Genomic DNA, 115,343 nt, shown 5'->3' with positions numbered 1-115,343 from the left:
AGGTTTACCCTGAACCATCCGACCCACATTGGTGGGATGAAACGCATCGACATCCTTCGAAGGCGAAATGGCCTGCAGGATGAGGTCGGCATCCAACCCGGCGGGCAGCGGCAACTGCACGAGGATGCCATGCACGGCGTCGTCTTTGTTGAGTTTGGTGACCAGCGCGAGCAGGTCGTCCTGCGTGATGTCGGCCGGCAATCGGTGCAGCTGGCTGTCGATGTTCGCATGCTCGCACGCCCGGCGTTTATTGCGAACGTAGACCTCGCTAGCAGGGTCTTCGCCTACCAGCACTGCGGCCAGGCAGGGAGTGACGCTGTTGTTCTGAATGAACTCGGCGACCTCTTCGGCTAGTTCGTTCCGCATCTGCTGAGCGATCGCCTTACCGTCGATGATGCTGGCCGTATTGGACATTGGAGAATCAACCATGAAGGAAGGTGGGCTGGTGAAACGGCCGATTGTAACATTGCCGGCGGGTCGGGTGCAGGTGGAGCGGTCGGCGGCGACGCACGCCCGAGGGACCGCGAAATCTGACCTGTCGGTACTATTCGTCGGGAGTCGCAGTTTCTACACTTCTCGCATGGCTGCGACGAAGACCTCCCTCGAATTCCTTACCGCCCGCTGGAAACAGTCGTTTCGCCGGCGGCTGGCAACCTGGTACACCAAGCACGAGCGGGATCTGCCCTGGCGAAAGAGCCGCGATCCCTACCGGGTGTGGGTCAGCGAAGTGATGCTGCAGCAAACGCAGGTCGCCACGGTGCAGGGGTATTTCGAGCGGTTCACGGCTGCCTTCCCCACGGTGCACCATCTGGCCGACGCCGACGAGCAGCAGGTGCTCCGCTTGTGGGAAGGACTCGGCTACTACCGGCGGGCGAGGATGTTGCATGCGGCCGCTCAGCAGGTGTCGCGCGAGCTGGAGGGCAAGTTCCCCGAGACGGTCGAAGAGCTGATGCAACTGCCGGGTATCGGTCGGTACACCGCTGGAGCCATCGTGTCGATCGCCTACGACAAGCCGGCGCCGATCCTCGAAGCGAACACGCTCCGGCTGCTGGGACGACTCGTCGCCCTGCGAGAGGACCCCACTAAGTCGGCGGGGCAGAAACTGCTGTGGGGCGTCGCCGGCGAGCTACTGCCAGGCAGCGAAGTCTCGCGGTTCAATCAGGCGCTCATGGAACTTGGCTCACTGGTCTGCACTCCGCGGGAACCGAAGTGCAGCGAGTGCCCAGCGGAGTCGCTCTGCCAGGCGCGGCAACTCGGCGTGCTGGAGGAGTTGCTGCCGACAACCAAGAAGACCACTTATACCGATCTGCGAGAAGCCGCCCTGGTGGTTCGCCGGGGCGAGAAGGTGCTGCTGCGTCAGTGCGGAGAAGGGGAACGCTGGGCGGGGCTGTGGGATTTCCCGCGGTACGCGGTCGAAAGCGAAGGCCCACTGTGGGCGACCAAGGAGCTGGAAGAGAAGCTCACTGCGCAAACGGGAGTGGAAGCCAACGTGGGTCCGCTAATCAAGACCATCAAGCATGGGGTCACGCGGTACCGCATTACGCTCGACTGCTACGATGCCGCGCATCGGGGAGGTCGGCTGAAGTCCACGCGGGCGACGCCCACCGAGTGGGTAGCGCTCGCCAAGCTGGGCGACTACCCGCTGAGCACCACAGGCCGCAAAATCGCCAAGATCGTCACGGCCCCGCCTCGCCGATAAGCGAGTTGCAAAGAGAGTGCGCCAGCATCCTGAGCGTCGGCAGCGTACAATGACCTATTCCTGAAGCTACGTTTGATTGCTTTCCAAATCCTTCACCGCATTCAATTTGGCCCCTGAACTTGGCGACCGAACCTTCCAACCCGGCATCCTCCTCTCCCAGCAGTTCGCCGAACAGCGATGCTGCGTGGGTCGACTTGGAGCACTACAAGGTCACCAACTACGATCCAGGTGGTCTGGTTCCGCGGGTGCTGTGGTACTTTACCAGCATGGTGATGTTTGACTCGCCGCTGCCGATTCCGAGTCGGCTGAAATGCATGGTGCTTCGCTGGTTCGGTGCCAAGCTGGGCGAGGGGGTGGTGATCAAGCCGTGGGTGCGGATCAAGTTTCCGTGGAAGCTGAAGATCGACAGCTTCGTCTGGATTGGCGAAGGGACGTGGATCGACAATCTGGCCGAGGTTCGCATAGGCAGCCATGTCTGCGTGTCGCAAGGGGTCTACTTCTGCTGCGGCAGCCATGACCACCGCCGGCGGGGGTTCGATCTGATTACCTCGCCGATCACGATTGAGCAGGGAGCCTGGATTGCTACGCGTAGCACGCTGATAGGCGGAGTGACCATCGGCGCGAACGCGTTGGTAGCGGCTTGCAGCATGGTACATAAGGACGTGCCGGCCGGGGTGATGGTGGGGGGGAACCCCGCAAAGGTGATTCGCGATCGCGAGCCACCCGTCGATCGGAGCTAGTCTGTTGCCAAATCGCCACGCTGGGCGTTTTTTTGCAACTCGGTGAGTCCGACCTGGAAGCGGACGAACATTCCGATCGCGATCTACGTAATCGAGGGAGTATCCGCCTTTTGCCGCCATGCGGCGACGAAATTGGGTCGGTTGCTAGCGATCAGAGGGTTTGCAAGGCTCGCGACCTGCTGGATGGAGGATATCTGTCAGTTGTGCAGGGGGAGCACTCGCAAGCACCTTGTGAGATTTGCATGAAGAACCACCCTACCGGCACGGCATATGCGTCACCAACTTCGTGGAACCAGGCAAGCGAGCAGAACCCTTTCGTCATACGGACAAAAGGGTCAAAATGAAGAGAGCTTGCCAATCGTAGTAGTCAGGCCATTTCACGCAATGTAGTTGTGAATGGAAGTTTGCTACGAGCCGGTTTTCCTCGTCGACGGATTGGCAACAACAGATATATTGGAAGTCGCCTGCATGACGCATTCGTTTGAGCTTCCCACTCCGACCTTCTCCTTCGAATTGACGAGCGTCCGGTAAATGCTGGATTCAACAACCATTATTGTCTATCTGATCGCTGGTGTCGGCTCGTTTCTGTTGAGCTTGATGATCACCCCGATCGTTCGCGCAACTTCCCATCGCTTGGGGTTTGTCGACAAGCCCGATCGTCGGCGCAAGGCCCACAAGGCACCTGTTGCTTTGGGCGGCGGGGTGGCCGTGTTCCTGGGCCTGGTCGTGTCGATGGCCGTGGTGTTTGGCTACGCCACGTTTGCGAATGCCACGCTGATTACCGCGAGCAACTTCCTGCCGCTTACGTGTCTGGCGATTGCCGCTGCAGGCATCGTGGTGCTGGGGGGGGTGGACGATGTTACCGGCCTTCGTGGGCGGTACAAGCTGCTTGGTCAGGTTGCGTTGACAGCGCTGTTGATTTGGAGCGGTGCACTGATCGAAGGCTTCTCGGCCTTTGGTTATCAGGTGAATCTCGGCTGGCTGGCGATTCCGGCCACTGCCTTCTGGCTGCTCGGTACGACGAACGCGGTGAACCTGATTGATGGCATCGACGGTCTGGCAGGAAGCGTTGGTTTAATCCTCTGTCTGACACTCGCTGCGATCACCGGTGGTTTGCAAGACAACGTGGTGCTCACGGCCACGATGCTGGCCTTGGGTGGTTCGTTGCTAGCATTCCTGCGATACAATTTCGCCCCCGCGACGATCTACCTCGGCGACACGGGGAGCATGCTGGTAGGTCTGGTGTGCGGAACCGTCGCGGTGCTAGCGAGTGCCAAGTCGTCGGCCGCCGCGGCGTTTGCCGTACCGATTGCGGTATGGTCGATCCCCATTCTCGACTCGTTTGCCGCGTTGCTGCGTCGCAAGCTGACGGGCCGCAGCATGTTCTCGCCTGATCGTGGTCACCTGCATCACTCGCTGCTCGTTCGCGGGTGGAGCGTGCAACAAGCATCGCTGTTTATTTCGCTGATCTGCGCAACCACCTGCTTGAGTGCGGTACTGAGTATCTACATGCGGAACGAGTGGATTGCGATCTTCACCGTGATTGCAGTGATGGTATTTCTGGTGTTCACCAAGACCTTTGGGCACATTGAGTTTGCCCTGGTCAGTGGACGCATGCGGAGACTAGCGACCTCGATTTCGACCAAAGAACCACACGGCGAGCACAATTTCCGCGAAAGCTCGATCCAGCTGCAAGGCTCTCGCGAGTGGAGCAAGCTCTGGGCGGCCATCGTCGAAGCGGCCGACGGCTACAAACTGACGCGAATGAAGCTCACCATTGATATTCCGCTGATTCACGAGGCTTTTTATGCCAATTGGGAAACCTCACGCCCGGTTTCCCGCGATTCGCAAGTCTGGCATCTGACCCATCCACTGATTGTCGACGGCGATATGGTAGGGCAAATGGACATTACGGGCGAAGTTCAGACGGACAAAAAACACTCCACGATATCTCAGATATCCCAGATTCTCGATTTCTTCGAGCCAATCGAGGAGGATATTCGGTATATTCGAGAGGATATTGAAACGGAACACCTGTCGATGGGAGCTGCCAAGGCCGTTGCCAACCCGCAGTCTCCGTCGTCGGCGTCCCAAGGTCCTTTGGAGTCCCCCCCCGCCGATTTGGTTCGTTAGTCCTGAACCAAGCCAGCCGCCGCCCCCCTTCAGGCGGTTCCAACCGAGTCCGTTGGTCATTAGGCTGAAGCAACGGATTCATTAGTCCCTCCGCGCCTATTCAATGGATTTGGATATCTGATGTTGCATTCCCCCTCCCCTAAGCGAGCTTTGGTCACAGGGATCACCGGCCAGGATGGCTCGTACTTGGCTGAGATGTTGCTGAATAAAGGGTATGAAGTTTGGGGCATGGTCCGCCGCCACTCGTCGACCGCCTACGATCGCATCGAGCACCTTCTGGAAAAGGGGGCAAGCGACCAGGGAGCTCTTCATCTGGTGCATGGCGACCTCCGCGACACCGGCTCGCTGCTCAAGATCCTTCGCCAGGTCCGCCCCGATGAGGTCTACAACCTGGCTGCCCAGTCGGACGTGAAAGTATCGTTCGACCTGCCCGAATACACGGCCGACGTCACCGGACTCGGCCCCCTGCGATTGCTCGAGTCGCTTCGCGAGCTCGATCTCCCCTCGCGGTTTTTCCAAGCATCGTCGTCCGAGATGTTTGGCAAAGTGCAGGAAACCCCTCAGAACGAGAATACCCCGTTCTATCCCCGCAGCCCTTATGGCAGCGCCAAGGCATTTGCTTACCATAACACCCGCAACTACCGCGAAGCGTACGGTCTGTATGCCGTGAACGGGGTGATGTTCAATCACGAATCGCCGCGGCGTGGCGATTCGTTCGTCACTCGCAAGATCACAATGGCGGCCGCGCGCATCCAACATGGCCTGCAGAACATGCTACTGCTGGGCAACCTCGACGCTCGACGCGACTGGGGATTTGCCGGCGACTACATGGAAGGTGCCTGGATGATGCTCCAGGCCGATGAGCCGAGCGATTACGTGCTCGCGACCGGCGAGTCGCACTCGGTGCGGGAATTCTGCGAAATCGTCTTCGAAGAGCTTGGCCAGCCGATCACCTGGCACGGTCGCGGCCTCGAAGAGTACGGCCAAGCGCCCGATGGTCGCAAACTGATTCAGATCAGTCCCGAGTTCTACCGGCCTTCGGAGGTCGACATGCTGCAGGGCGACGCAAGTCGCGCCCGCGAACTGCTGGGCTGGCAGCCGAGCGTGAGCTTCCGCGAACTGGTCAGCATGATGCTGGCTCACGACCTGGAGTTGGTCGAGCGCGATGCCGCACGGGCGGATGTCGCCTAAGAAGTCGCCGCCCGATAGCCTGAGTTTGGTCTGTAACGGTTACTCCGCAAGTCGGGAGTGATGCCGCGGGTGTCGCGATGCTTGTGGAATCCAAAATCGTGGGCCACAATAGCTTTTCTGTCAGCTAAGCTTGGTTGTAACCTAACTTTAGATATCTTCAGCTTCTTCAATTTCGACAGGACTCCTGGACCATGGCGAACGACGTGATTTTGGTTGCCGGCGGTGGCGGTTTTATTGGCGGGCATCTCGTGGCCAAACTTCTGGAAATGGGCCATAAGAACGTACGTAGCGTCGATATCAAGCCTTTCGATGAGTGGTACCAGGTTTCCGACCAAGCCGAAAACATCCAGGGCGATCTGAAGCTCAAAGAGACGTGCGAAGCCGCCTGCAAGGGTGTTTCGCGTGTTTACAACCTGGCTGCCGACATGGGCGGCATGGGCTTCATCGAAAACAACAAGGCGCTCTGCATGCTGAGCGTGTTGATCAACACGCACCTGCTGCAAGCCGCGAAGGACGCCGGCGTCGATCGCTACTTCTATGCGTCGAGCGCCTGCGTGTACAACGCGGACAAGCAAAAGTGCGAAGACGTCGTTCCGCTGAAGGAAGAAGACGCCTATCCCGCGATGCCCGAAGATGGCTACGGCTGGGAGAAGCTGTTCAGCGAGCGGATGTGTCGCCACTTCCGTGAAGACTACGGTCTGACCACTCGCGTCGCGCGGTTCCACAACGTGTATGGCCCGTTCGGCACCTGGGACGGTGGTCGTGAGAAGGCTCCTGCTGCGATCTGCCGCAAGATCATTCACGCCAAGGAAACTGGCGATCACACCATCGAAGTGTGGGGCGACGGCAAGCAAACCCGCAGCTTCATGTACATCGATGACTGCATCGAAGGCATTCTGAAGATTACCGATAGCGACATCATCGAGCCGATCAATCTCGGTTCCGACGAACTGACCACCATCAACGGGCTGGTCGATATGGTCGCCGACATCGCTGGTATCCAGGTCGAACGCGATCACAACCTTAGCGCCCCCAAGGGGGTGAATGGTCGTAACAGCGACAACACGCTCATCCAAGAGCTGTTGGGCTGGGCCCCTGGCATCACCTTGCGTGAAGGCATGGCCAAGACCTACGAATGGATTCATGGAGAATATCTGGCCACGCACGGTTCTGCATCGGCCACCTAAAACGACGAGCCCTCCGACTTAGCGACTCGACTCCATGACGGCGAAGCCACGCGTACTGTTTATTAGCCAGGTCTATGTTCCAGACCCTGCTTCGGTAGGGCAACATATGGCCGATGCGGCCGTGGCCATGGTGGAACGTGGGTACGAAGTCAAAGTACTGACCTCCGCGCGGGGGTACGCCGATCCATCGGTGAAGTACCCCAGCCGCGAGGTGCTCGACGGAGTCGATGTGATTCGTTTGCCGCTCTCTTCGCTCGGCAAGCGAACCATTTTGCATCGAGTCGTCGGGCAGTTGATGTTCTTGCTGCAAGCGGTGATCCGCGGGCTGTTCATGCCCCGCTTGGCCGGCATGGTCGTAAGCACCTCGCCTCCCATGGCGTCGTTGGCAGCGCTGCTGATTCATTGGCTGCGCGGCATCCCCTTCACCTTCTGGGCGATGGATTTGAATCCCGACCAGGTGTTGGCCACCGGGGCGATGAAGCCTTCGTCGCCGGCAGTGAAAGCCATGAACTGGCTCAATCGCCGGAACCTGCATGCCGCGTCGGCGATTATCGCCCTCGACAGTTTCATGGCCGAGCGGCTGTACGCCAAACTCGACGTGCGTGACAAGACGTTTGTGTTTCCTCCCTGGCCGATGGAAGACAGCCTGCGAATCGTGCCGAAGCAGGAAAACCCGTTTGTGAAAGAGCATGGGCTCGAGAACAAACGCGTGATCATGTACAGCGGCAACCATGGCGTAACGACTCCGGTCGACCCGCTGGTGGATGCAGCGCTCGAGCTGCAAGATAACGAACACCTGCACTTCATGTTCATCGGAGCAGGGGCAGGCAAGCAGGTGGTCGACGAGGCGATCGCCAAGCATCATCCTCGCAACCTGGTGTCGCTTCCCTACCAACCGCTATCAGAGATAGGTAACTCGCTCTCGGCGGCCGACGTGCATCTGGTGCTGATGTCCGAGGCACTGATCGGCATCGTGCATCCTTGCAAAGTGTATGGGGCGATGGCCGTTGGCAAGCCGATCCTGTTCCTCGGTCCGGTGCCGAGCCACATCTCGGAGATTCTCGAGCTGGCCCCCATCGGCTGGCAGATTCCGACCGGCGATCCGAACGCAGTACGCGAAGTACTGAAAGAAATCGATAACACCTCGGATGAGCAACTCGCCGATATGGGACGCCAAGCCCGGGCGCTGATCGACGACCGATTTAGCAAAGCGAAGCTCTGCGACCGCTTCTGCGAAATCGTTGAAGGCACGCTCAAGCAACGGGTTGAGGCTACCTCGACGACCACTTCCACCGCGAGCAGCTAGCCCGCTCGGCTAGCGAACTTATTGCTCGCGGCCGTACTTCTCGAGGATGGCTTCGACGATCCGCTGCGCCGCATGACCATCCCCGTAGGGATTCGCCACTTCGGCCATCGCGCGATACGCCTGCGAGTCGGAGAGCAACGTGGACACCTGCTCGACAATCACCTCGGCTTTCGCGCCGACGAGCTTCACGGTTCCCGCAACCACCCCTTCAGGGCGTTCGGTCGTCTCTCGCATCACCAGCACCGGCTTGCCCAGGCTGGGGGCTTCCTCCTGCACGCCGCCCGAGTCGGTAAGCACCACGTGACAACCTGCCAGTAAAGCGACAAACTCGCGATAGGGCTGCGGAGGGATCAGGCGAATGTTCGGAGTCTCGCCGAGTTGCTGATGCACGATCTGCTTGACGTTTGGGTTCAGATGCACCGGGTACACAAACAGGTGGTCCGCAAACTGATCGGCCAGCGATTTTAGCGCCTGACAGATTTGGGCAAAGCCGTCGCCGAAGTTTTCGCGGCGATGGCCGGTGACCAGCACATAACGCTTGCTGCCATAATCGGGCCCTACTAGCTCGGTCAGCTGTTGCTGCAGGGCCGCCGCGGTGCTGGGTTGCTGCTGGCGATCGATCTCCCACGCCAGGGCGTCGATCACCGTGTTGCCAGTCACGTGGATCTGCTCTTGGGGAACGTGCTCGTCCAGCAAATGCTGCTGGGCGGTGGTGGTCGGAGCAAAATGCAAACTCGCCAGCGGTGTGGTCAACCGCCGATTGGCTTCCTCGGGAAACGGAGCCGCCATGTTGCCGGTCCGCAGACCTGCCTCCACGTGTCCCACGGGAATGCCGCGGTAAAACGACGCCAGGGCGCACGACAGCACCGAGGTCGTATCGCCCTGCACGAGCACCAGGTCGGGGCGATCAGCGACCAGCACCTCGTCGAACCGCTCGACCAGTCGCGAAGTAAGCGACGCCAAGGTTTGCCCCGGCTGCATCACATCGAGCCGGCGGTCGACGCGAAGCTCGAACAAATCGATCACCTGGTCGATCAGCTCACGATGCTGTCCCGTGTGAACCACCCACGGTTCGAGTCCAGGTTGCTTCTCTAGAGCCTGAATCACAGGAGCCATTTTGATGGCTTCGGGCCGAGTGCCCATGACAACCGCAACACGCATCGCACAAGTTTAGGGGGTTGGAGTTGGCGGATCGCGAAGCTGGCGATTGGCCAACCGCCAATGGGGAGCCACGCACGTCGCCAGCTCGGTATCCAACCGCCAAGAGCCAGTATGATTCGCGATTGTCCGCCAACAAGGCGTAATGAGCCAGTCGGCGCGGCCGACGCAACTATTGGAGCGGTTATGCCGGCAGGAAGCCCCGCCGAAATTCACTGCAGGAACTGCACAAAACTTGCTAAAATAACCGGCTTCGATAAGATGGAAGGTAGATATCGACTTCTCCACCACCAGCTATATCGCTTTCCCCGCAGCGAATCACTTCTAGCGGGGGCGGAACACCGCACCTTTACTGGACAGAGATTGATGCGCGAAAAGTACCCCTCCACTCCTCTAGCAGCACGCTTGCTCGTGCTTTGGGCGGCGCTGGCATTTGGTGGTTCCGCAGCCGAGGCGATCGTGGTGATGAATCTCGACCCAACGGCCAACTACGCCGCGCCGAACGACACCTCGCTGCCGGAATTTGCAGGGCACACCGATCCCGGCTGGGCCAATATAACGCAACGCGGGGTTTACCTTGGTAACGGATGGGTGCTATCGGCGAATCACACGTTCGATTCTTCGACCACGCAAGATAAGTTCCGTGACGAAGCATTCGACATCGTGCCGAACTCGACCATTCGGCTCAAGAACACCGCATTGTTGACCAACGCTGGCTACACGACTAATGCCGACCTGAAACTGTACCGACTTAACAGCCAATCGCAGTTCGATGGCACTCCCGAGCAAGTTGTATCGGTAGATGGCTCGACCATTCAACGTCTTTCTATCGGACATAGTCGAATGTCGACTAACAAGGAAGTCGTGGTGATGACTGAAGGTCGGATACGGTCCAATTCCGATCTGGTGTACTGGACCGGTGACAAAACCTCGGATCCCACCTGGCAAGGCCAAACCGATTGTATCGGTTGCTTTAACTCGTCGGACCCCGATCAATACGCACCGAGTAACAGACAGCTCGCGGTTGGCTATCAGATTAGCCAGACAACTAGCGGTTACGCTTGGGGTACGAACAAAGTGGAATCGAGTTCACAGATTGCTCAACGACTGGAAGACTTTAAGTCGGCAGGTAGCGGCTACTACCTGCTTGACGACAGTGTCGATACGGTCGCCCAAGGTTTCTACTTCGACGACTACGAGTTTACCCTCGACGGAACGCGCACTCCGACTTCGGGTGGGGGGAACGAAATGCAGGCGGCCGCTGGCGACTCGGGCGGTGGCATCTTTAGTTGGAATGGTAGCTCCTGGGAACTCAATGGCACCATGTTGGCGGTGGCCAACTACATTCACAGTGGTTACGCCAAGGCGATTCATCAAGACAACGGTTCAGGCGACGACATCGTATACGGCGACCTGAATGTGTTCGCCGACCTTAGCTATTACTCCTCGCAGATCGAAGCCTACATCTCCGCGCCCGAAGGTTATGAGTGGGCCGGCACCGGCGACGATACTCGCTTCTTCTCTTTAGTGAACCGCGAGTATGGCTACGATTCCACTGGCAACCTGGTGCAACTCAGCGCCGGCGTGTGGGGCGACATCAATCTCGATGGAGTCGTCTCCGGCGACGGAACCGGCAGCTGGGAAGACGACGACGTCACGGCCTTCGCCCAAGGGTGGGGCTGGGAGCAAGCGTCCGGCGATATGTTCTCCTGGAAACGAGGCGACCTGAATCAAGATGGCGTGACCGACTGGAGCGACTTCGCCCTGCTGCGGCAAGGCATCGCAGAGACCACCGGAGCCCAACTCTCCTTCGCAGCCGTGGTCGGTGGTAGCGGTGTGACCGTGGTCCCCGAACCCGGTTCGGCTGCTTTACTCGCTGGTTTGGCGTCGCTCGGCTTCGGCTGGTGCTGGCGGAAGCGACAAAAGCCGTCGGTTCAATAAGCGATTCCAGTCGGCCTTGGTGGATTGTTAATTCCGAACTGCGCGTGATTCGCGCCCTGCGGCAAGTCTGGTACGCTGGGAACTTCCATTCGATTTTCCCTAGCCACCAGCTCTGTTCGGAGGGGCCCGATGGCCGACGCTGAGAACACCCCGCCTGCTACCACTAGCGAATCCTCCTCCCTGTCGATCTCTCGCGTGGGAGCAATTGTGATTCCGATCGCCGTTGTTCTGGTAGGCATCTGGCTCTACCAGAAGAATCAACCTGCGGCCACGAAGAAGAAGCTGGAGAGCGATCAACTCTCGCGTCTGCTGGCCCAAAGTGATCGCGAACCGCTTGAAGGGTGGACCGACAGCGACGGCGACCTGCTGCCCGATGCCCCGCCGGCCGACGAGGGCGTCGCGCCTGAAAAACTGGTGTTCAGTTACGTTGCTTCGAAAGAGCCGAGCGAAACCGAACTGCAGGCCTGGCAGCCATTTCTCGATGCCTTGGCCGAGAAGACCGGTTTGCCAACCGAGGCCACGCAGTACGAAACTGTCCCCAAACAACTTTCGGCGATGGCGGCCGGAGAGTTGCACGTGACTGCTTTCAACACCGGGGCGGTCCCATCGGCGGTCACGACGGCCGGATTCATCCCGGTCTGCACGCTCGGCTCGGCAGATGGCTTTGGCTACAAGATGAAGCTGTTGGTGAAAGCCGATAGCGAGATTCAAGACACGGCCGACCTGAAGGGCAAACGCGTGATGTTCGTCCGGCCCAACTCCAACTCGGGCTTCAAAGCGGCTTTCTCGTATCTCATGAACGAACAGCAAATGCTTGCCGGGCGGGACTACGAGTATGGTTTTTCGATGGGGCACGACTTGTCGATCAAGGAACTCCTGGCTGGCCACGCCGATGCGGCCCCGGTGGCCAGCGATCTGTTCGACCGGTTGGTCAAGAGCGGCGAGGTTTCGGCCGACGCGATTCGTGTGATCTACGAGTCGAACACTTTCCCCCCAGTCGCACTTGGCTATGCCTACAATCTGAAGCCAGAGCTACGCGATACGATCAAGCAAACGTTTCTCGACTTCACCTGGGAAGGAACTCCGCTGGCCGAATCGTATGGGGCTTCGGGCCGCGACCGGTTTGTGCCGGTCGATTACAAAACCGACTGGGAGATTGTCCGCGATATCGACGAGCAGCTCGAAACCCTGCGGAAGGCTCAATAGAGTCAGCGGGTTAGGGCGCGATCGAGCGTTGTCGGCGGGCTTCGTAGAACAGGATGGCCGCGGTGACCGATACGTTCAGGCTGTCGGCCACTCCGAGCATGGGGAGCATCACCGGTTGCATGCCGCTGCCGAGCCAGGCGTCGGTCAGCCCTTGCGACTCGCTGCCGAGCACGATGGCTCCCCCCTGGCAATAATCGGCCGCCCAGTACGGCCCCTCGGCATCAGGCCTCGCAGCCCAGATGGCGAGCGAGCGATCACGCAGCCAGGCAATCACCTCGGCCGAGGTGGCCGTGACCACGTTGGGCTGAAACACCGCAGCCACGCTGGCGCGAATAGCATTCGGGTTGTAAAGATCGATCACCGGGTCGGCGACCACCACCGCGTCGACTCCCGCTCCGTCGGCCGAACGCAGGATGGCACCCAGGTTGCCAGGTTTCTCGATGCCTTCAAGCACCGCTACCAGCGGGCGGTCAGGCAGTTCGAGGTCGGCCACCCCGCGGGGCTTGGTCGCAAAGACCGAAACGACCCCATCGAGCCGATCGCCGTAGGCGAGTTTGTCGAACGCGTCGTCGGAGAGCTCCACCACATCGGCCCCGGCTTGTCGCAGCTCGTCGACCACGGCCGACGCTTCGTCGCTGCGAAAGTACTTGCTGCACCACAGGCACTCCAGTGGCTTGGCCCCCACCGCCAGGGCGCGGGCCGACTCGCGGACTCCGTACACAAGGGCCTTCGACTCTTGCTCGCGGGTGCTGCGATTCCGCAGCGCGCAAGCGGCTTTGATGCGAGGGTTCTGGCGACTGGTGATCATCCGCCCTGCCCTACTGGCGTTTCCATCTCAGCAGCCCACTCAGGGAGCGGAGCGGCGAATTCGGTAAGCTCGGTCGCCTGCGGACGTCGGAACGCGATGCGCCAAGCGTGTAGGCACATCGGGGGTTGGTCCATAGAGAGCGTCTGCTGATCTCCCAGGCGGCCTTCGGTCAGGTAGGTGGGATCGCCCACGATCGGCAGCCCCAGCGACCACAGGTGCACCCGAATCTGGTTGGTGCGCCCGGTAATCGGTTGGACGATCAGCAGCGAGGTACCATCGTCGTTGCGAGAGTGCACGGTAAACCGGGTTTCGGCCGGCTTGCCATCGGTCTCGGCGATGCGGGCGCCGATAAGGGTGGGCTCGACCGCGATCGGCTGGTTGCAGGTGAACTCGTCCTGCTCGGGATGGCCAATCACGCGGGCCACGTACCACTTCTGCACTTCGCCACGGGTGAATTGCGGCTGCAGCAACTTGGCAAACCTTCGATTCCGCGACCACAGCACCAGGCCGGTCGTGTTGGCATCCAACCGATGGGCGTGCCGCAGGCGTTCGGGATAGTACACCTGATTCAAAATGGCGGAGAGCGTGTTCTTGCAGTACCGCCCCCCCTCGTGCATCGGCAGCGGTGCCGGTTTGTCGACGACCACCAAGTCGACATCCTCGTAGAGAATACGAATGTCGACGTTCACTTCGGGCTCGACCACGTCGCTGAGCCAGTGCATGTACTTCTCGCCGACCGCGACGCGACGATCTTCCGCCACCGCCTTGCCTTCGAGCAGAATGCGGCCTTCGCTGATCTTCTGCTTCCACACGTCCTCATCCACCGCTGGAATCACCGCTTGCAGAAACTCCAGCACGGTCAGCCCATCGAGTGCTTGCGACACGTGGGCTGGCAGATAGTTGTCGTAAGGCGTGCTGCCGGGGAGCGGCGACGTGTACTCAGCGATCTCGCGATGCCTCTGGGCAATCGACTGCTGCATGGCCTCGTCGCTGGTTTGGTAGCAGCGGGGACACGACTTGCCCTTCACGTAGTAGGGCGATTGCTGATCTTCGGGCGAGAGAATCGACTGGCACGCGTAGCACTGGGCCGCGTCGGTTTCGCTCAAGGCCGCATCCACAGCGACCCGCTGATCGAACACAAAGCAGTCGCCGCGGTAGTGCTCGCCGCCGACTTGCTCGAAGTAATTCAGAATGCCGCCATGCAGCTGATAGACATCGCGAAAGCCAAGTCGCTCGAGCATCGGGGCCGCCTTCTCGCAGCGAATCCCACCCGTGCAAAAGGTCACCACCGGTTGCTCACGCACTTCGGCCGGCATCGCTTCGACCCGTTCGGGGAAGTCGCGAAAGTGATCGATGTCGAGATGCACCGCGTTTTCAAAGGTGCCGAGCTCCACTTCGTAGTCGTTCCGCGTGTCGAGCAGCGTGACCGGGCGTCCTTCGTCGAGCCATTGCTTGAGCTCAGCCGGCTCGATGCGCTTGGAGGTGTACTGCGCCGGATCGATGCCTTCGATACCAAACGCAATGATCTCCCGTTTGATTTTCACCAGCATCCGGGTGAACGGCTGGTAGTCGGAGTAGCTCTCCTTGATCTCCAGCGGCCCGATGGCCGGGTCGGACTGCAGCAACTCCATCAGGGCGTCGACATTGGGCCGCTCGCCGGCGATGAACATATTGATGCCTTCGGGGGCAATCAATATGGTCCCCCGCAACTCTTGCTCGTGGCAAAAGCGGCGTAACCGACTGCGGCGATCCTCGAGCTGATCGAGCGAAACGAACTTATAGGCAGCAACATTGAGCGTAGACATCCCACAATTATGGCTTGCCTGCCCGCAAGGCAGCAAGTGCTCAAGAGCCTGGGAGCGAACCCCGCTTCAGGACCGTCGGGCGAAAATTTGGCCGCATTTCCCGCTGGCCGGGGGGCGACCCGCGAACGGCAGCGGGGACCGCGCCCAGAAATTAAGTATTCAAAACCTGCGTCATCGGCGGCTTCTGTTCACCGCATGGTTCTGTCGCGTTTTTCAGTAGTTGTTTGAGAATTGAACAAGTGTCTTTCCATTTGATGCGTCGAATCCGTGGGCGTAAAACCCCATAGACGCTGAACCAAATGCAAATACCCGGCCGTCATCCGTCGGTACGAGAGTGACCCATGATTCATGGATACCACTCGCACCGCCCCACCAGCAACCACATGCTTCAGATTTCCACACGATCTTGTCCGTCTTGCGATCAATGCAGGATACATCATGTGAATACCCGAAATCATCATGTACCGCGACAAAGCAATGATCATTCGTGAAAGCACAGGAAATATTGCACCACAAGCTGCTATCATCCGAGCGATCGAGCAGTTCTTCAGGAAGTACAATCGAATTCTCGTTGGCCCGATACGTGACTACACGATCTTTTTCCGTAACGGTTGCATCTTTCGGGCACGTCACTCCCTCAACTTCCGAGCGATGATATGGTCGTTCTTTAGGCTCGCCCGGATAAATGTTGTTGCGTCGATTTGCGCGAGCGTCAATGACAATTGCGCGCCACCAATCCGGCGTAGTAATTCGGTTCCGCCCTTCAAAAAAGCCTACGAACCATACAAGCTTGTGTGAATCTGGTCGGTAGACCTTGGGGCCATCTTCTTTGGGCACTGTTTGAGTGACGATCTCCCATGCTGATTGCGTGGCAATCGAATTGTTCTTATTTGAGCTCAAAGCGGATAAGTCGGATTCATCGCAAGCCGCAAACAGCGATCTGTAGAAGTCGCCATACTGATGGGAGTATTCAATCTGGTCGTATTTCGCAAGTATCCGCTCTATTTCGTCTGACGAAGAAACGCAAAGGAGCATGCTCAAGGTTGCAGCCATTACGGTCAGCTTCATGTTTCGGCTCCGTTCAGCGACAGAACTTGTTATTGGACACACCAATTTGGGTATAAACGTTGCTTATCCACAATCTTTGGGCCTACATCGCCAAGCCATGGGTAAATCCTAACCCTCCCCTGCGGCCAAAGCAATGAATCCTGCGTTGGAGCCGCCGAAGCTTCTTGAGCGTTGGCCGAACTGCCCGAGGTGTCGCTGGCGCAAAAGTGGTCCGGTTCGGCGAAGGTCAAAAACTTAGTTGCCGACCGCCTGCGGAGAGCAGGCTCCAAACCGACAACAACATCATATCGCGGGCGATGCTGGTCAATTGCAGTCGGTGGTTAGCTGCCGCTTCTACCACTCACGGGGAGCTATCACATCTTCGATGTCGACGTCCGCAAAGCCGTAAGCACGCACGATGAAGTCGAACTCGGCTCCCAGCGCTTCTCGGGCTCCTGTCTCCAACTCGCTATCGTTTTCTTCAAACTCTTCTTCGAGGTCGTTGATTCGTTTTGTAGCTGCATGCGTCAGCTTAAGAAGCGAATCTTCGTCCTTGGGTTGCTCGTGCTCGATCTGTTCACACATATCAAGGAGGATGACCTTGATCTTGTCTACGAGGAAGTCGGGGAAGTAGCCGTCGGCGTACATCTCGCTGAGTATGTCGCGGGCTTTGATCTTGTCGTTCGTTACTGGCATGTCGTACTCCGGAATCGCAATAGGTAGCTAACGTCACGGTTTACGTGGCGGCGGCCAGTAACCGTAGACTTCAAAACCAACGTGATCCGCCGCTCCCATTCAACCGATTGCTACTTCTTTTCCTTGCCCCATTGGGCAACACGTTCACCGTCCTTCAAGTCAATGGTACACGATGTCCTCGGATATCGACACTCGTTTCGCAGCAACGTAATAAACATGCCCACCCTTTAAACTCGGATCAACATGCACGCGAAACAACACGTCGTCATCATCCAATTCGAGATGGGCGTGAGCCTTTCGTTCTTTCTCTGACGCCACGGTGAGTCTTGGCGAATTAAGGGCGTAGACTGTCAATCCGATATACGACACATCATGAAAACGGATTTCGAGTTCATGGTAGTAACAGAGGTCAAAGCTACCTATTAGTAATAGCGAATCGCCGGCGAACGAATGGACGATAAAGTCGGTCGTGTTCGTTGTCGCCACGATCTCGTTGATGCGGTCGAGAATTGACTTTATGTCGCTGCCCATTGGGTAGGCGGAACTCCTCAGGGGTAACTTGGTTATAGGAAGTTTCTGCCTATCACCTGTAGGCCGCACATTTGCGGCCTAACTCGCAGACATGGAATAGCACTAAGCTGAAAGGAAGCGAAGTTGAAAAAACGAAAGGCGAGCCAACTCCGGTTGACCGATTGTTAGGTGCCATTCAGTTGCTGCGTTGGACCAATTCATAGATCGACGCGATATCCTCACCACCAGCTTCGAGATATTCGTCACCGGACATCTTGGGATCGAACCACACCGTCATTACCCCGACGACGTAGCCCTTCTCGTCAATGATGGGCGCGCCGCTGAACCCGCGAATATCAACGGGTGGTTCAATGTCATAGCGAAAACGATCGCCAAATGCTCGTTCGGTGATCGTGCCTGTATACACATTTTGTTTGCAGTCTTGTTCGATGTAGGGGCATCCGATCAGATAGACGGTCTCACCAATCCGAACAGGTTCCTTGCGTAGTTTGAGCGGATATCCAGGAAGTGGATCGGCGTTCTCGATTGAAAGTACTAACCAATCGAGGATTTCATCATCGAGTCCTCGCACGCCGAGCGAATGAACCTCGATATAGTCATCGGGCATTGTGCGTGGGAACATCTTCCATGCTCGAATCTTCGAATTCAGCTGATTGATCGGGATTTCTGGTTCGACACCGCCTGCAGATCCAATCAAGTGAGCGGCGGTAGCGGCCAGAACACGATCATCGTGGGTTTTGATCAAAAAGCTGCTAGTACGTCGTCCCGGAAGTCATTTCCTATAGAGTTCAGGGAAGACGCGTTTGGCGTCTTTTCGATGGAAGGTCCAATTGATTTTGATTTTCTTCCGATTGCGGTCGCGTGAACAGTGGGAGAGTTCGCTTTGAACCTTGTCGAGCGAAGCCAACCGACGTCCCAGGCATTGTCGCTGTATGGCCGAGATTTCGATCTCGGCCATGTTGAGCCAACTGGCATGCTTGGGGGTAAAATGCCACACAATCCGCTCCAGCATTGGCCGAGCCGCCTCCTCGCCAAAGGTTTCGATCAACGACTTCTCGTTGTGCGTGTTGAGGTTGTCCATCACCAGATGAACCCGCTCTGCGTCGGGATAGCGCTTCAAGAGGTCGCGGACGAACCGGGCGAAGTCGGCTCGCTTGCGGTGACGCTTGGCCTGAACGAATCGCTTGCCCGCCTTCGGCTCGACCGCCACGAACACGCTGCAGGTTCCGCAGCGGCGGTACTCGTAGTCCTGCTTCGCGATCTTGCCGGGTGCCGCGGGCTCGGGCGGCCGCGCGTCGTCGACCCTCTGATAGGGCTGCTCGTCGAGGCAGACGACCGGCTCGTTCGGGTCGAGCGGCTTCTCGTACTGCTCGAGGACGTCCTCCATCCGCTCACAGAACTCGTCGTTCAGCTTGGGCACGCACCAAGTTTTTTTCGCCACGGCTTCAGGTCGTGTTCCTTGAGCCACAGCGAGACCTCCGTCACGCTGAGCGAATCGACGAAGCCTTCCTTCACCGCGTGCTCGCACAACAATTCCAGCGTCCAGCGAGCCCGTCCCTCGGGCGGCTCGCTGCACGCCAGGGCGATTACCTGTTGCTGCTGCCGCTTGGTGAACTCTGGGGGGCGGCCCGAGCGAGGCGCATCGTACACCGCCCGCTGGACGCCCTCTTCGCAGAACCGCTTTCGGACGGCTCGGACGTTGCGCGTCGTGCAGCCCACATGCTCGGCGATCTCTTCGTCGGTGCATCCCGAGTCCGATTTCAATAATATCTGGCAGCGACGCACCACTTGCGCCGCGCGGGCGCCTGAGCGTGCTAGCTGCTCCAAACCTCCACGGGCCTGGTGGTCCAGGCAAACAATGTGCTTTTTCATTCCGCAGCATATAGCAGCGGAATGGATTTCAGGAAAGACGTACTAGCACCCTGAAGTGAACTGTGACCGTTGAATTCGGCATGATTGGTCAACACGATTTGTGGCCATTCGGCCTTGGGTTTCGAGATCCATGGTTCGGCGACGCGATCCTCCACCTTCGGGGTAGAACTGGGCGAGTCGGTTCCACAACCGAGGCAGCAAACTACGGTCAGAACAGAAGCAGTAATCCGCGAACTGTAGTGGTTCATTATTGACACCTAACGTAAAAAACTCAGTTGCCGGCCGCCCGCGGAGTGCAGGCTCCAAACCGACAACCACATCATATCGCGGGCGCTGCTGGTCAACTGCAGTCGGTGGTTATGTCGCCCCCAGCTCACCTTTCCATGTGTCATCAGGTTGACGATGGATGCGGTAGCGGCCGACATCGGAACTGTCTAAAAGGATCTCATTGTCGCTAACCCATTGAATGGTCCAGCGCTGAGTGTCAGAAGCGGGCGTCACCTCGCGGTGCAGGGTCGTGTCAGAGGCATCTTGAATCTCGACGATCACGCAAAGATATTTTCGCGGATCAGCTTGGCTTTGGTTGACAGCGGTCAGCAACAACATCGAGCCGTTCGGCGAAGGCTTTAGCGGTGAAACTGTAGAGCGAGAGCAACTCGGCAGCAGCACGAGAAGTAGCATCACGACGGCGAGTAAACGTACTTGCGACATGACTTGATTCGACACAAAAAAGATAGATAAGCCCATGCAGGACCTGCTTACCTACAAGAACTGTGGATAAGCATGTCTTCGATTGTAGCAGAACCGCACCGCTTTGGCTCCGTCGAACCTCCTAGCGGATCTCGTCCCTTACCGCAATTTTTCCCCAACCCAGGCTGCTGGGGTTGTCACCACCTCAATCCATTCGATGATCTCCTAAACGGCCTCGGCTTCATCGGCCCAAGTAAGTTAACCTTGCCGAGACTTTCGCAGTTCACTCCCCCCGGCGGCGCAACCCTTCGCGAGGGGATGTTTTCCTTTCACCGAATGCTTGAGAGGGGGCCGCTAATTCAGTCAGGTTGCGTCGGTGGGCGAGCCACGCTCGGGTGCTACCCTCCCCGGGCCTGATAGCCCGACCCGTCCCGCAAGCGGGAGGGTTAAATTTAGGTGAAATTGCGTCTTATTGGGTTTTCAATTTTTCGCTAGGAATTGGCCACCCGTGGTGTTCTAATGGACAGGTGGTCGTTGGCTGTCGGCTTTCAGCTATCGGCTGTTGGCTTTTTTAGTGATTGGAGGTGATTGCGATGTGATGCTGGTCTAAATGTCAGACTCCTAGCGACGCGCTGGCGAAGGGTTGCTGGCGTGGGCGTTCGCTGCTGCGCGGTTGTCGAAGCTGTAGGCCTTAAGCTGTAAGCAGTAGGCGGAGATCTTTCAGTCGCCGGAAGCTCCCTCAAGATGACATCCGCAAGTCAGAAATCATCACTCAGAAATCATAAATCCCAAACTCCCCTGCCCCCCGAATCCTGTTTCCTGACTCCTCCCCAAGAATACTTTCCCACTCGATGCGTTTTGGGAAATGGGAATCTATTCGCACTCGAAAACCACTGGTTTTGTAGAGTCAGCGGAGATTCAATTTTCCCATCGGTGGGTAAATTGGGAATCTATTGCCCAGCGTTGGGAATCTATTTGTGAGCAGTGGGAATCTATCCCTCCGGGGGGCGGGAAGATTGGTTGGTTGCGGGCAGCGACAACTCGCGTTCGACGGACTCTTGCGACGTTTGCTACTGCTCGAGAGCTGCGTGCTCGGTGCGTTTATTTCGAGCGATCGAGATGGATATCCATCTGCGGAAACGGAATCTCGATGCCGGCCGAATCGAGGTGCATTTTCACGTGTCGGATCAGCACCTGCTTAACGTCCAGGTACTTGTCGGTGGGGCCCCAGACCCGCACCGACCAGTCGACGCTCGACGCCCCGAGCCCCAGCAGCACGATGGCTGGCTCGGTGTCGGGCAGGGTTCCTTCGGTCGCGTTGGCGGCCTCGGTCAGCACTCGGCGGGTTTCGTCGATGTCGGCCGAGTACGAAACGCCGACATCGACGTCGATGCGGCGTTTGCGATGGAAGGTGATGTTCTCGATCACCGAGCCATAGATCGAGCTGTTGGGGATGATGATCCGCCGGTTATCGAACGTATCGATCGTGGTGGTGAACAACTCGATTTCGTCGACCTTACCCAGATTGTCGGCCACGTTGACGACGTCGCCGACGCGGTAGGGGCGGAAGACCAGCAGCATGGCCCCCGCAGCAAAGTTGGAGAGTGTGCCTTGAAACGCCAGACCGACAGCGAAACCAGCCGCACCGATGACTGCCGCGAAGCTGGTGGTCTCGATGCCGAACTTACTCATACAGGCCAGCGCGGCCAGGAGAATGATGCCCCACCAAGTGAGCTTCGCGATGAACAAAGTGAGCGTTTCATCGAACTTCAGACGCCGCAGCCCAGCGCGAACCATGCTCGACGCCCAACCAGCGAGGGTCCAGGCCAGCGTCAGCAGCACGAGTACCAGTGCGACCCGCAAACCATAGTATTGCGCGAGCGACAGCCATTGGTCGCTGGTCAGATCGAAGTCGAACTGCATCAACTTCTTGACAGCTTCGGCTTGTTCCTGCGGAATCGTTATTTTGGTGGACTCCGACGACTCACCAGTAGTCGCTTCGGCAAGCAAGTAGAGCATCGATTCTCTTCCTGGATTGGGGCGTACGGACGCAATCTCAGCGAAGGAATAGCAAAAAACGTGCGAGCGACTCAATGCCAGCTTGATGCCAAGCTTGGCGTTAGCCCGCGGTGCGGCCCAGCAGGGCATCGACGGCCGCGCCGATGTCGGGCTGGCGCATTAGCGACTCGCCGACCAGGATGGCATCGACCCCGGCGGCTGCTAGCATGGCAACATCGTCGTGGGTACGAATGCCGCTTTCGCCAACCAGCAGTTTGTCGCTTGGCACCTGCTGGCGGATCGCGAGCGTATGGCCGAGGTCGACTTCGAAGGTGTGCAGGTTGCGATTGTTCACCCCAATCAGTCGCGCGCCGGCTGCTAGCACCGACTCGAGATTCTCGGGATCGTAGAGTTCCACCAGCGCGGTCAGACCCAGGTTGGTCGCCTGGGCGTGGAGCGTTGCAAGCTCGGCGGGGCTCAGGCACTCGGCAATCAGCAGTACTGCATCGGCTCCCGCGGCACGGGCTTCGACCAATTGGTACTCGTCGAGAATGAAGTCCTTCCGCAGTACCGGAATGGCGACCTCCGCGCGAACCTGCCGCAGGTAGTCGAGGTGTCCTTGGAAGTACGACTCGTCGGTCAGCACGCTGATGCAGCTCGCGCCGTGCTGCTCGTAGGTTTTGGCGATAGTCGCGGGGTGGAAATCCTCGCGGATCAACCCGGCCGAAGGGCTGGCCTTTTTGACCTCGGCAATCAACTTAATAGGACCATCGGCCGCCAGGGCGGCGAAAAAATCGCGAACCGGCGGTGCGTCGGCCAGCTGCGACTGGAGCTCCTGCAGCGGTGTCTGCGACTGAGCCCGCGCGATTTCCTGGCGTTTGGTAGCAACAATTTTGTCGAGGATCGTAGGCATGCTTCGTAGGATAACCTGGCACAACGTCGAAGAACAGGACTCGAGCGACTGCTGTCTGCTGGCCTTAACCGCGGCTGGTAAGTAGCATGGAGATGGAAAGCTAAACACCGCATTGGGCGACTATGGACTTCGAAAAACTAGGACCGTACCGCATCGGCAACCGCCTCGGCAAAGGGGGCATGGGATCGGTCTACCGTGGCGAGCACAACGACACCGGCCAGGTAGTGGCCGTCAAGGCGTTGGCTCCGCAGCTGGCCACGAGCGAGGGGTTTCGCGAGCGTTTCGAGGCCGAGATCGAGTCGCTTAAAACCCTGCAGCACGACGGCATCGTGCGGCTGTTCGGCTACGGCGAGGAGTCAGGCACGCTGTTCTATGCCATGGAGCTGGTGGATGGTCGCAGTCTGGAGGAAGAACTGAAGGCTGGCCGACGGTTCTCCTGGCGCGAGGTGGTCGACATCTCGATCCAGGTTTGCCGGGCGCTGAAGCATGCCCACGACCACGGCATCGTGCACCGCGACATCAAACCGGCGAACATCCTGCTCGATACGAACGAGCATGTGAAGCTAGCCGACTTCGGCATCGCCCGCCTGTTCGGGGGCACGCAGCTCACCATGGCCGGCGGCGTACTCGGCACAGCCGACTACATGTCGCCCGAGCAAGCTGATGGCCGGCCGGTTACCGACCGTTGCGATCAGTACAGCTTGGGATGCGTGATGTACGCACTGCTGGCGGGGCGACCGCCGTTTCGGGCGAAGAGCCTGCCCGAAATGTTGCAGCTGCAGCGCTTCGCCGAGCCGGAGCCAGTGCGGCGCTACGCACCGGATGCTCCGGAGCAACTCGAGCATTGCATCATGCAGTTGCTAAAAAAGAATGCGAGCGATCGGTTCCCGAACACGCTGGTGCTCTCCCGGCATCTGGAAGCGATGCGCAAAGCGTTATCGAGGCCGATCGATGCGCCGGAGCTGGCGTCGAACGACGGCATGCCGAGCATCCTCGATCCACCCAAGCCTGATTCCCCTAAGCCTCCCTTGGCTTACGCAGCAACGGTGGCCGGTACCGAACACTCATCGCCCGAATCGCAGGCATCGATCGACATCGACGTGGTGCCGACCGCGGTACGCGATGCGGTAACCGTCGATAGCCTTACCGATTCGTCCACCCGACGGGCGATGTTCGACGCGACGAAGACCGATCACTTCACCGCAGTGGATCACGGTTCACGCCCATCGTCGAGCGGTGTTTCGCCATCGGTGTGGATCGCAAGTCTCGGACTACTGGCACTGGTTGGCATCTCCACCTGGTTCGTCTGGCAGGTGATGCAACCATCGACAGCCGATGAGCTGTACGCAAAAATCCGCCCGGTGGAAGAGATGCCTGACATCGATCATTTGCGTGGTTACGAAGCCGAGGTGAATGAGTTCGTTGCTCGGTTTTCGGACGATCCGCGGGCCGGCGAGGTGCTTGGGTACCAAGAGGAGCTGCTACTCGAAAAGCTGCAGCGGCGGTTCGATACCCTGGTTCGCGGGCGCGGCGAGCGGGGCGACTTGAACACGGCCGAGCGACTTTACTTGGCAGCCATGCGGAAGCTCGACGCCGATCCGGTGCAGGCCGCCAAAGAGTTGGAGCATCTCGAGCAGTTGTTCGGCCAAGTGGGCGACGAGGGTTCGCAAGATGCCGAGCAGCTCGAACGGGTGGCCGCCTGCGTGGAGCTAGCTCGTCGCCAGCGGGCATTGCTCGAGCAGCGCCTTGCGGCTCAGCACGAGGACGACCTGGCGACGCTCGCGAGTCGACTCGACCATGCGGAAAGCTTGTACGAGTCGGACCCTGCTCAGGCGACGGCCATCTGCACTGCGGTGGTCGAACTCTATGGCAACGATCCTTGGGCTGAACCGATGGTGAGGAGGGCTCGTGAGTTGCTCGAAGCGTGGCGGTAGCGGCAACGCCGGCGGCGTTGTATTTTAAGGCTTTGTCGAAGTCCACACTCCCACGCGCACCGCGGCCCGATCGCTGACGTGTGCTGGCCAGCAACCATCGAAAGCGACGCTATGTCTTCTGTTGCCGATCGTCCTCTCAGCAGCCAAGCCTTCGAACGTGCCAAGCAACTGATGCCTGGCGGGGTGAACAGCCCGGCGCGGGCCTTTGGAGCGGTCGGCGGCGAGCCGATTTTCATCGAGCAGGCCGAGGGAGCCTACCTGATCGACGTGGATGGCAACCGCTATCTCGACTACATCGGTTCGTGGGGCCCGATGATCCTGGGGCACGCTTACCCGCCGGTGATTGAAGCGTTGCAGCACTCCATCGCTCGCGGCACTAGCTACGGAGCACCGACCCCCGGAGAGAACGAACTCGCGGAACTGATTATCGAGTTGGTGCCTTCGGTCGACAAAGTACGGCTCGTCAACTCCGGCACCGAAGCGACGATGAGCGCGATTCGCCTCGCCCGCGGAGCGACCGGTAGAGACAAGATCTTGAAGTTCGCGGGCAACTATCATGGGCATGTCGATAGCTTGCTGGTTGCAGCCGGTAGTGCTGCTGCAACGCTGGCGGTGCCTAACTCGCCGGGGGTTACGTCTGGAGCGTCGACCGATACCATCGTGTTGGAATACAACGACGCCGAAGCCCTGGCGGCCGCCTTTGCTCAGCATGGTAGCGAGATTGCGGGAGTGATCTTTGAACCAGTCTGCGGAAACATGGGCGTGGTGATTCCCACCACCGAGTTCCTTACCGCCCTGCGTTCGCTCACGCGAGAACATGGTGCGCTATTGATCTGCGACGAGGTGATGACCGGCTTCCGTCTGTCGCCCGGCGGTGCCCAGCAGTTGCTTGGCATCGAGCCCGACATCACAACACTCGGCAAAATCGTGGGAGGTGGTTTGCCGGTGGGAGCCTATGGTGGTTCTGCCGAAATCATGGGACACATCCTGCCCGAAGGCAAAGTGTTTCAGGCAGGGACGCTCAGCGGCAACCCACTGGCCACGGCGGCCGGTTCCACCACCTTGCGAACCCTGCGCGACAATCCTCCCTACGAACGACTCGAAGCACTCACCGCCCAGCTGGAAGCGGGGCTCAACGAGGCGATCCAAAGCACCGGAGTGACGGCCAACGTCGCGCGGATCGGCAGCATGATCACGCTGTTCTTCAGCGAGCAGCCGATCACCGATTGGTCGACCGCAGCAACGTGCGATATCAAGCGATTCGCCCAGTATTTCTGGGGGATGATGGACCGGGGATTCTACCTGCCATGCAGCCAGTACGAGGCCATGTTCGTGTCGGCCGCCCACACGCCGGAGGAAATCGACGCCACGATTACTGCCGCCCGCGAGGTGCTGGCCACGCTGTAGCGGCCGTCCGCGGCGAACCAAACATCCACTTAGCACGTAGCAAAATCGCCGTGCTGCGCCGGTTGTAGGGGGATTAACGCCGTGTGGGGCGGGAAATTCCGCGTCCGAAGCCCGCTGGCTCTAGCCTCACCAACTTGCTCTTTCATGATAGAATCAGTCCTTATTCGTCGCTGTCGTACGCAGTCGATTACTACGAGGGCGTACTCGCGAATTGACCATCATTGACGAGGAAGGATTCTATGACTGAAGTGCTTGCAATTTTACCAGCCCGCGATGGAAGTACGCGCACTTCGGTCAACCCGCTCTCGCCGGTGGCCGGACACCCACTGATCGGGCACACCGTGACGGCCGCCCGCATGTCGAAGAGCGTGACTCGCATTGTGGTCGCGACTCCCCACTCGGGCATCGCCGACGTGGCTCGCCGGTTCGGGGGACAGGTCGTGATGCAGCAACGCGAGACGAACGACACCGACGCGATGCTCGAGGTGCTGGAACAGTTGCAAGCATCCGAGAACTACCGCCCCGACGTGGTGGTGCAGTTGGCATGGTCGGCTCCGCTGACGACATCTGAAGAGATCGACCGCACGGTCGACGCGCTTGCACAGCAGCAAGCCGACTCCGCCCTGGCTGTGGTGGAGTTTCCAAAGTTTGTCTGGCAGCACGACGCATCTGGCTGTGGAGTCGGGGTGAACCACGATCGCCCCTCCGGTGATCATTCGGACGACTCGGCCCCACAATTCCTCGAGGCTCATGCGGTGTACGCGATGCGAACTAGCGGGCTGCTCGAAACCAAACAACGTTTCTTTGGTAAGACCGCCTTGGTCGAGATGCCTCGCGACCGGCATCTGGTGTTGTCGGATAGCTCGGACCTCGACGTCGCCGAGCTTCGATTGCGGCGACGCTTTGCCATGCTCCGCGACAAGCTGCTGCCTGATTCGATTGGAGCGGTCGTATTCGATTTCGATGGCGTGTTCACCGATAACTCGGTGACGGTTGATCAGGAGGGGCGCGAGTCGACCCTCTGCAGCCGCGGCGATGGCATGGGTATCGGTCAGCTCAAGAAAACAGGCATTCCACTGCTGGTGCTCTCGAAGGAACCGGTACCGATCGTAATGCATCGCTGCGGTAAGCTCGGCCTCGAATGCTTGCATGGTGTCGATAACAAGCTTCCGTTGCTCGACAAGTGGCTCGCCGAGCATGGTGTCGACCGCCAAAACACGGTTTATATGGGCAACGACATCAACGACATCGAATGCCTGGCCGCGGTCGGCTGTGGCACGGTGCCGGCCGACGCCCACCCCGATGTGTTGCCCGTTGCGAATCTGGTGCTCGACTACCCTGGAGGGCGTGGAGCGGTTCGTCAACTCTGCGACATGATTGTAAGTAAAGTAACTACCGAATAGCCCCAAGCCTGATCCGCTGAAAACCGGCACTCGATCGACGACAGGTTTTCAGCTTTGCGGCAAGAGGTGTTTAAGCTCTCTTGCTGTTCACCATCCCTTTAACCAGTGTCAACCAACAGCGCATTTACCGCTTGAAAGGAAGACCATGTTCAAAACTGCTCTCGCAACCGGTCTCGCAGCCACCTTCCTCGGATTGCTGATTGCTCCGCAAGCCTTGGCGGCAAATGCCAGCGACGAAGTGAAGGACGTCCGCGAAGCGTTTCTGAAAGAAGCGATGGAAGCCCAGGAGGCCTATCACAAAGAACTGCGTCGCCATGCCCGCATTGCGGTGTCGAAGCTTGAGAAAACCGCCGCGAGTGCAGTGCGAGATGGCGACCTGGCGGGGGCCACTGCGGCCATGAAGCAGGTGCTCTGGCTCGACCGCGACAACAAAAAGGCGGTTGCTCATTTTAAAGCGATTGGTCGCTTGGAAGAAGTGCTTGAGGAACTTGAGGAAGAGCCAGTGGTCCCTGATGCGGTAGAGAGCACCGGAGACGCAGGCAACGTCGCCCGTCAATTGATTGGTTCTACATGGAGTTGGGGCGATGGAAATAACATTACTTTTCTGCCTGGTGGTATCGCCTCGGCAACCCAAGACAAACAGCCTAATTCGCGCCTATGGCAAGTGGACGCAAGGGGCAATGTGTTCGTCGCAACAGCAAAACCCAACATTCTATCGATCATTAAGGTCGACCTTTCTAGTGGGAATTACGCGGGGCAAAACTACAAAATTAATAACACAGAGTTTTCAGGTCGCCGAGTGCGATGAGTGAGCACTTTCCTGCTTGCGCTGTGTTTCTTTACCACGAGCGAAAAGGTTGAACGCTTCAAGTCCCAAGATCGATTATTTTTCAAGTGAGACATTGCGTCGGGACTTGAAGAGCAAAACCGTGCGCGGCGGCATGTCGACTGCTACCGCACAAGCTGCGCGCGTGGTGATCGGCATGGCCACGATCCCGATCTTTGCCCGGCTGCTTGAGCCGGAAGATTTTGGTCTGGTCGCCATGGTTACGGTGTTAACGAACTTCGCAACGATGTTCGTTAACTCGGGCTTCTCCACTGCGACCGTCCAACGCGACGAGATAACCCATCAACAGGTAAGCAATCTGTTCTGGATTGCGGCAACCCTTGGCACTACAGTCGCTCTCATCACTTCCGGGCTGGCACCACTGGTTGGCTGGATGTACGGGGAGCCTAAGCTCGTTGCTATTACGATAGTTCTGTCGTTTTCGTTCCTCTTCAGCGGCCTCTCAATTCAGCATGAGGCGATGATGCGACGAGGGATGCAGTTCCACATGCTGGCAACGACAAGTCTCATTGCTTTTATTGCGGGACAAACCGCTGGCATTCTGTGGGCTTGGCATTTCCGTGGTCAGCCGAATGCTTACTGGGCCTTAGTGCTTATTCCCGTGACCACTGCCGCAACGACGATGGTAACCGCTTGGGGATTATGCCATTGGCGGCCTTCGCTACCGCAACGCAACGCAGGCACTCGCGAGTTGGCCGTATTTGGAGCTAACCTCACCGCATTTTCGTTTGTAAACTACTTCGCACGCAATGCCGATAACTTGCTGATTGGCTTGTTCTGGGGCAAGGTCCTGCTTGGCTACTACGAGCGAGCGTATCGGTTGCTGCTACTTCCACTACAGCAAATTGCTCCTCCCTTCGGAGCTGTAGTTATCCCTGCACTTAGCCGCTTGAACGGCGACCAAGAAGGCTACACCCGTGCTTACTACCGTGCTATTAACGCCTTCGCTTGGACTTCGGTGCCAGTGATTGGTTGGCTAGCTTGCTCGGCTGATCCATTGATCTACATTTACATGGGCGCGAAGTGGGAACCGGTGACGCCATTGCTCCAGGCGCTTCTGCCTGCAGCGTGGGCGAACTGTATTATCCCAGCATCCGGTTGGGCCTTCACTTCTTCGGGGCGGGTCCGTGAGATGCTTATCTGGGGAACGGTGCATTCGGTGGTGCTGGTGATTGTGATGCTGGCTTGTGTCCCTTACGGAGTGCTACAGATTGCTTGGGGAGTGAGTATAGCTTACGTCGTGATGCGCTTGCCGGGATTCATTTATTGTTTCCATAACACACCATTAAGCGTTCGCAGTTTGATTCGCATGATTTGGTATCCAACGTTGATCCCGGCCATCGCGGCAGCCATTGCTGGAATCGCTCACCATTACTGGCTGCGTGATATGTCGATTGCCAGAGACTTGGCTTGGCCATGGCTGGGAAACTCCAGCGCTGCGAGCGAACTTCTCGCAACGACTCTTGTATTTGCTATAGCCGGAGTAGGCTGTTTGTTAGCGATTCCAGGTGCCTTGGAAGAGATTCGGAACATAGGCAACATTGCCAGACTATCGATGAAGAAGCCGGGGAAAGCACAATAATGCGTAGTCTCATCAAGAAACTCATTAACACTTACTTTCTTCCCCCACTCTGGCGGCTTGCTGTGTGGTGGCCTTTGTTGGCTGACATCTACTTCGTGTTCAGCGGTACGTTTCGTCGAGAGCATCGAGCGGTGTTGCATGGAAAGTTGCAGCATACGAGTGCGACAAAAGAAGCGGACGATCAAGGATCGATCTACACGTTGCGTCGCAATGTGCATCGCTTGGAAAAGGGGTTGGTCTATCGCCCCCGGCGTGATGTGTTTGCCCGCGACTACATCGGCGACACCGTTGCGATTTATCAAGTGCTTCTGCAAGACCCGAACGAACGCATTGCACCGCTTCTAAAATGGGCGCACGACGTTCTTAAGGAGTACTTCTCGGTCGTTGCTAGCGATCCAGCGATTGATCCTCCTCGCGAGAAGTTTGCAGCACTCCCTCCTTGCTCAGCTTGTACTTCTGCTGCGGAAGAGTGGATTCCTTACCAACGCGATTCCACTCCGCTCAACATCACGATCGAAGATTTAGAGAAACTGGCTTGGCGGAGAAGAAGCGTCCGCTGGTATCAGGATAAACCGGTGCCGCGCGAAGTGATTGATCGAGCCATGGAAGTCGCCAAGCTGTCACCGAGTGCCTGCAATCGACAGCCGTTTGAGTTTCGCGTACTTGACGATGTGGAGCTTGCTCGAAAGGTCGGGGCAATTCCCATGGGGACCACAGGATTCTCGCAGAACTTCCCCTGCTTGGTTGTGATTGTCGGCGACCTGAATGCCTACTTTAGCGAGCGAGATCGCCATGTGATTTACGTGGATGGCGGGCTGGCGGCCATGGCATTTCAGTTCGCCCTGGAAGTGCAAGGAGTTGGCTCCTGTTGTATCAATTGGCCCGATATTGAACCGCTCGAGAAGAAAATGGCAAAGGCCTTGAACTTGGATTACAACCACCGCCCAGTCATGTGCATTTCACTGGGTTATCCCGACCCCACAGGCACGGTTCCTTACTCGCAAAAGAAGAGTTTGGATGAAATCAGAAGCTACAATAAGGTGTCCAAATAGGCTCGCCAATACTGTTGCCTGTTCTCACTTTGCTTCCGCCGCCAACTCGCTTTCGAACGAATATGAATATCCAATTATTTGGTGCCGGATTTACCAACAAAGGTGCTGAGTTGATGCTCCGCACGGTAATTGCTCGACTTCGAGAACGGATGCCTGACGCAAGACTGGCCGTTACTCCCGATCGTCAGACACCCTATGAGCAGCGTGCGGAATTACGCTTGGCCCACATCTATCCGAATCATCAATTCTTCAATCCACAGCTTCGCAAACTTTTGGTGCGATCGAAACTGGCGACTTTCTTGGCCGAAGCCCCCTATCGATGGCTGACTCCCAGTCATGCATTATCGATGTACGGGCTGATAGATCAGGATCAAGTAGATGCACTCGTAGACATCTCTGGATACTCCTTCGGCGATGGCTTTCATTGGATTCGCACCAACCTAGCAGCAATTCAGGCGCGTCGTTTAAATCGCCGGGGCAAGCCTGTGATCTTGATGCCCCAGATGTTTGGGCCATTTGAAAAGCCAAAAGTGCGCAGCGCGTTTCAGAAGCTTTGCGATGCCGCTACGTTGATCTACGCCCGCGAGCACGCTTCGTATGATGCGGTACGAGAAGTGATCGGTGACGACCCTCGGCTACACATGGCTCCCGATATCACGATCTTTAGTCCACACGGTCCCGAAGTGGTCACAGGGCACGAAGCCGAGTCGTATGCGGTGCTAGTTCCCAATGAACGGATGCTTGATCAAGGACGTGGAGAGTGGGGCGACACCTACCTACCACGGCTTGTTGCGGCTGGCAAGCAAATTGCTTCGCACGGTTTTCGGCCGGCAATCGTCATACACTCCGGCGATGAAGGCGACAAGAAGTTAGCCGAGGAACTTTATGCTCAACTAGAGCCGTTGGTCGACCAGCAAAAGCCATTTATCTTCACCCACCAGAATCCACTTGTGCTCAAGCAGTTCATCGCTGGTGCCCGATATCTGGTTGGCTCTCGGTTCCATAGCCTGGTAGCCGCCTTGTCGTCCGGAGTTCCCGGTATTGCCTTGGGTTGGGCGCATAAGTATGAAATGCTAGCAAGCGACTTCGGGATCCCCGAACTAATTCATCGAGGGGCGAATAACACGGACGATCTGCTAGTGCAGGTCGATGCATTATCGAACCTCGAAGAGAATCAGCGACTTCGCAATATTCTCGTAGACCGTCGAGAGGCCATGCGCACTCAGTCGGAGTTGATGTGGGACAACGTGTTTCGAGTGCTTGAGTCAGCGGCTCGATCGTGAGAACTTGTCATCCGATCTCACGCTATCGCCTTGCCGACTTGCCACCGAATAGCCTCGCTACTTGCGAGCAGGTTGCCGAGTAGTGAATGCGCTGGAGGACCATACAGACTTTTATCCACGACCAAAAGCCGTAGCCACGCTTGCGGAGTCGTTGATACATCTTGCCAGTCCCCTGGAAGCGGGGCAGTATCTTGCGAATCGCGATTCTCAACCAAAACAGAGGGCTCCTTTTGCGTTCGCTTGTCACAATGTCAAAACGTCCGTGTGCAAAACGACTGTTCTGCTGACAGATCTGAGCGATCGACGCCCTGGCGGGGTGCGTGACTGGAACGTCGTCGACATAAACCACTTTAAACCCTACATCGGCGGCATGTTGCGACCACAAGCCATCCGCTCCACTCATTAGCGAATCGTCAAAAGGACCTGCGCGGTCAAAGACATCTCGCCGGGTTAACATGTTCGCGGTGACGACGCCATTCTCTCGAGCAACTCGATCTTTCTGATCAAAACGCGTCGCCATGTCGTAGAGTTCGGCCAGGGTTGGCTTGCGTTCATCTTTGGCCGAAACATCAATTCGTCCTGCGACGACGTCTACTTTGTCGGCATCTCGTAAGGCATCGATCCCCTTCTCCAGCCATGTAGGATGCGGTTGGCAATCGGAATCGGTAAATGCCAGCAACGACGCACGGGCAAGCTGCAGGCCAGTGTTTCTGGCGGCATAAGAGCCAGGCTTCGTTTCGGAACCAAAGCGGGCGAAAGGGTAGTTGGCTACGAGCGACTTGGGGGGGTCCTTAGAACCATTGTCTACTACAATCACTTCGAAGTTGCTTGGTGGAATTGTCTGCGCGGCCAGAGTGCTGAGGCAGATTTCCAAATCTCGCGCATTTTCGTAGACCGGGATGATGACCGAAATCAGCGGCAGGTTATCAAGTTCGTTCGACATAACGTGAGCAAGCTTCCAGTCGTATTTACGAGACCTCGTTTGCAGCTTCCACCATTTCGCGAAGCCGTTTTGGCGTGGAAGCAGCGACAAGAAACAGACTGTTGGGAGACAACGAGCGGGCACGTTTTATCAACTCTGTCGCGTGCACTACCCCGTCGTTTTGACACGCGACTTGTGGAGCGTTGCGGATGACTCGGTGGAAAATGTAGAAGACATCGGACCGGTAGTCTTGGATCACGTTGTCACCAGGCCATGCGGATTGCCAAACTTGGCCAAACGGACTCCACTGATCCGAGATGGCTCCAATACCGACCCCATAGCTCGAGAGTGCTCCACGCTCGACGAGCAAGTTGAATCTCTCCGCGAGCTCTGCACCTAAGTCGTCGGGGTGAGGTTCGTGAGCAAGGACCACATCCAGTTTGCTGCGACGCAGATTTGCCAAGCTCTTGGCGATGGATTTCTCCATGGTCTCGAGTGAAAAATCATAGCGAGGGCGGTTCGTTGGAGGAGCAGTGGAAACGACTCGCTTGGTGAGCCATCGCTTGAAGAATGTCGCGCGATCGAGCGCTGGTTTAATCGTCTCGCGCAGAAACATTTTCGCTGTGGGATACGGAAGGTGAGGCTGACCAACCTTCGTGGTAACCACCACTTGCGAGTCATCGCCAATTACCTTGCCGAGTGCTTCTTCAGCTGTGCCGTACGAAGGGGCGACGTCGAAGTAGTTGATTCCAAGATCTAATGCTGCTTCGATAAGCCTTGCGGATCGTTTCAGGCCATATCTGCCATCGAGTCCTCCGCAGCCAAATCCGATGCAAGAGACTTTTCTTCCCAAGGGTGGAAAATCAATCTGCTGCATGGGTTGCCTCAACGAGGTGCTTGGAAAGTCTGGTCGCGAATGTCAGCGCTGTGAAGGTGCAATTCGCATGACTGGCAGTTCGGAAAATGCTTGGCCCGATCACGAACATGTTGTCGCTACCAAAGACTTTAAGGTCTTGATCCACAACACCATTCTCGGCGCTAGTACCCATGATGCACCCACCACCTTGGTGGTTAGTGTCATGAAGAGTGTCTAAGAACTGTGGATCCCGATCCACCAATTGGCGATCAATTTGAACCGTGGCTTTTCCCGAATCTTCAAACGATCGCTTTACCATTTCCGCGAAACATGCCAGCGATTCGAGTTCCTTGCCGGAGAGTTGCCAATCCAAAACCGCCATCGGCAAGCCATAAGCGTCGCGTTTCTGCGGGTCTACGGTGATCCGACTCTCAGGTAGAGGTTCGACTTCCGCCTGGACGATGATTTGGATATCGGACCCTCGCGGAACCAATAGCCGGTGCTCAACGATATAAGTCCACATCAACGGCGGCAGGTATCGCAAGCAGGCCCAGGCGTGTCGAAAGAACTTCGTAATGGAACCGATTTCTCGGCTACCTAAAGCTGCTTTCACAAATTGTTTCAGGAATACCAGGTGCTCTTTTACGGAGTGTTCGAAGGTAAGCATCGCCTGCACGCCAAGGATGCGATTCTCTCTAACAAACGAAGGCTGAGAGCGAACCTTCGGTAAGTACTTGCGGCCTTTGAAGACGATGGTTGAAAACTCACCAAAAAATTCTTTGTGGTCTTTGGGAGTGATTTTAGCAACAGGCCCGCCCAAATGATCGTGGAAGTACCGACCGATTTTATCGTTCTCTTTCCAGGGACAATACCATTGATCATCGAGGGCGGTCGCCAGCAACAATCTGGCGTTCTCGATGGTCCCCGCTCCGAGCACAAAGTGAGAGCCTGGTAGGATGTCGAATCCACCTTTTCCGTCGGCAAGTTTTACTCCCTCAACGCGGTTCTGCTGCCCGGCAAAGCCAACCACCTTTGTGTTAAGGACCACTTGAAGGTTCGGATTTGTTTCCAAGTCCTCGCGATAATGCTTGGCAAGGTTGGGCTGCTTGAGCCAGCGAGTGAGGAAGACCAGTAGGTCGTCACTTATCTGCGGAGGGCGGCGGTTGATGAGTGCCCAGACTTGTTCGTCGTTTTGTGTTTCGCCTTCGTAGCCGAGAGCGTCGTAGGTTGGTCCAAAGTATCGAGAGAACTCTTCGTATCCGACGGGCCATCCTGAATTGGCTACCCAGTCACGTGACTCAAAGTCGAGTGCTTCGAACTCAACGAGCTGGCCACCCCATAGGTTCGTTGTCCCCCCCAGGGCGACGGAGCGACCAAGTCGGATGCCATTGTGCTCTCGTCCTTCCGTGCGATAGGCGTTGCTCGCAAAGCTGGACAGGATATGATTGCCCGACTCCAGAAGTACTACCTTGCGACCCTGCCTGGCCAGTAGGACGGACAGGTGAATTCCAACTGCACCCGCTCCAACTACTACAATGGGATCGTTCTCGGCTTCCTTCCATTCCTTAATGCTGTCGAGAATCATGATTGCTTGAAATCGGAGGTCCAGGTGCGAAATCGCAGGGCGCTAGTCGTGTTGGAGCGCTCAGGACACAACCGCGTTTCTTCCGAAAAGCTATCCGTGGGATCATCGGGAGAGAGGGCTGTATCTCACAATATAGCATTTCGTTAGCAGGTCTTAGCTAAACCGTTCCTGCAGGCTTTCCACCTGCATTTCCTCTTCCCGCAAGGCTTCCATCGCTTTGATGGCGGCTTCCGCGGCTTCGATCGTGGTTAAGCAGGGTACACCGGCTGCAACGGTTGCAGCGCGAATCTTGCCTTCATCGGTTCGAGCGCCTTTACCGACTGGGCTATTCATCACCAAGGCGACCTCTTCGTCGGCCAGGAAGTCGAGCAGGTTCGGGTGACCTTCCTTGAGCTTCTTCACGCGGGTGCACTGCATACCGGCCTGCTCTAGGGCTTCGGCGGTGCCGCGGGTGGCGAGGATGCCGTAGTTCATGGCCGACAGACGGCGGGCCAGCTCGATCGCCCGCTGCTTGTGACGCGGGGCGACGCTCAGGAACACGTTGCCCGAGCTTGGCAGCACCGTACCAGCGGCCAGCTGGCTCTTGGCGAACGCCATGCTGAAGCGGGGGCTGATGCCCATCACTTCGCCGGTGCTACGCATTTCGGGGCCGAGCACGATGTCGACGCCGCGGAATTTAATGAAAGGGAAGACCGCTTCTTTCACGCTTACGTGGGCGGGCACCGGATCCTCGGTCACCTGTTGTTCGGTGAGCGAGACTCCAGCCATCACCTTGGCAGCGACCTTCGCCACTGGCAAACCGGTTGCCTTGGCGACGAAAGGCACCGTGCGGCTGGCGCGGGGATTCACCTCGATCACGTAGACCTGAGGGCGCCCATCGGCATCGTCCTGCACCGCGAACTGCACGTTCATCAGCCCGTTCACACCGAGTTCCTTGGCTAGCGCTACTGCGGCCGCGCGAATCTCGGCCACCACCGGGCCTGGCAGGCTGTAAGGTGGTATCGCACACGCGGAGTCGCCGGAGTGCACGCCGGCCTCTTCGATGTGTTCCATCACGCCCGGCACGATGACCACTTCTCCGTCCGACACGGCATCGGCATCCACTTCGATCGCGCGTTCCAGGAAACTATCGATCAGCACTGGTTGCCCCTCGGCCGCAATAAAGGCCTGGGCGACGAACTGGTCGAGCTGGGCGTGGTCGTAGCAAATCTCCATCGCGCGGCCACCCAGCACGAAACTGGGGCGGACCAGCACGGGGAAGCCGATATCGTCGGCCAGCTTGCGGGCTTCGTCCATGGTCTGGGCGATGCCACCTGGCGGCTGCTTGAGCCCCAGACGCTTGATCAATTGATGGAACTTGTCGCGATCTTCGGCGTCTTCAATCGCATCGACACTGGTACCGATGATCGGCACTCCGGCGTCGTTCAGCTCGCGAGCCAGATTCAGCGGAGTCTGACCACCGAATTGCACGATGACGCCGTCGGGCTGCACCTGATCGCAGATGTTCAGCACGTCTTCCACGGTCAGCGGTTCGAAGAACAGCAGGTCGCTCGTATCGTAGTCGGTACTCACGGTCTCGGGGTTCGAGTTCACCATGATCGACTCGATGCCCAGCTCGCGAAGCGCGAAGCTGGCATGGCAACAACAGTAGTCGAACTCGATGCCCTGGCCGATACGATTGGGACCGCCGCCGAGGATCATGATGCGTTTGGCATCGCCCTTCGGTGGGGTTTCGTCTTCGGTCTCGTACGTGGAGTAGAAGTACGGAGTGTAGGCCTCGAACTCGGCAGCACAGGTATCCACCGATTTGAACACGGTGCGAATCCCGCGCTTAAGACGCTCGGCGCGAATTTCGGTCGCCGTGCGACCAAACATGTTGGCCAACTGCTTATCGGAGAACCCTTGCCGCTTGGCGGTTCGCAGTTCCCGATCGCTGAGCGTCGTAAGGTCGTAGCCCGCTCCATCTTGCGGCGGATTCTGGCGGACCAAGGCCCGCAATTCGTTCTCGGTCTCCACGATCTCCATCAGGTTATCGAGGAACCAAGGGTCGATGCTGGTTAGCTCGAACACCTCTTCGACGCTGAGCCCAAGCTTGAAGGCGTATCGCAGGTACCACACGCGATCGGGGCCGGCCGACTGCAGCTTGACGCGAATCTCTTCCTCGCTGGGACGAAACTCGCCGACTCCGCCTTGGTCGTTGTACCACAGGTCTTTGTTGTCGGAACCGAAACCGTCGGCACCGACTTCCAGGCCGCGGAGGGCCTTTTGAAAGCTCTCTTTGAAGGTCGAGCCGATGGCCATGGTTTCGCCGACGCTCTTCATCTGCGTGGTGAGCTTGTCGTCGGCGTCGGGGAACTTCTCGAACGCGAAACGCGGAATCTTGGTAACCACGTAGTCGATCGACGGCTCGAAGCAGGCGGTCGTCTCGCGGGTGATGTCGTTCGGCAACTCGTGCAAGCGGTAACCCACCGCGAGTTTGGCTGCGATCTTGGCAATCGGGAAGCCGGTTGCTTTCGAAGCCAGCGCACTACTACGACTGACCCGGGGGTTCATTTCGATCACGATCATTCGACCATCGACGGGATTGATGGCGAACTGAATGTTCGAACCGCCGGTCTCGACACCAATCTCGCGGATCACCGCCAGGCTGGCGTCGCGCATCCGCTGGTACTCTTTATCGGTCAGCGTCTGAGCGGGAGCCACGGTGATGGAGTCGCCGGTGTGGATGCCCATCGCATCGAAGTTTTCGATCGAGCAGATGATCACGACGTTGTCGTCGACGTCGCGCATCACCTCCATCTCGTACTCTTTCCAGCCAAGAATCGACTCTTCGATCAGCACTTCGCAGGTGGGCGAGAGGTCCAGGCCGTGCCGGACCATCTGATCGTACTCCTGGCGGTTGTAGGCGATGCCGCCGCCGGAGCCACCCATGGTGAAGCTGGGGCGGATAATCGCCGGCAGGCCGATTTCGTCGAGCCATTCCCGGGCTGCGTCGAGCGTCTGCACAGTAGTTCCCTTGCAGACGCCGAGACCGATCTTTTCCATGGCTGCTTTGAATCGCTCACGATTCTCCGCCTTGTCGATCACGTCGGCTCTGGCACCTACCATTTCGACGCCGTGCTTCTTGAGCACGCCGAATTTCTCGAGATCCATGGCCAAGTTCAGGCCGGTCTGCCCGCCGAGGGTCGGCAACAATGCATCGGGCTTTTCGCGGGCGATAATCTTTTCGACTACCTCCCACGTGAGGGGCTCGATGTAAGTGCGATCGGCCGTGGCTGGATCGGTCATGATCGTGGCCGGGTTCGAATTCACGAGCACCACCTCGTATCCCTCCTCGCGGAGGGCCTTACAGGCTTGGGTGCCAGAGTAATCGAACTCGCAGGCCTGGCCAATCACGATGGGACCAGAACCGATAATCAAAATCTTATGAATGTCGTCGCGTCGAGGCATTGCACAGGGGGGGCATGGGTCAAGGGGCGGGGGCCAGGGGGACCACTCACCCTGACGCCCACCTGCCCTAGGCGGGTAAAATCGCTCCAGCGTACCACGCCCGACCGGCCCCCTTCAACCGTCCCAGTTCGCTTGCGGCTAGTTCTCGGATTCCGAGTCCTGCAACTGCTGCTTCAGCTCCTTCAATTGCTGGCGGAGCGACTCCAACTCGCTCTGCAATGCCTGCACTTCCCTGGCGTCTGCCGGCGGCTGTTGGGCAGTTGCGGGAACGGGCGACGATTCCCAAACGGCAGTCGGCGGATGAGGTTCCGCTGCCGTGTTGCTGGGCTGGCCTTCGACGATTTGAACCCAGGTTTGCAGTTTCTTGAGATAGTTCTTTGGTTGCTGGGGAGCCTTGAACGACTCGAGCACCGCCCCGTTGGGGCCGACCACGCAGACCGAGGGCATGCCGGTAACCTTGAATTCACGCACGATCTCGGGGTGCTGTTCGATATCGATTACCGCCGGAACCGCGTTTCCCTGCAAATACGCGGTAACCTTCGGTGTCTCCCGGAGCATCTTTAGGAACTCCTGGCTCGGAGCGTATTGGGGACTCACAAAGTTCAGCACGGCAACCCGCCCGTTTTCGCGAGCGGTTTTCACTGCCCCTTCGGCGTCTTGAAACCACACCATGGGAGCTGGAGGCAACGATGGCAAGCTTCGCCCGGAAACAACGATGTTCGCCGCTGTCGGGGGAGAGAACGATGAGGGGCCAGGAGCCGCAGGTGCCGTGTAGTTGTGCCCCGTTGGCGGAGCAGGCGGGGCCGTAGGAATCTGACTGGTGGAGGCCGAGTAATTCTGTCCGCCTCTTAGAGCAGGTGGTGAGAAGGGGACGCTACTATCGGTAGCTGCTGGCAGGAACGCTGGAGTTGGAGCGGCCGAAACTTGTTGCGCTTGCTTCTTCAATCGCTCCATTTCCAACACCTTCGCCTGGGCCTGATACACTTCTGCTTTCACCAGGATCGCCTCGCTGAGCAGTTCGTTCGACTTGTCCAGCGTGGCCTGATCGGCCACCCCTTGCTCAATGAGCGTTTGGATTCGATCGTACTGTTTGACGATGGCGTGCGACTTTTGCTTTAAGCCCTCGGCGCGGGTCTCCCAGTACTTGCGTTGCAGGTCGAATTCTTCGGCGGTCGGTACTCCCTCCATCGGATTCTGGGCCCAGGCAAAGCTGCCAGCGGTGGCTGGCGCGCCGGTAGTTATCGATCGGGTATCGATAACCACCGCATGCTGTGAGGGAGTCACTGGGGTCGCTTGATTTCCCGCAGTAGCCGTGATGGTACCGGTTTTCTGATCGCGGGATACTTGAACTTCGATCGTTGCGTCGCTTTCCACCTCGACCGCTTCGTCGGCGGCAACGTCCTCCGTCGCTGACGATGGAGCGGAAAGCGAAATCGATGCGGTTGCGGGCTCTTCACCTTCACCATCGGTGGTCACGACCAGGGCTACGCCTGTTGTGTTGTTCGGGGATAGTGCGGGCGAGTTGGCTGGCTCTGCGGCCAGGGCGACTCCCACACCAACTGCAGCAAGGGCGAGAAAACAGAGAACTGGCTTGGCCAGCGAAGCATAATACATCGCGGAAACTCCGTGTTGAGCTAAGGATTGCACGGTGGAGCCGGCCGTCGAAGGGCCGCCCGCCGTGTTCGAAACAAAGTCGCTAGCCGCCAACGTGGTGCTGGCAGTAAGCGGCGAGGCGGCAACCGCCTCGGCACCTCGGACCGCTGCCGAGGCGAAACCCACGGCCATCGACAGCGCAATTCCACGGCGAGCCAATCGCTGCCGTAACATCCTCCGACCACGGGTCAGCCGGCCTTTCACCGTGGCGGTGGTCACATCCAACTCGTCGGCCGCACCGCTACGCGAGCGACCTTCGAGGTAGCACAGCACCAGCGGTTCGCGATATCGCCGGGGAAGTGCTTGCAGTTCTTCGGTCAGTACCCCGATGGCGTACTGACGATGGAGTTGTTCAAGGGGATCGCACTCGCCGTCGAGGGTGTCGGGCTCGGCAAGCGGCTGCTCGCGGGTGGATCGTTTCTTGCGAAGTAGCGATAGCGAAGTGCGGTGGGCGACCCGATACAGCCATCCGGCCGCGGAGTCGCACGCCCGGATGTCGCTTGCCCGCTTCGCCAGGATCAGAAAGGTCGCCTGAAAAGCGTCTTCGATATCCTCGCGATGCTTGAGCACCTGTCGGCAGCCGCTCCAGACTAGCGCCGCGTGCCGGTTCACCAAGCGAGCAAAGGCCTCCTGGTCACTATGGCGGGTAAACCGTAGCAGCAGCTCTCCGTCGGTCGTCGGCACCCGCGGGGTGGGCGCAACCACCTGCTGGTCGACGTCGGCGGACGTGGGAATCGTGGATGTGGACAACGTTGTGCTTTCTGGCTGACGGTCAGCAGCGGGCCAAAACGCCCGATGGGTGGTCGCTTCTAACTAGTTAGAGTCGATTTAAGCACCAGCGGACTGCGAAAAGAGAAGATTTTTCGCCAGATATTTTTGCCGCGAGAGTGCCAGCAGCCGCGCGGGGGCCCGAAGTGCCCGTCGCTCACTGAACTTAGCGAGAAAGTACCCCAGTTGGGTGACTAGACCGCGGCCAGTTGCAGGCGGTCCTCGTTGACCATGGCGAGCGATTTTTGCAGCGCATCGAGCTCGAACTCGAAAGAGAGCGAGAGCTTATCGAACTCACGCACTCGATCGGTGCAAGCAATGAGCACCGTGAGGAGTTGGTCGCTATCATCGCGACCTTTGTCGACCAGTTTGGCGACTTCGTCGAAAATCACCGAGAACTCGCTATTAGCTCCGCTGTTGGCCGCTTCGGCCTTGCCGTTGATTTGGATGGCCTTCATTTCGATGAATCGATTCACCAGTTCCCGAACTTCGCGACGCGTCCGCGAGATCTCCTCGCCCGACGCCCTCATCCCGACGATCACGTCGCGGCAGCGATTCTCGAACTCGTCGACCATCGCGTCGAGGCTCTCCAGCACAGTCGCGTTATGGCAGGTATCGGTCGAGGTCTGCAGCTCGATGGCAAAGTCGCAGGCGACTTCGGCCTCGAACATCGCGACGGCAATGCCGAATACCAGCTTGCCGCAGGCTTCCTGCAGTGGGCCGAGTCGACTAGCCCGATGGTTGATGGACACTTCCATTTGCTTCGACATATCGCTCAACGCGTCGGCCACTGCGCCAAGTACTGCACCTTGAGAGCCAAGCCGCGATGCTGCAATGCTAGCGTTGATCGAGAGCAGATGCAGTGTCATACCGAGCTTTTGGATGTCGTCGTATTTGGCGGCCAGCTGTTTTTCCAGCCGCCGAAAATCGTCAACCGACTTGAACAACTTACCAATCATCGTGCCAATCAAACGGCACGTGCTTTCGAGCTGTCGAATGCCACGACGTCCACTGCTGTCGATCGATCGCTTGGCGGTGTAACCACTTGCTCTTAGTAACTCCGCTCGCGAAGAGAGTTCGGCGGCCAGCATCTCGCTCATGAACGATTCGTAGCTATCGAACCCCGCGGCTTTCACTTCCGCGAGCAGATGCTTCACCCCGCGTTCGATCGCCAGCTTGCGATTGCCGGTTTCCTCTTCGCATTGCTTCTCGACTTGCAGCGTTCTGTGGTACATCTTCTGTACCACTTCAAAGAGTGGGCTGCTCGGCTTTAGACGCACCGACAGATAGCCCCCTTTGCACGGCATGGCGGTCGCGACCACCCAGTAGTACCGGCCATCCTTCGCCATGTTTTTTACATAGGCGGCAATTGTCCTGTCCGATTGCAGATAGTCCCACAGCAGCTTGAAAGCCGCCCTCGGCATATCGGGATGGCGAATGATGTTGTGCGGCGCGCCGATCAGTTCTGCTTCGTCGTAAGCAGCAATGCGCGTGAATACGTCGTTGCCGTACCGGATCACCCCTTTGGGATCGGTAAGCGAGAAGAACAATTCATGCGGTTCAAAGAAGCGTTCTTCGTTCACAGGCGTGACTCGTGCTTTTTCCATAACGCTTGGTGGGCGGCTCTGTGGACGTCATTCGGGTTGCGAAAAGCTAGGTTACGGCAAACACGAGGCAAGCCATCCCCCGGCAGTTTGCCACTAACCGCGAGCGTGGAGTTGCCGCATTAACAAACACCCATGTGGTGACTGTTGATTGATCCGCCCGCCACGAAGCGATGCTTGGGCTTCCGTTGAAACCACATAAGGCGACTAGGGTTTGTCTTCGTCGTTGGAACTAGAGTCTTCGGAATCCTGCGAAGCGTCGAGCGTCGGCAGCGTTAGTAGCTGCAATTCGTCGCCTGCGTAGTAGTATCCATCCCACGTGAAGTGGGTTACTCGCATGCTTACCTGCTTGACTCCCCTGCTATCGAATTCTACTGCGTAACCGCCGAGGTCCTCTTCGGGGCTATCCGGCGCGAAATGAGTCCAGTTTTCATAGGGAGTGAAGTTCGACAGGCCGGCGCTCCAGATCACTGGCTCGCCAGCCATCGCAACAAAGTCTCCCCATACCGCTTGGTTGGAACTGCTTACCACTACAGGAGCAGCAAACCCATTCGGTTCGTAGCCAAAAGATTGGCCACCGATAACCTCAAGCGGAACACCTGCCGGCAGGTAGTTGGGGTTCAGGTCTCGTAGACTTTCGGGGTAGCTGCCATGGTCGAGTCGGTAAGCGACCAATGCCATGCGGCACTGCTCCAAACGAAGATAAGTCTTGGCCGCAAAGTCTTGTAACAGCACGCTTGTCAAACTATCGCTGCCATACCAGTAACCCGTTGCCAAGTAACTGCTGCTTGCTAGTCGGTGACTCTCGACGAGCCTAGTTTGGTTCAAAGCAAGTGTCATAGCCAACTCTCCATGGGGAGGTGGGCTCGCTCGGAAAGCTGGTTGCACATAGAAGCTGGTTGCCTCACCAGTCAACCGCTCGGCGAGTCGCACCCGGCGCAGGGCGAGTTCGGCAAGCACCTTCAGGGCCTGCTCTCCGCGGGCGTGTTCCCCAGGCAAGCGGTCGAGAGAGGCCGCGGTTTCAAAGGCCACCGTTTTCGGACTGTACTGCATTGGATCACGCAGCTCGTAGGACTGAGCCGCTTCGATGTATGCAGCCAGCACGCGATCTTCGGCCTTGGGCAACTGTTGTTCGATCTCGGCCAGCATGGCGGCCGCAACTTTTAATCGCGACGCGCTCTGCCCCGGCGCGGCGATCCACTGCTCGAGCAACTTGCTGTTTCGCCGATCGGTCTCCAGATTCACCCGGAAACGAATGCTCGCCATCGCCCGATCGCGAGCTGCATCCAAATCGCCATTGTCGAGTAGCCGCTCAAAGTCGGCTTCGATCACGCGAACAATCGTCTTCAGGTCGGCGTCCACCGGCCGTGAACTTTCCAATGGCTCGCGGGAGAGCTCCACTAGTTTCTCGATGCCCGCTTGCGATTCCTGAAGCCAAACATGGTTCTCAATGTCAGGCTTTTCCTCCGTCGAGCGCCCCGCGTTGAGTAGTTCGCTTAACGCACTTCGCAACTCGGTTGCGGTTTTGTCGGAGTTCGCCAAGCTCTGCCGATAGTAGGCCGCTGCAGGCATCAGTTGAGGTGCATCGCCCATGGGGCCCTGCTTCCTGTCGGCAGGCCAGACCGCAAGGTCGACCTGGCAGGCACTCTTCATGGCCGAGTCGACTTGTTGGTAGCGAATGGAGGGGATCGAGCAGAGCACTAGCGCGATCGAACCAATCGCCAGCGTAGCAACAAGCCCCCAATGCACTGGGCGGTTTCTATCGACCAGTCGCTCCGGCAGTCGCGCGAAGCTGGCCGCCAGCAAGCCAAGGATAATCGGCAAGTAGATCCAGAACAGCGGCAATCGCCAGCAGACAACCATGCTGGCTAATCCGATCACTAGAATGCTGGCGAACATCGAGCTTCCGGCCGCGAGGATCTCGCTCTTCAGCAGGATCGAAATCAATTGCCCCGCCGCAAACGCGGTGAAGCTGGCGAGCAATACATTCAACATTCCCCACCACAGGAAATCGACGAACCGTTCCGTGGCACCGAGCTCAGTTGCTTCTTCCCCGTAGTACCCCATCGCTTGCGATGCTCCAGACGAGTCGATCGCCTGCGACAGGCTGCCGACCACCTGGCTACCCAGGTTGAAATAGAACACGCCGAGAGTCATCACTAGCACCAGGACCAGATACCCAGTCCAGATCGAAAGACGAGTGAACCACACTAGTCGGGGCCGGCCGGCGTGCTCGGCCAGGAAGCGATACTGGTTGTGACGCTGTTCGGTGCGAAACACCATCGCCCCGCAAAGCCCTGGCAAAAACAGGATGGCAATCGGCAAGATGGCGCCAAAGTGCACGCCGAACTCGCGACGATACAGCTCGAACATGCAGGTCAAAAAGATGCAGATAAGTAGCACGCCGACCATTATCTTCCACGACTCATAAAGCGTATGGCAAACTAGTCGCCCGAACATCGCCGGGCGGCTGGGGGGATCCAATGGCAATAGTTGTCGGGGTACCTCGAAGCGAAACGCGCGGATGGCCCGCGATTCGTTGAAGTCCTGCATGCTGACGCCCGCTCGCCCGCGGGTGCGGCCGGCATGGCGGGCAATTTGATTCAACGCGCGGCTGAAGTACACCTGAAGGAGCGCCGCCGGCTGGTGCTGATGCCCCGCGAAACGCCCCTGTCGCTGCCAGCGATCGACAACATGCGCCGCGCGACCGAGGCCGGTGCCATCGTGCTGCCCGCCTCGCCCGGCTTCTATCAAGGCGTCGAGACGGTCAAGGATCTGGTCGACTTCATCGTCGCCCGCATTCTCGACCAACTGGAGGTCGACAACGGACTCACCAAACGCTGGGGCAGCGAATGAATGGAATGCAGAGTTCGGATTGCTGATGGCGGAATGAATCGCCAAGCGATCGGAACACCCCCGGGTGCCACTGGCTCCGCCCATTACTGTCCGGAATTAATCTTAACCGATTCTGAACTTGCGCGGTGGGGAGTGGTGTGGTACGACATAGTCCATGCCTTCCCAGCGAGTTGCTAAAGACGAGCTACCAGTGTGGCCCGAGCAGGTCATTGGGGGGAAGTATGTCCGGCTTTTGGAGAAGTTTCTCAAACAACTCCGCTCGGAAGACGCCCACGGTAATCGCAAGTTATTTCTCGATGACGTGTTCGTAGCCTACCTGCTGGCGTTCTTCAATCCCACCATCCGCAGTTTGCGAACCATCGAAGATTTCAGCCAAACGGTACAGGCTCAGAAACACCTTTCGATTCGCAAGATCACTAGAAGTACGCTCTCAGACTTCAATCAACTGGCCGACCCCGAGCGATTGCAGCCGATTCTCGATGCCCTCCGCCGGCAACTTGCCCGCAAGTCAAAACGGCAATCGATAGGTGACGACGATCTCGACGAACTGCTCCAGCAGACCGTGGCCGTCGATGGCACGTTTCTCCCGGCCGTGGCCGAAGTCGCCTGGGCCATGTGCAATACGAACAATCATGGGGCGAAGAAGCATCGAGCGCGGGTGGATGTCCATTTGCCGGTGAGCACGTGGCTTCCCGAGGCAATCGTCATTCCATCCCCTGGCCAGAGCGAGGCCGATTCAGCCATCGAACGGTTGCAGCCCGGTCGTATCTATCTGTACGACCGCGGCTTCATGAGTTTCGCGCTCTTGGCAGCGCACTACGACGACACACACGCGTTGCAATCGCACTTCGTGGCTCGTTATCGCCCAGCGGGGGGCAATTCGCCCACGCTGCGGGAAGTGAAAAGTCGCGAACTCACCGAAAAAGACAAAGCGGCCGGCGTGCTCAGCGATGGAGTGGGACATTTCAAGTCTTCGAATCCGAGCCGACATCGAGTTCCCCGAGTGCAGCTTCGCGAAGTCATCGTCGCTTGCGAAGAAAAGGGAAAACCGTCGCAACTGCGGTTGATCACCAACCTGCTCGATGTACCGGCGCACGTGATTGCCATGCTGTATCGCTATCGTTGGCAAGTAGAACTGTTCTTTCGGTGGCTGAAGAGCTCTGCGAACTTCGGACACTTGATCAGCCACGCAAGCGAAGGGGTGCAAACGCACTTCTACGTGGCGGTCATTGCCGTGTTGCTGATGTACCTGCACACCGGTTATCGACCGAGCAAGTACCTGTTCGCCCTAATGGGACAGGTCGGCCGCGGGGCGGCAACCCTGGAAGAGATCCTGCCGATCCTCCGCGAGCGAGAACGTCAGAACGAACTGGCCCGGCAGTCGGCCGCGCGGCGGAGCGAGAAAAAGAAACAGCAATCGACTTAGAGACGCTGCCACTCGGCCGCGATTCTCACGCTGCCGCCTGCGCAATGTGAAAGGAAAAAGGCGGCGAGTCTTGATCGCGTAAGCCAATCCATGCAATCATAAGACGCCGCGCAACACTCCCGGAATGCAAAGAACCGAACTCCGGACAGTAATGGGCTCCGCCAGTGTTTGCTGCGGGATGGTTTGCCGGGTGACCTGTTAGAGTGTGTGAGGACTGTACTGCTCCGAGGAACACGCTGCCAATGGTAGTGATCCAACGGAGTTATCCTCACGGGCGAAGCCCGTGGCACGCGGAGAGTTGGCTACAAAGTAGTGCTAATCTCTGCAACTCTGTGATACGATGGATCTACCAGTGTTTCACCGATGTCGCTTTAACGGGTAGACAAGGGGACGAGGCCATGAATCCCATAAGACGTTCGACCGCTGCTTTGTTGTTGGCCCTGCTTTACGCTTGCGGCACTTCCGCTATCTCCAGCGGCGAAGAGCCGCAGCAGGAGCCTGATCCACAGCAAAACTCGTTTGCTCTGTGGTTAGGTCGACAAACCAACGTTTCCCGCCCGTTTTTATCTTGGGGACCGTCGGATCCAAGAGACTTTGTTGCTTCTGATTATGATCTTATCGATGATCGTTGGAAGGAAAATGGTGGCCAAATCGATCTGCAAGTGATTCGTGGTTCGAAGGTTAAGTTACCCGAGACACCGAATGGGTATACGACACTAGTCAATGGCGAAGTGAGCACCTTGTTCTTCATGACGAAGGTTCCGCTCCCGCGATACGAAGAGGGAGAGCTACCACTTGAACGCCGTATTCCACCTCAACCGACTGGCGTGAAGCTCCCCATCCGTAAAGATAGTCTCTATATCGTAGGGATAACTCGCCTTGGGGAGAGTACTTTGCAAGGCGGCTACAGTCTTAATGTCCGTATCAAGGAAGGTCCGCTGGCTGGGGCTATTGTTTATCTAAGGGATTATGAACACCCCGAATCTGTCGGAGATCCATTCGTAGCAATCTACAAAATACCGGATGATCTCGAGGTTCCCGAAGGACCCCTCTCTTTTAAAGTGGTGCACATTTCTAGCAAGTAGCTGACCGAGTATCCGGTGCACCGGGATTACGTTTCCACGACGTCCACTTTTCCGGTGCCACTGCTGGCTTGTCGCGGACGGCCTTTCCAGATCGCATGGCAGTAGCAACGGCTTGATGATGATCCGCCACGTTACCCAATGACCAGCAGTGCGTTGGATGCTTGGTGTGTGGCGTCGCGACACTCGAAGAACTGAGCAGCTACGACCCCCAAACCACTGATCGGCGGTAGTGCGTCGTCTAGGACGTGGGTAGCGGTTTTGTTCTAGCCACGGATGAACACCGATCATCACGGATGGGATAGCCTCTTGGGCTTCGCCCACCGACAACTGGGCGTGTTGCGTTTTGCGGAGTGGCAATGCGTGGTGCGCCCAGCTGTCGGTGCTACCCTGTTGCTCCGCGGGCTCGGTACCTCCCTGCCATTCTGGCTCGATTGTCGTGCCGTTCTCCGCTTCCCACCTCCCCGGCCCTGAGAGGCCGACCCTCCGCAAACGGAGGGTAAAGTCGAGGGCTAAACGATTTTTCTTAATGCTCCAGTTTTCGCTGGAAAATGGCCACCTATGGTGTTCCAATGAACAGGTAGTCGTTGGCTGTCGGCTATCGGCTGTTGGCTTTTTAGTGATTGGAGGTGAATAAAATGTGATGCTTGTCTAAATATCGGATTACTGGCGACGCGCAGGCGAAGGTTTGCCGGCGTGGGCGTTCGCTGCTGCGCGTGTGGGTGATGGGGCTGCGTCGCTGTCGCTCCTGGACCGCATCCTACGGCTTACGCGTTGGTAGTGCGTTCGAAGTGGCTAGCTGAGATCTTTCAGTCGCTGGAAGCTCCTTCAAGATGACATCCCCAAGTCAGAAATCACCATTCAGAAATCATAAATCCCAAACTCCCCTGGCCCCCGAATCCTGTTTCCTGACTCCTTCCAGAATAGTTACCCACCCATGGGAATCTATTTTGGGCAACTATCCCGGAGGTGTTGATGCAACTTGTTAGTGGTAAACGACTTGCGATAGATTCCCACGGCTCGAATAGATTCCCACTCGATGCGTTTTGGGGAATGGGAATCTATTCGAGCGCGAAAACCACGGGGTTTGTAGAGTGCGTGGAGATTCAATTTTCCCATCGGTGGGTAAATTGGGAATCTATTCGCAAGCGGTGGGAATCTATTTGCTCACCGATGGGAAACTATCGCTCTGAGTGGAAACCCGCTTGTGGGAAACTGGCTCCCTGAGGGGAGTTGGCGAAACTAGACAACTTGACGAGCAGCAACATCGGTAAACCAAATGGGGGAACCCGTCGACTACTTGTTCGAATTCCTGCGCAATTCTGAACCGTTTTTCATCTTGCGATTTAGTTATGAATTGACCGATGAGTCGTCCAGCGTTAAATTCACCGAATGGCAGCAAGCGAGGTGGTAGCTGCCACCCGAGACGCACGGCTGTGTCTCTCCCACCCCTCAGGTCGGCCACGCACCAATGGAGTCGCTGGCGACCCCCTACCTGGATTGCACCATTCGCAGCTTGGAATCGCCGCATTTTTCGTCGGCGATCCCTTGGTGGCTTGATGTTACTGTCTCGACGGGCGCGTTCCATGACCATGCAAAACTCGCAATGGCGTATTTTTGCGTTACTGCTCGCAGTACCACTCGGCAGCTGTCTGTCAGCAGCGATAGCCAGTGCGGTCGAACCGAAGTCGGCCGAGCAGGCCGATGAGCCGACCCCGGCCAAAGCAACCACGAACTCCTCGCGGGACCCGTACGAAGTTCCCGAGGGATCGGTCGACGACCTACTAGGCTACATCCAGACCGGCCCGGTTCACATGCGGCCTCGGTCGGTGCTCGACCTTCGCCGGATGAACCAATCGCTCGACATGGCCGCCCAGCGGATCTTCGCCTCGCAAGAAGCGAGCGACCAGCAGCGGTTGCTAGCGGCCAGCTTGCGGGTGAAGTTCTTGCACCGCTTGCGACTGCTAGGCGTGAAGGAATCGGGGCACAAGCTCGATGCGTTCCTGTCGAACGTGGCGAACGATCCCGCCCCGCGGTTGCAGGCGTTTGCCCGTTACACGCAACTCGATCGCCAGCTCGACGCCTGGCAGCACCTTTGCGACCAAGACCGCCAGGCGATTATCGCCGAGGTTCGCAGCGGCATCGAAGCTCCCCAGGCCGACGAGCACGACCTGGCCCTGCTGCTGAAGCTAGCCGACACGGTTGCCGAGTCGCCAGATGCGACGAAGGTGGCCGAAGTCATCGAGCAACTGCTTCCCCAGCTTGCCAATTCGCCGAACGCGAGCATCACCGCCCACCTACCTTGGCTCGAAGGGGTGGCTCGTCGGCTCAAGCTCCCAGGCAACGCGCTGGAGGTCGAGGGAGAGTTACTCTCTGGCGACCAACTCGACTGGCAGGATTACCGCGGCAAAGTGGTGCTCGTGGGCTTTTGGGCCACCTGGTCTCGCCCCTCGACCGGCGAAGTCAGCAACATCAAAACTGCCTACAACGCTTACCATGATCGCGGCTTCGAGGTGATCGGAGTCAGCCTCGACACGAACCAGGAAGCGGTTCGCACGTTTGTGGCCGATCGCAAAATTCCCTGGCCGGTGATTTACAATCAAAGCGAGACGGTGAGCAGCGACGACTCGAGCCATTGGAATCACCCGCTGGCCAGCAAATATGCGATTAACACCATCCCCCGGGCCATCTTGGTCGATCAGGAGGGCAACGTGATCCATATGAATCTGCGGGGCAAGAATCTGCATCAAACCCTGGCCCAAATCCTGGGGCCCACCCCACGGTTGGCGAATCGCCCCGAAGGGGAACCAACGCCGGCCGGCGGTAAAGCGGTGGCGACCGATCCCTAGACGCGGTGGTTTGCCTTGTTTCGCTCGGTAAGCCGGGTCGCTTTGCCAGGGGTTGGGCGCTACAATGCTAGGGATGAACGCAACCCTCACTAGTAACCGCCCGACAACGCTGCTGCTCGCCTGTGCGTGCCTGATGGTCACTGCACTCGCCGGCTGCAACGATAGCAAAACAGCTGGCAAGACGCCGGCCGAAATGAAGCCGGTGGTCAAACGAACGCCCACCCCAGCGACGCCAACCGTCGCGACGACCAAGGCAACCAATCCCATGGATGCCGAGCGGGCGATGAGCTACCTGACTCAGATGTGCGCGTTTGGACCACGCTACAGCGGCAGCGCCGGCATGCTCCGCCAGCGGGCGATGATCGCCAAGCTCTTCGAATCGCTCGGCGCCACCGTGCGAGAGCAGGAGTTCAAAATGCCGCACCCGATTACCAGGCAGCAGATCGACTGCGTGAACCTGATAGTCGAATGGCAACCGGAAGCAAAAGAACGCGTGCTGCTCTGTGCTCACTACGATACCCGACCGCTGCCCGATCGCGACCCGAATCCACGCCGACGACGGGAAGGGGTGTTTGTCGGTGCGAACGACGGAGCGAGCGGAGTTGCCGTGCTGATGGAATTGGGGAACCATCTGGCAGATACCAAGCTCGAAGTCGGTGTCGACATGGTGATGTTCGATGCCGAAGAGATGCTGTTTGAAGACGACTATGGTCGCCGGCGAGGGGAGTACTTCTGGGGCAGCAGCTACTTTGCGAACCAGTACAAACAAAAGCCACCTGCTTACAAGTATCGCTGGGGAGTGCTGCTCGACATGGTCGGCGACGCCGAGCTGGAACTGCTGCAAGAGAAGTACAGCCTGCAGTATTGCCGCCCGCTGGTGATGGAGATCTGGCAGACCGCCGCTCGGTTGGGAGTCGACGAGTTCGTCCCCCGCACGAAGCGACGCCGCACCGATGGCTTTATCCGCGACGATCACATTCCATTGAACCAAATCGCTAAGATCCCGAGCTGCGATATCATCGACGCCGACTACCCCGATGTCCCCTTCGGTGCGCCCGGAGCTTACTGGCACACCGAGCAGGATATCCCGCAGAACTGCTCCGGCGAGTCTCTTGCCAAGGTCAGTTGGGTGCTGCTGGAATGGCTCAAGTCGCAACCGGCCGAGAGCAAGTAACTTCGCTTCCCTCCACGTAAGATTTCGCAAAGCCGATTGATCCTATGTTGCTGCCTGTGTTCGCACTTCTGTTGCTGGTAATCTCGGGTTTGATGCTCGACCAGCATCGCCGAACCTGGCTCGAGGCAAAGCACAGCGACTCGATCGATAACAGAGACCAACGCGCCGCCCGCGCCCAGTACCTGCGGCGGATGCGAGCCAGCGGGGCGATCGGGGTGATTGCCCTGCTGCTGATCGTGAAGCCCATCGTGCCACGCGAGCCGTTGCTTTTTACACTGTATGTGCTGGTACTGGTCGTGCTGTGCGGCTGGATCTTCATGCTGGCGTTGGTAGATAGCTTTGCCACCCAACTGCGGCTCCGTCGCTCGCGGCGCGAAACGGCCTCGTTGGAAGCCAAGCTCGAAGCCGAGCTACAGGAATTCCGCAAGCAGCACGAGAAAGACTAGTCAACGAATTTATGTTTTGTCACTGCCCGCTGATCACTACGTATCGCTAGAACCTTGAGCAATTTTGACCCCATTCGCTTCGCGATCGCCTTCGTTCCATTGGCCGCTTACTTGCTGGTGATGGGCCTGACGAATTGCCGCCGGAAACCCATCGTCACGAGTGGTGCCAGCGAGATCTTCGCCCTCGGCCTCGGCCTGACCGGTTTGGTGTTCGTGGGACCGATCGAGCTGTTCCGCCCTGAGCTGGCGACCGCTCAGTTCTTGAATTACATCTGGTTCGTGCTGCTTGCTTTGTACCTGCTGTGGGTAACACTGGCTGCGATGATCTCGAGACCTCGCCTAGTGGTCTACAACATCACGCCCGACGAACTGCGACCGCTGCTCTCCGAAGCGGCTAGCGTGGTCGATGCTTCGTTCCGCTGGGCGGGCGACTGCTTGTGCTTGCCCCGCATCGGCGTGCAACTGCACATCGACGGCTTCGCCCTGTTCCGCAACACGTCGCTCGTATCGAGCGGCCCGCATCAGAGCATCGAAGGCTGGCATCGCCTGGCCAAGCAGCTGAGGGCCAATTTGCGGGGGGTGTCGTCCGCCCCGCATCCCCCAGCAGCCCTGCTGCTGAGTGCAGCCATCGTACTGCTCATCGCGTGCGAAATGCGCATCTACTTTGGCACCGAAGAACAGTTGGCCGAAGCCTTGAACGAACTCTTCTCGTTCGGCTGGCAGCGAGGGTAGTCCGCAGAGTACTACTGGGAGCCGGATGGGCGATGCACAAAAGAAGATCCCGGCGAGCCGTAGCTCGCCGGGATCTTTAGAGCGGAGGGCAAGGGACTCGAACCCTCAACCCCTTGCGGGGCAACTGATTTCGAATCAGTCTGCTAGCCATTCGCATACCCTCCTCAAGCACCTTGGCACCCCCTTTCGGGGAGCCATTGCTCGAACGTGCAAGTTTACCGGGCTTTTCGGCCTCAGGCAAGCGAGGGAGGCGGCTTCCCCAGGCACGAATAATTGCTATGTTCCGCAGTACCCGCACGAACCGGGGCCGGATTTAACGGCCGCACCCCCCGCGCTGGATGTAGCGGATGATAGCATGACTCCCGTCACGACAGGCAGGTTCGGCCTGGCTCAGCTTGTAGGGCGGTCGCGGACGAAGTAAGGGGTATCCTCCCCCCTCCCGTCCCCGTTTCCGAGCCAATCCCCCTATGGAACCGACCATCCGCATCGTTACTCGCGGCAGCAACGGCGAGATTCGCACGAAGGATTACACGCATACCGACTCGGTGCTCAAAATGCACGCGCAGATCGGAATCGACGACTGCAGCACCGACCTGTCACTGCGAGGCATGCCGGTATTTCGCGGTTTGATCGGCCCTATGCCCGAGAGCAAGGGCATCGTGCGTTACGAATCGCCTGAAGTGTTCGAAACCCTCACGAAGGAATGGAGTGCTTCGGCAACGCCGAAACGTCGCCGTCGCCGCACCGTAAGCTGAACCGCCTAACGATAGCGGCTGCCGCCCACGGTATTCCAACCAGCGGCAGTACGTGGCGGATCGCTCTGCATTTGCTGCACTCCCCCGATCGGGAGCGAACGAACCGGCTGGCTGGCAATGGCCGTAGCCGGCTGCGTGCTCGGCGATAGCGAAGGCACTGTGCTCTGAGGAGCCGACACTGGAACCTTGACGATGGTTTCGGTCGGCACCGATTTGTACGTGGTGATCGGCGTTTGCACGGTCCGCGTCCCCGCGACCCACTGCGTGTTGGTAATCGGCACTTGGGTAGTAACCGGCTTCGATTCCCAACGGGTGAAGGGCTCGAGCTCGTGTGTCCAGTACGGCTCGACAAACGGATTCAGCATGCCCCGCCGGCGAGAGACCCAGCGGTACTCCGTGACCGGCGTGAGGTACGTCTGCTGATAGGTTTGGTACGTGGTGGTGGTCTGCGGAGTGAGCACCTGCTCCTGACGGGTCTGGTACTCGGTGGACGGCACAAGCTGTTGGGTGACCGTGCGTGTTTCGCGGTACGACTGTCCGTCGGCACCGGTAACAATTTTCGTGGTGGATTGCGCGCCAGCCATCGAGGCGAGCGACAACAGCACGAGCGAAGCAAGCGAAGTAGCGATGGTGCGGTGACACATGGCCCGATTTCCCTCCTTGGATAATCGAGTATTGGGGGACGTACCTCTGGCACCTTCGACGCATGGCTCGCAACAGACAGCCGGCCGAAGGTGCACTTAGGCGAATATCGGCCGATTCGGTTACCCAGCATCACCTGCCAGCACGCTAGCAAGCGGCCGGATCATGCGTCAAAATGATCCAACGCAAAGCGACAACATGGTTTAGCGCTGGTTGCCGTTTTTGCGTTTTTTCTCTCCCCCGCCGCCAGCCCCACCAGTTAGCTAGCATGGATCACCCCGTCGCCATCGCGCACCTTCGCTGCCCTGCCTCCGCTGGAGTGCTTGAGTGGATGCCAGAGCCCGAATTGGCAGCGCTGCGTCAGGCCATTGCCGAGTCGCGACTCGTCAACCGAGCTGGCGACCTGGTGACCCGCGAGCCCGCTGCAGCCCTGGTTTGCCGCACCGCATCGCTCGCCTACCTGGTGCTCGATGGTATTCCGGTGCTGGTGCCCGACGAGGCGATCGCGCTTACCCAGCTTGGATCTCCATCGACCGAGGAACATGACGCGGCCGAAACTGCCGATTGACGCTCGTTTCCAAGCATGTTCTGCTGGAGTGACGCCCAACGCCGAGTGAGCCGTCGCCCCCTGCCCTACCGCACCAGACGACGCCATCCTCCCAGGGCAGCCCGAACCTTTTCCCCTGCAGGAGTCCAGGATTCATGGCCGAAACTATCTTCACTAAGATCATCAACAAGGAAATCCCGGCCAAGATTGTCCACGAAGACGACCAGTGCCTGGCTTTCCACGACGTCGCCCCCCAGGCGCCGACCCATGTGCTGGTGATTCCCAAGAAGCCCATCGAGTCGATCGATCAACTAGAAGAGGCCGACCAGGCGCTCATGGGCCATCTGTGGATGATCATCCGCAAGCTGGCCGCTGAACTCGAGCTTGGCGACGGGTACCGGGTGGTAGTGAATTGTGGTCGCGATGGCGGGCAATCGGTCGATCACCTGCATTTCCACCTGCTTGGCGGACGGAGTCTGAGCTGGCCGCCTGGTTAGTGGTCGCTGGGACCGCTTCGCGAACTGCCGAGCCGTTTCGACCGCCGAGCTAGCCCCAATCGCCGGATCGCGGTATGCTAATAAGCTGATTTCAACGTTGTTTCCGACTCCTATTTTTCCTGCGAAAGTCGTATGCCGAAGTACATTGTCCGCTACGGTTCGATGCGCAACCTGGGCGTCTTCTCTGCCAAGGGGACGAGCGACTATCGCCGGGGCACGCAGGTAATTGCCCGCACCGGGCGCGGCATGGAGTCGGGCGAGGTTCTGAGCGAAGCGACCGAGCAGGCGCTGGCTCAGCTCAAGGATCCCTTTCGTGGATCGATCATTCGCGAACAGACCGAAGACGATCGTCGCGAGATCTTTCGCATGCTCGGTCAACAGCGGCAAGAGTTCGAAGCCTGCGGCAAACGCATTGCCGAACTCGGACTGAACATGCAGCTTGTCGACGTCGAGCACCTGTACGGCGGCGAGCGGGTCATCGTCTACTACCTGGCCGAAGAGCGGGTCGATTTCCGCGAGCTGGTCAAAGTGCTGGCCACCGAGTTTCAGACTCGCATCGAAATGCGCCAAATTGGCGTGCGAGACGAAGCCAAGCTGCTGGCCGACTACGGCGACTGCGGCAAGCCGGTGTGTTGCAACACCCATCTATCGGAAATGCCACCCGTTAGCATGAAAATGGCTAAGCTGCAGAAGGCCACCCTCGATCCGACCAAGATTTCGGGTCGCTGCGGGCGTTTGAAATGCTGCCTGCGATACGAGTACGATACCTACCAAGACCTCCGCCGCGAGTTGCCGCCGATCGGCTCGAGCGTGATTACCGACAAAGGCCGGTCGAAAGTGCTGTCGCAAGAGATTCTTGCCGGCCAATTGTTAGTGGAGACCGAAGACATGCGGCGAGTGATGATCGACGCTTCGGAGGTTTTGACCGTGATCCCCAAACCCAAGGGGGGCGGAAAACCTAAACCGAAGCAGTCGAAACCTTCGCCGCCGCCGCCTGCTGCCGATAGTTCCGAAGAAGAGTGAGTTGGGCTTTCCCCGCAGAATTCCATGCTTCGGCATTGGCCTCAACGGAACTCTCGGTGTTAGAATACAAATAGCCCTTCCTAATTTTCGATCCGCCCAATTAATCAGCTGCTGTTATGAGTAAGTCGATGCTAGACCCCGGCGACCCCATGGTCGACCTATTGGAAAGGGACAAGCGGTACAAGTTCGACGCTTACTTGTTCGTGTTCGATGCACTGCACTACGGACAAACCCGGCTCGACATGGGAAAACCGTACGCGCCCGAGGAACCGACCGACCTGGAAGACTTCGAGAATCTGGAAGACCAGATCGAGCATCACGTGTCGGGACAAGACCTCTGCGAAGCGATCCGTCAGTTTGCCTTGGAACAGTACGGGCTGATGGCCCGGGCAGTGCTGGCCGACTGGGGAATTCGTAGCACCGGCGACTTCGGCAATATCGTGTTCAACTTGATCGATATCAAGAAGATGAAAAAGACCGAGCACGATCGTCGCGAGGACTTTGAAAACGTCTACGACTTCGATCAGGCGTTCCGCCAAGAGTTCAAATTCAGTGCTTACGACCCCAAACGGGGGATCTAGGGGTGAGTCGGCGGAAAAAATCAACCAAGCAACCCAACACCGCTAGTGTGGACGAAGCTCCTGCCACGCCTGAGCGTTGGGCCCCTCCCATAGCACGCAAGTGGCAAATCACGCTAGCGGCGGCCTGCGTGGCCGCTTGGCTGCTTTTTCTGGCCTATTTGGCCCTGAATTACGGCGATTGATACCGGAACCCAGGCGTTCGGTAGCATCATCCCGCTGTAACGTTCTATAATTTTCCAACCAGCGCTAGCCTAATGCGACGCGGTTCTGTTTGTTTGTGAACTGTTGAGAAGATAGAGGTACCCATGATTCTCCGCGTTTTCCTTTCGTTAGCTTTAGCGATCACGTTTACCGCCGCTCCGATGGCTCAAGCCCAGGATGCAACCGCGGTCAAGCCGTCGGCCAAACAGCTTGCTGCCCGCGGGGTCGCGTTCCTGCGTAGCTCGCAGGACGACGATGGATCGTTCAGCAGCTTTGCTGGTCCAGCGATTACCGCCTTGGCAGCGACCGGCCTGCAACGCAGCGGGGTATCGACCTCCGATCCGGCGGTCGCCAAGGCGATTGACTACTTGCTGAAGCATCGCCGCGAGGATGGCGGCATCTACGGCGAGGGTTCCAACCACCGCAACTACGAGACCGCCCTGGCGGTGGTTTGCCTTGCCGAAGCCAACAAGGATGGCAAGTACGACGAGATCATCGCCAAGGCCGAAGCGTTCCTTAAGAACATTCAATGGGACGAAGAAGACGGCACCGAGAAAGACAACCTCTACTACGGTGGTGGCGGCTACGGCTCGCACGATCGCCCCGACCTGTCGAACACCTCGTTCCTGCTCGACGCCCTGACCGCTGCCGGCAACGGTGCCGATGATCCTGCCATCCAAAAGGCCTTGGTCTTCGTGTCCCGCACCCAGAACCTGGAGTCGGAATTCAACTCGACCGAGTTTGCCGCCAAGATCGGCGACGGCGGATTCTTCTACACTCCGGCCAGCGGTGGCCAAAGCAAAGCGGGCGAAACCGAGAACGGCGGGCTTCGCAGCTACGGCTCGATGACCTACGCGGGGCTCAAGAGCCTGATTTACGCCGGCCTGGATAAGGACGACGTTCGCGTGAAGGCTGCGACTAGCTGGATCAAGAAGAACTACACGCTCGACAACAATCCCGGCATGGGCACCTCGGGGCAGTTCTACTACTACCACACTTTTGCCAAAGCCCTGTCGCTATTGGGCGACGATGTGCTGGTGGATGAAGATGGAAACGAGCACGACTGGAGCGACGAGCTGGTATCCAAGTTGGCCGAGATGCAAAAGTCCGATGGCAGCTGGTTGAACAGCGACGAGCGTTGGATGGAAGCCGATCCCAATCTGGTGACCGGTTACGTGCTGATCGCTTTGTCGTACTGCGAAGAGTAAGCACCGCTTACTGATCGCAACGAAGTGTTAGAAAAACAAAGCCCCCCTGACGAACTCGTCAGGGGGGCTTTTTCGTGACCGTCATGAGCCAGCGTTCACCGGCTATCAATTCGCTACTCTTCTTCGTCGAGCACGAGAATCTCGATCTTACGGAATTCAAAGGGGTGGCTCTCGCTCTGGATCGAGATGGTGCCTTTGTCGATCAGCAAGTTGTTATCCTTGCGGGCGTCGACGAACTGCTTGGCCGTTTCGTCCTTCGGATCGTACTGCGGCTGTTCGTACTCCAGCACGAGCTCGCCATTGATGAAGTGCTTGATCTTGCCAGAGCCATGCACTTCGACCTCGGCGGTTACCCATTCGTCGCCATGGAACGTCGGCGATGTTGAATTGGTGCAGTGCTGCGTGTGCAGTTCGCCTTCCATTACCACGTTGGTACCAGGCGTACAGAGGTTGCAGGTCGGGCGTTTGCCGCTGCCGGTACCGCCGAGCAGTTGCACTTCGATGCTCACCGGGAACTGCTGATCCACGGCCATCGTCTCGGGCTTTTGGCCATGAATCATCAGGCCGCTGTTCTTGAGTGCCCAACCGGCGCCGCCGGTGACTTGCTCGCCGACCACGCGGTACTCCACCCGCAATCGGTAGCTTGAGAACTCCTCGTTGAAGAACAGGTGGCCGAAGCGGGCGCCGAACTTATCGTACTTGTCGTAGCAAACCTTGATCACGCCATCTTCCACACGGAAGGTGTCGTTGTAGTTCTCACCGGCTTCCGAGTAGCGGATCTTCGGGGTCCACCCCTCCAGGTCTTTGCCGTTGAACAATTGCCGCCACTGTTCTTCGGCAATCGAGATGCCACTTGTCGCCTGCAACACGAGCAAACTCAGGAGCAGTAGTTGGCTTAATCGCGTCGTCATGTATCTCTCCCTGTAGTGATGAACGAAAGCTGAATCGAACGCTCGCCGAGCGCGTGGCTACAAAACCGCGCCGCACCTCGCTGCTCGGCATCCATCGCTGGATCGCGACCCCTCTGGATCGCAGGTTATACGTCTTCCCAGCTTACTCGCGGGTCGAGCCAAGTGTAAGCTGCATCTACCAGTGTATTCATTGTGAAGAGTAGCACGGTATAGAGCACCACGATGCCCATGGCCATCGGGGTGTCGTTATCGAGGGCCGATTGCACGAACGAATAGCCAATGCCCGGTATCGCGAACACCTTCTCGATCACCAACGATCCGGTGATAATGCCGGCCACCGCGGGGCCGAGGAACGATACCACTGGAATCACGGCCGTCGGCATCGCGTGCTTCAGGATGACCGCCCGCCGCGACAGCCCTTTCGCCCGGGCGGTGCGGATGTAGTCTTTCGAGAGGACATCGAGCATCCCCGTGCGTGCGATGCGGGCGATGTAGGCCGCGTACGGTGCGCCCAGGCAGAACGCTGGCAGCAGCAGGTGACTCAGGCTCCCCCATCCGGCTGGCGGCAACATCGGGATCAAGAAACAGAACAGCAGAATGCAAACGCCTGCGATCACGAAGTTTGGTAGCGCGATGCCCAGGGTCGCCAGGGACATGAGTCCCAGGTCTTCGATGGTTCCTCGTCGCGCGGCCGACACGACGCCAGCCAGCAACCCCACGACCGCTGCCCAGGCGAGCGCGGCCAGCCCTAGCGCGGCCGACACCGGCCAGCAGAGTCGCACCAGTTCGTTCACCGTGAAGTCAACTTGCTTGCTCGACACTCCCAAGTCGAACACGGCCAGCTTTTTGAGATCGAGCCAGTAACGCACCGGAGCGGGCTTGTCGAGATTATAGTGCCGTCGCAGGTTGGCTTCGATCTCCGGGGGCAAACTCCGCTCGCTGGTAAATGGCGAGCCAGGCGAATTATTCGCCAGGATCCAAGTAACCGTGAACACCACCCACACGGTGAGCAGCAGCCATGCAAAGCGTTTCAGCAGGTAGGCAATCATCGGGGGGCACCTCGCATGTATTCATTGAGCCCGCCCGACTCGTGATCGATCCAAATCGCATGCAGCGGATGGAAGTCTTGGGAGTTGTTGTAGAAGCCCCGCACGTGCGGCTTCACCATGTTCCGCGAGTAGTAATAGTACAGCGGAATGATTGGCATCTCGTCGAGCACAATCGCCTCGGCCTCCTGTAGTATCTCGTTGCGACGCTGCGGGTTGGGTTCCGACTCGGCTTGCTTGATCAGCTCGTCGTAGCGGTCGTTCGCCCAATTGGTTTGATTGTTCTCGTTGTCGCTCACGAACAAATCGAGGAACGTATTCGCGTCGTTATAATCAGCGATCCAGCCTTGCCGACCCACGTCGTACTCGGTGAGTCGCAACTTATCCTGGTATGCGGCCCATGCCATGTTTCGTAGCGTTACGTTGATGCCGAGTTCTTCCTGCCATTGCTTGCGCATCAGCTCGGCAATCGCTTCGTGCGAGTCGTTGGTGTTGTAGAGAATCGTCAGGTTCTGGAAACCGCTCCCGCCGGGAAATCCTGCGTCGGCCATCAACTGCCGCGCCCGCTCGGCATCGGGCGTCGGCATGTGCGGCGACGTATAGCCGACCACCCCGGGCGGCACCAAACTATGGGCCGGCTTCTGAGGTCCACGCACTGCGGTGCGAATAATCTCCTCGCGATCGAGCGAGAGCGACAGCGCCAGCCGAACTCGCTTGTCGGCCAAAGCTCCCCGCGCGACATTGAGCTTGTACATGTAGATCGCGAGCTGCGGAGCGGGATTGAAATCGTCGCGAGGTGGATCGCTCTCAATCAACTCACGCAGCAAGTTATTAGGGGGTTGCTCGATCCAATCGACGTCGCCGAGCATGTACATGTTGAGCGAGGTCGTCTCGTTCTCCACCGCCACCGCGTCGATCGTGTTCAGGCGGATGTTCTCTTTGTTCCAGTACTTCTCGTTCTTCACCAAGCGGATCCGATCGCGGGGCCGACGGAACTCAATACGGAAAGGGCCGTTGGACACGATGTTCTCAGGACGCGTCCAGGCGGGGGCTCCAAACTCTTCGACACAACCGCGATGCACAGGAAACAGCGGATAGAATCCCAACAGCTGCAGCCAGAACGGAGTGGGATTGTCGAGCTCGGTAACCAGCGTATGGTCGTCGATCACCCGAATACCAACTTCGTCGAAGTCGAGCGTCACCACCCGGCAAGCCTCGGCTCCTTCGGGCACCGTGTCGCCTTGGTTGGGGTTGGCGGCCACGAAGCATCGCTCCCGGCCGTCGACCTCCACGTAGAACTTCTGTGTGACCTTATCGCGTTCTTCTTGATCCTCCGGCATCGTCACCGGATCTTTGCGTAGCAGTTTGCCTTCAATCAATTTGCCGATGCAGGTGTTGGTCTGTCCCGGCTCGAGATTCAGCTCGACCTCCACCGCATCGCCCGGCTCGAGATAGGTGCCACCTGAGTTGTACTTCTTGCCGTTCTTGAGATACCAACCTTGCTTGGCGTACTCAGCAGCAGTGAGCGGGCTGAGGAACCGCCGCATCGAGTAATGGTAGTCTTCGGCCGTCAGGGGGTCGCCATTCGACCAGCACGCTTCTTTGCGAAGATAGAACGTGTAGGTGCGACCATCTTCCGAAAGCTCCCAACGTTCGGCCACGCCGGGCCATTGATCCGGGCCGCCGGTAACTGGCAACCGCTCGTCGGGCGACAATCGCACTAAGCCTTCGAACAGCGCGTTGATCACCCGTCCTTCCGGCTGGCCACTTACCAACGCGGGATCCACCGTTTTGATTTCGGTAAAGTTGTTAAAGGTGAAATCAGCCGGCGGCAATCGTGATGCTGAAATGGTCCAGGCTAACAGCGCTACTGGCAGCGCAACGGCGACAATGGCAGGGGCAAGTTTTCGCAACTTCATCGCAAAATAGAGGTCGGCGGCGGGACGGGCGGGGTTCTGATAGCTTACGCACTGGACGGTTTTATGGGAACAGCGAGCGGTGCTCAGCAACCACAAATCGGGCTATTTCCCCCGAGTTGCGACTGCCCGAAGCCGTTACTGCATGCCAGAACCGTAAATCGTCCCCCAAAACCGACGAGTCGTCAGCCCCTTGTACCAGCGGAAGGGTCTGCCAAACTCATGGCAGTATCCGCAACTTCCCTGCTTCCTCCTTTTCAGTTGGTGCCCTATGGCCAAGTTCGAACACCTCCGCCATCAAGCGCCCCGCGAGCTAGCCAACCCTCGAGAATTGTTGCTGGCGTGCGCCCCGCTACGGAGTAACGTGAACCTCTCTCGCATCGCTCGGGCGGCAGGCTGCTGCGGTGTCACTCGGCTGATTTGCACCGGGCGGGCGAAACTCGATCCCAAGATCGCCCGCGACGCTGCCCAGACGCTGAGCATCGAATCGCACCGCTCGCTGGTGCCGGTGCTCAAGAAACTGAAGGCCGAGAACTACACCCTAGTGGGTTTGGAGCAGACAACCAACTCGAGCGATCTGCACCACTATGAATTCGACCGCCGCACCGCACTGGTGATTGGCAACGAACGCGAGGGGCTCACCGAGGATCTGCTGGCGGAACTCGACGCCGTGATTGAGATTCCCGTTTGGGGACTCCCCTACAGCTATAACGTGGCTACGGCCACGGTCATGGCTTTATATGAGTTTTGTCGGCAATATCCCGACGGTTAAAAGCGAAGAGACTAGGGAACTTTTCGTGGATGGGGTGCGTCTAAACGGGGTACGCTGCTTCGATGCGCGAAATATAGCACTTTTGTAAAGGAATTCCCCATGATGCGGATGGCGATAGCAGCAGTCATTCTCCTGGTCGCGGGTGGGTGTGCAGAGTCCGGGAGCGACTACACTAGATCTGCTGCCCGCGAAAGTGCCAAGGTGTCACGCAGCCCAGCCAGCCTGGCTTCGGCCGAGTCTTACAGCCAAGTCCCGATGGACGACACCGCTAGCGACGCCGATTCACCCAACGAGGCGACATCGGCCGCCGAGAATCGCAAGCTCATCTACACCGCGACGGTCGACATTGTGGTCGATAACTTCGACCAGATGGAGTCAGCCGTCTCGGTCTTGGTGAAGAAGCATGGCGGCTTTATCGCCAGTTCGAACGTGAATCTCAATCAAGGCGATCGACGCTCCGGCACCTGGGTGGTTCGAATCCCAGTGGCCTCGTTTGAGTCGTTCCTACAATCGACCGGCGACATGGGAGTGCCAGAGAACTTAAAACGCGACACTCAGGATGTCACCGAGGAGTACGTCGACCTCGAAGCCCGCATTCGTAGCAAGCAGAAGCTCGAACAGCGAGTTCTCGAACTGCTCGATAGCAACAAAGGTGAAATCAAGGACGTAATCGAGGTCGAGCGCGAACTATCGCGAGTGCGAACCGAAATCGAACAGATGGAAGGTCGCTTACGTTACCTGACCGATCGGGCGGAGCTTACCACGGTCACTCTGAGCATCCGGGAAGAAAAAAACTATACCCCACCGCAGGCACCGAAGTTCGGCACCGAACTAGCCAATACGTTCCAAGACTCCGCCAATGGACTTCTGACATTCGGCAAGAATCTATTACTGGTACTCACTGCGTGTGCTCCCTGGCTGGTAGTGGTGTTGGTGGTCGTCGCCCCCTGGTGGGTATGGCGTCGCCGCAGGAAGCAGGCGGGATCGGTTTCATGAGTCGTGCCCCCAAGCGGTTTGATGAACAAACCGATTACGATCTCCGCGCAAGCGTGATGCTTATCCCGAGCGAGTTCGGTGGGCGTCGGCACCCCTTCGAGCCTCACTTCCTGGGGCAGTTCAGCTGGCAACTGGCCGACGTCCCTCGGCGCGACTGGGACGCGATCTACTGGTTCGACCAGCCCGACCGAGTGGCCGACGGTCAGCGGGTGGAGTGCCGGATCTGGATCTGTCGGCACCTAAAAATGCTCGCGAATGGCGAGTTCCCCGTCGGGCGACAGTTCGCGATTCGCGAAGGTCGCAAAATCGTCGGCATTGGGGTGATCGAGGAGAGTCGACTATAGTCGTAGCTCCTTCGTCGGAAGACTCGCTACTTACAGTGACTCGACCGATAGACAGCAGTAATCGTGTTACTCGGCACTCGGGCAACTCGCAGCAGGCCGAGCATGGCCCACTCCAGCGGTTTGAGCATCAAGTACGACAGGTCGGCCAGCCAGCGATTACAAATCATCCGCGCAAGTGGTGGGCCAACGCAATCGTAGACCTTGCGGAGCCCGCGATGCGTGCCCGGCAGTGTCGTGGCCAACAGGATTTCGGCTGCTTTGAGTCGCTGCAACTGTCGGGTAACGGGAAACGCATGCCCCATATCTTGCGAGCCGACCAGCGTGCGATGTCCATGTGCCGAGGCAGTCACAATAAAGCAACCACTTGGCGGCTCGGTTGGTAATCGATTGTACGACTCGATTGCGGCGAGCACCGCCAGTCGCCAGGCAGCAAAATTAGCCGACAGCCATGTGAAGACCAGCAGCAATGTCGATATCGAGACCCGCCAGCGAGCGCCAAGCGATTTCAGGATCTCTTTGCTCGCATACAAGTACGTCACCAGCGCAAGCGGGGCAGCGCAGAATGCACAGGCGAATAAAACTACAAAAAATCCTACCAGCATTCCAATGCCGGACAGCACCAGCACGACGGTGTACCACTTCAGAGCATTCGCATCTTCTGTTGCCTGCGATCCCTTTGCAATCACACCAAGGGCGATAAGCGGCTGAATACCAATCACCCCAACGAGTGGGCAAGTAAACAAGGTTGTAAACACCCAAGTTGCTGGACCTTCCATTTCATAGCCGACCCCTCCACACCAGACGACGTACAACTCAAGCCATAAAAACGCACCTGTTAATACGGCGATACTTACCCAGAGCGGAACAGGTTGCTCTCGATCACGAAACGTCTGGTAGGCAAGCCCCGCGGTGCTGAAAGCAATCAAGGGATACACCCAAATCATCGCAGCGAACTCATACAGCAAGATGCAGTAGACCCCGAATTGGCCTGATTGCCACATATCGATCCCACCATATCCGCCGGCGGCGAACAAGAATCCCACAGGAGCTACCATGCCCCACAGCACGAACCAGCTTTTACGGAACAGGTCGTCGTACACGCTTGGGTGCACACTCGGTGTTGCCTGAACTTCTTGATCGCTATCCGTTTCGGGAGGATCGGAGGACGTGTTGCGTGGCGTGTTCGACATGCCGGCCTGCGGGGCTAATAGGATCGCCCTAGCCGACTAGATGGTTTCGACCAGGTTCGTCTCTTTAGCCACGATTCTACCATCCTGCACTTCGCCTGCCAGCACGTCGACGAACTCCCCTTCGAGCGAACGATTGGCCAGGAACTCCACTGGAGCGTATCTGCACGAAGTTCCGACGTATCGCACTTCGGTATCGGAGGAGCCATGCGTCTCCGCATCCACCGGCGATTCCACCATCACCTTGAGCGGCATCCCCGCTAGCGAGCGAAAGTAGTCGTCGCGCAGCTCGGCTTCGACCTCGGCCAGGCGATGCACACGCTCCTGCTTCAGCGGCTTCGGCAACTGATTCGGCAAATCAGCGGCAGGCGTTCCACGGCGAGCGCTAAACGGAAAGATATGGATCTTTGAAAAGCCAACCTCGCGCGACACTTCGACCGTCTCCAGAAACTCCGCTTCGGTCTCGCCGGGGAATCCTACGATAATGTCAGTCGTAATGGCCGGGCGGTCGAGTCGTTGTTGGAACATCCGGCAACGATCGATAAACCGCTGGCTACCCCACCGCCGACGCATGCGCCGCAGCACGCTGTCGCTTCCCGACTGCATACTGATGTGCAGGTGGGGGCAGATTTTCTCGGGGAACGCTGCCATCACGTCGAGCAGCTCGCGCGTGACCTCGGTAGCTTCGATGCTGGAAAGTCGCACACGAAAGTCGCCCGGCAATTCGGCCAGGCGGTGCATCAGATGCGCCAGGCGGGTCCACTCGCTCTTGGGTTTCAGACGATTGAAGTCGACCCCGTAGTGCCCCAGGTGGATTCCGGTGAGCACCACTTCGCGATAGCCGCTATCGACCAGCCGGCGGACTTCGTCTTCGATGTGCTGCATCGGGCGACTGGTAAGCTTCGGACGTACGTGAGGGATGATACAGAAACTGCATCGCAGCATGCAGCCATCCTGTACTTTCACGTAAGCGCGGTGCCTGGCGCCGAAGCCGCTGATGCCGGTCGGAACGTCGGTCACGCCGAAGCGGCCAAGCAGGTCGGGCAGCTCTCGCTTGTCGGTCAGCACCTCGGTCACGCCGGGCAGAGCCTTCACTTCTTCCGGCGCCCGCGTCGCGTAGCAGCCCATCACCACGATCTTGGCGGCCGGATTCTCGCGGGCCATGCGGCGAATCACCTGCCGACTTTTCGAATCCCCTTCGCCGGTGACGGTGCAGGTGTTCACAATGCACAAGTCGGCCGCTTCGCTCCCCTCGGCATCGGTGTAGCCGATCGACTGCAACCCTTCACGAAGGTACTCGGTTTCGTACTGGTTGACCTTGCAACCAAGCGTGTGCGTTTTGAGCTTCATCGACGACCGAATGATTTTCGAAGGGGGAATGGGGAACGTATCGCGTTATATCGCTACGTTTCTGGATGGAAGTGTCCACTATTCTAAGCAGTTCTCCCCATTCCTTCAAAAGTGGGGCTTGGATTTCGGAGCAGATCGTCGGACCGCCCTGCGCAACTGGCAAGATGCGATGGAGTCTCGCCGGAAACTTGGAATACCCGCAAGGCGTACTGCTTGGTTCGGCCCCGTAGCTCTTGGCTGCTCCAATCCATCGGCTCCCCTCTCCACTTTGCAAATTCTCGATTCGAAACTTCCCAATCGCTTTAATCCGCCGACTCAATCGTGGCCCACATCGAGCCTTTGCTCCCTTCGAGATTGTCTTTGCCGTACGCATGAATCTGGTCTCGCTTGAGTTCTGCGTGCTCTTTGGTGGTGGTGAGCACGATCGCCCGGCCCTCTTCGTCGACCGCTTTGGCGATTTTTTCGCACTGCTCTTTGGTGTGCCCAAACAGCTCGCGAAGCATTTTTTCGACGTAATCGAAGGTATGATCGTCGGAATCCCACAGGATGACGTGGTACCGAGGCACCTCGCGGGCGTCGCGGTCGGCCTGGCGTTTTTTCTTCGGGGCCACCACGGTCGACGTACCCCCATCGTCCGTATTGGGGTCGTCGTCGAAGGGGTTCATTGGGTTATCGTCCATGTTGGCACCTGCCGAGGTTGCTAGTTCCGGGGGAAGAGGAAGTGCGGGCTCGTTCGTCGCGTCCGCCAGGCGGGGGGCACCGGCGGTGGTGACAAGCCCTAGTTCTGAGTATATTGGTTCGATTGTCTGGCGACCATCATGCCCAACTAATCTGCCCTGCCCCCTGCTTGGAAACTCGATACCTGCCATGCTTGACCCTCGGTTCATTCTGGAGAACGTGGAACTGGTTCAGGAAAACTGCGACATTCGCGGCGTAAAGGCCGATGTCGCTCGCTACGCCGCTTTGGAAACCAAGCGACGCGAGCTGCAGCAGGAGGTCGAAGAGCTCTCCAGAAAAGCCAACGAGGTTAGTAAGTCGATCGGCAAGGCCAAAGACGATGCCGAACGCGAAGCCCGCAAAGAAGAAGGCCGGGCGCTGCGGGAGCAAAAAGACGACAAGCAGTCGGAAATCGACACCATCGTGGCCGAAGCGACCACGATTTACAGCCATATTCCCAACATGACCCACCCCGACTCGCCCCGCGGCGGCGAGGAGGATAGCCGCGAGCTACGTCGCGGTGCGGTGGAAGTGCCAAAGATGTCGTTCCCAGTCCAGGACCACGTGGAACTCGGCGAACAGCACAAGCTGATCGACCTTGAGGGGGGAGCACGCATCGCTGGGCATGGTTTCTACTTCCTGCAAAACGAAGCGGTGCTACTAGAGCTAGCATTGCAACAATTTGCGGTCGAGTACCTGATGAAGGAAGGCTTCATCCCCACCATCACCCCCGACCTGGCACGCGGCGAAATCGTGCAGGGGGTCGGCTTTGTACCGCGTGGGCCGGAAACTCAGATTTACAGCGTCGAGAATTTCGATCTCAACCTCGTCGCCACGGCCGAAATTACCCTCGGTGGTCTGTACGCCGGACAGGTGATCGACGAAGAAGACCTGCCGATCAAGCTCTGCGGCATCAGCCACTGCTACCGCACCGAAGCGGGGGCCGCTGGCCGGCAATCGCGCGGGCTGTACCGGGTGCATCAGTTTACCAAGATCGAGATGTTTGCCTTCACCACGCCGGAGCAGAGTGAAGACATGCACAACTACTTCTGCGATCTCGAATGCGGCCTGTTCGACGAACTCGGCATTCCTTACCGGGTGATCGACATTGCTACCGGCGATCTCGGTGGCCCCGCGTATCGCAAGTTCGACCTCGAAGCCTGGATGCCAGGTCGCGGCCATGGTGGTGAGTATGGCGAGGTGACAAGCACCTCGAACTGCACCGACTACCAGGCTCGCCGGCTCAATATTCGCTACAAGACCAAGGGCGAAAAAGGCACCAACTTTGTGCACACCCTCAACGGCACCGCCATCGCGGTCAGCCGGGCTTTGATTGCCATTATGGAGAACTGCCAGCACGCCGACGGCTCGATCATGGTGCCTGAGGTGCTGCAAAAGTGGGTGGGCAAGGAACGCATCGGCGCGATCGATACCGACGACGAGTAGCCAATCGGCCAAGTCGCATTGGGCGTTTATTAGAGGGCGATTGGGGCTCGTTGGGAAAAAAGTTCGACAAATTCACGTCGCGATGGCACTTTATTAGGTGCCGACCCCACTGAATCAGCCTTCAACCGCGGACTCTCCATCATGTCTTCTCGCCTTGTTTGGCTAGCGTTGCTGGCCGTTGTTGTCGCGTTTGCCTCCCCCAACACTCAGGCAGCCGACGATGCCATTGGCCCCCCACCAGTGGTGGCCCCCTTCAAAAAGCTCGACACGGTCTGTGTGAATGATTGGTGGAACCGCGAAGCTTCGCCGATTATCGATGTGAAGGTACCGCGCGATCAGGTGGTCGCTTTCGGTGTCTATACCGTCTCGGAAGGCACGCTGAAACTCACCGCACAGCTCTATCCACTTTACCCTAATGAGTCGCGAACCGTGCGGCTCGAACTCGATCGCGGCAACGGTTGGGAGCAAGTCGCTGAGGCTCCCGTGCACGACCTCGGCTGGTCGGCCCACTTTCGGGTGGACGATTGGGACGAATCACAAGCAGTCGCCTACCGCCTGAGTCATGGCGAAAAGGCGAGCTTCACGGGACTCGTGCGGGCCAATCCAGTAGACCAGCGTGAGATCAAGGTGGCCGTGCTCTCGTGCAATTCCAATCGCGATCGCGGGATGCGTCCCAACTTTGTTCGCAATCTCAAGCATCAAGATCCCGACCTGCTGTTCTTCGCGGGCGACCAAAGCTACGATCACCGCGAGCACACGGCCGCCTGGCTGAAGTTTGGCCTGCAGTTTCGCGACGTGCTTCGCGATCGCCCCTGCGTGACGATTCCCGACGACCACGACATCGGCCAGCCCAACCTGTGGGGCGAGAATGGCAAGGTGTCGACCTTATCCGGTGCGTCCGACGGCGGATACACCTACCATCCGGAGTACGTGAAAATGGTCGAGCGGTGCCAAACCTGGCATCTCCCCGATCCGGTCGATCCCGCGCCCATCGAGCAAGGCATCGGCGTCTACTTCACTCGGCTGCATTACGCGGGGCTCGACTTTGCGATTCTCGAAGACCGCAAGTTCAAATCGGGCCCAGCAGGCAAGATTCCACAGCAAGGTCCCCGCCCCGACCATATCACCACGCCCGACTACGATCCTAGCTCGCTCGACGTTGCGGGGCTAAAGCTGCTTGGTGATCGTCAGCTCAAGTTCCTGGAAGAGTGGGCCACCGATCGCACGCCGGGCGAGCAGAAGGTAGTGCTCTCGCAAACCGTGTTCTGCGGCGGGCCTCACCTGCATGGCTCGAAGAATAACCGCCTGTACTGCGATCTCGATTCGAATGGCTGGCCGCAAACCGGACGCAACGCAGCAGTGCGACTTATCGGTAAGTCAGGCGCGGTGCATCTGGCGGGCGATCAGCACATCGCCATGCTGTTGGAGTATGGTGCCGACGAGTACCGCGACGGCGGCTGGGCCTTCGCCTCGCCTGCGATCGTGAACACCATTTACGGCCGCTGGTGGGCGCCAGTCGATGGCCAGCCGGGCGGGAATCCCGATGTCGACAGCCCGCTCGAACTCACCGGCGATTACCTCGATGGCTTCGGCAACAAAATCACCATGCACGCATACGCGAACGCCGAACCGGGCGATCGGGCCGAAGGGTATGGGCTCGTCCGGTTCGACAAACAGGCGAGCACCGCGACCTTCGAATGCTGGCCCCGCGAGGCCGACGTCACCAAGCCCGACGCCGAGCAGTTCAAAGGTTGGCCCCGCACGGTGGAGCTCCAGAAGCCCGGCTCCTAACCACTTATTGGTTAGAACTTTGCCAAGCTAGTTGCTTGTGAACCACGGGAAGAGTGACCGTCCACGTCAGTACGTGGACGGGCGACTTACGCTAAGTCGTGCAGATGCTGCGGTGCGAAGTCGTTTGGCTCCCAGCAACCAGCCCGACCGTAGCAATCCCCAGTAACACCAGCACATCGCCGATGGGGTACTCTCCGTTCCCCATGATCACTGCCGGTCGGTAGTACTGCAGGATGCCGAGGAACGCGAACGGCTTGACTTCGTCCCACAACTGGGCAGCGAAGTTCAGCAGGAACGACACCAACACAATCGCGAATACGATGGCGATGGCATGCCCTCGCTTGCTCTGGAACGACGACACGCAAAAGCCGATGCCGCCGACCGCCAGATAAACGCATAGCATGTTCGACATGATCATTAGCGAGGTCATTGCGTCGGGACGCATATCTTCGGGCATGGCCGGCGAAGCCAGGCGGTGACCGATAAAACCGGTGGCTATCAGCACGACACCAGTGGAGATGAACACCAACACTTCGGTCCAATAGACTTGCCAGCGACTTACCGGCAAGCCCAACAGAAAATCGACCGTCGCCCGCTCGGTCTCCCCCGCTGGAAAGCGAGTCGAGACGCTAATCGCGTGATACCACAGCAGCGCCAGCACGATGGGGTGCACCCATAGCACGGCCGACATCGCCTGGGCGGTCATATTGTCGCCAAACTCGGTGCCAAGCAGCGCTTGCAGCATGGTCTTCGCGAGTGGGATACGGTCGAACACGCGGCCCATGTTCTCTTCCACTTTGGGAATGAGTACCGTGAGCAGGATGTTCACGCCGAACAGCCCCAGAGCAATCATCGCAGTGCCGAGTCGTACTTCGCGTAAGGTCTTGCCTAGCAGCCCGATGTTCATGGTGCGGCCTCTTCCGAGTGATACAGGTCGTGGAACAGGCGTTCGAGATCAGGCGGGCCGATGCGTATGTCGGTAAGCGGTTGCTGGCTGGCCCATTGCACCAAAGGGGGAGTCGCCCCCTGCAGTTCGCAGATGAGGGTGCTGCCGACCACTTCCAGTTGTTTGAGTATCGATGGCAACTCGATCTTCTCGATGGCCATCGCGCGGTCGTAGGTAAGCTCCACAATACGAGGTGCCTGCGCCCGGAGCGACTCCAACGAGTCGTCGGTCACTAGACTTCCCTGGCGGATGATCGCAACGCGGTCGCACAACGAGTCGACTTCGCTGAGCGTATGGCTCGAAAAGAACACGGTGCTCCCTTCGGCGGCCGCTTCCCGCAGTAGCTTGGCCAGCTCGGCTTGCATCAGCGGATCGAGCCCCGAGGTGGGTTCGTCGAGAATCAATAGCTTCGGGCGATGGGCCATGGCGAGCACGAGGCCGAGTTTCTGGCGAGTGCCACGCGACATCTTGCCCACGGTCAGCGTCGGTTCCAGCTCGAACCGCTTCGCCAGCTCCTCGGCTCTAGGTCGCAGGTCCACGCCCCGCACCCGCGATACTAACGTCGCTCCCGACTTCAGACTAAGCCAGGGGTACAACCGCAGATCGCCTGGCAGGTAACCGACCTGGCGTTTCACCTTGGCACTTTGTCGCCAGCAATCGAGGCCAACGATCTCGGCGGCTCCCTGTTGCGGTCGCAGAAACCCCATCAACAGTCGGATGGTAGTCGATTTACCCGCCCCGTTGGGACCGAGAAAGCCAAAGATCTCGCCAGGGCCAACTTCGAGGTCAACGTCCTGAATCCCCCGGCGAGAGCCGTAGCGGTGCGTTAACTTCGAAGTACGCAGGATGCTCATCGTCGGAGGCGGGGGGATAACGGCAGGCGGGTCAAACGTGGAGCTCCACCAGGCAAGACGCCCAACGATCAGCAACCACCCTTCGATTGTAGCGACGACCCCCATGCTCGACAAACAGCCCCAACTACCACGCTTTTCGCTCGGCAATGCCTGCTACTCGGGGGGCAGCATCACAAAATCGGCCGCGTCGATCACCACTCCCTGCCCGTTGCCCATGTAAAGCCGGGCCACGGCGGGACGACTCAGCTCGATGCGTGGCAGCTGCACGTCGGTCCGACCATCCTCCCAGCTATCGATCTTCAAACGCAGCGCCCGACCATCCACGAGCAACACGATTCGACCTGGCGAACGCTTCTCCGCCCGCTCGGAGGTGAAGAACATGACCTCGCCGCTGGGTACGGCGGGAAGCGTTTCGAGATCAACCTGGTCGCCGAAGGCGTCGAGCAACAAGGTGTTCTTGCCTTGCTTGGTGACCATCGGTGGACGAATCGTATGTGGTGGGAACAAGGTCTGAGCACCGCGAACCTCAAGCAATTGATGCACACCGCCATAAAACGGATCAGGCGTGGGGGGTAGCTTCGAGAGCGGCCCCGTCGGCTCGGCAACCGCGACTGGCATCTCCGGCACAACTGGCACCTCTGGTTCTGCGACCTTGTCAGGCGTGTCGAGTTCCAAGGGCTCCCAATCCTGTGGTTCCGGCTCGCTGCTAGCGTCGTACTGGATCATGGGCGAGCCACTCATCCCCGCCGGTGGGTCGAATCGCAGTTCCTCTTCCTCGGCGGTCGTCAGTGGTAAGTCCACCTCGGCGGTGGTCGGCAGCGAAGGCTCCGTTGCAGCTCTAGTGTCGTGGCCTGCGGACCGCTGCAGGGCTTCGCTAAGCAGTGTTTGCACCAGCATCACTCCCATGCTCGCCCTCCCCTGCGGGCGGGAGGGCTCGGGGGTACTCGGCCCGCCGGCCAGGGCGAACTCGGCTCGGGCAATCAGCACGCAAAGCAGGAACAGTACTTGGAATACGTTGGATTTCATCGGAACACCTCGCACGATGGTTGTTTTTTCGCGACCAGCGGGCGACGCATCGGCCCGCGATACCCCCTCGTACGCAGTCGCAGGCGAGGTGTTACAGGCGAGGGACCAAATTGCCCAATTTGTTTTCGACAGCGGCGATTTGCAGGGGTTTTCTCCGCACCCCTCGGCCGTGCTAGCACCGCGTGAAACGATCTTGCCCTGCGTGGGGAATGTCACGATGATGCCGCCTACTCGCTTCCCGTGGAGAGTTGGCGAGCGACCCATCTTGAGTGTGCGAATGGAGGTGCACCATCATGAAACGCGATATCGATTTATGCCGGCAATTGTTGTTCGACATCGAGGCCCAAGGGGCCGCTGAGTGCACCGCCAGCGTGCTACGCGGTAGCCTTACCCATGACACCGACGCGCGGGTGCGATTCCACCTGCGGTTGATGATCGACGCCGGCCTGGTCAAGGAAGTGCAACGCACGACGAGTGGGTCAGCCTGCTTGCGGCTCACCCACACCGGCGCGGAACTGTTGGAACTTTGCCGTAGCGACGCCCGTTGGCGCGAGGCCAAGACCGTGGTTCAAGACCGCACCGGCGGTCTCTCGCTCACCGCGATTCGCACTCTGCTCACCAAGTGGGCGGTCGAGTCGAGCACCTACGGCTACGCACGTGCTCCTCGCCGCACGTATCGCCCGTACTACCGCCGCGAAGAACCAGTGCGTTATAACACCGAATATCGCGAGCCCGAACGCGTGGAAGTGGAAGACGAACTGCGTTTGATTCGCACGATGCCCGACTATCGCGAGCGACTCGAATGGTTCGACTACGACTATTACTACGATCGCACCCCGGTCGAAACCAAAACTACCGAACCGAGCGTGCAACTACCCATTTACTTGGTGTAGGCCTTTCGGGCGAAAAACGCTGAAATCACACGGGGAACCTTCGACAAGAGGGTTCCCCGTTTTTTGCGCGGTAACCAAACGCTGCACCGATCGGCAATCCGCACCGCGACGAGTTGAACCTCCCCCGCAGATCGGCGATGATACATCGTAGTTCGATTCTCCACTTGCTGCCCAACTCGAATTGTCCATGCAGATTGTTTTCTCCCATTACCACTTGAATGCCGCAGGGGTAACGCAAGTTATCCTCAATCAGCTACGCTCGCTCGCTAGCCTCAAAGGCTCGTCCCGTCCCGAGCGGGTGGGGGTGCTCTATGGCGGGCGTCACGATGGTTGGCCCGACGCGGTTTGGAACGAGCTCGATGGCGGCAAGCTCGAAACCGTGCTGATGCCGCTGCCGACGCTCGACTACTCGCAACTCCCCACGCTGCGGGAAGAGGAACTGGCCGACGAAGTGGCCGAGCTTCTCGCGTCGCACGGGTTCATGCACGACAACACGCTGCTGCACCTGCATAACCATTCGCTCGGTAAAAACGTGTCGTGGCCCGGCGCGGTGCAACTGCTGGCAAAGCGAGGCTATCGTCAGCTGCTGCAGATTCACGACTTCGTGGAAGACTTCCGCCCAAGCAATTACCGTCATCTGGCGACCAGCTGGCACACCGACGATCCCACGCAGGTGGCCGCCAAGCAGTATCCCACCGCAGCCGGCATTCACTACGCGACGCTGAGTAGCCGCGACGAATCGATGCTGGCATCCGCTGGTATCGAAAGCCAGCGGATCCACCAACTTCCCAACCCCGTGGCCGAGTTCCATGGGCTGAGTAATCCCAAGTCGGTGGCCGAAAAGGTGCGCGACGAGTTGCAGATTCCACGCGACAGCCGCCTGGTACTCTACCCCGTGCGGGGCATCCGCCGGAAGAACCTGGGAGAACTGTTGCTGCACGCAGCGGTAAGCGAGCCGAACACCTGGCACGCACTCACGCTGGCCCCTACCAACCCGATCGAGATCCCTTCGTACGAGCGCTGGCAGCGACTCTCCGAATCGCTTGGGCTGCGCTGCTTGTTCAACGTATGCGGCGGCGGGTCCAGCCAGTTTCTCGATACCCTGGCAGCGTCCGACGCGTTGATCACCACCAGCGTCGCCGAAGGTTTCGGCATGGTGTATCTCGAAGCCTGGTTGGCCGACAAGTCGCTCGTTGGTCGCGACCTGCCGGCCATCACTTGCGACTTCAAGCAAGAAGGTCTGCAGCTCGACAACCTTTACGAAACGCTACAAGTGCCGCTCGATTTGGTGGGTGACCGCTCGAGCCTGGCCGAAACCTTGTTGCTGGCCTACGAGTGGGCGTGCGAGAGCTATGGGGTGCCTCCCACCTCGCGCGACGAAACCCTCGCGGCCATCGACACCTTGCTATCGAACGATACCATCGACTTCGCCTTGCTGCCGAGCCGGTTCCAGGAATTGGTGATTCGTCGTGTTGCCGTGGAGCCTGAGTTGTTACGCGAATCGATCGCTTCCGCGACTCACGAGTGCGATGCGGCTGTCATCGAGCAAAATGCCAAGCTCGCTCGCGAACACTACTCGCTGGCGGCCATTGTGGGCAAGTTGGCCAAGGCCTACAAGCACGTAGCCAAGGAGCCAGCGCCGCAAGCCATTCAGCCCGCCCCGCACGGCGCTCGCATTCTCGATCAATTCCTTCGCGTCGACCGCTTGCATGCGATTCGCTTCGAAGAGTAGCTCGCCTCACGACCACGACACTCATAGGAGCTACCGTTGCAGGCCATCGACATCATTCTTGAGAACAGCCAGCCGCTCGCGCCCAAGCCTACCGATACCGAGCCTGTGCTGCCGGAGCTTGATGGCATCCGCGCGGTGCTCTTTGATGTGTACGGCACGCTGTTCATCAGCGCGAGCGGCGACATTAGTCTCACCAGCGGTGCCAGCCGCGGCGATGCTGCCGAGCAAGCCTGTCAACAAGCAGGGCTGATGCTCACCACTGCGGTCGGCGACGACGTGGTGGCCGCCTTACACGCCGAAATCAAACGTCAGCACGCCGAGTCGGACTTCGAGTTCCCTGAAGTCGATATCCACGAAGTCTGGCGATCGGCACTCAAGACACTGCTTGAGCAAGGCTACATCGACTACACGCTGAAGGACCACGAAATCGAGCAACTGGCCATCGAGTACGAAACCCGCGTCAACCCCGTGTGGCCGATGCCCGGACTTAGCGACTGTCTGGCTTCGCTGCATGCTGCGGGGCTGCCGCTGGGGATTGTGAGCAACGCCCAGTCGTTCACCCGCGAGTTGTTTCCAGCGCTCGGCGGCGGCCCGCTCGACGAGCTTGGCTTTGACGCAGCCTTGTGCGTCTGGAGCTACGAAGAGCGGAAGGCCAAGCCGTCGCAATGGATGTACGAAAAAGTCTCCCGCGTGCTAACCGAACGGGGCATCGCGCCCGACACAGTGCTCTACGTCGGCAACGACATGCGTAACGACGTCGCTCCCGCTGCAGCGGTGGGATTCCGCACGGTGCTATTTGCTGGCGATGCCCGCAGTTTGCGACTTCGCGAGGGCGATCCGCTCGTCGAGGGGGTACAGCCGACAGCGGTTGTAACAGATTTACGGCAGATTCTCACCATTTTGCGGCTTGCCCCTCCGCAGCTGTAGCTTACATTTAACCAACTGGTGCGTCCCAGCTGGATGCCCAGCCAGCCGTTGCGTCGATTGCTTGCCGCTAAAGTCTGGTGGCAAGCATCTTCAGGCAGTATCGCAGCGACGCCCATCCCCAGGTTTCCCACCTGCCCTGGCGCGCGCAGTTGCCAAGGTGGGGTATTCCCCACGAACCCAGCAAAACATGCGAAAGCAATGGCATCCATAGGACACAACATTGGATTCGTGGGTACGCGCTTCGCCGGTACCGATGGTGTATCGCTCGAAGCCGCCAAGTGGGCCCGCATTCTGTGGGACCACCGCCACGTGAGTTATTGGTATGGAGGTAAGCTCGATACCGATCCCGATATCAGCATGCTCGTGCCGCATGCGTATTTCGGGCACTCCGACATTCAATGGATCAACAATCGCTGCTTTGGTCAGGTGACGCGTGATCCCGAAGTCACCCGTCGCATCCTGGCGCTGGCCGAGCATCTGAAGCGAACGCTGTACGACTTCACGCGCAAGTTCGATATCGAAATCATGGTGGTGCAGAACGCCCTGACGATTCCGATGAACATTCCGCTGGGGGTCGCGATCGCCATGTTCGTCGCCGAAACCGGCTTCCCGACCATCGCCCATCACCACGATTTTTATTGGGAACGCGATCGCTTTAGCGTCAACGCGTGCGGTGACCTCCTGCGTATGGCGTTCCCCTGCACCCTTCCCTCCATTCAACATGTGACGATCAACTCCGAAGCCCAGCGAGCGCTTTCGCATCGCCGCGGTGTGTCGAGCATCCTGGTGCCGAACGTGCTGGAGTTTGAAGTCGAGCCCGAAGGAGTCGACGATTACAACTCGGACTTCCGCGAGCAAATCGGCATCAGCAAGGACGACGTGCTGTTCCTGCAACCTACCCGCGTGGTACCTCGCAAAGGCATCGAGCATGCGATCTCGCTAATCGGGGCGCTTCGCGACCCTCGTTGCAAGCTGGTGATCTCGCACGAGTCGGGCGACGAGGGCAACGAGTACCTGCATGCACTGCAGGAAATGGCCGACCGCGAAGGCGTGGAGTTGCTTTACATTCCCGACCGCATTGGCGAAGAACGCGGCACCAACGAACGCGGCGAAAAGGTCTACCTGCTAGGCGACGCTTACGCGCACGCCGATGTGATCACCTACCCGAGTCTGTACGAAGGATTCGGCAACGCACTAATCGAAGCGTTCTACTACCGCAAGCCGGCGCTCGTGAATCGCTACTCGATTTTTGTGAGCGACATCGAACCGCGTGGCTTCGACGTGGTGACCATGAATGGCTACCTGACTCGCGAAGTTATCAACAAGGTGCAGCGAGTCATTAATGATCCCGAATATCGGGAAGAAATGGTTGAGACCAACTACTCCCTCGGCAAACGTTACTATAGTTACGCGGTGTTACGCCGCAAAATCCGTACGCTGGTTACCAATTACACCGGTATGGACGACATGTAGCGGCCACGCGCCCTTGCCTAACTGGTGCAAGCTAGGCACTATGTGTGGGGCGGTAATTCACAACGAATGGAATTCGTGATGTCGAACAATCCCGATGCGCCTACGTTTCTCGACCGTTTGCGGGTGCTGTATGGCGAGCGAGCCACTGAGATCGCTCCGCAGGTCGAAGCCCTAGTCGACGAGTATCGCACGTCCGACTCCGCAAGCAGCAGTGCATTGTGGTCGGAACGCGACGTGGTGCTGATCACCTACGCCGATATTCTGCGCAGCGAACAAGCATCGCCGCTGTCGACGCTGTGCCAGTGGATGGTCGAGCGAGGGCACGCCGAGCGGATCAACGTGGTGCATTTGCTGCCGTTTTGTCCCTACTCGTCGGACGATGGCTTTTCGGTAATTGACTACCTGGCGGTCGATCCCGAAGCCGGCACCTGGAACGATATCGCCAAGCTCGGCGAAGCGGTCGACCTGATGTTCGACCTGGTGCTCAATCACATCTCACAGCACAGCGAGTGGTTCCAAAAATACCTGGCCGGTGAGTCGCCGTACGATCGCTTCTTTGTTGAGGCCGATCCCACCATCGATTGGTCGCAAGTGGTCCGCCCGCGGAGTTTGCCGCTACTGACCGAAGTGCAAACGTCGCGCGGCCCGCGTCATGTGTGGACCACGTTCTCCGACGACCAGATCGACCTGAATTACGAAGAACCGGAAGTGCTGCTGCGGATGCTGCAAGTACTACTCGAGTACGCGAAGCGCGGCGCCCGCATCATTCGCCTCGATGCGATTGCCTTTCTCTGGAAAGAGCAAGGGACCAACTGCCTGCACTTGCCGGAAACGCACGAAGCCGTGAAGCTGATGCGCGACGTGGTCGCAGCCGCACTGCCAGGCACCATTCTGCTCACCGAGACCAACGTTCCCCACCAGGAGAACGTAAGTTACTTCGGCTCCGGCGACGAAGCCCAGATGGTGTACCAGTTCAGTTTGCCGCCGCTATTGCTCGACGCCATGACCAGCGGCGACGCAGTCTACTTGCGCAACTGGCTGGCGAATCTCGCTCCCCCGCCTGCTGGTTGCACGTTCTTCAACTTCACTGCCAGTCACGATGGCATCGGTGTCCGCCCGCTCGAAGGTCTGGTGCCCGACGAACGGCTCGAAGCGGTGGTTGCTGCGGTCCGTGCGCGCGGCGGGCGGATTAACACTCGTCGTCGCCCCGACGGAACCGATGCCCCCTACGAGTTGAACATCACCTACGTCGACGCTGTGTCGCCGACCACGGCCGACGAACCGGCCGAGGTCGAACTGCACGCTCGGCGGTTCCTCACCACCCAGGCGGTCATGCTGTCGCTACCTGGTATGCCGGCCGTGTATTTCCACAGCTTGGTTGGCACGCAAAACGATTACGCCGGCGTCGAGCAAAGCGGCATCAACCGCCGGATCAATCGCCATAAGTACGATCTGCCGGAACTCGAGCAACACCTCTCGGGCGACAACAGTCTGGCCGCTCGCATTCACCAAGGCTACGAGCAACTGCTCGCAGTGCGTACCGCCCATCCCGCGTTTCATCCCGAGGCCGCAATCACGCTGCTCGATACTTCGAGCGATGCGGTGCTGGCGGTCGAGCGAGTCAGCCTGGATGGGGATGAGCGCATCATCGCACTTGCGAACTTTGGGCCTGAAGTCACGCTTCCGCTCGCCGCGTTCGCCGGAACCGCGACTCAATTCCGCTCGCTGCTCGCTGACGACCCGTCGCTGCTGCCAGCCGATGGCTCGATCACGCTGCCCGCAGGTGGTTCGGCCTGGTTACTGGAACGTTCCTAGCGTTCCCATTTTCGTCGAATTGCTTGTGAACGCCGAGAAAAACGGCCGCCTCGCAAGCACATGGATGGGCAACCTGCACTAGCCGAATAGCCAGCCACCCTGGTTCTAGGATATAATGCCGTTTTGCGAAACTCCACTCTCGAGCACTACAGCACGTGGTGCCTTCGCGGTGAAGGTTACGGAAACTCAGCATAAGGAAGCCGACGCGTGCCAGACTTTTCTCAGTATGGACCGATCACCACCATCCACGAGTTAGGAACGGTCGACGCGGCGGAACTTGAGCACAAACTCAATGTCGCGGTCCGCGAGTTCCCGATCGGCCTGGTGCTGCCGATCACCGCGGCCGATATGAAGGCCGAGCCGTTTGCCAACATCGCTCGCAAGCTGGTCGACGCCAAGTTCATCGACTCGATCGTGGTCGTGCTCAATCGCACCACTTCGGCCGACGAATACAAGCAAACCTATTCGTTCACCGAGCAGCTCGGCGACCGCTGCCGCATCTTGTGGACCGATGGCCCGCGAGGGCAGCAGCTCTACCAGGAACTCACCGACGCAGGGTTCGATGTCTCGCGACCAGGTAAGGGACGCGCGGTGTGGACCGCGTTTGGCTACCTGCTGGCCGACCCCAAGATCAAAGCCTACGTGCTGCAAGACTGCGATATCGTGAACTACGATAACGACATGCTGATGCGGCTGTGCCTGCCGATGGCTCACCCGAGTCTCGACTTCGACTTCTGCAAAGCCTACTACGCTCGCTGCACCGACCGCATGCACGGGCGCGTTGCGCGTCTGCTGATGACCCCGATTACTCGGGCGATGATTTCGGTGCTGGGGAGCGACAAGTTCCTGGTGTTCGTCCGCAGTTTCCGTTATCCGCTAGCTGGCGAGTTCGCAGTGTCGTCGGCCCTCGCCCGCTCGAATCGCATTCCCTGCGACTGGGGGCTCGAAGTCGGCACGCTAGCCGAAGTATTCCGCAACACCTCGCCGAAACGGGTGTGCCAGGTCGACCTCGGTCGCGCGTACGAACACAAGCACCAACCCCTCTCGCTCGACGATCGCTCGCGCGGGCTGATGGGCATGGCGAGCGACATCCTCACCAGCATTCTCCGCACCCTCATGAGCAACGGCTTAGTCGTTACTCGCGGGCATCTGCTGTCGATCCGCAACAGCTACCTGCGGCTCGCCCAGGACGCCATTCGGCAGTATCATGCCGATGCGCTGATGAACAGCCTGGAGTACGATCGGCACGGCGAGGAAGAGGCCATCGAGGCCTTTGCCGAGCAGATTACCGCAGCTGGCGAGGCCGTGTTCGACGATCCCTCCGGCGCAATGGCCCTGCCGACCTGGACCCGTGTGGTTGCCGCCCTGCCCGACTTCCCCGCCCGGCTTCGCGAGATGGCCGACAAAGACCAGGCCGAGTACGTTTGAGCCGGCCGGTTTGCCGACCCGCGTTGCGGGCAGCACGCAGGGCGATTTCCCGGATGACACCCACGCGTCGGGCGATTAAGATAGCGGGAGCTTGGACAGCCGTTCCCCCGCCCCCTCCCCTGCTTGCCTGCTGTTTGTATGTCGAACCCAGCTGTCCCCCCCGTCCCATCGCGCGCTGGCAAGTCGCTGTGGAGCGATGCCTGGAGCAAACTCCGCCGCAACCGCCTGGCGATGTTCTGCCTGACCGTGCTGATGCTGGTCGGCCTGGGAGCGTTCTTCACCCCGCTGATTCCGCTACAGCCCTCCGACAACACGCTGACCGATCGCGACTTCGAACCGCCGCGGCTCACCAACGCTCCCGACGACAAACTCACGCTCACGCTCGATGAGATCCGCGCGGCCAACGACGAAGCAGCCGTGCTCGAACAAACGCTCTCCACGCTCGATAGTAGCGAAAAGAAAGAACGAGCCAAACTAAAGGCAACGATCCACGACATTCGCAACCGCCCGTACGTCGACGCGGGATTCACCCCGCACATGGGCGGGATCGCGAAGTTCCTCACGCGGATGCGATTGCGGATTTTCGGCGATTACTCCCTCCCCTCGCTGGCAGGGCGCGACAATCTGGGGCGCGACGTACTGAGCCGTATCTTCTGGGGCGCGCGAGTCTCGATCATCGTTAGCATCGTGGCCACCATGGTGTCGCTGCTGATCGGCGTTAGCTACGGTGCGGTCTCCGGTTACATGGGGGGCTTTATCGACGCGGCCATGATGCGAATGGTCGACGTGCTCTACTCGGTGCCATTCATCTTTGTCGTTGTGTTCCTGCTAACGCTCCTCGGCGAAGAGAAATCCAAGAAGCAACTCGGCGAGATGGGCATCGACCAAATCACCATCTTCTACCTGGTGGTCGGCGCCATCTACTGGCTCACGATGGCCCGCGTCGTACGTGGCCAGGTGCTCTCGCTCAAGAAAGAGCTGTACGTCGAGGCCGCCCGCGCCCAAGGGGCCGGCGAAGCCCGCATCATCCTCCGCCACATCGTGCCGAACGTCATGAGCGTGGTAATCGTGTACCTCACGCTTACCATTCCGCGCGTCATGCTGTTCGAAGCGTTCCTGTCGTTCCTCGGCCTCGGTGTCGAATCGCCCGACGTATCGTGGGGCATGATGGCCAGCGACGGCCTGGAGGTAATCAACCCGATCAAAACTTACTGGTGGCTCGTGGTGTTCCCCAGCCTGGCGATCGGCGCCACGCTGTTCGCCCTGAACTTCTTCGGCGACAGCCTACGCGACGCCCTCGATCCGAAACTACGGGACGCTTAGCAGCAGAATGTCTACCGGACTTCAAGGTTCACTTGGGGGAGAATTCTTTTATGCCTTGGTGGGGAATTCTATATGTGGTTTTCTACTTTGCTCTCACACTGATAGGTGACTACTTTCTGTTTGCCAAGCGAACGAGCACTACCTACTGGCTTTGCGAGTCGATGATACACCTTTCAGTCGGGTTCCTAATGATCAGCTATTGGGTTCCGTTGGTACTGATCGGGTGGAAGCCGGTCGCATTCACCCTGGCCCTTATTGCAATTGCTTGGGAAATGGTGACAGTTACTCTTGAGAAACGAAAAGAAACGGAGTCAACGAGCTACGCCAACTTGGCGGAAGTACTCATTACCATTGCATTGGTTGGCCCCGCCTACTACTTTGCCTGCGCTGGCACTTGGCCCTGGGGTTAGTTTCCGAAGAGGCAGAAGGCCAAATCGGCCCCCCACTCTTGCGGTAGATCCCCCCAAATGAGCCGAGCGTTTATTGCCCCCAAAGTACGGAAATCGATTCGTGGGGGCTTTATTATGATGGCACCGAGGGCGGTAGTATCGCGTTTCGCCTTTGTTTTCCGGTACTTCTTCACGTTGCGGAAAAACTCCCGTCGGGAGTAATGCCCCACCCCGATGAAAGTGGGGGCAAAACCATCGGGGTCGGAGCCCCCTACAGCCCAAAGCCTGCAGCCAAGTTGTCAAAGATCGTCGCACCAATCACGTGGTGGTGCACTGATCATTAGTGCACATCTAGTGGCCATTTTCAACAACAAAATGGAAAGGTCCACCATCGAACCGACTTAACAGTGAGGTTCGATTGATCAATAATCGAGGAAGAGACATACGGTTAATGAAAAATTAGGGTGACAAACTGATGCAAGCTTTCGACGGATTACGAATCGTCGACCCCAATGCAACCAAGTTGGATGCGATCAAATCGATTGCAGTTAGCGGAGGTTGCAATGCCCGACTTGCAGTATGTTTTTACATGCAGACGCTCTGCATTGTGGATTGGTCGGATAGGCATTTGCTTTGGCTTGCTCCTTGGGATGGCCATTGGGTGGTGTGTCTAAATGGGCCCAGGTTTTATTGCATTCGCAACGAAGATGATCTAAAGGGCTTCCTTACGCATTACCTGCAACTGATAAATGATGATCTGGAAGTTTCAGTAGTGCCAGGGCAACTGACTGATCGGTACGGCATAGTAGAAATAGCGCACTCAGAGTGGCACAATGCTGTTTTTCAGCGATTGAGTGAGGAATATTCCAAGGCGGGCTGGCACGAGCTCCCCGATGATGAGTCGGTAGAAGCGTGGAGAGGTGCGTCGGAGGCGGCCGAACGATTGCTTGGTGGTTCTAAGGTGCCGCAGTCATCCATGTCCTGGAACATTGAAGACATCGCGAACGGCGGCAATTTCACCGAACGTCAGCAAGCCTTGGTGTGCGATCTCGAACTAAAAGTGCTCAGGGCGATGAAACTAGTGGGAGACGGTGTTTGGATGGTGCTTGATTTTAACCATCCTTGTTATCGCGTGCACTCACATCGAGTTCCTGAAACCTTTCATCCTTGGCCAATTTCGTTGGTGCCAAACGATGATGAGGCAGTATTCATTGCTTCGGATTACTCTTGCGGCATACAAACAATGTTGCGGAAATCGATTACTGTGTTTGGTCAGCCGTTGCTGGACGTCCTAAGGAGTGACTTGCCCGACCTTCTTGCTCGCTGACCCCCGACTGCATTGGGGAACGAAGGTTTTATCGCGGCCCCAACGTGGCCTCGGCAACGCTTGCGACAGCTAAGCCCCGCTCGCCGATGAGCCGTCGGCCACCTTCCGCCCGCGAAGGCTATAGACAAGCGGTACGTCGTTGCCTTTGTGATCGAGATAGTAGCGGCCCGGTTCGCGCTCGACCAATCCCTCGAAGCAATTGTATGGGCTGAAGGGATACTCGCTCACGTGCTCCACCTGAATGCCGACCCCGATCAAGGCGTTGATCACACTCGACATGGGATGCGCCCAGGTTGCGAGCTTGGCGACTACGTGGTCGCCGTTCTCGACGTAGGTGCCTTCCTCGTCGATGTCGGGCACCGACCGCGTGAAGTACGAATAGCCCGCCAGCAAATCATAGATCGGGTGGAACTCGACCAGGTAAAAGGTGCCGCCAACGGCCAGGTTCGCTGCGACGACTTCGGCCCACCGCTGCAGATCGGGGAGCCAGCAGATGGCCCCATACGACGCATACACGATATCGAACGGCGCGTTGGGCGAGGTGCCGAAGCCGTACACGTCGGAACAGACGAAGCTTGCCGACAGCTCGACGCGCTCCGCCAACTCGGCGGCCTTTTGAATGGCCACTGGCGAGATGTCGACCCCCGTGCAAATCGCCCCCTTCCGGGCCCACGAAAGCGTATCGAGCCCGAAGTGACACTGCAGGTGAAGCAGCTTCTTGCCGGCCACGCCTTGCAACTTCGCCAACTCGATCTCCCGCAGCGAGGTAGCCCCCGCCACGAACCCGTCGACATCGTAAAACTGCGACTCGACATGCACCTGCACTCGCTGATCCCAGCCAACGCGGTTCATCTCAAAATATTGCGATTCGGAGTGCTCCATCCCCCAAGGCTAACAAGTTCCCGCAAGGCGCACCATCGCTCAGGCGGGCATGGCCGCGGTGCCCGAAGTAAGGGTGCCTAGCACGGACGCGTTGCGGGATTAAAGTGGGGCAGCATACGCAATTACTCTTACTCTGCGGCTAAAAACACAGCGTGTGGCAACAACTCCACCAGCAACCAGCGACGCTATCAAGACGAAAGTCGCCGATGTGGGTTCAGGAATTGCGGCAACCGAGGTGACCGTAGTGATCCAAATAGACAATTACTGCTGCCAAAATTTTTATCCCACAAAGAGCATGCTCAAGACAGAAAGGATGTCGTTAGCATGCAAACACATCAATCTCACTTCTGTCGCATACGATTCTCATCCTTAGGAACCTTGGCTCTGTGGTTCTGATGAGGTGCTGATCTCTTCCGCACCAGACCAAACGTGCTCAAACCACTTCTTGTACGAATCGTCTAGCCTCGACGACTCGTGGAAAACGAGCGCCGGTGTGTCACTAGATTTACGTCCTCGAATGTAGTTGACAACAAAGCACTCAGAGCCGCCTCCGCCTCTGTCAAACCTGTACATCCGAGCGTTTGGCATATAGTCAACAGTTCGAACACTTAAAGAACCTGTAGACTTACTTGATGCTGTGATCTTGCCACACTCAATTTGCAGTCCCCTTAGTGCCTCAAGCCCTAATTCACACTCTGCCTTTAATTGGTTTGAATCAGCTCCGTATTCAACTTCGTATCTTTTATAAAGTTCATCACTTGGTTCTGGTACGACGATTCGCACCTGGGATCCGTTACGTACAGCATTAAGAAGATGATCATCCCCGTCCAGAGCAGTACGATGAAAATTGAGCCCGACCATAGCGATGTTTGTGTACTCATCCGAAGCGGAGATAGATTTCCACACTTCATCAAGTATATCGTTTGAAAGTGGTTCGACGGATACTTCAACTACTGGACTGTCTGCTGCAAACATGGCAGGCACGGTGAACTCTGCGATGGGTTTCGCGAAGGCCAATACTAGACCAGCTAAGATTGGCATCACTGTCTTGAGCCAATTCATTCTTGCCTGTGCTCTCTCTCGTGCAGCGACATCCCCTGGCAGTAAGATTTCCTTGGGCATGGCACATACAATCGTGAGCCTACGCGTCTTACCAGAAGGCACTTCAAACCGAACAGTCCCGGTTTCACCATCGAGCTCAATCCGACCAAGATCGATACGCTCACCGTCGAAATGGACTTCCTTAACCTGAATCCCTGGAAGCTGCAAGAAGGGCACCCGCCAGCCCCCAACATCCGAATCGAAGTCTTTCGGCGTAATGCGTATAGTCTGGATTAGATCCATAAGCACATCCTCTAGTTATAAACAATCTGCAATATAACGCCGCTCGACACCCCAAAGCTTCCTGAGCCCGCCGCCCCGCCTCCTGCAATCATCCTATCCCCGGCCGGCAGGAGGCACAAACATGCGGACCGGGTGTCATTTGGGCAGGTTCGTGATCGGCAATCGGAGTCAGTTGGCCGTTGTTCAATTCCACCGCACCTCGCCGGATTTTGCTTGGAAATGGCCACCTAGTGCACTACCATACAGGTATCTCCATTCCTTATCCAATTAACTTACTCCGAATCATTCCTGCAGGTCGCCTCTCCGCTTATCGTTTCCACAGCTACGGGTTTCCTCCACGACTCTCCAGACGATTTCGAATCTCCAGACGACTACTCACACGACTCACTGCCAAGCCAGACGCCTCACGACGAGATCCACCTGTCAGCTTCCTGTTGAAATGCCCCCAGGGGCACAACGTTTTTCGACTTACGACCGATGACCAATTCGCAAACCATGACTGGATCGATAGTTACGTCGCTCGTCGGCGACGTAACAAATGCCCCCACTCATCGTTTTTCGCACCTTTGGGGGCAAAACACCGGCGGGCGGTTGGGCTGGGGTGGGTGGTTCGAGCGGGTTGGCGGGCTGGGAAACGAGGCTGGCGGGCTGGAAAACTGGATTGGCTGGTTGGGAAGTCGGGGGCAGCGAGAGAAACTTTTGAAGATTCGCGGGAGCGATGCTATCAAAGCGTGGATATTTGCCCCCGAGTGTGCCGAAAAAACCAAGCATCAAGGCGGTTTTCGTTATCGGGCGGCGGCCCTTGAAAGCCTGAAGGCTTGGCCTATAATCTTGTGTTCGGCGTGCAAGTGGAAGCCATATCCTGTAGGTTTTCGCCGGCAGCTGCCGACCCAATGCGGGTGTAGCTCAGTTGGTAGAGCACAACGTTGCCAACGTTGTTGTCGTGGGTTCGAATCCCATCACCCGCTCTTGTCGGCCCCAAAAGGGCGATGTACCCCATCGCCCGGTAGTTCCGGGTCGACACCCCAACGAGCGGCCCGCGCTACCTTTCATCGAGGGGTGCGGGCTGTAATAGTTTACGGGGGAAGAAAAAATCAGTCACATGGCCACGGATGCACCGAGGGCGGCGCTTGTCCTCGCGAAATGAAGCACCGGGCCGAGAGAAAAAGGTGCCTCGCATGTCGGACGAAACTCAAGATCTGAACGAAGAAACTGGTGCCACCGCGGCCGAAGAAACGCCGAATCTCGATTTGGTGGTCAACATCGAATCGCCTAGTGCGTGCGAACGTCACGTGACGGTCACCGTATCGCGGGCCGATATCGACCGCTACTTCGACGACGCTTTCAGCGAACTGGTCCCCTCGGCCAGCGTGCCGGGCTTCCGCGTCGGTAAAGCTCCCCGCAAGATCGTCGAGAGCCGCTTCAAGAAGGAAGTCTCCGATCAAGTGAAGGGCAGCCTGCTGATGGACTGCCTGGAGAAAATCGGCGAAGACAAGCACTTTGCCGCAATCAGCGAGCCCGAAATCGACCTGGAAGCGGTCGAAGTGCCCGACACCGGCCCGATGACCTTCGAGTTCGACATCGAAGTACGTCCTGAATTCGAGATGCCGCAGTGGAAGGGCCTGTCGATTACTCGTCCCATGCACGAGTTCACCGACCAGGACGTCGACGATCAGCTCGAAAGCATGCTGACCCGCTACGCCCAGCTGGTTCCCTCGAAGGAGCCCGCCCAAGTTGGCGACTACGTCACCCTGAATCTGAAGACCAGCTTCGAAGGCAAAACCGTCGAGCAGGAAGAAGAGATCATCGCCCGGGTACGTCCGGTGCTGAGCTTCACCGACTGCGAGCTGGAAGGCTTCGACAAGCTGATGGAAGGGGCCAAGGCCGACGACAAGAAGACCGCCCAGGTTACCCTGAGTGCCGATGCTCCCAACGAAGAGCTGGCTGGCAAGACACTCGATATCGAGCTGGAAGTGCTCGAAGTCAAGACGCTCAAGCTGCCTGAAATGGACGAAGACTTCCTGCAGGAACTCGGCAACTTCGAATCGGAAGAAGCCTTGCGGGATGCCATTCGCCAGAACCTCGAACGTCAGCTCGAATACAGCCAGCAAAAGAAGGCTCGCGAGCAAATCACCGCGTTGTTGGTCGAATCGGCCGACTGGGATCTGCCACCAGGGCTGCTCAAGCGGCAAAGCGCTCGCGAGTTGGAGCGTGCGATCATGGAACTGCGTCGCAGCGGTTTCAGCGAGTCGGAAATCCGTGCCCGCGAGAATCAGCTTCGCCAGAACAGCAACGCGAGCACCGCAACTGCTTTGAAAGAGCACTTTATTCTCGAGCGGATTGCCGAGGACGAAGAGATCGAAGCCGAAGAGGGCGATTACAACCAGGAAATCTTCCTGATGGCCATGCAAAGCGGCGAGTCGCCCCGTCGGGTGCGTGCTCAGCTCGAAAAGCGTGGTTTGATGGATGTGCTGCGGAACCAGATTGTCGAGCGCAAGGTACTGGCTGTGGTGCAGGAAAACGCCGAATTCCAGGACGAGCCCTACGAACCGCAGTCGCGTGACACCGTGGAAGCCATCAACGTCGCCGCTGGCGGTGCTGGTGAGATTCACGAAGCGGTCGAAGCGAAGAAAGAAGCAGAAGCCGAACCAGGCGACGACACCAAGGAGTAAGGTGCACCAGAGGCCCGAGCGCCGTTTTTGCCGCAGTCTGCTCTATCGCTAAACAGAGCTTTTGCGGTACGTTGGAGAGGACTCCCCAGCATGGCGCTCCTATAATTCCTCTGGGTACACCGAGTGTGCCCTCTGGCGAACAGCCAGAATGCCGCTAGAAGAACATAAGCCAAACGCATTTCGCATAAAGGACTGGCGATGAATCTGCCATTTGGACCCCAGGGCGACTCGTTCGCAAGCCACGCCCGCCAGCCGGAACTTTCGTATCGCGACTATCAGCGTCAGCGTCAAATGACGCTCGGCGATCTGCTACTGGAGAATCGCGTGATTTTCCTGCAGGGCGAAATCTACGACGGCAACGCCAACGACCTGGTGATGAAGCTGCTGTACCTGCAGAGCGAAAACCGCCGCAAGGACATCCACTTCTACATCAACTCGCCCGGTGGCAGTGTCACCGCGACGCTGGCAATCTACGACACCATGCAAATGATCACCTGCCCGGTGGCCACCTACTGCGTTGGTCTGGCAGCCAGCGGTGGTGCGGTGCTCCTGGCCGGTGGCGAAAAGGGTAAGCGATTTGCCCTGAAGCACTCGAAGGTCATGGTTCACCAACCGCACGGCGGTGTCGGCGGCCAGGTGTCGGACATCGAGATTCAGGCTCGCGAAATCATCAAGACTCGCGATCTGTTGGATCGCATCATGGCCGATCACACCGGCCGGACCGTGGAAGAAGTGGTGAAGGAACGCGATCGCGACCGCTACTTCTCGGCCGACGAGGCGGTTGAGTTTGGCCTGGTCGACGAGATCATGACCAAACCACCCACGCCCGAAGGCGAAGAGGACGATGACGAATAGCCGAGGAGTGACCTGCGAGCGGTGCGGCGTTTGAGTCGTGCCTCGCAAGTCATGAATCTTCCATCCCCAACAGTTCATCGAAACCGAATCCACCAAGAGTGCACAGGACGCCCCCATGCCACTAATTCCTTACGTTATCGAGAAGAGCGGCCGCGAAGAGCGGGCGATGGACATCTACAGCCGGCTGCTCGCCGATCGCATCGTGATCCTGGGCTCAGCCATTAACGACGAGGTGTCGAACAATATTGTCGCGCAATTGTTGTTCCTGCAATCGGACGATCCGAAGGCCGACATCCACCTGTACATCAACTCGCCTGGCGGGAGCGTCACCGCGGGCCTGGCGATGTACGACACCATGCAGTTCATCAGCTGCGACGTGGCCACCTACTGCATTGGCCAATGTGCCTCGATGGGTGCGGTGCTACTGGCTGCGGGTGCCGAAGGCAAACGCCACGCGTTGCCGAATAGCCGCATCATGATCCACCAGCCGCTGGCTGGCATGGAAGGTACCGCCGAGGACATCATGATCCACGCCGAAGAGTACCTGAAGACCAAGAAGAAGCTCAACACGATCCTGGCCAATCACACCGGCCAGACTCTTGAGCAGCTCGAGAAAGACACCGATCGCGACAAGTTCATGAGCGCCGAAGAAGCGGCCGAATACCGCATCATCGACAAAGTGATCGAGAGCATGGAATAAGCCCCGCCTGAATGGCGGACTCTTATCGCAGAGCGAAGCTGGGTCGATCCACGTATTGGCTACAGCAACGCCTGAATCTGGCGAACACCTACCTGCAAGCTGAGGATCACCAGCCATAAGCTACTGCCGAGGTCCGTTAAACGGAACCAAGGGGGGGCCACTGGCATCCACAGCGTTGCATGGTGCATCGTAGCGCCGGCAAACAAGCCGTAGAGCAGCAGGTAGACCAGTACGTTGGTCGTGGTTGCCAGCAACCGCAACTGCAGCGGCACTCGCTGCGGAATCGCGAGCGTCGAGCCGAGCATCAGCAGGCCGACGCCGACCATCACTGGCACCATCGTGACGAACTGAGCCGCAGTCACCAGCGCCAGCCCACCTCCGAGTAACCAGGTAATGGCCGAGGGGGGAAGTTGCTGCAACGTGGTCGGTAAGGCTTGGTCGTGGTTCATACCCCCCATGTTGATTAGCCGGCGACTGCAGGTAAACCAGTCGAGAAAGCAAACTTCCGAAAACGTTTGCGGTGTCGTGCTGGTTGTAGCAATCGAGAAAGCTAGGCGAGCGATGCCTGCCTGGCGATCCGCCTGATCAGGTAGCCAGCTGGCCCGCGAGCCAGACTAGCCCGAGCAGCATGCCGAGGCCGAGCACAAGCCAGAGCAGGTTCGCGAGCAACGCGTTGCCGCCACCGGACTTCCGCTTCCGGCGACGCCGACGCACCGCTGGCTTGATGGCTGGCAGCTCGGGCGTTTGGACCGCCGGAGCGGCTGCAGGTTGCGATGCAGCGGGTGTTGCTGGCATCGCTGCAGGTGCAGCGGCTTGCGGCTGTGCGGCCTGCTGTTGCTTCGCCGCCTTGGCTTTCGCCTTGGCCTTGCGAGCAGCGAGTTGCTTGCGGAGCTGGGCATCGTACTCGCGTTTGCGGTCCGGATTCAGCAGACGAACCCGGGCCTTGGAGAGCTCGTTGAGCAACTCCTGCGAGTGCGAAGCGTACCGCCCAGCGGCAAACGACTTCACGTGGGCCATCTGCCGATCGGCAGCGGTCGCGATGACGTCGGGGTCCTGCTCGAGCAGCGTTAGCCCGAGCAGCCGATAGCAATTCGGCGGTTGCTCGGCCGGAGGGATTCCGAGCCACTTATGATACGGATCGAACTGAGAATCGTTGGGCGTGCTCATCGGCTCCGACCATTCACGCTAATAGGTAAAACCGACCTGATTGTTACGATCGACTCCACCTGATTAACTCCGACCGTTTTATATCGTGCTATATCGCTGATCCCCCTGTAGTTATAGTAGCTAGAGAGGCAACAGGTCGCAACGAGTACTTCACCACAACGCGAAACCAAACGCTGTTTGCAGGGTTGCATGGCAGTGTTCGTTGGTTCTTATCCAAGCATCACCGAAGGGTGACAAGCGAGACTCGGAAGCAGAGAGTACAGGCAAATGGCAAAAATAATTCCTGTAGGAATCGACCTCGGCACAACGCTGTCGGCTGTCAGCTATATCGATAGCGACGGCAAGACGCAGATGATCCGTAACACCACCGGCGGTGTACTTACGCCTAGTGCAGTGCTGTTCGACGACGACAACATCATCGTCGGTGCGGCCGCGTGGGAAGCCGCGGCCGAGTTCCCTGGTCGCGTTGCCGAGAATGCCAAACGCGACGTGGGAGCTGCCAGCTATCGCCATAAGATCGTCGGTCAACAGTATCCTCCCGAAGTGATTCAAGGCTGTATTCTTCGTCAACTCCGTCACGACATCATGTCGGCCGTCGGCGATAGCTTTCAGGCGGTCGTCACGGTGCCGGCTTACTTCGACGAAGCTCGTCGCAAGATTACCGCCGACGCAGGAGCGATGAGCGGGCTGCCGGTGCTCGACATCGTGAACGAACCAACGGCCGCCGCGTTGGCGTTCGGCGAACGCCTGGGGTATCTCTCGCCCGAGGGGGCTCCCGAGGGGGAGATGAAGCTGGTGGTCTACGACCTGGGTGGCGGTACCTTCGACGTGACTGTGATGGAGCTCGCGGCCGGCAAGGTGCGAACCCTCTCGACCGATGGCGACTACGAACTCGGTGGAATCCACTGGGACGCCCGCCTTGCGGAGTACGCCGAAGAGCAGTTCCGCAAACTCTATCCCAACGCCCGCGAGTTCGACGATCGCGACCATATTAAACTCGCTCGTGCTGCGAGGGCGGCGAAGCACGATTTGTCAGCAGTGCCAGCAACGACTCTGCGGTTTACTTTGGACCAACACGAATTGAAGCTGCCGGTAACGCGGGATCTGTTCGAGTCGCTGAGTGACGATCTGGTGGAGCGGACCGTGTTCACCACGAATCAGGCGCTGCGGGCGGCAGGGCTATTGTGGGATGATATCGACCGCTTGCTGCTCGTGGGTGGATCGACTCGGATGCTCGCGGTACGTAGCGCGCTGCAAAAAAACTCGGGCCTGGTGCCCGACGACGACGTGCATCCCGACGAAGCGGTGGCTCGCGGCGCGGCGGTCTATTGCCGATATCAGATGGGCGTGCGGGGGATCAGCGATGCCATTCCGAAGCTTCGCGTGACCGATGTGAACTCGCATGGATTAGGCATCGAGGGAGTGAATCAAGAGACCATGCGGGTGCAGAACGTGACGGTCATCCCACGCAATACTCCGCTCCCCTACACGGTAACGCGTCAGTTCGTCACTAAGACCGACAATCAACGAAGTATCAAGATTCAGCTGCTGGAAGGGGAGAGCTCGCTGCCCGATCAATGCTCGCCGCTCGCCTCGGCTGGTATTAAGCATTTGCCGCCAGGCTTGCCGAAGGGGACACCCATCACGGTCACGTACACCTACGACACCAGCGGTCGGTTGTCGGTCAACGCGTCGGTCGAAGGCCTCGGCGACGAAGCGAAGATTGAACTCGACCGCGTGCGTGGTTTGCCAGCGACACGCATCGACCGCTGGAAGAAAGTCATCTGCAGAGATGGTGGCTACCAAGACTTTGAGGAAGCGGTCGCGTCGATGCTAATCAGCGACGACGTTTTGCATTCTGGCACCGAGAAACAAAAGCTGGAACCAGATAAACCAGTCGAACGTAAGCGGCCAAACCTCGACCCAGCTGTCGAAGTTGGCGCTCCGCAAGCGGCCTCCGAACGACTCTGGGCGCAGGCCCGCGGGCAGAAGGAGGCAGCATCAGCAAAAAACGCCAAGCCGACGGAGACGAAGTCGGCCGCGAGCAGTACCAAAGCAAAGTCACAAGACGACGACACTTGGCCTCCGCAGTCGCAGAAGAAAACGCCGGCGAAGAAGCCCAAAGCCAAGAAGTCGTCGAGCAGCGATTCGAGCTCCGGCATCGCTCGCTACGTGCTGGCCGGCATCCTCGGGGCGTGGATCTGCTACTACGGAGTCTGCTTGGTGTGGCCGCAGATGAACCTGCTCGGCTTGCCGTTGCCGGGAGTCTCGGAGCAAGCCCCATCCCCATCGTCGACAGGACCTTAATCGAAACTTAATTTAGCAACACGTTCGGAAGTTGGCAGCCGCCGCGTCGCGACGGTATGATCTTGGGCTTTCCATTCCCTATCCACCCTGCCCTTCCCGACACCCATCATGAATCGCCTTATTGCCCTCGCGTTCTTCGCCACGCTGATTGCCATTCCCACGATGACTCTCGCGCACGAGGGGGTCCGCCTGTCCGCCGAAGAGGGGCAGACCTGGTATCGAGGCAACATGCACACTCACTCGCACTGGAGCGACGGGGACGACTACCTGGAATCGATCGCACTCTGGTATCAGGAACATGATTATCAGTTCCTGGTGTTCACCGATCACAACGTGCTGGCGACCGTCGAGCGTTGGGTGCAGGTTGGCAAGACCAAGGGGGGACAGACCGCCTACAAGAAGCTGAAGCAGAACTTCCCCGAGTGGGTTGAAGAGCGCGTAGATGGCGACAAGCTGGAAGTGCGACTGCGTCAGTTCCCCGAAGTTGCCGCCCGATTCAATAAGCCGGGTGAGTACCTGCTGATTCAAGGCGAGGAGATCAGCGATCGGGCCGAGGGCAAGCCGATTCACATGAACGTGCACAACGTCGAGGAACTCATCGCCCCGCAAGGGGGACGCACGGTTTTCGAGACCATCGAGAACAACGTTCGGGCGGTGCAAGCGCAGCGCGAAGCGACTGGCAAGCCGATGTTCGTACACCTGAATCACCCGAACTTTGGCTTCGCGGTGACTGCTGAGCAGTTGATGCGTGTCCGCGGCGAGCGATTCTTCGAGGTCTACAACGGCCATCCCCACGTGGCCAACACCGGCGACGCCGAGCACCCCGGCACCGAGCGTATCTGGGACATCATTCTCGCCCAACGCATCGCCGCGCTCGATATGCCGATCATGTTCGGCCTGGCGGTCGACGACGGGCACAACTATCACAACATCCCGAGCCGAGCTAGCGAGCCTGGTCGCGGGTGGGTCGAAGTACTGGCCAAAGAGCTAACCCCCGAAGCTTTGATTGAGTCGCTCGAAGCGGGGCGGTTCTACTCTTCGTCGGGCGTGGCACTGAAACTCGTCGAATCGAGCGACAAACAACTGGTCGTTGAGGTCGAGGCCCAACCGGGCGAAGAGTACACCATCGAGTTCGTTGGTACTCGCGAGTCGGCCGACCTGACCGGCAAGCCGATTACCGATGACGAGGGCAAGCCGAAGCACATCACCTACACCTATAGCGACGCGATCGGCGAAACGCTTCAGACCAGCCAAGGCAACTCGGCCAGCTACACCTTCGCCGGCGACGAGCTTTACGTGCGGGCGCGGATCACCTCGTCGAAGCCGCACCCGAATCCATCGGAAGTCGGCGACTTCGAACAAGCCTGGACGCAACCGGTACGCGGACCGGCTGCGCCCAAGCATGAGCACGAGTAATCGGTGTTACTTCTTAAGATCGATGCAGACCACTTCTTTGTCGCTGCGAGCAATCACGCAACCATCGGCGAACGCCGGGTGAGTCCACAGCACGGTGCGGCCAAAGGCCTCGCCGGTGGGCTCGATGATCTTCGCCCGGCTGTGCACGGTGACGCCCTGCGGGGTGAGGTCGGCCACGATCAACTCGCCGAGTTCGTTGAACAGGAAGTAGTGTCCACTCTCAGGGTGGTTGACGATGAACGCGGTTCCGTGGCGAACCGAGCGTCCCGCATCCGGGCCGAGCAGGATTTCCTGGTTCTCCCACAACCGTTCTCCCGTCTCGGGATCGATGGCAATCAACTGGCTCGATTCGATATCGCAGCCATAGATCGCTTCCTTCGTGAAGTAGGGAGTCGAGTTCGAGCAGTAGACCGCTTCCCGCGACGAGTTCTCTTTCCAAATAATCCTGGGAGCATCGCTGGTGATGCTGTTGACCATCATCGATTCGCCGTACGAGCTGACAAACATCTGCTCGCCGAGCACGCGCGGCACGGCGATCGACATCCCGAACTTCGGGGCAATCGGCTTGGCCCAGACTTCACTGCCGGTTTTGGCATCGAGCACCGCGACGCCCGAGGGATGGAACGCGATGACGCACGACTTACCACCAAGCTGCATCGCAGCAGGCGAGGCGTAGCCAGGCTCGTTGGACGACAGTGTTTGCCAGGCAACTTCGCCGGTGGTTTTGTCGAACGCCACGATGGCGGAACCTTCTCCGCCAACCATGCAGTACACCAGGTCGTCGATCACCAGCGGGCTCGACGAGTGGCCCCAGATTGGGGTCTTGATGCCGAACTTGTCGAGGAAGTTCACGTGCCAGACCTGCTCTCCGTCGGCGGTCGTGCGACACACCAGATCGCCTTCGGCACCGAGCGTATAAACGTGATCTCCATCGACGCAGGGAGTCGCCCGCGGGCCGCTGGGGTACGAGATGTAATAGTCGACCGGCATCCCCTTGGTCCACGACACCTTGCCGGTGGCGAGGTCGATGCAGTGCAGGCGTTCGTTGCCCTTGAGGTTGATCGCTCGGCCCGCGTTGTTCACGATTTTGCCGTCGGTCACTTCGTAGTCGAACAAGTAGACCTTGCCGCCAGCTACGGCTGGGCCGGCGTAGCCGACTCCACAGGGGACTGTCCACTTGGGCGACAGATCGCCTTCGCTGAAGTCGGTACGGATTCCCTCGGCCTGCCAGTTGCTCGCCGATTGCGGCCCCAACCATTGCGGCCAATCCTCGGCCAGCACGGGCGTGGCGATTAGAAGTGCTGCTACGCAGAGCAGATTACAGAGTTTGGACATCGACGTTTGCTCCTGATTTTGAATGGCCCACCACGCTATGTCCCGGCATTGTGGACATGGAGGAGTGGAAAGTCAAAAACAGGGTAGAGCCCGCCGGAAATTCGACCACTGAAACAGGGGACGAATTGCTATTTTGCGACTCGGCGTTGCTGGACAATTTCGTACAACCGGTCGACCACTTCATCAGGCGACATGCCATCGGTGTTGAGCACCACCGCATCGGACGATTGAATCAGGGCTCCCACCGCGCGGGTGGTATCGCGTTCGTCCCGTTCCCGCTGCTTTTCCAGCACTTCTTCGAGGGTGACCTGCTCTCCGCGGGCGATGAGGTCGTGATAGCGTCGTTCGCCACGGGTCCGCTCGCTGGCAGTGAGAAAAACCTTGCACTCTGCGTCAGGAAACACCACCGAGCCTTGGTCGCGTCCCTCGGTCACGCATTCATGCCCCGCAGCGGCGGCACGTTGCTGATCGACCAGCAGCGCCCGAATGCCAGGGTGGTCGGCCGCGTAGCGGGTTGCCGAGGTAATGGCCTGGGTACGAATCGCCCGGGTGACGTCCTGGTCGTTCACGAGCACACTCTGATCGCCTAGTTCGATGCGCAACTGGGCGGCGACTTGCTCTAGCGCGTCGGCATCGGTCAGTTCGACTCCCTGCTCCAACGCGGCAAACACCACAGCCCGGTACATCGCACCAGTGTCCAGGAAGCGAAACCCGAGCCGGTTGGCAAGCGAGCGGGCCGCACTGCTTTTTCCGGCACCGGCGGGTCCATCGATGGTGACGATCATAGGAGGAACGACTCGAGGCTCGGGAGGCTAGTTAAGGTCGAACAACAGTTCGATTTCGGCAAACTCGTAGGCCGCCAGGTTCAAACGAACGCGACCATCGGCAAGTATCAACACCTGATCGGGCTCGCCACGAAAGTTGGTTTGCTGGGCAGCAACGATTGGCCGCCATGCCAACAGTTGCGTGTCGACGGCCCGCCCTGCTGTTTCCAGCAGTCGCAACCGAACGAGCAACTGATCCGCCTGAGGCTCCACGGCAAAGTGGGTGGCCAGCAAATTGCGGGCACCAAGGTGCAACCACCAACCGGTCGGCTGGCTCGGCTCGGCTGTCGGCAGCGTCAACCGCCAATCGGCAGCAGTGCGAGCAAACAGGGCCTTCGCCGGGTAGCGATTGTCCAGCCAGTAGCTTATGCCAGCTTCGACGTTTTCGCCAGCGGCCACAAGCAGTGTGGAATCCAGCATTCTTCCGCTATGGCGTCGATGTGCGAGCGGCCGATCACTGAGTACGGAGATTGGCATTTTGGACATTGCGATCCCCAATGCGGCGGTCGTGACCTTCGTGCGAACCGTCGAGAGATCGACCTCTCCCACGTTGCGAGTCATCGCGTAGTCTTGTTCGCGAACCGCAATGCGGCTGAGCAACGCACAGTTCGGTGGGCGGCTGCCTTGCGGTTGTAGTTCGACTTGCACGTCGATCGCCTGCGAGTGGGCTGCCAACGACGTGTACTGCGTGACTGCGGCCAAGGTCTGACCGTTGCGATCGACGATGCGCGAGTTGCTCACGTGCACGCCGAGGTAGTCGTCGGACTCGCCGACCTCCCAGCCATCGAAGGCCAGTTGCATGCCGGCCGCGATTCCCTGCGGACCGATCGGCACCAGCTGCAATTGCTGCGACAGGAAGTTGCCTCGCAGGTGATAGGGCCGCGAGGCCGAGATGCCGCCGGTCCGTTCGTCGAACACGACTTCCATCCACTCGTTTCGCAGCACGCCAGGTTCACAGCGAGCCGGCAATTGCCCCTCACCGCGGTTGGCGATCCACCGCCAGCCAAAAGCGGGTACCTCGGCGTCGCCGGAGTGCAGCACGACCGACGAAGCGTTGATGGTGAGCTGCCCCTTCGGATCGGTGTCGCTGCAGCCGAGCAGCTTGGCGTAGGCGGCTGCATCGTCCCCCTGCCCTCCCGCAACGCTTGCCAGGCACCGGAGTGGCTCGCCGTCGATGGTGGTCTCGGGCGACTCGCTCGCGTTGGGATACGATTCGACCGACATCGCCCCGCTGTAGTCGTTCGACGTGGTGACCTCAAAGTAGTTGTCGAGCGTCGTCGGGCGGCCGAGCAGCGGAGTGCGTTTGGCGACCTGCATCAGGTCGTCGTACCATTCGGTGCGATGGCCGGGCCAGCCAACCAGCAGCAGTGCGGCCGCTAGGTCGTAGTTCATGGCGTTCTGCATTTGAGTCGGCAATTGCAGCATGGTCGACGCGCGCCCCATATCGAGCGGCGTAGCCGCCAGGGCCTCGAGCGGCATGCCATCAAGACCAGTCCACGTGGTACGACTGCTGTAGCTATCCGGCATCGTCTGCCCACCAAAGCTGGCAAGCACCGCGGAGTGGTATCCCAGCTTTGCTAGCAACCCCGGCGCGAGTGGGGCGAGGGGATTCGCGTAGTGGGCAAACGTTGTGAGCGGCTTGCCAAGGTGCTGCTCGGCCACTTGCCGCGCGGCCAGTAGCTCGGCGAGTAAACTCTCGGCGCTATGCTCGGCCGGCGGTCGGTTGGTCATGGTACCACCGCACACCGACAGACGCTGCTCGTCGATCGCTTGCCGCAGGGCCGCTAAGGTTTGTGGCTCGCTAGCGCTGAGTTGTTCGAGCAACTCGCCGGTGATCAGCACGTTGTGCTTGGTTGCCTGGCGACAAAGCTGTTCGAGCGGCCCGCCCACGGTGCTCGGCGCGGTGAGCGATAAGTCGACCAGGTGGAAGTCGATGGGATAGTAGTGGTTGCGACTTTGCACCAGCTGGTCGTAGGCTTCAACCACTCGGGTGTCCATTAGCTCGGTATCGCCGGCTACTGCTGCATCGGCCGCGGCGATCACGGCCTCGGTCAGCTGCTGATCTCCTTCCGACCGGTTGTAGGCCATCCGCTGGGTGAGGAGCTCCATCTGCAGGTAGGCAAAACCGAGCGCGTAAAAGTCGGCCGCATAATCGGCCTCGGCGGACTGATCCCACTCGATTGGTAGGTTCTCGGCCAAATGCGAAATAACTTTTCGTCGACTAGCGTATTCTCGAATGCAGGGCACCTGCGGGGTGTCGCCAGGAGCCAGCTCGCCGTAGAGCGACTCGGGCACCACATCGGGCACGAGAATCAGCTCGCCCGGCTCGCGGTCACCTGCAGCCAGGGTGTCGATCGACACGGCAGCCGGCAAGGTTCGGGCCTGGGCCAGCAGGGTGGGATGCCACAGCGAGGTCCAGCAGGCCAGCAAATTTGCCGCCCGGGACTCGTCCAGCTCGGGGGAAATTTCGGCCAGCGAATCCCCCGGCACGGCCAGCGTTAGTTGACACAATTGCATGAACGGTAACGATTAAGGCAGGCGAAGCGGAAAAACACGGGAAAAAACGACCCCACGACCTTCGTGGCTGGCGAGTTTTCCTGGTACACAGCCCGTAACGATCGATTACAATAAAAATACAGCCTCAGGGCGGTCGCAAGCAAACGCAGGGCGGTTCTCGTTTGCCCACGCGACGTGCGCCTAGGCACTCCTCCCCTTTTGTACACGCGAAGACTACGGAACGTCGACCGCCCTCCGCCCTTCGGAACTCATCTGAAGCTAGCGGCCAGGTTCGGCTCGTCGGGAACAGAGGAATAAAAGAGTATGGCCAGAAGCGGCGCTGTTTGGGGCATTGATATCGGCAATTGCGCGTTAAAAGCGCTGCGATGCCGTCGCCACGAAAAAGACGACAACAAACTGGTGGTCGAGGCATTCGATTTTATCGAGTACCCCAAGATCCTCACCCAGCCTGAAGCCGATCGCGAAGCCTTGGTGGCCGAAGCGGTGGCGACGTTCGTTTCCCGCAACGAGATTGCGGGCGATCGGGTTGCGCTGTCGGTGCCTGGCCAAAGCGGCTTGTCGCGGTTCATTAAGTTGCCGCCGGTCGAGGCCAAGAAAATTCCCGACATGGTCAAGTACGAAGCGAAGGGCCAAATCCCCTTTGCTCTGGAAGACGTCGTGTGGGATTACCAACAGCTGGCTGGCAGCCAGGACGACGGTTACGCGCTCGATCCCGAGATCGGCCTGTTCGCCATGAAACGCGACCAGGTGCATCGCGCCATTCAACCACTGACCGAAGCTGGCCTCGAAGTCGATTGCATTCAGTTAGCTCCGCTCGCGATCTACAACTACGCGTGCTTCGATCGCATGAACAACATGGAGGATGCTCCTCCGTTTGATCCGGCCGATCCTCCCAAGAGCCTGCTGGTGCTTTCGTTCGGCACCGAAACAACCGACCTGGTCATCACCAATGGTTACCGGGTGTGGCAACGAAACATCCCGATCGGTGGTAGCCACTTCACTCGCGCGCTCACCAAAGAGCTGCAGCTCACCTTCACCAAGGCCGAGCACCTGAAGCGCAACGCTACGAAGGCCGAAGACCCGCGGGCGTTGTTCCAAGCCATGCGACCGGTGTTCAGCGATCTGGTCGCTGAAATCCAGCGGTCGATCGGCTTCTTCATGAACAACAACAAGAACGCTGAAATCGGCGACATCGTCGCCTTAGGCAATCCGATGCGGTTGCCTGGTCTGCAGCGGTTCCTGGCTCAGAATCTTGATCAGGAAGTCATCCTGCTCGAAGAGTTCCCCGGGCTCCTCGGTGGCAGCGTCACAGCGGCTCCGCAGTTCCAGTCGAACCATTTGAGCTTCGCCGAAGCGTACGGTCTGTGTGTGCAGGGACTTGGGCTCGGGCAGTTGCAAACCAACTTGCTGCCGGAAGAGATCGTCACCGAGCGGCTGATCAAGGGCAAAAAGCCTTGGACGGTTGCTGCCGCGGCGGTGCTGATGCTGGGGTTCACCGTGAACTACTACAGCCATTACGCCACCTACGCAACAGCCGACGTCAAAGACTCGGGCATGAGCCAGGCGATCAGCAAGGCCAGCTCGGTCGAATCGAAGGCGAATAACTTCTCCAGCGAGCATAGCAGCCTGGTCGCGAAGTACGACGAACTGAAAGAAATTCGCAGCAGCCTGCGGAGCAACGACGATGGTCGCGTGCTCTGGCTCGAATTGCTCAAGGCGATCAAGTCGGCGTTGCCACAGGATCCCCGTCCCGCCGAAGAACGCAAGATGACCGCACTGGACGTTCGGGAGCGTCCTGAACTGCATATCGAAACCCTGGACTGCGAGTACTTCCAGGACGTTGGCACCTGGTACACCAGCGTCGAGCGTTCGGTGAAGGAAGCGTCCAAGATCAAGTCGTTCGATAACACACCAGCCCCAGCAGCTGGCGAAGAAGCTGCCGAAGGCGACGAAGCCCCAACAGCTGACGAAGCCGCACCAGCGACTCCTGAAGATGCCGAACTCGCCGAGCAGGATGCAGCCGACCAGGAGACACTTGCCGAAGACACCCTCGAAGATCTCGGGCAAGGCGAGGGGGAAGCGGAGTTTGTTCCCCCGACCGGCGAAGGTTGGATTATCCAGATCACCGGCTATCACTTCCACAATAGCGATATCAACAACCCCAGCGAGTTCGAAGAACGTGGGCTCGCCGAAGCAGGACAGTTTGTCCGACAGACACTCATCAAGAACCTTCGCGAAGGGAGCGTGATGCTGCCGACGAGAGATGGTGAGATGAAAGAGTACTCGATGGAAAAGCTCGGCATCCAAATTCCGGTGATGATCAGCAACTACCGCCCAGTGCAGGTAACTTACGATCCTAATGCTGCGGACGCCGAGGAGGCACAGCGCAACTGGTCGGCCTATCAGCAAGGCAATGCCGAAGGTGGCCTCGGCGGCCTAGGTGGGTTCAACGGACGCACCCCTGCGGGCGGTGCGAACGCCACGGTCAGCACACCGCCACCCGAGCATTGGAAACTTCGTAAGTACGAGTTCGAGGTTCAGTTCATCTGGCAACCGCAACCTCGCTCCGAACGAGATAATGACCCACAGGAATCCGTTAGCGACGACATGCTGCCATAGCCATCGCTGGTTTAGCGGTGCCGACTGGCATGTCTCTAACACACCAATAAATACTATTGCCCCGTTGCGGGAGAGATTTTTCGGATGGAACAATTACGCGTAGCATTGGCCTGGTTAACGAAGTACCACTTCTGGTTGCTTTCGGTACTCGTCATTGGAATCTGTTCGCTCGTGTGGTGGATGGGAGCGTCGGCTTTGGATGAAGAGAAAGCTACTGCCCTCAAGACCATCGATGGCGCCTTTAGCAAACAACAAACGCTCATAGGTCGAGCGTACCATCCCAGCGAAGACGTCAACCGCAAGCAAAAAGAACAGATTACTGAGCTTGCGGCCGAAACTCGTACGATCTGGAACGAGCTGTACGAACGCCAGCGCAAAGAAGTGCTAAAGTGGCCCGATCAGTTACCAAGATCATTCAGAGTAGCAGTGGAGAACAAGCAGTTCGGCGACGAAATCGATCAAGGTAACCGCGAAAAATACGGCACCTATATCCGCGGCCGCTTTAAAGACCTTCCGAAAATCATCAATGCCAACGAACTCGACGAGTCGGAACTCACCGGCGGCGGTGGTGGCGGTGGATTTGGCGGTGGTCGTGGTGGTGAATTCGGCGGCGGTGGAGGTCGTGGTGGATTCGGCGGTTTCGGCGCCGGTGGCGAAGTCGACGAAAACGGCAACCCGGTCGAAGTCGATTACACCGTGTACTGGTCGCCCGAAGATCAACAGCGGATCGCTGCAGACCTCGACTGGCAAACTACCCAGTCGTACTGGCGCATCTGGGTGACCCAGGAAGATCTCTGGGTCTACGAAGCCATGCTACGTGCTGTTGCAGCGACCAACGAAGCAAAAGGTTCCGACCGCATGAGCAGTGCGGCCATTCCGCAGATTATCGCTCTGGAAGTCGGCCGCGACGCGGCCCAAGAAAGCCGCACCTCGGGGCGCATTAAGATGTTGGCTCCCGCTGGTGGTGGACTTGGTAGCATGGAAGGCGGAATGGACGCCATGGGAGGCCGTGGCGGCGAATTCCAAGATCCCGGCGCGGGTGGAGGTGGCGAGTTCGATCAATTCGGCGGTGGTGGTCGCGGTGGCGAGTTCGGTGCCGGCGAAGCCGACTCCAACGATCCCGCTCAAGAAAAAGCCATTCGCTTGTCGGGACGCTACATCGATGCGGAAGGCAAACCGATTTCCGTTCCTCCTGGCGAGGAACCATTGGACCCCAGCATCTTTGGCCAAGAACTCAAGCGACTCCCCATCCATATGGAACTCCAGATGGACACGCGTTGGTTGCCAATGCTTATCACGCATCTGGCCAACGCTGACCTGCAAATCCAAATCACCGAGGTTCGCGTCGGCGTAACCGGCGAAAGCTCTGGCGGCGGATTCGGCGGCGGTCGCGGTGGTGAGTTCGGCGGCGGCGGTGGTCGCGGTGGCGAGTTCGGCGGTGGATTCGGCGGCTTCGGCGGCGGCGATGGTTCCATCCTCGCGTTCAATCGCAAGCCCTACATGAAGCCAGTCATCCTGCAGGGAATCGTGCTGATCTTCAATCCGCCTGACGATGCGATTCTGAACGTCGACGATGGCTCCGGCGATGACTCAATGAACCTGAATATGACCTCGCTATAAACAAGCAGTCCTCAACATAAACCAATAGTCGAATCCCGACTTTATCAGGAGAACGTACGATGAAGGGCAAAGGTAACGGACTTGCTGCCATCAAAAGACTAGCACTACAGCACGGCGAGAAAGTCGTGATGGTTCTGGTAGTCCTTTTAGCCGGTTGGTTGGTATACGCGACGCTCAGTCACGAATCGCTGCCGCAAGATAAGAGCGCTCAGAAACTGGTCGAGAAAGCGAATCAGTTGGATTCGACGGTCACCAATTACACATGGCAACAGGCGGTGTCGGATTCTCCCAGCGATCTCCGCATCCATGAAGAGATGCAATCGGCCGGTAACGTTGAGATTGCCTCCGAACCGTACTTCGATCCGACCGCGCCTGGCATCGATTCTGCTATGGTCGAACCGATTGAACTTCGCAAGGATCCCAAGCTGCTGCCAGTCGCTGATTTTGAATTGAACGCAGTAACGGGATTGTTCGCCTTTAACGACCCCGATCGCGTGAGAGAACTCGAGCGGCAACGTCAGCTCGACGAAGCCGAACGCATGCGTGAACAGGAAGAAAATCAAAACCGCATGGCCGAAAACCAACCCGGCGGCGGTGGTGGCCGCGGGGGGCGTGGTGGCCGCGGCGTAGGCGACTTTGGCGGCGGCCGCGGGGGTGAATTCGGCGGCGGCTTTGGCGGTGTGACCGACATGACCGACAAACGCCCAGTGCCTTTCCAGATTCCTCGCGCTGGTGTCGAAATCAGCGGCGAAGAACGCATTCGCCAGCTTTCTTGTGCGGTCGTGTTGGCGAAGGTCCCGTTGCCTGAGCAACTCAAGGAGTACAAGAAAGCCTTGGCCAACACCAAGAGCTATGAGCCAACCAGCGACTTCCCTCAATACCTTGGTTACTTTGTCGAACGTGCCGAAGTGACAGACGAGGGAGAACTGCAATGGAGTGCCGTGAAGTTCCCCAACGGTATGTATGATGGTCGCACCGAACGCAGTCGCACCGTATCAGCGGTGTCGACCGAGGCGATCGACAAGATCACCTTCAACTGGGCCGGCGGTATGGAGGATGTGTACGATCCCCGCTATGGCTACGAATCGCTAACGATGCCGCTCGCACCGCTGGTCGGTCGTAGTTGGGATGCAATGGCCTACATGAGCGAAGTTCCATTGGCCTCGGAAGCCGAAGCCGAAATGGAGCGTGAAGCGGTCCAGCCTGAAGAGGGCGCCGCTCCTGTCGAGAACGACGGGATGGACCTGTTTGGTGGTCCCGACAACGGCATGATGGGCGGCGGTCGCGGTGGTGAGTTCGGCGGTCGCGGCGGCGAATTTGGCGGCCGTGGTGGCGAGTTCGGTGGCCGCGGTGGCGGTGGATTCAGTGGCCGTGGTGGCGGATTCGGTGGTCGCGGCGGCGAGTTCGGCGGCGAAGGCGGCATGGGTGGTCGCGGCGGCGGTGGATTCAGTGGCGGCCGTGGTGGCGGCATGGGTGGCTCCGTTGGCCGTGCTGGCAACAACCTGAAGTTCAATGAACAGGGCGAACTGGAAGTGGAAGTCCCCTTCCTGATGCTCCGGTTCTTCGACATGAGCGTGCAACCTGGCAAGAGCTACAAGTATCGCGTCCGCCTGGTGATGGCCGATCCGAATTACCAACAGCGCCGCGATAACCTCGATCCCACGGTTGTTGCTCGCAATCCCAAGAAGAACATCCTGGGCGACTGGAGCGATGCCAGTCCCACGATCGCGATTCCCTCGGCTGGTCGAGTTCGCGTGGCCGATGCCGATCCGCTGCGTGATTCCGCTTACTCGGAACCTCAAGTGCAAATGCTGGTCGAAGCGTTCGACATCGACGAACGTGGCAACGCCCGCCAAGCTGCACTGGAATTGGAAGACGTGCGTCGCGGTACAGTCATGAATTACCATGGCGAAATCGAAATGCTGGTCGACCAAGGTCGCTTCATCAAGAAGGTGGAAGACTTTACCATCGACACCGGCATCGTCGTGCTCGACCTCGACGGCGGCCAGAAGCTGTCGCGCGATATGATGGAGCCAACCCACGCGTTGCTGATGGATACAACCGGTCGGATGTACCTGCGGGACGAACTGGACGATGAAATGGAAGTGGCCATTCACCGAGCCATCTTTGCCGAACCCGATCGTCGAGATCCTGGCTTTGGTCCGGGCGGTGGTCGCGACGGCGGCCGTGGCGGTGAGTTCGGCGGCGGCTTCGAGTTCTAAGCCCAAATCTCCGGACTTCAATTAATGCAATTCACTCCCGCTGCTCCACTTCAGGAGTAGCGGGAGTTTTTTTATGCGCGGACTAGAGATGATTGCGGAGCCAGCGCCCGGTGTGGCTCTCTTCGCAATCCGCAATCTCGGCAGCCGGGCCGGTGTAGATCACCTGGCCGCCATCGGAGCCACCGTCGGGACCGAGGTCGATAATCCAGTCGGCCGAACGCATGACCGAGGTTTGATGTTCGATCACCACGACCGTATTGCCCGCATCCACGAGTTGGTGAAGCACGCTCAGCAGCTGCTCCACATTGTAGGGATGAAGCCCAGTGGTCGGCTCGTCCAAAATGTAAAGCGTGTGCCCCGAAGTGGGCCGCCCTAACTCGGTGGCCAGCTTAATGCGTTGGGCTTCGCCGCCCGACAGGGTAGTCGACGGTTGCCCCAGCGGCAGGTAATCGAGTCCGACGTCCACGAGCGCCTGCAGAATGCGTTTGACGCTCGCGAAGTTGGTAAAGAACTCCACCGCTTCGCCGATCGACAACGCGAGCACATCGGCAATCGACTTGTCGCGATAGGTCACACGTAAGGTTTCGCGGTTGAACCGCGCGCCATGACATACGGGGCACTCGATGAACAAGTCGGGCAGGAAGTTCATCTCCACCTTCTTGAGCCCTTGCCCTTGGCACTCCTCGCAACGTCCCCCTTGCACGTTGAAGCTGAAGCGGCCAGTCTTCCACCCCCGCTGGCGTGCGAGCTTGGTGCCGGCAAAGATCTTGCGAATGTCGTCGAAAATACCCGTGTAGGTCGCTGCGTTGCTACGGGGCGTACGACCAATCGGCGACTGATCGACCAGCACCGCCCGATCGAGGGCCGCGGTGCCGCGGAGCGAACGGAACGGCCCCGGCTTGGCGACCGCACCGTGCAGTTGCCTTGCGAGTTGGCGGGCAAGGGTTTCGATCACGAGCGAGCTCTTGCCACTGCCGCTCACGCCGGTCACGCAAGTGAACAGGCCAAGGGGGATGTCGAGCGTCGCGTCTTTCAAGTTGTGTAGCGTGGCTCCTTCGAGCACCAATCGTTTGGTTTTGAGTGCCTTGCGCGGAGTACGGATCTCGGTCGACTGGTTGTTCGAAAGGTACCGCCCAGTAAGCGACTTCTCGCACTCGGCGACTTCGGTCGGAGTACCAGTAGCGACGATGTGCCCGCCAGCCCGCCCGGCCCCAGGACCACAGTCCACCAGGTAGTCGGCCTCACGCATGAAGGCTTCTTCGTGCTCGACCACAATCACCGAGTTACCCTGCTGCTGCAGTTCACGCAAGGTTTCGATCAATCGGCCGTTGTCGCGCGGGTGCAGACCGATAGAAGGCTCGTCGAGCAGGTACATCACGCCGACCAGGCCGGAACCAATGGCCGAGGCGAGCCGCACCCGCTGCAGTTCCCCACCACTAAGGGTGTCGGCCCGGCGGGCAAGGGTCAAATATCCCACGCCGGCTTTCTCGAGGAACTTCAAGCGATGCTGAATCTCGCGTACGAGCGGGGTGGCAATCGGTTGCCGCTCGACGTCGAACTCCACGGTTTCGAAAAACTTGCGCGTCGCGGCAATCGTGAGCGAAGTCAGCTCTTCGATGGCGAGCCCACCAACGCGACTCGTGCGCGCAGCCGGCCCCAGACGCGACCCGTTGCAGTCGGCGCAAACAACCTCGCCGCGAAACTCGGAGAGGTGAGCCCGACGTTTATCTGACTTGGTGCCTGCCCACTCGATTTCGAGTTCGAGCAGCAGTCCATGGAATTTTTTGCCGTCGCCGGTCAGCAGCTTTTGCCGCTTCTCCTCCGACCACGACTCGAGCGGTTGGTCCCAATCGAATGCTTCGAGCAGCTTGCGGTGCTTCTGCTGGCGGGTCTTTGAATCCCCCCGCCAGGGAGCAATCGCCCCGCCGGAGAGCGACATCGTCAGGTCGGGTAGCACCATTTCAGGGTCAAAGCCTTCGTTGACTCCCAACCCTCCACACTCGGCGCAGGCCCCGTAGGGGCTGTTAAAACTAAAGGTCCGCGGCTCAACCTCGGCGACACTCGTACCACACCGATGGCAAGCAAAGTGGGTGCTGAAAACCCGTTCTTTCCAGACGTCGGACTTCTCGCCATTCTCACGAATCTGATAGACGATCTCGAGCACCCCGTCGCCATGCTTCAGGGCCAGCCGCACCGACTCAGCGAGTCGATTCTCGATGCCTTCGCGAATCACGATGCGATCGACCACGGCCGAGATGTCGTGTATCTTACGGGCACCCAGCTCTGGCACCTCATCGATGGGATAGGTTACGCCATCGATCCGTACGCGAGCAAAGCCAGCTTTGCGGGCAGAGTCGAGCACTTCGGAGTGCTTGCCTTTCCGCCCGCGAACCAAAGGGGCGACGATCATCACCCTCGCGTCCATAGGCATCGCACCGATCGACTCTTCGATTTCGGCCGGGCTCTGCTGTTCGATCACGGTACCACACTCCGCACACGCGAGGGTGCCGGCGCGACTAAAGAGCACGCGGAGGTGATCGTACACCTCGGTCACTGTGCCCACGGTGCTACGAGCGTTGTGGCTGCCGACACTCTGGTCGACCGCTACCGCTGGTTGCAGGCCTTCAATCGAGTCGACATCGGGGCGCTCGAGCTGATCGAAAAACTGCCGCGTGTAAACGCTCAGCGAGTCGATGTACTGCCGCTGCCCTTCGGCTAGCAGCGTGTCGAATGCTAGCGAACTTTTGCCACTGCCGCTCACGCCAGTGATGACCACCAGCTGATTGCGTGGGATGTCGACGTCGATATTCGCCAGATTGTGCGTGCGGGCCCCACGAATGCGGATATGGCCGTTCATGCTGGCAGAGCTAGGAGGCATCGCGGAATGGGGTTACACGGTGGTCGCCTGGAAGTAGAAAACGAATCCAGCAGTGTACCGCGCCAGAGGGGTCGGTGCAAAGTAAGGCCAGCGCTAGCCTGCTAGCCGCATGGCGACATCGACCAGGGTCACCAGGTCCATGCCATTATGGTAGAGCACCTGATCCATCTCGCCGGTGTGCCCGGTTTGCACGTAATGATCGTAGGCGGCTGGAATCTGGTGCCCGGGAATATCGCCAGTGCGGCTCCGGCGGCAAATCATCCGCTCGATGGTCTGCAGCTTGCAATCGGGTAGAGTTGCTTTCCACCGCCGGCGAGCGTGGTGCAGCACGTCGTAGTGCACCAGTTCGGGCAGCGGCCGGGTGCGATGCAACAGATAGCGGTGCCAGCGGTCGCTCACCATCGGCCAGTCGAAGCTCTTGCCGTTGAACGTCACCAGCGTGTCGACTTCGCTCAACCGGTCGGCCAGCGAGCCGAGCACCGCCGGCTCTTCGGCATAGTTGCGGGCGAACAACAACTCCACCAGCAATTGTTCCCCGACTTGCCTTGCGAGGCCAACGAGAAACAGCGCCGATCCGCTGAGTCCACAAGTCTCTAAGTCGAGCGCGAGAAACCGCGAGGGGAACGCTCCGAGAAAGCTGCCTTGCTCGTTGGCCAAGTCGGCTGCGGAAACGAGCTGGGCATGGCGGGCGGTGAGCAGCTCGTCGCCATCGGCCCAAACTTCGCTCAGGGGAATCTCCACCAGCAAGTGCGACCCTAACGCGTTCTCCACGACCCTGCCCCGCGCGTGCAAACCATGAAGCGCCGTTTGCTGCCTGGCAACAGGCTTAGGCCTGGCCACACGCGGCACCTGCGGCGCGATCGGCGCAGTGCGGGTACGCTGCGCCTCGGCAGGCAAGGCCGAGCGATTGAGCGCTTCGAGGCGGCGGCGAAGGGAGTCATCAAGCATGCCATAGATTCTACATTTCCCTGCGAAAATCAGGAACCACAACCTCCCAGGTCCCCCATCGCTTTCGGGTAACATCCGTTTCGCTGGCCGCTATTCGGTGATACCGCCAAGCATGCTTCCCGTTCGTGCAGCATGCCGCTGTAGTTGGTACACTGAATGCGATCGAACTCTCCACGCATCGCACTTCGAGTCTGGCCATGGCAAGCGAAAACCCGTACGCTTCTCCCGCGATGACTACCGACGTAGTCCGGGAGGTTCCGCAGCTCGAACCACCGCAATCGATCACTTATCAGTTGACCGATGGAGAAGCCCGGGAGATTACGAATTATCTGAGCTTCAACAATACTGCGTACGAGCGCTATCTAAAAAAGCGGCAACGGCGTTTCTATTGGATGGGAGCCATTGGTGCAGTAGCTGCCTCGTGCATGGGGATTGCGGGGGACGAGTTTCGCCCGCTGTTCCTGGCAGCGGTAACCTATTCCGCGTTGCTCTTCTTTGCTGGTTATCGCCTGCCAGCGAGGGCGAGAAAAGGCGCAGCGAAGCTGGCCTTGGAGATGCAAGCCGATGACAAATTCGGTTGGATGGATCAGCAGCTTTGTGTCACCCTCGAGGAAGGTGGCGTACATATCGAGGAAGACAACGGCTATCGCTTCCGCAGATGGACACGCATAGATCGCCTCGAAACCTCCGGTGGGGTGCTCTACTTGTTCTTCGATGCGAATAGTGCGATGCCGGTTCCGAGCCGAGCGTTCTACGACGAAGCCGCCTTTCTAGCCTTCCGCCAGTTGGCCGCACAGCTATTGCAGAAAGCCCAAGGCGAACCGACCGCCCGTTAACGAGCGAACATCGCTTCATCCCGTTCGCTACGCAAGCGAGCCTCGAGCCATTCTTCCACCTTGGCCACGGTGGGGAATCGCGACAGGATGCAGAGCATAAGCAGAGCCGCGATTACCAGCGAGTAAAGTTGCCCTTCAAGCATGTAAGCGATCAGGTTGAAGAACGCAGCACCTTCAAACAAAGCGCAACCGACGATCAACGTTGACTGGTAAGTTCCAATCGTTGCCGGCGAGCGCGCGGCAATGACTTGCGGCACGATAAAACCGAGCACCGTGGCGATCATGGCAAAGCCGATCGCAAGGTAAGCGATGAAGGGGCCCCATTGCTCTTGCTCGTCGGCGGGGAGTTCGTTGCCCGGTGCTGCAAGCTCCCCATCAACCGCTTCGCCATTTTCGCCGGCCGGTTGCTCCAAGGGTTCTTCCAGCGTCGGCGGGTTGATGGCGACCTCTGGCTGCTGATCAGTGAGCCCTAAGCCGATCACGACCACGCCGAAAGTGAAGATACCCATGGCAAGTGCAAGCACGATGATTTGCATCGCACGCACCTGATTGGCCAACGAATCGCGGTCGATAGAATCCATCGAGGGGTTCTCCTCTATTGAGTGTCGATCATGGTGGTAGCCAATGGCTCTGCTGCGGTAGTGTCGCAACCCAGCAATAGCTCGAGTAGCCGACGAGTCGCCTGTTTATTCGGAATGGGATGACCACGCGTGAGGTCGGGATCGCTGTGGATCGCCGGGCGAAGGTTCGGCAGGCCGACGCAACTGGGACATCCATCGTCGCACGGGCAGTCGGCCACCATCTCGAGGCAAATCTCCAGCAGCCGCAGAATGTGGTCGAATCCCTTCTGACAATAGCCTAGCCCACCAGGATAGCGGTCGTACAGAATCATGCTCGAACGGCCAAGATTTTTGGCGTCGACCACACCGCCGAGGTCGCGGCTATCGCACATGGCCACCAGTGGTAACGCAACCACCGCCAGATTTCGCATGCCGCATACGCCCTCGCTCGCCCGCAGCCCTTCGCCTTTGAGGGTCGCCCGCACCGCATCGTTGGGAGTAACCCAGGTACCGGTAGTCGCCAGATTCTGTGCGGGGATATCGACTGGGCCGAGGCCAATGTTCTCGCGGGTTTCGAATTTGATCTTCTTGAACGCGACGGTTTGCCACGACACGTCGAGTTCGCCATAGCCGACTTCGCCATGGATCTGCGAACCGCACTCGTCGCGTTTACTAGTGATCAGCACATTGCTTTCCAGCACCGCCTGAGTGTAATAGTCGGTCTCTCGTCGTTCGACATAAGCGACCTTGCCGTTCAAGTCGAGTTCCCTCACCAGGAAGGTATCGCCGCCATGCAGGTAGACCGCTTCGGGATAGACCAACTCGGGAGCACTAATCGCATCGACATTGGCAATCACCTCGTGCCCCTGCTCCACCAACGGCGGCGAACCACTCGTGTAGAGATCGCGCGAGATCCGCTGATGCTTGATACACACGATGCTGAAGGTGTTGTCGCTCATGTGACGCAGGCTCACCCCAACCGCAGGGTTCTGCCCCCCGGGGCAAAAGTATTGCTCTTCGACTTGCGTCAGTTGATTTTCATCACGAAGCACCTCGGCGATCGGTTCAGCGAGCGGGCCGAAGAGCTGCAGGTCCTCGGCGGTCAAAGGCAACTCAAAAGCAGCCGCCTTCAAGTGCTTGGCAAGCACATACGGATTGTTGGCATCCACCACCGCATGCTCCGGCGATTGAGCAAAGAAGTACTGCGGATGTCGCAGCAGGTACTGATCGACCGGTTCGTTGCCAGCCAAGAGCACCGCCAAGCTGTCGTCGGCCCGACGACCACTACGGCCTGCTTGCTGCCAGCAACTGGCGATCGTTCCGGGGTATCCCACCAGAATGGCAACGTCGAGCGAGCCGATGTCGATGCCAAGCTCCAGCGCGTTGGTGGTTGCAACGCCACGCAAGCGACCAGCGAATAAGTCTTGCTCCATCTCGCGACGTTCGTTGGGCAGGTAACCACCTCGGTAGGCTCGCACTTGCTCGGCCAGCGGCGAGTGCCGCGTTTCCAGCTCGCGTTTTGCGTAGCGATGCACCAACTCGGCCGCTTGACGAGTGCGAGTGAATGCCAGGGCCTGGCCGCCGGCTTCCATCGACTCGGTGAGCCAACTCACCGCATCGTCGTTCGCACTTCGGCGGGCCAGGGCGTCGGTCCCCAGTGGCATGGGATTCCACAAGGCAAAGAACTTGCGCCCCCGCGGCGAACCATCGTTATCGATCACCTGCACGTCGCGTCCCAAGAGGTCG

Annotated in this window: 93 protein-coding genes and 2 tRNA genes (2 of these 95 cut by a window edge); 53 read left to right on the top strand and 42 right to left on the bottom strand. The window is 58.7% G+C overall.

The window, feature by feature from the left end; genetic code table 11:
* Positions 1 to 414, bottom strand: the beginning of a protein-coding gene (gene folD / locus Pan181_RS22685) for a bifunctional methylenetetrahydrofolate dehydrogenase/methenyltetrahydrofolate cyclohydrolase FolD (protein ID WP_145252408.1). 450 nt of this gene lie to the left of the window's left edge; only the first 414 of its 864 coding nucleotides appear in the window; it begins with the start codon at positions 412 to 414; the stop codon falls past the left edge of the window.
* Positions 415 to 427: 13 nt separating this feature from the next.
* Between folD and mutY the strand changes: the two genes are divergently transcribed.
* The 6 genes from mutY (at position 428) to Pan181_RS22655 (ending at position 8,256) form a co-directional block, all read left to right on the top strand.
* A complete protein-coding gene (mutY, locus tag Pan181_RS22680) occupies positions 428 to 1,699 on the top strand; it encodes an A/G-specific adenine glycosylase (protein ID WP_231943676.1) in 1,272 nt (423 codons plus the stop codon).
* A 119-nt stretch (positions 1,700 to 1,818) separates the two neighbouring features.
* Positions 1,819 to 2,439, top strand: coding sequence for a WcaF family extracellular polysaccharide biosynthesis acetyltransferase (locus Pan181_RS22675; RefSeq protein ID WP_197528614.1), 621 nt, complete (start codon positions 1,819 to 1,821; stop codon positions 2,437 to 2,439).
* A gap of 531 nt (positions 2,440 to 2,970) precedes the next feature.
* Positions 2,971 to 4,572 (top strand): glycosyltransferase family 4 protein, encoded by a 1,602-nt coding sequence (locus Pan181_RS22670; RefSeq protein WP_145250584.1) that lies wholly within the window; start codon positions 2,971 to 2,973, stop codon positions 4,570 to 4,572.
* Between the two features lie 120 nt (positions 4,573 to 4,692).
* Positions 4,693 to 5,763, top strand: a complete 1,071-nt coding sequence (gene gmd / locus Pan181_RS22665) for a GDP-mannose 4,6-dehydratase (RefSeq protein WP_145250581.1) — start codon at positions 4,693 to 4,695, stop codon at positions 5,761 to 5,763.
* A gap of 191 nt (positions 5,764 to 5,954) precedes the next feature.
* The gene (locus Pan181_RS22660; protein ID WP_145250578.1) at positions 5,955 to 6,950 is read left to right on the top strand and encodes an NAD-dependent epimerase/dehydratase family protein; all 996 of its coding nucleotides are present in this window, start codon (positions 5,955 to 5,957) and stop codon (positions 6,948 to 6,950) included.
* 34 nt (positions 6,951 to 6,984) lie between these two features.
* Positions 6,985 to 8,256, top strand: coding sequence for a glycosyltransferase family 4 protein (locus tag Pan181_RS22655; protein WP_145250575.1), 1,272 nt, complete (start codon positions 6,985 to 6,987; stop codon positions 8,254 to 8,256).
* Between the two features lie 18 nt (positions 8,257 to 8,274).
* Here the strand turns inward: Pan181_RS22655 and wecB are convergent, their stop codons facing one another.
* Positions 8,275 to 9,417: a non-hydrolyzing UDP-N-acetylglucosamine 2-epimerase gene (wecB, locus tag Pan181_RS22650; protein ID WP_145250572.1), complete on the bottom strand. Its 1,143-nt coding sequence runs from the start codon at positions 9,415 to 9,417 to the stop codon at positions 8,275 to 8,277.
* Positions 9,418 to 9,780: 363 nt separating this feature from the next.
* Between wecB and Pan181_RS22645 the strand changes: the two genes are divergently transcribed.
* Complete coding sequence (locus tag Pan181_RS22645) at positions 9,781 to 11,355, top strand: PEP-CTERM sorting domain-containing protein (RefSeq protein WP_197528613.1); 1,575 nt, start codon at positions 9,781 to 9,783, stop codon at positions 11,353 to 11,355.
* A 129-nt stretch (positions 11,356 to 11,484) separates the two neighbouring features.
* Entirely contained in the window at positions 11,485 to 12,561 is a 1,077-nt protein-coding gene (gene phnD / locus Pan181_RS22640) for a phosphate/phosphite/phosphonate ABC transporter substrate-binding protein (RefSeq protein WP_145250567.1), read from the top strand.
* Positions 12,562 to 12,571: 10 nt separating this feature from the next.
* On the opposite strand, the gene Pan181_RS22635 is transcribed toward phnD, so the two are convergent.
* From Pan181_RS22635 to trpC, 11 genes are all read right to left on the bottom strand, one after another.
* Entirely contained in the window at positions 12,572 to 13,369 is a 798-nt protein-coding gene (locus Pan181_RS22635) for a TrmH family RNA methyltransferase (protein WP_145250564.1), read from the bottom strand.
* On the bottom strand, positions 13,366 to 15,174 hold the full coding sequence (locus Pan181_RS22630) for a sulfurtransferase (protein WP_145250561.1): 1,809 nt from the start codon (positions 15,172 to 15,174) through the stop codon (positions 13,366 to 13,368). Before Pan181_RS22630 ends, Pan181_RS22635 begins: the two co-directional genes overlap by 4 nt.
* 213 nt (positions 15,175 to 15,387) lie before the next feature.
* Entirely contained in the window at positions 15,388 to 16,242 is an 855-nt protein-coding gene (locus Pan181_RS22625) for a hypothetical protein (protein WP_145250558.1), read from the bottom strand.
* A 333-nt stretch (positions 16,243 to 16,575) separates the two neighbouring features.
* Positions 16,576 to 16,917: a DUF5713 family protein gene (locus Pan181_RS22620; RefSeq protein WP_145250555.1), complete on the bottom strand. Its 342-nt coding sequence runs from the start codon at positions 16,915 to 16,917 to the stop codon at positions 16,576 to 16,578.
* 159 nt (positions 16,918 to 17,076) lie between these two features.
* Positions 17,077 to 17,448: a hypothetical protein gene (locus Pan181_RS22615; RefSeq protein WP_145250553.1), complete on the bottom strand. Its 372-nt coding sequence runs from the start codon at positions 17,446 to 17,448 to the stop codon at positions 17,077 to 17,079.
* 175 nt (positions 17,449 to 17,623) lie between these two features.
* Positions 17,624 to 18,193: a S1 family peptidase gene (locus Pan181_RS22610; protein WP_145250550.1), complete on the bottom strand. Its 570-nt coding sequence runs from the start codon at positions 18,191 to 18,193 to the stop codon at positions 17,624 to 17,626.
* 27 nt (positions 18,194 to 18,220) lie between these two features.
* Entirely contained in the window at positions 18,221 to 18,868 is a 648-nt protein-coding gene (locus Pan181_RS22605; RefSeq protein ID WP_145244957.1) for an IS630 family transposase, read from the bottom strand.
* Positions 18,856 to 19,320, bottom strand: coding sequence for a helix-turn-helix domain-containing protein (locus Pan181_RS22600; RefSeq protein WP_145244956.1), 465 nt, complete (start codon positions 19,318 to 19,320; stop codon positions 18,856 to 18,858). The genes Pan181_RS22605 and Pan181_RS22600 overlap by 13 nt, the downstream gene beginning before the upstream one ends.
* 357 nt (positions 19,321 to 19,677) lie before the next feature.
* Positions 19,678 to 20,067: a hypothetical protein gene (locus Pan181_RS22595; protein ID WP_145250548.1), complete on the bottom strand. Its 390-nt coding sequence runs from the start codon at positions 20,065 to 20,067 to the stop codon at positions 19,678 to 19,680.
* A gap of 1,044 nt (positions 20,068 to 21,111) precedes the next feature.
* Positions 21,112 to 22,029, bottom strand: coding sequence for a mechanosensitive ion channel family protein (locus Pan181_RS22590; protein WP_197528612.1), 918 nt, complete (start codon positions 22,027 to 22,029; stop codon positions 21,112 to 21,114).
* Positions 22,030 to 22,129: 100 nt separating this feature from the next.
* A complete protein-coding gene (trpC, locus tag Pan181_RS22585; protein WP_145250541.1) occupies positions 22,130 to 22,921 on the bottom strand; it encodes an indole-3-glycerol phosphate synthase TrpC in 792 nt (263 codons plus the stop codon).
* Positions 22,922 to 23,043: 122 nt separating this feature from the next.
* Between trpC and Pan181_RS22580 the strand changes: the two genes are divergently transcribed.
* The 7 genes from Pan181_RS22580 to Pan181_RS22550 all read left to right on the top strand — a co-directional run bounded on the left by Pan181_RS22580 (position 23,044) and on the right by Pan181_RS22550 (position 32,429).
* Entirely contained in the window at positions 23,044 to 24,855 is a 1,812-nt protein-coding gene (locus Pan181_RS22580) for a serine/threonine-protein kinase (protein WP_145250538.1), read from the top strand.
* Positions 24,856 to 24,966: 111 nt separating this feature from the next.
* On the top strand, positions 24,967 to 26,262 hold the full coding sequence (gene hemL / locus Pan181_RS22575) for a glutamate-1-semialdehyde 2,1-aminomutase (protein ID WP_145250536.1): 1,296 nt from the start codon (positions 24,967 to 24,969) through the stop codon (positions 26,260 to 26,262).
* Positions 26,263 to 26,501: 239 nt separating this feature from the next.
* Positions 26,502 to 27,665: a cytidylyltransferase domain-containing protein gene (locus Pan181_RS22570; RefSeq protein WP_145250533.1), complete on the top strand. Its 1,164-nt coding sequence runs from the start codon at positions 26,502 to 26,504 to the stop codon at positions 27,663 to 27,665.
* A gap of 145 nt (positions 27,666 to 27,810) precedes the next feature.
* Positions 27,811 to 28,473, top strand: a complete 663-nt coding sequence (locus tag Pan181_RS22565; protein WP_145250530.1) for a hypothetical protein — start codon at positions 27,811 to 27,813, stop codon at positions 28,471 to 28,473.
* 106 nt (positions 28,474 to 28,579) lie between these two features.
* The gene (locus Pan181_RS22560) at positions 28,580 to 30,094 is read left to right on the top strand and encodes a lipopolysaccharide biosynthesis protein (RefSeq protein ID WP_231943675.1); all 1,515 of its coding nucleotides are present in this window, start codon (positions 28,580 to 28,582) and stop codon (positions 30,092 to 30,094) included.
* Entirely contained in the window at positions 30,094 to 31,146 is a 1,053-nt protein-coding gene (locus tag Pan181_RS22555) for a nitroreductase family protein (protein WP_197528611.1), read from the top strand. The genes Pan181_RS22560 and Pan181_RS22555 overlap by 1 nt, the downstream gene beginning before the upstream one ends.
* Before the next feature lie 62 nt (positions 31,147 to 31,208).
* Entirely contained in the window at positions 31,209 to 32,429 is a 1,221-nt protein-coding gene (locus Pan181_RS22550) for a polysaccharide pyruvyl transferase family protein (RefSeq protein WP_145250521.1), read from the top strand.
* Positions 32,430 to 32,451: 22 nt separating this feature from the next.
* Here the strand turns inward: Pan181_RS22550 and Pan181_RS22545 are convergent, their stop codons facing one another.
* The 7 genes from Pan181_RS22545 to Pan181_RS22515 form a co-directional block, all read right to left on the bottom strand.
* Positions 32,452 to 33,462 (bottom strand): glycosyltransferase, encoded by a 1,011-nt coding sequence (locus Pan181_RS22545; RefSeq protein ID WP_145250518.1) that lies wholly within the window; start codon positions 33,460 to 33,462, stop codon positions 32,452 to 32,454.
* Positions 33,398 to 34,228 (bottom strand): aldo/keto reductase, encoded by an 831-nt coding sequence (locus Pan181_RS22540; protein WP_145250516.1) that lies wholly within the window; start codon positions 34,226 to 34,228, stop codon positions 33,398 to 33,400. The genes Pan181_RS22545 and Pan181_RS22540 overlap by 65 nt, the downstream gene beginning before the upstream one ends.
* Positions 34,215 to 35,795 carry an FAD-dependent oxidoreductase gene (locus Pan181_RS22535; protein WP_391484003.1) on the bottom strand — a complete coding sequence of 527 codons (1,581 nt, stop codon included), beginning with the start codon at positions 35,793 to 35,795 and terminating at the stop codon, positions 34,215 to 34,217. Before Pan181_RS22535 ends, Pan181_RS22540 begins: the two co-directional genes overlap by 14 nt.
* A 150-nt stretch (positions 35,796 to 35,945) precedes the next feature.
* Positions 35,946 to 39,242, bottom strand: coding sequence for a carbamoyl-phosphate synthase large subunit (carB, locus tag Pan181_RS22530; RefSeq protein ID WP_145250511.1), 3,297 nt, complete (start codon positions 39,240 to 39,242; stop codon positions 35,946 to 35,948).
* A gap of 138 nt (positions 39,243 to 39,380) precedes the next feature.
* Positions 39,381 to 41,645: a sigma-70 family RNA polymerase sigma factor gene (locus Pan181_RS22525; protein ID WP_145250508.1), complete on the bottom strand. Its 2,265-nt coding sequence runs from the start codon at positions 41,643 to 41,645 to the stop codon at positions 39,381 to 39,383.
* A gap of 212 nt (positions 41,646 to 41,857) precedes the next feature.
* Positions 41,858 to 43,270 carry a PAS domain-containing protein gene (locus Pan181_RS22520; protein ID WP_145250506.1) on the bottom strand — a complete coding sequence of 471 codons (1,413 nt, stop codon included), beginning with the start codon at positions 43,268 to 43,270 and terminating at the stop codon, positions 41,858 to 41,860.
* 204 nt (positions 43,271 to 43,474) lie between these two features.
* The gene (locus Pan181_RS22515; RefSeq protein WP_197528610.1) at positions 43,475 to 45,874 is read right to left on the bottom strand and encodes a hypothetical protein; all 2,400 of its coding nucleotides are present in this window, start codon (positions 45,872 to 45,874) and stop codon (positions 43,475 to 43,477) included.
* Here Pan181_RS22515 and Pan181_RS22510 point away from each other — a divergent pair.
* The 8 genes from Pan181_RS22510 (at position 45,866) to Pan181_RS22480 (ending at position 53,832) form a co-directional block, all read left to right on the top strand.
* On the top strand, positions 45,866 to 46,123 hold the full coding sequence (locus Pan181_RS22510; protein ID WP_197528609.1) for a flavoprotein: 258 nt from the start codon (positions 45,866 to 45,868) through the stop codon (positions 46,121 to 46,123). The genes Pan181_RS22515 and Pan181_RS22510 overlap by 9 nt on opposite strands.
* Before the next feature lie 154 nt (positions 46,124 to 46,277).
* A complete protein-coding gene (locus Pan181_RS22505; RefSeq protein WP_145245135.1) occupies positions 46,278 to 47,549 on the top strand; it encodes an IS4 family transposase in 1,272 nt (423 codons plus the stop codon).
* 398 nt (positions 47,550 to 47,947) lie between these two features.
* Positions 47,948 to 48,634: a hypothetical protein gene (locus Pan181_RS22500; protein ID WP_145250498.1), complete on the top strand. Its 687-nt coding sequence runs from the start codon at positions 47,948 to 47,950 to the stop codon at positions 48,632 to 48,634.
* 644 nt (positions 48,635 to 49,278) lie between these two features.
* A complete protein-coding gene (locus Pan181_RS26335) occupies positions 49,279 to 49,434 on the top strand; it encodes a hypothetical protein (RefSeq protein ID WP_197528608.1) in 156 nt (51 codons plus the stop codon).
* Positions 49,435 to 50,217: 783 nt separating this feature from the next.
* Positions 50,218 to 51,480 carry a peroxiredoxin family protein gene (locus Pan181_RS22495; protein ID WP_197528607.1) on the top strand — a complete coding sequence of 421 codons (1,263 nt, stop codon included), beginning with the start codon at positions 50,218 to 50,220 and terminating at the stop codon, positions 51,478 to 51,480.
* 73 nt (positions 51,481 to 51,553) lie between these two features.
* The gene (locus tag Pan181_RS22490; protein ID WP_197528606.1) at positions 51,554 to 52,654 is read left to right on the top strand and encodes a M28 family peptidase; all 1,101 of its coding nucleotides are present in this window, start codon (positions 51,554 to 51,556) and stop codon (positions 52,652 to 52,654) included.
* 44 nt (positions 52,655 to 52,698) lie between these two features.
* Positions 52,699 to 53,100, top strand: a complete 402-nt coding sequence (locus Pan181_RS22485) for a hypothetical protein (RefSeq protein WP_145250488.1) — start codon at positions 52,699 to 52,701, stop codon at positions 53,098 to 53,100.
* Positions 53,101 to 53,154: 54 nt separating this feature from the next.
* The gene (locus Pan181_RS22480) at positions 53,155 to 53,832 is read left to right on the top strand and encodes a hypothetical protein (protein WP_145250486.1); all 678 of its coding nucleotides are present in this window, start codon (positions 53,155 to 53,157) and stop codon (positions 53,830 to 53,832) included.
* A gap of 82 nt (positions 53,833 to 53,914) precedes the next feature.
* On the opposite strand, the gene Pan181_RS22475 is transcribed toward Pan181_RS22480, so the two are convergent.
* Positions 53,915 to 53,996, bottom strand: a tRNA-Ser gene (locus tag Pan181_RS22475).
* 303 nt (positions 53,997 to 54,299) lie between these two features.
* Between Pan181_RS22475 and Pan181_RS22470 the strand changes: the two genes are divergently transcribed.
* Complete coding sequence (locus tag Pan181_RS22470) at positions 54,300 to 54,587, top strand: hypothetical protein (protein WP_145250483.1); 288 nt, start codon at positions 54,300 to 54,302, stop codon at positions 54,585 to 54,587.
* A gap of 5 nt (positions 54,588 to 54,592) precedes the next feature.
* On the opposite strand, the gene Pan181_RS22465 is transcribed toward Pan181_RS22470, so the two are convergent.
* Complete coding sequence (locus Pan181_RS22465) at positions 54,593 to 55,231, bottom strand: hypothetical protein (RefSeq protein WP_145250480.1); 639 nt, start codon at positions 55,229 to 55,231, stop codon at positions 54,593 to 54,595.
* Between the two features lie 266 nt (positions 55,232 to 55,497).
* Between Pan181_RS22465 and Pan181_RS22460 the strand changes: the two genes are divergently transcribed.
* From Pan181_RS22460 to Pan181_RS22440, 5 genes are all read left to right on the top strand, one after another.
* Positions 55,498 to 55,797: a Trm112 family protein gene (locus Pan181_RS22460; RefSeq protein WP_145250477.1), complete on the top strand. Its 300-nt coding sequence runs from the start codon at positions 55,498 to 55,500 to the stop codon at positions 55,795 to 55,797.
* Between the two features lie 134 nt (positions 55,798 to 55,931).
* Positions 55,932 to 56,273, top strand: a complete 342-nt coding sequence (locus Pan181_RS22455) for a histidine triad nucleotide-binding protein (RefSeq protein WP_145250473.1) — start codon at positions 55,932 to 55,934, stop codon at positions 56,271 to 56,273.
* 132 nt (positions 56,274 to 56,405) lie between these two features.
* Positions 56,406 to 57,296, top strand: a complete 891-nt coding sequence (locus tag Pan181_RS22450; RefSeq protein ID WP_145250470.1) for a PSP1 domain-containing protein — start codon at positions 56,406 to 56,408, stop codon at positions 57,294 to 57,296.
* Positions 57,297 to 57,424: 128 nt separating this feature from the next.
* A complete protein-coding gene (locus Pan181_RS22445; protein WP_231943674.1) occupies positions 57,425 to 57,877 on the top strand; it encodes a Minf_1886 family protein in 453 nt (150 codons plus the stop codon).
* A gap of 305 nt (positions 57,878 to 58,182) precedes the next feature.
* A complete protein-coding gene (locus Pan181_RS22440) occupies positions 58,183 to 59,286 on the top strand; it encodes a prenyltransferase/squalene oxidase repeat-containing protein (RefSeq protein WP_145250467.1) in 1,104 nt (367 codons plus the stop codon).
* Positions 59,287 to 59,399: 113 nt separating this feature from the next.
* Here Pan181_RS22440 and Pan181_RS22435 read toward each other — a convergent pair whose 3' ends face one another.
* The 3 genes from Pan181_RS22435 to Pan181_RS22425 form a co-directional block, all read right to left on the bottom strand.
* The gene (locus tag Pan181_RS22435; protein ID WP_145250464.1) at positions 59,400 to 60,197 is read right to left on the bottom strand and encodes a 3-keto-disaccharide hydrolase; all 798 of its coding nucleotides are present in this window, start codon (positions 60,195 to 60,197) and stop codon (positions 59,400 to 59,402) included.
* Between the two features lie 125 nt (positions 60,198 to 60,322).
* Positions 60,323 to 61,246: an ABC transporter permease gene (locus Pan181_RS22430; RefSeq protein ID WP_145250462.1), complete on the bottom strand. Its 924-nt coding sequence runs from the start codon at positions 61,244 to 61,246 to the stop codon at positions 60,323 to 60,325.
* Entirely contained in the window at positions 61,243 to 63,162 is a 1,920-nt protein-coding gene (locus Pan181_RS22425) for a peptide ABC transporter substrate-binding protein (RefSeq protein ID WP_145250459.1), read from the bottom strand. Before Pan181_RS22425 ends, Pan181_RS22430 begins: the two co-directional genes overlap by 4 nt.
* 268 nt (positions 63,163 to 63,430) lie before the next feature.
* On the opposite strand from Pan181_RS22425, the gene Pan181_RS22420 reads away from it, so the two are divergent.
* The 3 genes from Pan181_RS22420 (at position 63,431) to Pan181_RS22410 (ending at position 65,271) form a co-directional block, all read left to right on the top strand.
* Positions 63,431 to 63,931 (top strand): TrmH family RNA methyltransferase, encoded by a 501-nt coding sequence (locus tag Pan181_RS22420; RefSeq protein ID WP_145250456.1) that lies wholly within the window; start codon positions 63,431 to 63,433, stop codon positions 63,929 to 63,931.
* Positions 63,932 to 64,132: 201 nt separating this feature from the next.
* Positions 64,133 to 64,927, top strand: a complete 795-nt coding sequence (locus Pan181_RS22415; protein ID WP_197528604.1) for a DUF4349 domain-containing protein — start codon at positions 64,133 to 64,135, stop codon at positions 64,925 to 64,927.
* Positions 64,924 to 65,271: an EF-Tu C-terminal domain-related protein gene (locus Pan181_RS22410; RefSeq protein WP_145250451.1), complete on the top strand. Its 348-nt coding sequence runs from the start codon at positions 64,924 to 64,926 to the stop codon at positions 65,269 to 65,271. The genes Pan181_RS22415 and Pan181_RS22410 overlap by 4 nt, the downstream gene beginning before the upstream one ends.
* Positions 65,272 to 65,297: 26 nt before the next feature.
* Here Pan181_RS22410 and Pan181_RS22405 read toward each other — a convergent pair whose 3' ends face one another.
* The 3 genes from Pan181_RS22405 to Pan181_RS22395 all read right to left on the bottom strand — a co-directional run bounded on the left by Pan181_RS22405 (position 65,298) and on the right by Pan181_RS22395 (position 68,488).
* A complete protein-coding gene (locus tag Pan181_RS22405; protein ID WP_145250449.1) occupies positions 65,298 to 66,461 on the bottom strand; it encodes a DUF6688 family protein in 1,164 nt (387 codons plus the stop codon).
* A 36-nt stretch (positions 66,462 to 66,497) separates the two neighbouring features.
* Positions 66,498 to 67,808: a tRNA (N(6)-L-threonylcarbamoyladenosine(37)-C(2))-methylthiotransferase MtaB gene (gene mtaB / locus Pan181_RS22400; protein ID WP_145250446.1), complete on the bottom strand. Its 1,311-nt coding sequence runs from the start codon at positions 67,806 to 67,808 to the stop codon at positions 66,498 to 66,500.
* Positions 67,809 to 68,110: 302 nt separating this feature from the next.
* Entirely contained in the window at positions 68,111 to 68,488 is a 378-nt protein-coding gene (locus Pan181_RS22395) for an ATP-dependent Clp protease adaptor ClpS (RefSeq protein ID WP_231943673.1), read from the bottom strand.
* A 187-nt stretch (positions 68,489 to 68,675) separates the two neighbouring features.
* Here Pan181_RS22395 and serS point away from each other — a divergent pair, with 187 nt between their 5' ends.
* Positions 68,676 to 69,971 carry a serine--tRNA ligase gene (serS, locus tag Pan181_RS22390; RefSeq protein ID WP_145250443.1) on the top strand — a complete coding sequence of 432 codons (1,296 nt, stop codon included), beginning with the start codon at positions 68,676 to 68,678 and terminating at the stop codon, positions 69,969 to 69,971.
* Between the two features lie 141 nt (positions 69,972 to 70,112).
* On the top strand, positions 70,113 to 71,762 hold the full coding sequence (locus tag Pan181_RS22385; RefSeq protein WP_145250440.1) for an alkaline phosphatase D family protein: 1,650 nt from the start codon (positions 70,113 to 70,115) through the stop codon (positions 71,760 to 71,762).
* Positions 71,763 to 71,853: 91 nt separating this feature from the next.
* On the opposite strand, the gene Pan181_RS22380 is transcribed toward Pan181_RS22385, so the two are convergent.
* The 3 genes from Pan181_RS22380 to Pan181_RS22370 form a co-directional block, all read right to left on the bottom strand.
* Positions 71,854 to 72,669 carry an ABC transporter permease subunit gene (locus Pan181_RS22380; RefSeq protein WP_145250437.1) on the bottom strand — a complete coding sequence of 272 codons (816 nt, stop codon included), beginning with the start codon at positions 72,667 to 72,669 and terminating at the stop codon, positions 71,854 to 71,856.
* Positions 72,666 to 73,562 (bottom strand): ABC transporter ATP-binding protein, encoded by an 897-nt coding sequence (locus tag Pan181_RS22375; protein WP_197528603.1) that lies wholly within the window; start codon positions 73,560 to 73,562, stop codon positions 72,666 to 72,668. Before Pan181_RS22375 ends, Pan181_RS22380 begins: the two co-directional genes overlap by 4 nt.
* A 153-nt stretch (positions 73,563 to 73,715) precedes the next feature.
* Positions 73,716 to 74,588 carry a hypothetical protein gene (locus Pan181_RS22370; protein WP_145250431.1) on the bottom strand — a complete coding sequence of 291 codons (873 nt, stop codon included), beginning with the start codon at positions 74,586 to 74,588 and terminating at the stop codon, positions 73,716 to 73,718.
* Between the two features lie 293 nt (positions 74,589 to 74,881).
* Here Pan181_RS22370 and Pan181_RS22365 point away from each other — a divergent pair, with 293 nt between their 5' ends.
* From Pan181_RS22365 to Pan181_RS22325, 9 genes are all read left to right on the top strand, one after another.
* Positions 74,882 to 75,481, top strand: a complete 600-nt coding sequence (locus Pan181_RS22365; RefSeq protein WP_145250428.1) for a DUF2513 domain-containing protein — start codon at positions 74,882 to 74,884, stop codon at positions 75,479 to 75,481.
* A 187-nt stretch (positions 75,482 to 75,668) separates the two neighbouring features.
* The gene (locus Pan181_RS22360) at positions 75,669 to 77,213 is read left to right on the top strand and encodes a glycosyltransferase family protein (protein ID WP_145250425.1); all 1,545 of its coding nucleotides are present in this window, start codon (positions 75,669 to 75,671) and stop codon (positions 77,211 to 77,213) included.
* A gap of 36 nt (positions 77,214 to 77,249) precedes the next feature.
* The gene (locus Pan181_RS22355; RefSeq protein WP_145250422.1) at positions 77,250 to 78,140 is read left to right on the top strand and encodes an HAD family hydrolase; all 891 of its coding nucleotides are present in this window, start codon (positions 77,250 to 77,252) and stop codon (positions 78,138 to 78,140) included.
* 228 nt (positions 78,141 to 78,368) lie between these two features.
* Entirely contained in the window at positions 78,369 to 79,613 is a 1,245-nt protein-coding gene (locus tag Pan181_RS22350; protein ID WP_231943672.1) for a glycosyltransferase family 4 protein, read from the top strand.
* A 78-nt stretch (positions 79,614 to 79,691) separates the two neighbouring features.
* Positions 79,692 to 81,428, top strand: coding sequence for an alpha-amylase family glycosyl hydrolase (locus Pan181_RS22345; protein ID WP_145250419.1), 1,737 nt, complete (start codon positions 79,692 to 79,694; stop codon positions 81,426 to 81,428).
* Between the two features lie 207 nt (positions 81,429 to 81,635).
* On the top strand, positions 81,636 to 82,856 hold the full coding sequence (locus tag Pan181_RS22340) for a glycosyltransferase family protein (protein WP_145250416.1): 1,221 nt from the start codon (positions 81,636 to 81,638) through the stop codon (positions 82,854 to 82,856).
* 123 nt (positions 82,857 to 82,979) lie between these two features.
* Positions 82,980 to 84,179, top strand: a complete 1,200-nt coding sequence (locus tag Pan181_RS22335; RefSeq protein ID WP_231943671.1) for an ABC transporter permease — start codon at positions 82,980 to 82,982, stop codon at positions 84,177 to 84,179.
* Between the two features lie 188 nt (positions 84,180 to 84,367).
* Positions 84,368 to 84,589, top strand: coding sequence for a hypothetical protein (locus Pan181_RS22330; RefSeq protein ID WP_145250410.1), 222 nt, complete (start codon positions 84,368 to 84,370; stop codon positions 84,587 to 84,589).
* 454 nt (positions 84,590 to 85,043) lie between these two features.
* On the top strand, positions 85,044 to 85,895 hold the full coding sequence (locus tag Pan181_RS22325; RefSeq protein ID WP_145250407.1) for a DUF2716 domain-containing protein: 852 nt from the start codon (positions 85,044 to 85,046) through the stop codon (positions 85,893 to 85,895).
* A gap of 69 nt (positions 85,896 to 85,964) precedes the next feature.
* Here the strand turns inward: Pan181_RS22325 and Pan181_RS22320 are convergent, their stop codons facing one another.
* Both Pan181_RS22320 and Pan181_RS22315 read right to left on the bottom strand, forming a co-directional pair.
* Positions 85,965 to 86,747, bottom strand: coding sequence for a class I SAM-dependent methyltransferase (locus Pan181_RS22320; protein WP_197528601.1), 783 nt, complete (start codon positions 86,745 to 86,747; stop codon positions 85,965 to 85,967).
* 399 nt (positions 86,748 to 87,146) lie between these two features.
* Positions 87,147 to 88,121 (bottom strand): hypothetical protein, encoded by a 975-nt coding sequence (locus Pan181_RS22315; RefSeq protein WP_145250401.1) that lies wholly within the window; start codon positions 88,119 to 88,121, stop codon positions 87,147 to 87,149.
* 895 nt (positions 88,122 to 89,016) lie between these two features.
* Here Pan181_RS22315 and Pan181_RS22310 point away from each other — a divergent pair.
* The 4 genes from Pan181_RS22310 (at position 89,017) to Pan181_RS22295 (ending at position 92,348) form a co-directional block, all read left to right on the top strand.
* Positions 89,017 to 89,089 (top strand) — tRNA-Gly (locus Pan181_RS22310).
* 210 nt (positions 89,090 to 89,299) lie between these two features.
* Entirely contained in the window at positions 89,300 to 90,793 is a 1,494-nt protein-coding gene (gene tig / locus Pan181_RS22305; protein ID WP_145250398.1) for a trigger factor, read from the top strand.
* 198 nt (positions 90,794 to 90,991) lie between these two features.
* Positions 90,992 to 91,648 carry a ClpP family protease gene (locus Pan181_RS22300; RefSeq protein WP_145250395.1) on the top strand — a complete coding sequence of 219 codons (657 nt, stop codon included), beginning with the start codon at positions 90,992 to 90,994 and terminating at the stop codon, positions 91,646 to 91,648.
* Positions 91,649 to 91,763: 115 nt separating this feature from the next.
* Positions 91,764 to 92,348 carry an ATP-dependent Clp protease proteolytic subunit gene (locus Pan181_RS22295; protein WP_145250392.1) on the top strand — a complete coding sequence of 195 codons (585 nt, stop codon included), beginning with the start codon at positions 91,764 to 91,766 and terminating at the stop codon, positions 92,346 to 92,348.
* A 59-nt stretch (positions 92,349 to 92,407) separates the two neighbouring features.
* On the opposite strand, the gene Pan181_RS22290 is transcribed toward Pan181_RS22295, so the two are convergent.
* Together Pan181_RS22290 and Pan181_RS22285 are read right to left on the bottom strand one after the other, a co-directional pair.
* The gene (locus tag Pan181_RS22290) at positions 92,408 to 92,797 is read right to left on the bottom strand and encodes a hypothetical protein (protein ID WP_145250389.1); all 390 of its coding nucleotides are present in this window, start codon (positions 92,795 to 92,797) and stop codon (positions 92,408 to 92,410) included.
* A 136-nt stretch (positions 92,798 to 92,933) separates the two neighbouring features.
* Entirely contained in the window at positions 92,934 to 93,515 is a 582-nt protein-coding gene (locus tag Pan181_RS22285) for a hypothetical protein (RefSeq protein WP_145250385.1), read from the bottom strand.
* A gap of 267 nt (positions 93,516 to 93,782) precedes the next feature.
* Here Pan181_RS22285 and Pan181_RS22280 point away from each other — a divergent pair, with 267 nt between their 5' ends.
* Positions 93,783 to 95,822 carry an Hsp70 family protein gene (locus Pan181_RS22280; RefSeq protein ID WP_145250383.1) on the top strand — a complete coding sequence of 680 codons (2,040 nt, stop codon included), beginning with the start codon at positions 93,783 to 93,785 and terminating at the stop codon, positions 95,820 to 95,822.
* A 108-nt stretch (positions 95,823 to 95,930) separates the two neighbouring features.
* Complete coding sequence (locus Pan181_RS22275; RefSeq protein WP_145250380.1) at positions 95,931 to 97,238, top strand: CehA/McbA family metallohydrolase domain-containing protein; 1,308 nt, start codon at positions 95,931 to 95,933, stop codon at positions 97,236 to 97,238.
* Between the two features lie 6 nt (positions 97,239 to 97,244).
* Here Pan181_RS22275 and Pan181_RS22270 read toward each other — a convergent pair whose 3' ends face one another.
* From Pan181_RS22270 to Pan181_RS22260, 3 genes are all read right to left on the bottom strand, one after another.
* A complete protein-coding gene (locus Pan181_RS22270) occupies positions 97,245 to 98,573 on the bottom strand; it encodes a PQQ-binding-like beta-propeller repeat protein (protein ID WP_145250377.1) in 1,329 nt (442 codons plus the stop codon).
* Positions 98,574 to 98,701: 128 nt separating this feature from the next.
* Positions 98,702 to 99,358: a (d)CMP kinase gene (gene cmk, locus Pan181_RS22265; protein ID WP_145250375.1), complete on the bottom strand. Its 657-nt coding sequence runs from the start codon at positions 99,356 to 99,358 to the stop codon at positions 98,702 to 98,704.
* A 27-nt stretch (positions 99,359 to 99,385) separates the two neighbouring features.
* Positions 99,386 to 101,914, bottom strand: a complete 2,529-nt coding sequence (locus Pan181_RS22260; RefSeq protein WP_145250371.1) for a polysaccharide deacetylase family protein — start codon at positions 101,912 to 101,914, stop codon at positions 99,386 to 99,388.
* 303 nt (positions 101,915 to 102,217) lie between these two features.
* On the opposite strand from Pan181_RS22260, the gene pilM reads away from it, so the two are divergent.
* The 3 genes from pilM to Pan181_RS26325 all read left to right on the top strand — a co-directional run bounded on the left by pilM (position 102,218) and on the right by Pan181_RS26325 (position 108,375).
* Complete coding sequence (pilM, locus tag Pan181_RS22255; RefSeq protein WP_145250368.1) at positions 102,218 to 104,533, top strand: pilus assembly protein PilM; 2,316 nt, start codon at positions 102,218 to 102,220, stop codon at positions 104,531 to 104,533.
* Between the two features lie 84 nt (positions 104,534 to 104,617).
* Entirely contained in the window at positions 104,618 to 106,153 is a 1,536-nt protein-coding gene (locus Pan181_RS26330) for a hypothetical protein (protein WP_197529318.1), read from the top strand.
* Positions 106,154 to 106,212: 59 nt separating this feature from the next.
* Complete coding sequence (locus tag Pan181_RS26325; protein WP_197528600.1) at positions 106,213 to 108,375, top strand: hypothetical protein; 2,163 nt, start codon at positions 106,213 to 106,215, stop codon at positions 108,373 to 108,375.
* Positions 108,376 to 108,457: 82 nt separating this feature from the next.
* On the opposite strand, the gene uvrA is transcribed toward Pan181_RS26325, so the two are convergent.
* Together uvrA and Pan181_RS22225 are read right to left on the bottom strand one after the other, a co-directional pair.
* Entirely contained in the window at positions 108,458 to 111,232 is a 2,775-nt protein-coding gene (gene uvrA / locus Pan181_RS22230) for an excinuclease ABC subunit UvrA (RefSeq protein WP_145252397.1), read from the bottom strand.
* Positions 111,233 to 111,346: 114 nt separating this feature from the next.
* Positions 111,347 to 112,201 carry a ribonuclease H-like domain-containing protein gene (locus Pan181_RS22225; protein WP_197528598.1) on the bottom strand — a complete coding sequence of 285 codons (855 nt, stop codon included), beginning with the start codon at positions 112,199 to 112,201 and terminating at the stop codon, positions 111,347 to 111,349.
* A gap of 125 nt (positions 112,202 to 112,326) precedes the next feature.
* On the opposite strand from Pan181_RS22225, the gene Pan181_RS22220 reads away from it, so the two are divergent.
* Entirely contained in the window at positions 112,327 to 113,037 is a 711-nt protein-coding gene (locus Pan181_RS22220) for a YcxB family protein (RefSeq protein WP_145250362.1), read from the top strand.
* Here Pan181_RS22220 and Pan181_RS22215 read toward each other — a convergent pair.
* Together Pan181_RS22215 and Pan181_RS22210 are read right to left on the bottom strand one after the other, a co-directional pair.
* Positions 113,034 to 113,618 (bottom strand): hypothetical protein, encoded by a 585-nt coding sequence (locus Pan181_RS22215; RefSeq protein WP_145250360.1) that lies wholly within the window; start codon positions 113,616 to 113,618, stop codon positions 113,034 to 113,036. The genes Pan181_RS22220 and Pan181_RS22215 overlap by 4 nt on opposite strands.
* Before the next feature lie 14 nt (positions 113,619 to 113,632).
* Positions 113,633 to 115,343, bottom strand: the 3' portion of a protein-coding gene (locus Pan181_RS22210) for a DEAD/DEAH box helicase (protein ID WP_145250357.1). Its footprint extends 710 nt past the window's final position; only the last 1,711 of its 2,421 coding nucleotides appear in the window; its start codon lies beyond the right edge, outside the window; the stop codon is at positions 113,633 to 113,635.

The sequence above is a fragment of the Aeoliella mucimassa genome, assembly GCF_007748035.1.
In the GTDB taxonomy this organism is placed as follows: Bacteria; Planctomycetota; Planctomycetia; order Pirellulales; family Lacipirellulaceae; genus Aeoliella; species Aeoliella mucimassa.
Note: the sequence above shows the minus strand (reverse complement) of the source record. Positions and strands in the feature narration are given on the sequence as shown.

Bases quoted from the DNA above. Each gene is read 5' to 3' on its own strand.
- wecB (WP_145250572.1), bottom strand. From the start codon at position 9,417: ATGCGTGTTGCGGTTGTCATGGGCACTCGGCCCGAAGCCATCAAAATG.
- Pan181_RS26325 (WP_197528600.1), top strand. From the start codon at position 106,213: ATGAAGGGCAAAGGTAACGGACTTGCTGCCATCAAAAGACTAGCACTA.
- Pan181_RS22320 (WP_197528601.1), bottom strand. From the start codon at position 86,747: ATGAACCGCGTTGGCTGGGATCAGCGAGTGCAGGTGCATGTCGAGTCG.
- Pan181_RS22225 (WP_197528598.1), bottom strand. From the start codon at position 112,201: ATGCTTGATGACTCCCTTCGCCGCCGCCTCGAAGCGCTCAATCGCTCG.
- Pan181_RS22275 (WP_145250380.1), top strand. From the start codon at position 95,931: ATGAATCGCCTTATTGCCCTCGCGTTCTTCGCCACGCTGATTGCCATT.
- Pan181_RS22420 (WP_145250456.1), top strand. From the start codon at position 63,431: ATGGCCAAGTTCGAACACCTCCGCCATCAAGCGCCCCGCGAGCTAGCC.
- Pan181_RS22325 (WP_145250407.1), top strand. From the start codon at position 85,044: ATGCAAGCTTTCGACGGATTACGAATCGTCGACCCCAATGCAACCAAG.
- cmk (WP_145250375.1), bottom strand. From the start codon at position 99,358: ATGATCGTCACCATCGATGGACCCGCCGGTGCCGGAAAAAGCAGTGCG.
- Pan181_RS22670 (WP_145250584.1), top strand. From the start codon at position 2,971: ATGCTGGATTCAACAACCATTATTGTCTATCTGATCGCTGGTGTCGGC.
- pilM (WP_145250368.1), top strand. From the start codon at position 102,218: ATGGCCAGAAGCGGCGCTGTTTGGGGCATTGATATCGGCAATTGCGCG.
- phnD (WP_145250567.1), top strand. From the start codon at position 11,485: ATGGCCGACGCTGAGAACACCCCGCCTGCTACCACTAGCGAATCCTCC.
- mtaB (WP_145250446.1), bottom strand. From the start codon at position 67,808: ATGAAGCTCAAAACGCACACGCTTGGTTGCAAGGTCAACCAGTACGAA.
- Pan181_RS22410 (WP_145250451.1), top strand. From the start codon at position 64,924: ATGAGTCGTGCCCCCAAGCGGTTTGATGAACAAACCGATTACGATCTC.
- gmd (WP_145250581.1), top strand. From the start codon at position 4,693: ATGTTGCATTCCCCCTCCCCTAAGCGAGCTTTGGTCACAGGGATCACC.
- Pan181_RS22630 (WP_145250561.1), bottom strand. From the start codon at position 15,174: ATGTCTACGCTCAATGTTGCTGCCTATAAGTTCGTTTCGCTCGATCAG.
- Pan181_RS22270 (WP_145250377.1), bottom strand. From the start codon at position 98,573: ATGTCCAAACTCTGTAATCTGCTCTGCGTAGCAGCACTTCTAATCGCC.
- Pan181_RS22600 (WP_145244956.1), bottom strand. From the start codon at position 19,320: ATGAAAAAGCACATTGTTTGCCTGGACCACCAGGCCCGTGGAGGTTTG.
- Pan181_RS22660 (WP_145250578.1), top strand. From the start codon at position 5,955: ATGGCGAACGACGTGATTTTGGTTGCCGGCGGTGGCGGTTTTATTGGC.
- Pan181_RS22215 (WP_145250360.1), bottom strand. From the start codon at position 113,618: ATGGATTCTATCGACCGCGATTCGTTGGCCAATCAGGTGCGTGCGATG.
- Pan181_RS22365 (WP_145250428.1), top strand. From the start codon at position 74,882: ATGAAACGCGATATCGATTTATGCCGGCAATTGTTGTTCGACATCGAG.
- Pan181_RS22620 (WP_145250555.1), bottom strand. From the start codon at position 16,917: ATGCCAGTAACGAACGACAAGATCAAAGCCCGCGACATACTCAGCGAG.
- Pan181_RS22430 (WP_145250462.1), bottom strand. From the start codon at position 61,246: ATGATTGCCTACCTGCTGAAACGCTTTGCATGGCTGCTGCTCACCGTG.
- Pan181_RS22315 (WP_145250401.1), bottom strand. From the start codon at position 88,121: ATGGATCTAATCCAGACTATACGCATTACGCCGAAAGACTTCGATTCG.
- Pan181_RS22465 (WP_145250480.1), bottom strand. From the start codon at position 55,231: ATGTGTCACCGCACCATCGCTACTTCGCTTGCTTCGCTCGTGCTGTTG.
- Pan181_RS22590 (WP_197528612.1), bottom strand. From the start codon at position 22,029: ATGCTCTACTTGCTTGCCGAAGCGACTACTGGTGAGTCGTCGGAGTCC.
- Pan181_RS22450 (WP_145250470.1), top strand. From the start codon at position 56,406: ATGCCGAAGTACATTGTCCGCTACGGTTCGATGCGCAACCTGGGCGTC.
- Pan181_RS22540 (WP_145250516.1), bottom strand. From the start codon at position 34,228: ATGCAGCAGATTGATTTTCCACCCTTGGGAAGAAAAGTCTCTTGCATC.
- Pan181_RS22550 (WP_145250521.1), top strand. From the start codon at position 31,209: ATGAATATCCAATTATTTGGTGCCGGATTTACCAACAAAGGTGCTGAG.
- Pan181_RS22435 (WP_145250464.1), bottom strand. From the start codon at position 60,197: ATGACGACGCGATTAAGCCAACTACTGCTCCTGAGTTTGCTCGTGTTG.
- Pan181_RS22440 (WP_145250467.1), top strand. From the start codon at position 58,183: ATGATTCTCCGCGTTTTCCTTTCGTTAGCTTTAGCGATCACGTTTACC.
- Pan181_RS22500 (WP_145250498.1), top strand. From the start codon at position 47,948: ATGAATCCCATAAGACGTTCGACCGCTGCTTTGTTGTTGGCCCTGCTT.
- Pan181_RS22520 (WP_145250506.1), bottom strand. From the start codon at position 43,270: ATGGAAAAAGCACGAGTCACGCCTGTGAACGAAGAACGCTTCTTTGAA.
- mutY (WP_231943676.1), top strand. From the start codon at position 428: ATGAAGGAAGGTGGGCTGGTGAAACGGCCGATTGTAACATTGCCGGCG.
- Pan181_RS26330 (WP_197529318.1), top strand. From the start codon at position 104,618: ATGGAACAATTACGCGTAGCATTGGCCTGGTTAACGAAGTACCACTTC.
- Pan181_RS22655 (WP_145250575.1), top strand. From the start codon at position 6,985: ATGACGGCGAAGCCACGCGTACTGTTTATTAGCCAGGTCTATGTTCCA.
- Pan181_RS22300 (WP_145250395.1), top strand. From the start codon at position 90,992: ATGAATCTGCCATTTGGACCCCAGGGCGACTCGTTCGCAAGCCACGCC.
- Pan181_RS22455 (WP_145250473.1), top strand. From the start codon at position 55,932: ATGGCCGAAACTATCTTCACTAAGATCATCAACAAGGAAATCCCGGCC.
- Pan181_RS22615 (WP_145250553.1), bottom strand. From the start codon at position 17,448: ATGGGCAGCGACATAAAGTCAATTCTCGACCGCATCAACGAGATCGTG.
- Pan181_RS22280 (WP_145250383.1), top strand. From the start codon at position 93,783: ATGGCAAAAATAATTCCTGTAGGAATCGACCTCGGCACAACGCTGTCG.
- trpC (WP_145250541.1), bottom strand. From the start codon at position 22,921: ATGCCTACGATCCTCGACAAAATTGTTGCTACCAAACGCCAGGAAATC.
- Pan181_RS22285 (WP_145250385.1), bottom strand. From the start codon at position 93,515: ATGAGCACGCCCAACGATTCTCAGTTCGATCCGTATCATAAGTGGCTC.
- Pan181_RS22555 (WP_197528611.1), top strand. From the start codon at position 30,094: ATGCGTAGTCTCATCAAGAAACTCATTAACACTTACTTTCTTCCCCCA.
- uvrA (WP_145252397.1), bottom strand. From the start codon at position 111,232: ATGAACGGCCATATCCGCATTCGTGGGGCCCGCACGCACAATCTGGCG.
- Pan181_RS22405 (WP_145250449.1), bottom strand. From the start codon at position 66,461: ATGTCGAACACGCCACGCAACACGTCCTCCGATCCTCCCGAAACGGAT.
- Pan181_RS22470 (WP_145250483.1), top strand. From the start codon at position 54,300: ATGGAACCGACCATCCGCATCGTTACTCGCGGCAGCAACGGCGAGATT.
- serS (WP_145250443.1), top strand. From the start codon at position 68,676: ATGCTTGACCCTCGGTTCATTCTGGAGAACGTGGAACTGGTTCAGGAA.
- Pan181_RS22570 (WP_145250533.1), top strand. From the start codon at position 26,502: ATGACTGAAGTGCTTGCAATTTTACCAGCCCGCGATGGAAGTACGCGC.
- Pan181_RS22345 (WP_145250419.1), top strand. From the start codon at position 79,692: ATGTCGAACAATCCCGATGCGCCTACGTTTCTCGACCGTTTGCGGGTG.
- tig (WP_145250398.1), top strand. From the start codon at position 89,300: ATGTCGGACGAAACTCAAGATCTGAACGAAGAAACTGGTGCCACCGCG.
- Pan181_RS22505 (WP_145245135.1), top strand. From the start codon at position 46,278: ATGCCTTCCCAGCGAGTTGCTAAAGACGAGCTACCAGTGTGGCCCGAG.
- Pan181_RS22295 (WP_145250392.1), top strand. From the start codon at position 91,764: ATGCCACTAATTCCTTACGTTATCGAGAAGAGCGGCCGCGAAGAGCGG.
- hemL (WP_145250536.1), top strand. From the start codon at position 24,967: ATGTCTTCTGTTGCCGATCGTCCTCTCAGCAGCCAAGCCTTCGAACGT.
- Pan181_RS22625 (WP_145250558.1), bottom strand. From the start codon at position 16,242: ATGAAGCTGACCGTAATGGCTGCAACCTTGAGCATGCTCCTTTGCGTT.
- Pan181_RS22425 (WP_145250459.1), bottom strand. From the start codon at position 63,162: ATGAAGTTGCGAAAACTTGCCCCTGCCATTGTCGCCGTTGCGCTGCCA.
- Pan181_RS22395 (WP_231943673.1), bottom strand. From the start codon at position 68,488: ATGGACGATAACCCAATGAACCCCTTCGACGACGACCCCAATACGGAC.
- Pan181_RS22565 (WP_145250530.1), top strand. From the start codon at position 27,811: ATGTTCAAAACTGCTCTCGCAACCGGTCTCGCAGCCACCTTCCTCGGA.
- carB (WP_145250511.1), bottom strand. From the start codon at position 39,242: ATGCCTCGACGCGACGACATTCATAAGATTTTGATTATCGGTTCTGGT.
- Pan181_RS22485 (WP_145250488.1), top strand. From the start codon at position 52,699: ATGTTGCTGCCTGTGTTCGCACTTCTGTTGCTGGTAATCTCGGGTTTG.
- Pan181_RS22330 (WP_145250410.1), top strand. From the start codon at position 84,368: ATGATCAGCTATTGGGTTCCGTTGGTACTGATCGGGTGGAAGCCGGTC.
- Pan181_RS22460 (WP_145250477.1), top strand. From the start codon at position 55,498: ATGGATCACCCCGTCGCCATCGCGCACCTTCGCTGCCCTGCCTCCGCT.
- Pan181_RS22370 (WP_145250431.1), bottom strand. From the start codon at position 74,588: ATGAAATCCAACGTATTCCAAGTACTGTTCCTGCTTTGCGTGCTGATT.
- Pan181_RS22385 (WP_145250440.1), top strand. From the start codon at position 70,113: ATGTCTTCTCGCCTTGTTTGGCTAGCGTTGCTGGCCGTTGTTGTCGCG.
- Pan181_RS22580 (WP_145250538.1), top strand. From the start codon at position 23,044: ATGGACTTCGAAAAACTAGGACCGTACCGCATCGGCAACCGCCTCGGC.
- Pan181_RS22495 (WP_197528607.1), top strand. From the start codon at position 50,218: ATGACCATGCAAAACTCGCAATGGCGTATTTTTGCGTTACTGCTCGCA.
- Pan181_RS22490 (WP_197528606.1), top strand. From the start codon at position 51,554: ATGAACGCAACCCTCACTAGTAACCGCCCGACAACGCTGCTGCTCGCC.
- Pan181_RS22645 (WP_197528613.1), top strand. From the start codon at position 9,781: ATGCGCGAAAAGTACCCCTCCACTCCTCTAGCAGCACGCTTGCTCGTG.
- Pan181_RS22595 (WP_145250548.1), bottom strand. From the start codon at position 20,067: ATGGGCTTATCTATCTTTTTTGTGTCGAATCAAGTCATGTCGCAAGTA.
- Pan181_RS22260 (WP_145250371.1), bottom strand. From the start codon at position 101,914: ATGCAATTGTGTCAACTAACGCTGGCCGTGCCGGGGGATTCGCTGGCC.
- Pan181_RS22290 (WP_145250389.1), bottom strand. From the start codon at position 92,797: ATGAACCACGACCAAGCCTTACCGACCACGTTGCAGCAACTTCCCCCC.
- Pan181_RS22360 (WP_145250425.1), top strand. From the start codon at position 75,669: ATGCAGATTGTTTTCTCCCATTACCACTTGAATGCCGCAGGGGTAACG.
- Pan181_RS22635 (WP_145250564.1), bottom strand. From the start codon at position 13,369: ATGATCACCAGTCGCCAGAACCCTCGCATCAAAGCCGCTTGCGCGCTG.
- Pan181_RS22380 (WP_145250437.1), bottom strand. From the start codon at position 72,669: ATGAACATCGGGCTGCTAGGCAAGACCTTACGCGAAGTACGACTCGGC.
- Pan181_RS22445 (WP_231943674.1), top strand. From the start codon at position 57,425: ATGCTAGACCCCGGCGACCCCATGGTCGACCTATTGGAAAGGGACAAG.
- Pan181_RS22375 (WP_197528603.1), bottom strand. From the start codon at position 73,562: ATGAGCATCCTGCGTACTTCGAAGTTAACGCACCGCTACGGCTCTCGC.